Consider the following 103281-nt stretch of genomic DNA (forward strand, 5'->3'; position numbering starts at 1 on the left):
AAGTGCAAATTAATACTAAAGCGCCTGGTTTTACACCGCTTGAAGTCGAACAGCGTATCACTTACTTAGTCGAAACGGCGATGGCGGGTATTCCTAAGCTTGATTACACCCGTTCGCTTTCTCGCTATGGGCTTTCTCAAGTAACTGTTATTTTTGATGACGGCACCGATATTTATTGGGCGCGTCAGCAAATTGGTGAACGTATTCAAAGTATTCGCGCCGATTTACCTAATAATATTGAGCCAAACCTTGGACCTATTGCCAGTGGTTTAGGTGAAATATTTACCTATAGCGTGCATGCAAAACCCGATGCGTTAAAAAGTGATGGTACGGCGTATAACGCCGAAGACTTACGTACTTTGCAAGACTGGGTTATTCGTCCGCAGCTTTTAAAAGTAAAAGGCGTAACCGAAATAAACAGCCAAGGTGGCTTTGAGCGCCAGTACCAGGTTGCGCCCATGCCAGAAAAGCTCATTGCTTATAAGCTGACAATCAAGGATGTTATTAGTGCACTTGAGCTTAATAACAGCAACCGTGGCGCTGGTTATATAGAGCGCTTTGACGGCCAATATTTAGTGCGCTCGCCTGGGCAATTAAAAACCTTAGCCGATATAGCAAACACCGTTATCGCCAAGCGTGATGATGCTCCTGTGCGAATTAAAGACGTGGCAAATGTGTATTTAGGAAAAGAGCTCAGAACCGGCGCGGCTACCTATAATGGCGAAGAAACCGTACTTGGCACGGCAATGATGCTAATAGGTGAAAACAGCCGTGTGGTCGCCAAAGCCATGGCTGATAAGTTGATAGAGGTACAAAAAAGCTTACCTGCAGGGGTTATCGTTGAGCCTGTCTATGACCGTACCAACCTGGTTGATAAAACCATTGCCACAGTTCAAAAAAATCTTTTTGAAGGGGCGGTATTAGTTATCGTCATTTTACTTTTATTGCTCGGGAACATCACTGGTGCGCTTATTACCGCCATGGTTATTCCGCTGAGTATGCTATTTGCTATTACTGGTATGGTGGGCAATCGAGTCTCGGGTAACTTAATGAGCTTAGGCGCAATCGATTTTGGATTAATTGTAGATGGTGCGGTGATTGTGGTTGAAAACTGCCTTCGTCAATTAGGGATGGCTCAACATAAACATGGGCGCTTACTTACACTCAGTGAGCGTTTAAAGGTTGTCACTTCAGCCACCAAAGAAGTGTTTAGCCCCGCCGTATTTGGTATTTTAATTATTATGTTGGTGTATTTACCGCTATTTGCGCTCAGTGGTGTTGAGGGCAAAATGTTTCAGCCTATGGCGTTTACTGTTGTTGCTGCGTTAATAGGTGCACTTATTTTTGCTGTTACCTTTGTGCCGGCGGCAATTGCCGTATTTGTGCGTGGTAAAGTAGATGAAAGCGAAAATGCAGTAATGCGTGGTGTTAAAAAAATCTACAAGCCACTGCTTAACTTATCGCTTAAATTACCGTGGCTGATGGTGAGTATTGCCACTGTTTTGGTATTAGTACTTGGCTTTAAAGTTAAAAATATGGGCGCCGAATTTTTACCCCAGCTAGATGAAGGCGACATTGCAATGCATGCGCTGCGTATTACCGGCACCGGTATTGAACAATCGGTGCAAATGCAAAAGCAGTTGGAGCAGGCTTTATTAGCGCAACCCGAAATTGCGAACGTATTTTCGAAGATTGGTACTGCGGATGTAGCCAGCGATCCTATGCCGCCAAATGTTGCCGACACCTTTTTAATGTTAAAGCCGTCCGAGCAATGGCCAGATCCATCATTAAGTAAAGACGCGTTAGTGCAGCAAATTCGTCATCGCGTGAATGAGGTACCGGGTAATAACTATGAATTTACCCAGCCTATAGAAATGCGCTTTAACGAGTTAATTGCTGGTGTGCGTGCCGATGTAGCGCTGCGTATTTACGGTGACGATTTAGCCATACTTAAGCAGTTTGGCGAAAAAGCCACTGGTTTAATGCGAAATATTACCGGTGCTACTGATGTTCGTTTAGAACAAATACAGGGGCTGCCTACACTTTCTGTTACTCCAATGCGAGACCACATGGCGTTATTAGGATTAACTGTAAACGACATTCAACAAACGCTTGCCGCTGCCGTTGGTGGAGTGCAAACAGGGCTCATTTATGAGGGCGATAAGCGCTTTTCGTTACTAGTACGCTTAGATAAGCGTTGGTCTGATGATATCTCTGTGCTTGCGCGTTTACCTATTGCGTTACCTAAAAGTAGTAACCCTGAGCTTGCATTTGTACCGCTTGGAGAAGTGGCTACAATCAGTATTGAAAAAGGCCCTAATCAAATAAATCGCGAAAGCGGCAAGCGCAATGTTGTAATAACAGCTAATGTAACAGGACGCGATTTAGCCAGCTTTGTAAGCGATGCTCAAGCGACTATGAACGCACAACTTAACCTACCCAGTGGTTATTGGCTTGAATACGGCGGTACGTTTGAGCAATTACAATCGGCGAGTAAGCGTTTGTCGTTGGTTGTGCCTGTGACTTTATTGCTTATTTTTGGCTTACTTTATAGTGCTTTTGGATCGCTGCGTGATTCACTCATTATATTCAGCGGTGTACCTCTGGCACTGACCGGTGGGGTATTGGCGTTATTGCTACGAGATATGCCGCTTTCTATTTCAGCGGGTGTGGGGTTTATTGCCCTAAGTGGTGTTGCGGTATTAAACGGTGTAGTGATGTTGTCGTTTATTAAGCAGTTACGAAACGAAGGGTTAAGTTTATACCATGCAATACACAGCGGCGCATTACAGCGATTACGCCCCGTACTGATGACCGCGCTTGTGGCAAGTTTAGGCTTTATACCGATGGCGCTCAATACCGGTACCGGCTCTGAGGTGCAAAGGCCATTAGCAACCGTGGTTGTAGGCGGTATTATGTCATCTACCTTACTAACGCTATTAATTTTGCCAGCACTTTATAAGTTAGTGCATACAAAATTTAAAAAGCCGCAAACAGCTTAACTAATTACCAATTAGGTAATAACGTAAAAAGCAGCTGAAGTGTCAGCTGCTTTTTCGTTGTTATTAAGTAAAGCGTGCAGTTTAATTATATTGAAACAGGTTATCCCAGCGTTCATCTAATATGGCTTTTGCGTGCTCTAGATTTATCGCGTTATATAGGGTGTTTGTGCAGGTTACTAAATGCATACGTTCAAGTTTTTCAAGCGCATCACTAATTTCAAAATCTAGCTCGCATTGATACTTAGTTTTAAACCACGTCTCTATTTGCTCATCAAGCGCGTGTGCGCTTAAGCCATTTTTAGATTTTAGTAAAAACGTATACGCAAGCAGGGCTTCTTTAATGTCTTCTTCTTCGGCAGCGTCTATCAGAGTGTGGAATACACCGGCGTTGTTATCTAGGTTTTTAAAGTAGAGATTATCGCTCAACGCTTTCATAAATTTAATTTTGCGGTTTTTAAATTTACTCCACTCTTTAAAAACAAAACTACCAAATACCCCAATACCAATCGCTAACGTAATAAAGTGCTGCTGAGTCATGGTAACGGCTTCATCTCTAAACCCTCCCCAAAATGCAAACAAAGCAAACAATAAAAGTAATGAGGCGCCCAGTTTGGTAACTAACACCACCGCACCGCCAATAAGTGCAGATGAGCCAATAATAATTTTATCAATCGGGCGCATCCGCACTTCGCTATTCGGAAACAGCATTTCTAAGTCAGCTTTTGGCACATTTTGAAATAGTTTTACTATGGTAGAACTTGGCTCAAACCCCATAGGTAGTTTATTTTTTGATTCAAAATAGGCTTTATCTTTAAAGCGAATAAATACCGCTACGCGGTCGTAGTTGGTAAAATGCAGTGGCTTTTTACGTAAGCCCCAAAAGCTGGTTATGGTTTCGGTGAGTTGCGATTCGCCTCTGCGATAAAAGACCACTTCTTCAAAGTCGTCAAACTCTACCTCTAGGCGTACCTTAAAAAGCGATTCTTCGTTGAGTGCATCTTGGAGGTCTTCATTGGTGATCACTTCAAAATTAGCCGCATTTAATACGTTAGCAAAATCTTTAGCAAAATCGCGTTGGCACTGGGCTTTTTGCTCCTTCGAGACAGGAGCTAACGAGCGGGTGTCGCTATTAGGATCGAACGGTGCGTAATTGTTTTTTAGTGACTCAAGGGTTGAGTGGTAATTATAATGAATCAGGCTGGCGAGCACGTCGCAAAACTGTTTAAAAGAGGTTTGTTGTGCACTATCGGCAAGCTCTTGGCTGCACATGCCTATGATATCTTGCTTTCTAAAAGGAATAAAACGCGCAGTTTGCATAATTAATAATTGTCAGAAAAGTATAATGGCATTGAGCAATAATAAAGTACTCTGGGAAGTATTACTATTTTGCCAATGTTAAATCTATAAATAATAAGGCGTTATATTTTCAGGTTAGATTAACCTAACTGTGCGATGATGCCAGTACCCGCTAAAAATATTAATCTCAGTAGTTAAAAGGATGTTTAATGGCTATACAAAAAAAGCTAAAGCAAAAAACGCGTCAGTTTATTGAGTCTAAAAATATGCTCAGCGGTATTACGTTTGCCTCATTTTTAGAATCCACCATAGTTCCCATTCCACTTGAAGCAGTACTGGTGCCATTAATGCAGGCAAGGCGTGAAAAACTGTGGCAAATTGCCCTTATGGCCACAATCGGCTGTGTTATTGGGGCGTTGTTTGGTTATGCGTTGGGTTATTATTTATTTGATGTGATTGGCGATTGGGTTATCAACACATTCTCAAGCCCTGAGCAGTTTGAAAACGTTAAGCAAAAAATGCAGGCACAAGGTTTTTGGTTTGTATTAAGCTTAGGTATTGTGCCTATTCCGTTTCAAATTGCGATGTTGGCCGCTGGTGCAACTAAGTATTCGCTGGCAATGTTTTTAGTGGCATCTGCGATTGCGCGCTCTATACGCTATTTTGGATTAGCGTTAGTGGTATATTATGCAGGCAATCAAGCTGAGCGACTTATCAGTAAACATAAAACTAAAACCATGATTGGGTTAACTATTTTAGTTGCTATTGGCTGGGTTGTTAGCACACTAATATAAATCAATCCGTTTTATAATTTGTGGTATAGTTTTTAATAGTAATTATAAAAATAATGTAAATATCGCCTATGATGAACCCGGAAAAAGTGAGTTTAAAGTTAAGCCATTTTGTTAAAATTACCAGATTAAATAAGCTGTTAATTTTGATGACGCTGGCGTTTATTATCGCTTTCTCAATTTTTTCGTTGATGTACTTTCCCCGATTAGACATAACCCAAAACCTCTATGGCTTTACCACTGACTTTATTAATTTAGTGGTGATTTTTGCTATTTTTTTTGTAGTGCAATGTTCACGGTTAGCTAAAAAAGCGTATTTATATGTCAGTATCGGTTTAATGCTATGGATTGTAGGTTCTACTGCCGATGTACTTGATGAAGTGATACGTCAGCCTTTTTGGATAAGTAATTACATAGAAGACTTATGCCGCACATTAGGTATGCTAATTACCGCTTATGGTTTATTTAAAACCATGCACTTTATGCAGCGAATGCACAACCGGTTAGCGCAAGAGTTTATTATGGATGATTTAACGAAAGTGTATAACCGTCGCTGCTTTTATCAGCATGTGAAGGGGGTTGTTAATAATCCTTACACTGTTTTAATTATAGATCTCGACCACTTTAAACGTATTAATGACGATTATGGCCACGATGTGGGCGATAAGGTGCTTAAACAGTTTGCTGATAAAGTGAACCGTCTTTTTAAAGATGAAAATATTTTTGCTCGTATAGGTGGTGAGGAGTTTGCCGCTTACCTGCCTAGTTATGAGCTTGATGAAGTACTTAACTTTTCGCAGACTATTCTAGAGACGGCTCGTACTATTACAGTACAAAATCAGCGTTCTTTAACGGTCAGTATCGGTATTGCACATCGTACAAGCGACCAGACCTTTGATAATGTAATGAAACGTGCTGATCAAGCATTATACCGCGCTAAAAAAGCAGGCCGTGATCGCCTTGAGGTTGCTTAAACATCATAATTTTATGGTATAAGCTTTGTTTGTAATTTTTTTGGGTACTTGTTTTGTAAAATAAAAAAGGGACTGTATGGATGAGTTAATCGGATTAGCAATCATTATATCTATTGCGATTGTTGCAGGAGGCGTATGTGGTTTAGTTGCCTTAGTGCAATTAAACGGCTTAAAACAAGAGATTGCAGTATTAAAATTCAAGCTATCACAGTATGAGTTAAACCCAAATACAGTCCCTAGCGAATCCCCTGTAAACACACAACCAGATAACGCAAAATCTTTAAACCGCTCAGACATTCCTGCCTCTGTTTATAAACCAGCAAGCATTAAACATACGCCACTACCTAAAGTAGCAATTAAAAAGCCATCGAGTATTGAACTGCTTTTTAAACAATTACGTGCAGGCTTTGAACTAAACTGGATGACCTGGATTGGTGCTATTGCTTTGGCTTTAGGTGGCGTGTTTTTAGCCAAATACAGTTTAGAGGCGGGGCTACTTTCACCTGCAATGAGGCTCAGTGCCGGTGGATTATTTGGCATTGGCTTAATCGCAGCAGCGTATTATTTACATTATAAACGTATTGTTTTTGAAGGCTTTAATAATTACATTCCTGCAGCCCTTGCCAGTGGCGGCTTTATGACTTGCTTTGCCTTAATGTTTTTGGCCTATAACAGCTTTACCATGCTCAGTGCTGAGTGGGCATTTATTGGCTTAGCAGTGATTGCTCTTTGCGCCAGTGCAATGGCGATTAAGTTAGGTCCTTTACTTGCTGTAATTGGCATTATAGGCGCATACAGTGTTCCTATTTGGGTAAATACGGGCAGTGGTCAGTTATTTTCTTTACTTATTTATGTTGCACTTGTGAGTGTTGCCGCAGCGGTTGTGGCACATAAAGTACAGCGAGTGTGGTTGTGGTATTTACTATGGGTAGGGCATATAGGCTGGTACTTGGTTGGACTCACTCTATTTAACTACGACACAGTGTGGTTAATAGGCGCTTATGCGTTACTAAGTATTTTAGGCTTAATCGCTATTGCACGTTTAGGTTTGGGCTTTAATACCCTTGAAGTGCGCCCGCACAGCTTCAAACGATTAGTTAACTTATTTCCAGATCACGGATTATTACTGGCCTTTATGGCGCCTTTAATGATTGCCATGCTATTGAGTTTGTTTAATTTACAATGGCAAATCGTGGCGTTGTTAAGCATCGCTTTGTTACTATTTTTAGTGTTAAAAAATAGCCGTTGGGATGCATGGCAAGGGGTTTCTTTAGTGATTGCGCTGTTACTAGTGATCAGTGCTAAACAAACTTATGCCTTTGATGATGCGTTATTTATTTTTAAAAACGAATATGGGCTAGGCTTATTACTTGCTCTGGGGTTAAGTGGCTATGGACTCTATTTTGGTAATAAATACTCAAAACGATTAGCTTTTCATTTGCTTGCTTCATTAAGTGTGTTTGCATTAGTTGGCACTTTGTATGCGATGATCCCAAATACGGCTTTAGCAACCGCTTATCCACTTTGGGCGGTATTGTTATGTTTAATGAGTGCGGTGTTAATTAAATTTACGCAAAATAATACAACCTTATGGCAGCGTTTTAGTTATTGGGTGGGAGCAAACGCCAATATCACTTTAGCAATTACTATGCTACTGAGCGATAGCGGCCTTACCATTGCACTGGCTGTTCAAGTATTACTGCTGAGCTTATTAATAAAAAAATACAGTGTGGCTATGCCACACTGGCCAATAAAAGCCCTTGTGGCGGCATTACTTTTACGCCTTACCTTATCGCCGTGGACGCCTAGTTATGATTCTCTAACTATCTTTGGTTTGCATTGGAGCTTAGTTGTTTACCCGCTGTGTATTGGGTTATTTTTTGCAGCGGCTAAATGTTTTAATACTTCAAAACTAAAAATATGGTTAGAGGGGGCAGCACTGCATTGTTTAGCGTTATTTGTGACAACCGAAACCAGTTATCAACTAGTAGGGCACTACCCTCAGTTGTTTTCTTTAAGTTTTTATGAGCAAGTTTTGCTCAGCTGTAACTTGCTTGCTTTAGGCTGCGTTTATTTATATCGCGCGCAAAGTGCAGGGCAGCTGGGTAAGTTATACCGCACTGCAGGTTTGATTTTATCAGCGTTAGCTGGCTTATTATTAATCAATACAACGTTGGATGATAATCCGTTATTAATGCGTCTTTATGTTGGTGAAACGCCAATATTTAACTGGGTGCTTTTAATCTGGTTCGTCCCGAGCCTGCTGGCGTTATGGTTAGCGAGTTTAGTTAAATCGTTAAATGCTAAATTGAGTCAAATTACACTCGGTGTGTCTGGTTTATTAGCGGTATTAGCTATCAACACCTTGATCCGCCAATATTGGCAAGGCGGCTTTATTTACCTTGATAAGGCAACCAGTGACGCCGAGCTATATAGCTATTCGGTTATTTGGTTATTACTTGGCGCATTGGTGGTGATCGCCGGACATTTAAAACAGCTGCGGTTATTACAAAATGTCGGTTTGGGGATTCTTGGTGCGGTAATCGTTAAAGTATTTTTAATTGATATGGCTAATTTAACTGGGCTTTTAAAGGCATTATCGTTTATTGGCTTAGGGCTTTCGTTAGTCGGGCTTAGTTGGTTGTTCCAAAAACTAAGAAAGCGTAATTATAGCAATTAAGCATAGCTTTAAGCCCAGTATTTTACTGGGCTTAAGCGTTTATTGGTGGTTAAGTACTATGATTAAGCAGGGCCTTAAGTTTACCTGGTTTTACTGGTTTACTTAGGTAATGAATATTTTCAGCTTTGGTTGTTTGTTTTAGCTCGGTGTCACGCACCGCGGTAATTAAAATTGCCGGAATGTCGCTTTGCCAAGTCTCTCGCAGTGTTTTAATTAAAGTAATGCCATCCCAATCATTACCTAATTGATAATCCATTAAAATAACATCGGGCGCTGCATGCGCTTTAGCATACGCTAACACAGCATCAACTTTGTCGAATAAGGTGTAATTTGCCCGCCATTTTTTCAATAAGCTGGCCATCGCGGCTAAGTTTTCAGGATCGTCGTCAACGGCAATAATATTAATCGCAGCGCGGTTGTCTACGATATTTTGATTTGTTTGTTTTTGTTGCACTAATTGCGCATCACCATAAGGCACTTCTATACTAAATCGACTGCCTTTATTAGGTAAAGAAACCACATCAATCGGCAGGCTCAGTAAATCAGCCATACGTTTAACTACCCCTAGACCAAGGCCTACGCCTTTATTGTCGCCCGCTTCAATTCGGTAAAAGTCGTTAAATATTTTTGCCTGTTCAATATCGCTAATGCCTGGGCCTGTATCCCATACCTCTATGCGTAAACTGTGTTTACGATTTCTGCAGGCAATTAGCACTCGGCCATTTTCGGTGTATTTAATCGCATTAGACAGCAAGTTTTGTAGTATTCGGCGCAAGTAGGTAATGTCACTATGCACTATTTGCTTATTTGAGCGCACTGTAAATGACAGTCCTTTATCGCTTGATAAAATGGCATATTCACTTTTGAGAGGGTCTAAAATATCGTCAATACAAAAGTGACGTGGGCTTGGGGTCATTGCGCCTTGTTCTAATTTTGCAATTTCGAGTAAGGCCGACATTAAATGCACAGTTGAATCTAAACTGTCGCCAAGCTTATTAAAATTATTTTTATTCGTGGTGTCTAGTTGTGTTTCATCAATCGCGGCAAGGTATAAACGTGCAGCATTTAATGGCTGTAAAATATCGTGACTGGCCAATGCTAAAAAGCGAGTTTTACTATCATTAGCTTGTTCTGCCTCACGCTTAGCTAAAGTAAGTGCTTGCTCTGTTTGTACGCGGCTATCTATTTGTGCTTGTAGATTACTATTAATCGTTTGTACTTCTTGGGTGCGCGCTTCAATACGGTTTTCTAAGTCCATATTAATTTCTTCTAGCGCATTTTGAGTACTAATGTGAGTAGTAATATCAGAAAAACTGGTTACAAATCCGCCATCAGGAAGTGGGTTTCCGATCATTTCATACACTTGGCCGTTTCGACGATGGCGAATAAAGTGATGTGAACTACCATTTTTTAAATGCTGAACTCGCTTATCAACATGACGGTCAATTTCACCTGGGCCACATTCACCGCGCTCTGCGTTATACCGGATTATTTCCTCAATAGGTTGGCCAACTTGTAAAAAGCCCTCGGGGTAGTTAAACATTTCACTGTAGCGCTTATTCCAAGCCACGAGGTTTAGGTCTTTATCAACAACGGATAGGCCATGGCTTAAGTTCTCTAACGAGGTAAATAATAAGTTTTGATTAAACTGCAGTGCTTGTGTGGTTTCATCAAAAAAGTTTACCACCTCTTCAAACGCCATGCGTTTGCCCGATGATACGGTATGAATAAGTGCTTGCGCTGATGAGGCACCTAATACCCCAGTAAGCGCACGTTCGCAGTAAGCAATAAAGTCAGCGCGAGGGTGAGCATTGTTGTCGTTTAAGTCGTGATGAAGCGCATAGTGTGATAATACTTGCTGGCTACGTTGAATGCCTAAAAAGGTCTGTAGCAGTATTTTGAAGTCGTATACCGTGGCTTTTACATTTTTATTTAAGCGACGCGATAAAATAGCCTGATCTTTAGGATTAACAAAAGCAGCCGCTTGAATTTTGTCGATTAAGCGCTCTTCAGCCCCTAGCGAAAAACTAATGTAACAGCCAATATTAGCAAACAAAGCGATAAGTGTACCGCGCGTTATTAGGGTTTGTTGTAACTCACTGTCTAGTGGGTTGGGGGCATCTAAAATAGGCAACATTAAAAACAGCACCCAACATATCACGCCGGCGAGTAGTCCAGCATAAACCCCATAGGCATGGCCTTTTCGCCAATATAAACCACCCACAATGGCAGGCAATAGTTGCGATACCAATGAAAAAGCAACCAATCCCATACTAGCCAGTGCACTGCCATTTCCAAACCATTGCTGATAGAAGTAAGCTAAAATAAGTACTCCGGCAATGGTAAATCGACGCACTAGTAAAATACGTGATTTATAGCTGCTGGTAATTAAGTTACGTTTAAATTTACGACGTAACATTAACGGCAGTACCACATCATTTGAGATCATGGTACTTAACGTTAATGTGGCTACAACAATCATGGCTGTAGCTGCTGAAAGCCCCCCAATAAACACAAACGTAGTCAAAAAAGCATTATTGTGCAGCATAGGTAAGGCAAGTACAAAGCTGTCTGGTGATAAGCTGCGACCTATTTCTGGGTGAATCGCAGCGGTGGCAATAGGTAAAATCATTGCTGCTGTTAGCAATAAATACAGCGGGAAGGCCCAACGCGCAGTGAATAAATGGCGCTTATCTTGGTTATCGACCACGGTTACATGAAATTGGCGTGGCAAACAAATAATAGCCGCTGCTGCCATAAGTGACTGGCCGATAAAATTAAAACTAAAAAAGTCAAAGTGTGTCCAGTGCATCCAAATAGACTCGGCAACTTGACTGCTACTTTGGGTAGGTAAATTAAATAAGCTGTATATCGCAAGCCCTGCAACTGCGGCTAAGGCAAACAGTTTAACTAGAGATTCAAACGCCACAGCGAGCATTAAACCTGAACGGTATTCGGTTACATCAACTTTGCGCGTACCAAAAAATATAGCAAATAGCGCCATCATTAACGTGGCCGATAGCGCTAAAATATCCCCTGATATCTGATTGCTGTTTTGTAGGAGTAAAAAGCTAGAGCTGAGTGCTTTTAATTGCAATGCAATGTACGGAATGGTGGCCAATAAGGCGATTATTGTCACCATAATGGCGGTGGTTTGACGCTTACCATAGCGGGCTGAAATAAAGTCGGCAATAGTGGTGATATTTTGTTTTTTACTCACCAGTACCAGTTTACGTAAAAAGCCTTGACCGAAAAAAAACAATAAAGCGGGGCCTAACAATATAGGTAAAAAACTCCAGCTGCTGGTCGCTGCTGTGCCTACTGAGCCGTAGTAAGTCCATGAAGTGCAATAAATACCTAGTGCAAATGAATACACAAACGGGTGATGACTAATACGCTTGGCAAGTGGCGTGGTTTTATCGCCCCAATTAGCCAGCCAAAACAGCACGCCTATGTAGCCAAAGGCAACAATGAGTAGTACAGCCGTCATGTTTATTTAACCTTGTAGAATATTTTTATAATTTGCCATAACTATACCCAAACTATTTCAAGATGCGAGCGTCAGTTGGCGTTTGAGGTAGTTTGGTTTTTTACAATACTTGGTTGCGGGTTAAATAGGGGGGTATACATTTTATTTATATTATCTATAAATAAAATAAAGAATTGATTTTTAATGATTTATTCTAAATTGGTTATTTAGTTAGACTAATGTCTTATTCCCACGCTTTACTCAAAAATTGGCGTAAACACCTCGCAAATAAATTAATTAACTTACTGAAATTAAAGTAGTTCACTTGTTGTTTACTAATTAAGCGCCTACAGTTTACGAAAACGTTAACATGTTGTTACGACTATTGTCGCAATTCAATATTTGAGTAGCGTTGCTAAATTGATTAACGAATATAAAAAACCACCCATCGTAATCTTGCGATGTTTAAAGGGGAAAATAAAAATGGCTTTTAAAAATGAAGAACAAGCAAAAGCTTATTGGGCAGAAAACATTTCATTACTGTTTAAGTTATTAGCGGTATGGTTTGTGGTCTCTTTTGGCTTTGGCATATTACTTGTAGATGTACTAAATGAAGTACGTTTTTTTGGGTTTAAACTTGGCTTCTGGTTCGCCCAGCAAGGCGCGATTTATACCTTTGTAGCTTTGATTTTTGTGTACGTTTTCAAAATGAATACGTTAGATAAAAAATATGGCGTAGACGAATAGGAGCTAAGCAATGGATGTTCAAATACTCACTTTTATAATCGTCGGTTTAAGCTTTGCGCTTTATATCGGCATTGCAATCTGGGCTCGTGCAGGGTCAACAAATGAATTCTATGTTGCCGGTGGTGGTGTACCTCCACTAGCCAATGGTATGGCAACTGCTGCGGATTGGATGAGTGCTGCGTCATTTATTTCAATGGCTGGTATTATTTCGTTTGCTGGCTATGACGGTAGTGTTTACTTAATGGGGTGGACGGGTGGTTATGTACTACTGGCCATGTGTTTAGCGCCTTACTTACGTAAATTCGGTAAGTTTACTGTGCCAGACTTTATCGGGGATCGTTACTACTCACGTACTGCGCGTTTAGTGGCTATTTTATGTGCCATCTTTATTTGTTTTACTTACATTGCGGGTCAAATGCGTGGTGTGGGTGTGGTGTTCTCGCGTTTCTTAGAAGTTGAAATTGAAACCGGCGTTTACATCGGCATGATAATTGTTTTCTTTTATGCTGTACTTGGTGGCATGAAAGGCATTACTTACACGCAAGTTGCGCAGTACTGTGTACTGGTATTTGCTTATTTAGTACCGGCTATTTTCATCTCGATGATGGCAACCGGTCACTTTTTCCCACAAACAGGGTTTGGTGCCACGCTAAGTGATGGTTCAGGCATGTATGTATTGGATAAATTAGATGGTTTAAGTACTGAGTTGGGCTTTGGGCAATACACTGAAGGCTCGAAGAGCATGATTGATGTATTTGCAATCACAGGTGCTCTTATGGTGGGTACTGCTGGTTTACCACATGTAATTGTTCGCTTTTTCACTGTACCTCGCGTAAAGGACACACGTATTTCAGCGGCGTGGACACTGGTGTTCATTGCTATTGTTTACACAACAGCACCTGCAGTAGCTTCGTTTGCCCGTGTAAACATGATTGACACCATTAATGGTAAAGACGGTAGCGGCACAGCGTATGCAGATGCGCCTGCATGGATCAAAAACTGGGAACGTACGGGCCTAATTACCTTTAATGATAAAAATGGTGACGGCAAAATGTTTTACACATCAGGTAAAATCACTGACCCTAATAGCGCGAACGAAGTAAACGTTGACCGCGATATTATGGTACTAGCGAACCCTGAAATTGCCGACTTACCAGCATGGGTTATTGCACTCGTTGCTGCTGGTGGTATTGCCGCGGCACTATCGACTACAGCGGGCTTACTATTGGTTATTTCAACCTCAGTATCGCACGATTTGCTAAAACGGACACTCAAACCGGATATAACCGACAAGCAAGAATTACTTGCAGCGAGGTTAGCAGCGATGATTGCTATTGTAATATCCGCCTACTTTGGGATTAACCCGCCAGGATTTGTGGCCTCGGTTGTTGCCTTTGCCTTCGGCTTAGCAGCAGCGAGCTTCTTCCCTGCAATTATTATGGGTATTTTCTCTAAATCAATGAACAAATTTGGTGCGATTGCAGGCATGGTAACAGGTATTACCTTTACTGCGGCTTACATCATCTACTTTAAGTTTGTGAGCCCTGAGCTTAATAGCCCAGAAAATTGGTTCCTAGGTATTTCACCTGAAGGGATTGGTCTAATCGGTATGATGATCAACTTTGCAGTAGCAGCAGTTGTAATGAAAATGACTAAACCAACACCAATTGAAATCCAAGAAATGGTGGAAGGCATTCGTAATCCTAAAGGGTCTAGTGAAGCACATGCTCACTAATCCATATAGCTAATGATATAACGCATCAAAGCCCGACTTAAGTCGGGCTTTTTATTTGTTTAAAAAATGACTACATTTCAGGTTAAGTCGCTTTTTATTGAGGATGATTTATGAGTAGTGAGCAACAGGAAGTCGCGCAGTTTATTAACAAGCAAGCACCATTTTCAATGTTACAAGACAGTGCCTGCAGTTATTTTGTAAACCATCTCGATAGTATTTATTTGACCCGAGAAAACCAAACGCAATGGCTTAACAGTGAACAGCCTAAGTTATTTTTAATCCGCTCCGGGTTATACGATTTAGTCGATGCCAAAGGCGATACGGTAACGCGTTTAACTCAAGGTGATTACTTTGGTTACCCCTCTTTACTAACGGGAGATGCAATTCAAAACAGTTTAGAAGTACAAAAAGAGGGCATAGTGTATATGCTCGACCAAACGCATTTTGATTATTTACGCCGAGAATATAAAGCCTTTGAGCAATACTTTGTCCGTGCACATGCAAATCGATTACTGTCATCGCATTATAAGAGCAACAACGACAGTTGGTCTGAGCGTAAAATATCAGAGATCATGACTCGCAAAGCGATAACGCTGCCCCCCGATGCCAGCATCCGTCATAGTGCTAAAAAAATGCAAGAGCATGGGGTTTCTTCAATAATGATCACCGAAAACTCGCACCTTGTTGGGGTGGTTACTGACCGTGATTTACGTAATCGAGTGCTTGCTGATGAGGTGGACCCCGCGCAAGCTATCAATAGTATTATGACCAATAAGCCTAAGTTTATATTTGAAAATAATCGTGTGTTTTCAGCGCTACACTTAATGCTTAAGCATAATATTCATCATTTACCTGTGCTTGATGAAAATCATAAACCGCTAGGTATGATCACTAGTACAGACTTACTACGCCAACAAAAAAGCGACCCTGTCCAGCTCATTGGTCGTATTTACAAAGCGCATAATGTCGCTGATTTAAAGCGTTACGCTAAAGAAATTCCTGAGTTATTAAAGGGGTTTTCTAATAATATTGATGATATTTCACTGATTGGAAAACTACTCAGCGGTTTAACCGATGCGCTAACCTCGCGGCTAATATTTTTATTTCAACAACAACATGGTGTTGCACCTACGAGCTTTAGCTTTATTTGTTTTGGCTCTCAAGCGCGCGAAGAGCAAACACTGCATTCTGATCAAGATAATGGCTTGTTATTACCCGATGGTCTAAACGATGAGCAGCACGCGTACTTTAAACAAATGGGTGAATTTGTTTGTGAAAACTTAGTTGAATGCGGTATTCGTCGTTGCCCTGGTAACATTATGGCCAGCAGTGATGCGTGTCGAATGAGTGTTAGTGATTGGCGGGCGAAGTTTTTAAAGTGGATCACCAGCCCCACACCCCAGGCAATGCTCAACTGTAAAATATTTTTTGATCTGCGTTTTATTGAAGGATCCACCACGCTTTATAGCCAGTTTTGTGAAGAGTTAACTCATATTTCTCGCAACGATCTTTTTTATGCGGCAATGGCCAGCGATGTGAATACCAACAGCGCGCCGATTGGTTTATTTAATAACTTTAAAACTGAAAAAACCGAGCAGCATCACAAATACATCGATCTTAAAAAGCGCGGGGTAGTGATCATTAACGATCTGGCAAGGCTGTATGCATTAAAAGTAGGCATCCGCCGTGCTAACACCCAAGAGCGATTAGACGCCTTATTAAAGTATTCATTGTTAAGCAAAGAAGATATTTATAATTTAAAAGATTGTTGGCGATTTTTAACTCAGCTTCGGCTGCGCACACAAATAAACGAAGAGGGGTTACCCAGCAATTGTATAAACCCAGATAAGCTCAATTCGTTAGAGCGTCATCAGCTTAAAGAAGCGTTTTACCTAGTAAAACAGGCGCAGCAAGGCGCGGCGTTTAAATTTGCGCGTGGGAGTTTGTAACAACAATGGTTAAGCAGCTTATTACTCGTTATTTAAAGCGTCGCCATTTGCTCGTGCAAAGTGCTTTAAAGCAACGTTACTTAGTAATTGATTTGGAATTAACAGGGCTTGATCCTAAACAACATGAAATTGTTTCGGTTGCTTGGGTACTTATTGATAACGAATGTATCAAAAACAGTCAGTCGCAGCATTTGGTTAATAAAGAGGTGAAAAGTCTAGAGCAGAGCCCCGTTTTTCATGGCATTAGTACTGACTCGGTGGCACAAGGGCAAAGTCTACAAAGCATTATAACGTCTTTAAGCGCTCACTTTAGTGACTGTATTTTAGTATTTCATAATGCCATGCTCGATTGGGGTTTTTTAAAGTTAGCACTAAAAAATGCAGGGATCACCCAGCGCCCCAAGTTGATTATCGACACCTTACAAATAGAAAAAAAGCGTCTGCTAAAACATAGCTCAGATATAAAATTAGACGATTTAACTCTTAATGAATGTCGTAAACGCTACGACTTACCAAGCTATCATTGTCATCACGCCCTTACCGATGCACAAGCCACTGCTGAGTTGTTATTAGCCCAATGCCATCAAATAAGCGCCGGTAAGGAGCTCAAAGTAGGCGAGTTGACGTAGGTTGGGCAGAGCGAAGCGAAACCCAACCTAACTATAAAGAATACATAAATACTAGATTACTGAGGCAGTTTACTTTTGTTTTTATTTGTATAACTATGGGAACGTGTGATTTATTATGAATTCAAGGAACGAATATGAAACTTATCATCGCTATTTTTATTACCTTATTCCCTCTTATTACTTTTGCTAATTCAAGCGTGCCAGCTAATCGTCATATTGCAGTGCAGGGGTCAGCTGAGGTATTTGTTGAGCCTGATATGGCTCAAATTATATTTGAAGTAAAAAGCACTGAAGATACATTACTTGAGGCTAAACGTGAGCTTGATGGCCGGATTAGCTTGCTACTTGAACAATCAGACAAATACGGTTTTGGCCAAGACGATGTTTATATATCTGGTTTAAAAAGCAAGGTATACACTATGATTGGTACAGAATCTGGGACTGTTTCAGGCGATAAGTATTTAGCCCTGAAAACAGTTAAAGTCACATTAAAAGATATTAAAAAAGTCGATGAATTTATTAATTTTGCTCAAAGCTTAAAAATAGACAATATCGAAAAAATTAATGGTTTATCCTCTAAAGTTAATCAGTTAGAGGCAGAGGCAACACAATTAGCAATCGATAACGCAAAAGCGAAGGGAAATAAGCTCGCTCAAGCTTTTGGCGCTGAACTTGGCAACGTTTACAGTATCAGTGCAAATTCCGGCAGCTCAGATTACGATTATGACGCGGGCGTTGTTAAGCACATTATTTTATCTAGCCACAGAAATAGTATGGTTGCTAGTAATAACGAGAATCCATTTATGCAGCAGCAATATTTAGGCGCAACAATAAGCGTTAAAGCATCAATAAAGGTGGTGTTTGATTTAAAACTAAAATAGCAAACAGTGCAAATACCCACTAGCAGGGCTAAAAGTAAAAGTGCAGTGTGTGTTGATTATGACGTTAATTTAAAGTTTCTAATGCTTGGCTCTTATAATCACAGGCAAGGTCGATTACAATACCGCCATCTAAAAGGCGACGCTGCCTTTCTCTGTACGTAACTAGAGTGGATTTTATATTTCATGGCAATCAAACTTGCAATTAATGGTTTTGGTCGTATTGGTCGAAATATTGTCCGTGCACTATACGAATCAGGCTTAAGCGACGAGATCAAAATTGTTGCAATTAACGAACTAGCCGACCCTGAAGCTATTGCCCATTTATTAAAATACGACACCTCTCATGGTCGTTTTGCTTTTCCAGTTAAACTAGGTGAAGACACCATTAGCGTAGCTGATGACACCATTGCGTTATTTTGTGAACAAAATCCAGTTGAATTACCGTGGCAAACGTTAGATGTTGATGTGGTGCTTGAATGTACGGGTGTTTATCACTCGCGTGAACACGCGCAATTACATTTGACTGCGGGCGCAAAAAAGGTGCTGTTTTCACATCCTGCGGATAATGATGTTGATGCCACTATTGTTTACGGTATTAATGACGATGAGCTTAAAAGCGAGCATACTATTGTCTCTAATGGCTCGTGTACAACTAACTGCGTCGTTCCTGTTATTAAAGTACTCGATGATGCCTTTGGCATTGAATCAGGTGCTATTACGACCATTCATGCGTCAATGAACGATCAGCAAGTAATTGATGCGTATCATCATGATTTACGCCGTACGCGTGCCGCCAGCCAGTCTATTATTCCTGTAGATACAAAATTAGCACGTGGTATAGACCGTATTTTACCTAAATTTAAAGGTCGCTTTGAGGCCATTGCGGTCCGTGTACCGACCATTAATGTGACGGCGATGGATTTAAGTGTCACGGTTAATGCAGATGTAGATTTAAGTGCGGTTAATAATGCCCTTAAAGCACAAGCTAAAGACCGCCTTGAAGGTATTTTAAGTTACACCGAAGAGCCGTTGGTATCGGTTGATTTTAACCATGACCCACATTCTTGTATCATAGATGGCACACAGACACGTGTTAGTCATAAACGACTGATAAAGTTATTAGTTTGGTGTGATAACGAGTGGGGGTTTGCGAATCGCATGCTCGATACCGCGCGTGCTATGATGGCATTTAAGTAATATTTAAAACGTATTTTTCAGGTTCAGTATCGTTAACTAAGGAGATGTTCATGTCGGTCATTAAAATGGCAGATTTAGATTTAAACGGCAAACGCGTATTAATTCGTGAAGATTTAAATGTACCCGTTAAAGCAGGAAAAGTGACGTCAGATGCACGTATTCGTGCTGCGTTACCTACTATCAAACTAGCGTTAGAGAAAGGCGCGAAAGTGATGGTTATGTCACACCTTGGCCGTCCTACGGAAGGGCAATACGAAGAAGAGTTTTCATTGGCTCCGGTTGTCGATTACTTAAATGATGCACTTGAGCAAACAGTTCGCCTAGAAAAAGATTACCTAAACGGCGTTGATGTTGCAGATAACGAAGTCGTTGTTTTTGAAAACGTGCGTTTTAATAAAGGCGAGAAAAAAGACGACGAAACCTTATCAAAGCAATTAGCTGCATTATGTGACGTGTACGTAATGGATGCCTTTGGTACTGCGCATCGCGCACAAGCATCAACGCATGGTGTAGGTTTATTTGCTGATGTAGCGTGTGCCGGTCCATTATTATCGGCTGAACTTGAAGCGCTAGGCAAAGCACTTGATAACCCAGCACGCCCGCTCGTGGCGATTGTGGGTGGCTCTAAAGTGTCAACTAAGTTAACTGTACTTGATTCGTTATCTAAAATTGTTGACCAGCTTGTTACGGGTGGCGGTATTGCTAATACCTTTATTGCAGCTGCAGGTTACCCTGTAGGTAAGTCACTTTTTGAGGCTGACTTAATGGACGAAGCTAATCGCTTATGTGCAGCAGCAAAAGCTAACAATGGTGAAATTCCAGTACCGACTGATGTCGTCGTGGGTAATGAATTCTCAGAATCAGCTGTAGCAACACTTAAAGATGTAAGCGAAGTTACCAGCGACGATATGATTTTTGATATTGGTCCTGATACAGCAAACAAACTTGCAAAAATTATTGCTAATGCGGGCACCGTTGTATGGAATGGCCCAGTCGGTGTTTTTGAATTTGATCAGTTCGGTAATGGTACACGTGCTATTGCCCAAGCAATTGCTGATTCAAAAGCGTTTTCAATTGCAGGCGGTGGTGACACTTTAGCAGCAATTGACAAGTACGGCATTAGTGACAAAGTTTCGTATATTTCTACCGGTGGTGGTGCTTTCTTAGAGTTTTTAGAAGGTAAAAAACTGCCAGCAGTAGTGATGTTAGAATCACGTGCTAAGTAATACGTAAAGTATTAGCTAGCCGTTAGGCAGATGTGGAGTGTCCGCATCTGCTACACTTAACTGATAAATACCTCTCACTTTTATTTATTAGTTATTTAATTCGAATTTTAGGCATTGAGCTTTAAGGTTCGAGGTGCAGTTATTGCACCAAACTAACAAATCCGTTCAAACTAGATAGTTTAATGACTATCGATAAATTGGAGAATACCCAATGGCTTTAATCAGTATGCGACAACTTCTGGATCATGCCGCTGAGCATGGTTACGGTGTACCCGCGTTTAATGTAAATAACCAAGAGCAAATGCGCGCAATTATGGAAGCGGCTGATAAAACAAATAGCCCTGTTATTGTGCAAGGTTCTGCGGGCGCACGTGCGTATGCCGGTGCACCTTTTATTCGTCATATGATTTTAGCGGCAGTTGAAGAATGGCCACATATCCCCGTGGTTATGCATCAGGATCACGGTACATCACCGGGTGTATGTCAGCGTTCAATTCAGTTAGGTTTTTCATCAGTAATGATGGATGGCTCGTTAATGAGCGATGGTAAAACTCCGTCAAGCTACGATTACAACGTTGATGTAACACGTAAAACAGTTGAAATGGCACACGCATGTGGTGTTTCAGTTGAGGGTGAGCTAGGTGTATTAGGTTCACTTGAAACCGGTGAAGCGGGTGAAGAAGACGGCGTTGGCGCTGAGGGTAAACTTACCACTGAGCAAATGCTAACGAATCCAGAAGAAGCGGCAGATTTTGTAAATAAAACCCATGTTGATGCGCTGGCTATTGCCTGTGGTACATCACACGGTGCCTACAAATTTACGCGTCCACCAACCGACGATATTTTAGCGATTGATCGTATTAAAGAAATTCATGCGCGTATTCCAAACACGCACTTAGTAATGCATGGCTCGTCTTCTGTACCACAAGAGTGGTTAGAAGTGATTAACCAATACGGTGGCGAAATTCCTGAAACATACGGTGTGCCAGTTGAGCAAATTGTTGAAGGTATTAAATACGGTGTGCGTAAGGTAAACATTGATACTGACTTACGTTTAGCGTCTACCGGTGCAATCCGTCGTCATTTAGCAATGAACCCGTCTAACTTCGACCCACGTAAGTTTTTAGCCGCTGCAACACAAGCGATGACTGATATTTGTATCGCCCGTTACGAAGCGTTTGGTACTGCGGGTCAAGCAAGTAAAATTAAGCCAATTTCATTGGATGAAATGCACCTTAAATACTTAAGCGGTGAGTTAAACCCAAAAATAAAATAATGAGCCAATAACGGCGATACTCTCGCACTCATTATAAAAAGCCAGTTGCTTACGCACTGGCTTTTTTGATCTGTAAGAGATCAGTATTTTACTTACCGATAAATCTGGGATCACTCGATTACTAACTAACCTTATCTGGGATCATTACTTTACTAAGTGAAGGGCTTAAAGTGACGCATTTTGTACTTTTAAGTGTCGAACATCATAATTAATGGATAAAAATCACACAGTAAATCATTGGTTTAGCTTTGTTAGTGGGTAAAATAGTGATCCGAAAAGGGATCTGCTTGATAAAACTCTGATCCTTGTATTTAAGATCTTAATAAACCTGATCTAAATAGGTGCCGACTTTTATTATTAAGCCTAAAAATAGCTGCTAGTTAGTAATTTGATGATCCCAAGTTAATATCATAAATAATGCCTTTAATAACGACTCACTTTACTGCAAACCACTTTTTTATTTACTGCTCAAGATGATAAAAATATGACATATTCAATTTTTTGTTACTATTTTGTGTTTTTTTTAGTCTCATTTTAATTTAGACGTTACACTTTAATAAAAATGTCATACTTAGTCATAATAATGAAACCTACTCAATAGCCTAAGAGATAAATTGGAATGTCACGTAAAGTATTAGTCGTTGATGACGAAGCACCTATCAGGGAAATGTTGGTTTTTGTTTTAGAACAAAATGGCTTTCAAGCCATTGAGGCAGAAGATTATGATTCTGCAATAGCCGCAATGGTTGAACCTTATCCAGATATGGTGTTACTCGATTGGATGCTACCTGGTGGTAGTGGAATTCAAATTGCTAAAAAATTCAAACAAAATGAACACACACGCCAAATCCCTATCATTATGCTGACTGCTCGCGGCGAAGAAGAAGACAAAATACGCGGTTTAGAAGTGGGCGCTGATGATTACGTTACAAAGCCGTTTTCACCTAAAGAGTTAATGGCGCGTATTAAAGCGGTTATTCGCCGAGTAGCACCTACCTCTTTAGAAGAAGCAATTGAAGTGCATGGCCTGCGCTTGGACCCTATTTCGCATCGTGTTACCTCAGGGGGCAGTGAGCTTGATATGGGGCCAACCGAATTTAGACTTTTACACTTTTTTATGACCCATCCAGAGCGTGTTTACAGCCGTGAGCAACTGCTTGATCATGTATGGGGTACGAATGTGTATGTTGAAGACAGAACCGTAGATGTTCATATTCGTCGCTTGCGTAAAGCGATTGCTACGCTTGGACATGACCGCTTAGTACAAACGGTACGCGGAGCTGGTTATCGCTTTTCGAGTAAATTATAGTGTGCTTACAATTAAGCTTACTTAGTTAAGTAGCAATCTATTAACCTAGCTCAGTCAACTTGTCTGCTAGCGTTTATAAGGTAAAGAGCGTGTATGTATCGAGTTATTAACAAGCAGGCGCTAACAAAGCGGCTGTTTGTCTATTTTATACCTTTACTTTTAATTGGGGTGCTTATTGGTGCCCCATTTTTGATGTTGTTTTTGGGCGCTTTTTCGCTACTTATGTGGCATTACCATCAACTTTATCGTTTAAGTGATTGGCTGCATAATCAGCGCAGCTTTAACCCACCAGAAGGTGAAGGGTCGTGGGAGCAAGTATTTGAAGGCATCTATCAGCTGCAACATCGTAATCGTAAAAAGCGTAACGAGCTGGCAGAGCTGATACGCCGTTTTCGTGACGGTGCTGAGGCGGTGCCTGATGCTGTTGTTGTATTGCAAAACGATTTATCAATTGTGTGGTGTAATCAACTTGCACTCAAAGTGTTAGGGTTACAATGGCCGGTTGATCATGGTCAGCGTTTAGATAACCTCATTCGCGATCCTAAATTTGCTAAATATATGCGCCGTAAAGAGTTTAGTGATGCACTGGAGCTTGAAAGTGGCCACAGTGTTGAGCAAGTTCTTGAGTTTAGGGTGATGCCTTATGCTAACACTCAGTTATTGGTGGTAGTACGTGATGTCACCCGTTTAAAGCAGCTTGAGCAGATGCGTAAAGACTTTGTTGCTAATGTGTCTCATGAGCTCAGAACCCCTTTAACGGTTGTTACCGGCTACCTTGAAATGCTCGACAGTGATTCGCTTCCTCCGCCTGCAATGTGGAATAAGGCACAAACTACCATGCTAGAACAATGTAAACGCATGGATAGTTTAGTGAACCAGTTACTTTCGTTATCACGTATTGAAGGCGCAAAACGCCACAGTAATGATAAGGCAGTAAATGTACCGCAATTGCTAAAACTGATTGAAACTGAAGCACAGTCTATAAATCAAGATAAAGGCCATCAACTTATTTTTAATATTGATGCGTCACTTGATATTACCGGTGCTGAGGATGAGCTCAGAAGTGCGTTTTCAAACTTAGTATTTAATGCCATTCATTATACTAAGCCAAGTGGTAAAATTGAGGTGTGTTGGCAGCGCAACAATGAACAGGCATGTTTTAGTGTTACCGATAATGGTGATGGTATTGCACCAGAGCATATAAATCGCTTAACTGAGCGTTTTTATCGGGTCGATAAAGCCAGAAGCCGCACCACAGGTGGCTCAGGATTAGGCTTAGCAATTACTAAACATGTACTTACTCGCCATGGTAGCCAATTAAAAATTAACAGTGAACTGGGTAAAGGCTCCTGTTTTTCTTTTGCGTTTTCAAGCGATAGGCTGATCTCTATTCCGCCATTAGTGACGAGTAATACTGCTAGTCATAAAAGTGTCATTTAAGAGTCACACCATTGTCATGTACTCACTTTAGAGTGAACCGCAGTTAGGAAATGGGACGAACAAACTGGAGAACCCCAAAATGAAATTTAAAAACTTAGTTGCCGCAATGGGTGTGGCTGTTACAACATTTGTATCTGCGCAAGCAGTAGCATTAGAAGACGGTATGCCTGAGTATCAAAAAATTAGCGGTGTATCAGGTAACTTTTCATCGGTAGGGTCTGATACGTTAGCCAACATGATGACCTTTTGGGCTGAAGAATATAAGCGTATTTACCCAAATGTAAATATTCAAATTCAAGCGGCAGGTTCGTCTACTGCGCCACCAGCATTAACAGAAGGAACGGCAAATTTAGGTCCAATGAGCCGTGCTATGAAGTCGAAAGAAATTGAAGCATTTGAAAAGCGCTATGGCTATAAGCCAACACAAGTACGTGTAGCAATTGATGCATTGGCGGTATTTGTTCATAAAGATAACCCAATTGAAGGGCTGCGTATTGACCAAATCGATGCTATTTTCTCATCAACACGTAAATGTGGCGCACCAGAGCAAGTAAACCGCTGGAGTGATGTTGGTCTAGAAGGTGATTGGGCTGCAAAAGACGTGCAATTATATGGACGTAACTCAGTATCAGGGACTTACGGTTACTTTAAAAAGAAAGCCTTATGTAAAGGCGATTTTCGTAATAACGTGAACGAGCAACCGGGTTCAGCTTCTGTTGTACAGTCAATTTCAGCATCACTAAATGCCATTGGTTATTCTGGCATTGGTTATAAAACATCGGGTGTGCGTACTGTTCCGTTATCTAAAAAAGGTACTAACTTTGTTGATGCCACGCTTGAAAACGTAGCTCAAGGTAAATACCCACTTTCACGTTTCTTATATGTTTATGTAAATAAACACCCAAATAAGCCACTTGGCCCAGTTGAAGCTGAGTTTTTAAAGATGGTACTTTCGCAAGAAGGTCAAAAAATTGTAGAAAAAGATGGTTATGTGCCACTTTCTGCAAAGCTAGTTGAAGTTGAGTTGAAAAAGTTAGGCTTAAAATAAACCGCTAATAATTAAAAAACCGCTCAAATGAGCGGTTTTTTTTGGTTTACAATTTATGCCGATTGATATTAGTCAGCTTTACTTAAGTTTTCAGCTTGTACTTTGCATTGATTATACGCTTCGATGCATTTAGATGAGCAAACCTGTGACTTAAGGCTGTCGGTGGTTGTTTGTTGTTCACAGCTGGTTTCGCATTGATAACTTTGCTGAGCGCATTGGTTAAGTGCTGGATTACCTGCTTGGCTTTGGCACCCTGCCAATGCTGCAAAAGAAAAAGCCACTAGAGTGGTTTTAATAAAAGTTTTCATACTTATCCTTAAAGTGAGGCTACACCAGTATTAAACTTCAACCTGTATATTGTCGATTAATCTAACACTTCCTAAAAAGGCGGCAGCTAAAATAACAAATCGTGTATCTTCGAGTGTAGCAGCTTTTAATGTATCTCGTTGAGCTATCGAAAAATAATCTGGTTTTAGCCCTGCGCTTTCTAAAGTCGCTTTAGCATCAGCTTCAAGAGTAGCAAACGCTTTATTTCCACTTTTTAGTTGCTGCGCACAGTGATTTAAAGTGTTGAATAAAATCGTAGCGGTTTGCTTTTCATCACTTGATAAATATCCATTGCGTGAGCTCATGGCAAGGCCGCTAACTTCACGCATCGTTGGCACACCAATAATTTCTACTGGTATCGACAAATCACGGGCCATTGTTTTAACAACTTGCAGCTGCTGAAAGTCTTTTTCACCAAAGCAGGCGTAATCAGGTTGGACTAAGTTAAATAGTTTAGTGACAACTGTTGCTACACCTTTAAAATGACCAGGACGTGAGCCGCCGCAATAGCCCATCGAAATACCTGGTACATCAACAAAACTTTGCACCCCTAAGCCATTTGGGTAAATAGCCTCTACACTGGGGATAAACAAAATATCCGTTTCAAGATCGGCTAAACCTTGTTTATCGGCATCTAAGGTACGCGGATAATTGTCTAGATCTTCGTTAGCACCAAATTGCATCGGGTTAACAAAAATACTAACAACGACTTTGTCGGCCAGTGTTTTTGCTTTTTCTACCAACGAAAAGTGACCGCGGTGCAGGTTACCCATAGTAGGTACTAGTGCAACACTTAAACCCGCTTGGCGCCAAGCTCTTATTTGACTGCGTAATGATTTAATTTCAGTGATTGACTGCATTATTTAAACTCGTGTTCAGCGCTTGGAAAAACGCCGCTTTTAACATCGTTACAATACTTTTTAACAGCGGCAGGCATGTTGCCTGTTTCGAGTAAAAAGTTTTTTGAAAATTTAGGAATGTAGCCTGCAGAAATACCGACTAAATCGTGCATAACCAAAATTTGGCCATCGGTTACATTGCCCGCACCAATCCCTATAGTCGGAATGCTTAATGAGTCAGTAATACGTTTTGCTAAGGCACTTGGAATACACTCAAGCACGAGTAGTTGAGCACCCGCTGCCTCTAATGCTTTTGCATCGGCAATAATTTTTTGTGCTTGTGCTTCTTCACGGCCTTGAATTTTAAAACCACCAAATACGTGCACAGATTGCGGCGTAAGCCCTAAATGCCCACACACCGGAATACCTTGCTGAGTAAGTGATTTAATGCTGTCATGCAGCCATTCGCCACCTTCAAGCTTGATCATATTAGCACCTGCGCGCATCAACTCTGCGGCATTTTTACACGCATCATTTGGATTTGCATAGGTCATAAACGGTAGGTCGGCAATAACAAATAGGTCACGGCTTCCAGCGCGAACACAGCGAGTATGGTACGCAATTTCTTGGTTTGTCACAGCGAGTGTGTCATCGCCACCTTGTAATACCATTCCCAAAGAATCACCGACTAAAACAACTTCAACGCCATTCTCATGAAATAACTTAGCAAAACTGGCATCATAAGCTGTTAACGCAGTGATTTTATTACTTTCAGCCTTCATTTTATTCAAAGTTGAAACGGTTATTTTAGACATAATATTCTCGCAGACATAAGCCTTAGTTAATTACAGCGGTAATTGTTGTAAGTCGTTAAGCGGTAGGTTATTTGCTATCTGTTTGATAGATGCGCCGCTTGGTAAAATAAGTTCGGGTGCAATTTCTTGCAGCGGGTAAACAACAAACTCTCTCTCGTTTAATCCGTAATGAGGCACCGTTAAACGTTTTGTATTTATAACCTGCTCACCAAATAATAAAATATCAATATCCAGTGTGCGTGCGCCCCAACGCTCAGCTTTTCTGACTCGACCATGCTCCAGCTCTATGGCTTGCGTTAAATCAAGTAACTGCTCTGGCTGTAGCGAGGTATTGATACAGGCAACCGCGTTCACATAATCGGGTTGATCTTGTGGCCCCATAGGCTTGCTCGCATAATAATGTGAGCAAGCGATAAACTCGCTGTTAGGCAAGTTTTTAAGTGCAACAACAGCATCATCAAGTTGTTTTTTAGGTGTATTAAGGTTGGCACCTAAGCCTAAATAGACAAGTTGCATTATTTACTCAGCTGGTTTTTTAGTGGTGCGCCGACGAGGACGCTTACGTGGTTTTGGTCCACCTTGATGACCTAGCTCTCGCACCATTTCTTTTTGGCCATTAATATCTTGACTCAAGTACTGTGTCCACCACTGTGCAAGCTCTGTATGCTCAGTTTCACCGGCATCAACACGCAGTAGTAAAAAGTCATAAGCGGCTTTAAAACGAGGCTGCTGTGTTAAGCGATAGGCACGTTGGCCTGCACGTTTGTCTAAACGTTGTTGAATATGCCAAATATCACGGGCGCCTAACGTAAAGCGTTTTGGCACTGCAATATGCTGAGCGTTCTCACTAAGTACTTTATTAATTGCTTGGGCAAAGGCATCGTATTCAGAGAGTTGTTCTTGACGTCGAATTTTTTCAGTACGTTCAACCAATGGAAACCACAGTAACGCTGCAAATACAAACGCAGGGGTGACTTTTTTCTCTGCATTAATGCGGATGTCAGTGTTTGCAAACATTTGCTTGATGAAAGTTTCTTCAAGCCCGCCTGGGTTTTTATCCAAGATGCGGTCAAGTTCTGGGAACAACGATTTAAATAACCCGTATTTGCGCAGCATTAAAAAGTTTTGTTGTGCTTTGCCGTTTAAAAACAGCTTGAGTATTTCTTCAAACAAACGTGCCGGTGGAATGTTATCAAGCAAGCTAGCTAGAGCGGTTATTGGCTTTTCGCTTGCAGGTGCTATTTGCATATCGAGTTTAGTAGCAAAGCGCACTGCACGAAGCATACGCACGGGGTCTTCACGATAGCGTGTTTCAGGGTCGCCAATTAACTCAATTTGTTTTGCCTTTATGGCCGCTAAACCATTGGCGTAATCATAAATACAAAAATCATTGATTGAGTAATATAAGGCATTGATTGAAAAATCACGACGCTCGGCATCTTCTTCAATGCTGCCAAATACGTTGTCGCGAAGTAGTTGCCCATGTTCGCTTGATTGGCTAATTTGATTTTTGTCTTCTTGTGCTTCGTGATGGCCGCGCATGGTGGCCACTTCAATAATCTCACGACCAAAAACAATGTGCGCTAAACGAAAGCGGCGGCCAATTAAACGGCAGTTACGAAACAGTTTTTTAACTTGCTCAGGGGTTGCATTGGTTACAACATCAAAATCTTTGGGTTGTTGACCTAACAATACATCGCGAATGCAACCACCAACTAAGTAGGCATCATAGCCACCATCTTTTAGGCGATAGAGTACTTTGATTGCATTTGGGCTAAATTGTTTGCGAGAAATACCATGCTCACCTCGAGGGATCACCAACGGTTCACTGCTGATTGCGACATCTTCGGCACTGGCATTCGGGCCGATAATTTGTCGACAAAATTGAAAAAGCTTGGAAATAATAGTCTGTCTCCTAGAGAAGCGGTTGATTGACTCGCCATTGCAATCAAAATGACAACAAGTACCTTCTCATAGAGCTGTACTTACTGTTTTATGTAATTAGCATATATTTAGGCGGCTATCATATACCAGCAAGGTGGAAAAATTAAGTTGCAGTGCTGAAATTAAGCCATTTTTAACGATTTTATTTGAATTTGTTATACCCAATCCGCGAAAGAGCGTTAAATCTGTATTTCACGCGTAGTGGGAACGCGGCTTAAGTTAAAATGTGCCACGCCCCAAGCAAGTAATTGCTCTGTGGTTAAATCCATAAGTTGGTCGTGGGTTGGCAAACCTAAAAAGTTAAATACCGCTATCAAAGTCGGTTTGGGATTTTGTTTGCAAATAGCGGGGGCGTAATTTTGTTTAGAGAGTTTAAATCCGGGTTTTGCTACCGCTAAAGGTAAATGAGCAAATTCTGGAATAGGGTTATTAAGTTGCTTAAACAGACTTATTTGACGGGCGGTAGGTTCAAGTAGATCAGCGCCTCGTACAATTCGATTGATCCCTTGCTCAATGTCATCAATAACCACCACCAGTTGATAGGCAAATAAACCGTCGCTACGTTTTATAATGTAATCTTCATGGGCCAGAGCAGGGTCAACGTCAATACGCCCCTGAATAAGGTCGTTATAAGTCACGGTTGCATGGCATTGAGTTAAGCGAAGGGCATGACCCTGTTCACTGAGTTGGCTATGTTTACATTGCCCTTGATAAATTCCACCTAGCGCTTTTATTTGCTTACGAGAGCATTGGCAGGCATAAATAAGGTGTTGTTTTGACAGTGAATTTACTGCATCTTGATAAATAGTAAGACGCTGTGTTTGATACACAACGTTTTCATCCCAATTAAGGCAGTAGGCGTCTAAGGTATTTAGGATATCGGTGGCTGCGCCTTTAACAACGCGAGTGGTGTCTATATCCTCAATGCGTACTAACCATTTCCCTTGGTTAACTTTTGCATCTAGGTAGCTACCTACAGCCGCCACAAGTGAGCCAAAATGTAACGGCCCCGAAGGAGACGGTGCAAATCGGCCGCGATAGTCAGATACTTGCGCGGTAACGGCTGTAGAAGACATGGCTATAACTTAATTAGCCGCGTCCAGCTTGCTTTTCTTTAATTTCGGCAAGTGTTTTACAGTCTACGCATAAATCGGCAGTAGGACGTGCTTCTAAACGACGAATGCCAATTTCAATGCCACAAGACTCACAAAAACCAAACTCGTCTTCTTTAATTAAGTTGATTGTTTTTTCAATTTTCTTAATTAATTTGCGTTCGCGGTCACGAGTACGAAGCTCTAATGAGAACTCTTCTTCTTGTGCTGCGCGGTCAACGGGATCAGGAAAGTTAGCTGCTTCGTCTTGCATGTGTGACTTAGTACGATCAACTTCGTTCCGTAAATCATTACGCCAAGTTTCTAAAATTGTTTTAAAATGAGCACGTTGTGCTTCATTCATGTACTCTTCACCCGGTTTTTCTTGGTATGGTTCTAAACCGGCTTGAGCCAATAAACCATGTCTTTTTTGGTCTGGCATAACTCTCTCCTAAATCCTTAATTTAATGCCTCAGCATTAGCCGGCGGTATAAATAACAGAAACTCATACCCTAGGCAAATTTATTTTTAAATAATCGAATTAGCTTCAACCCTGTTTACCCATATAAAAGTAGCAAAAGCAGTGTTTATACTTTTTTATTACAGTATCGGTTTATAAACTGGCGTTGTTATGTGGGCAAAAATAATAAAAACAACTTATCTTTTACTTTTCGGTTAAGTATTTTTTAGGCGTAATACAATACCAGCGTTTAAAAGCACGCTGTTCAGAAAAGCCCAGCAAAGTGCATATTTAACAAATTGCACTCTTATTTTAGTAATATTAATTGCGCTTTAAGAGCTTATTAGTGAATTGAGCAAATTAATCAGATTTTATTCATACGCTTAATTTGGCGATTCAACAAAGTTTATTTTTTCAATTAAAGTAACTTCACTCGCTGAAATGTGTGCTTTATAAGCTAATACTTCTACGCCTTGCTCAATGGCCTCGCTAAGCAATTGTGCATAGGTTGGGTCAATATGCACCGCAGCACTGACTTGTGTGATGCCTTGGTGCAGCACTGCAAATAGTAATACCGCTCGATGCCCTTGTTTTACCATGTCGATTAATTCACGAATATGCTTTTGCCCACGAACAGTTTGGGCGTCAGGGAAGTAGCCTTGACCACTTTGTGGATGATCTTCGCTCAGCAGCGTGACTGATTTTACTTCAACATAGCAATTGGCTTTGCTGCTGTGGGTAAGTAAAAAGTCGATGCGGCTGTTTTCACTGCCATACTTCACTTCACTTTGTATGTGTTGATAGCCTGTAAGCTCATCAATAACCTCATTATTAAGTGCTTCTTCGACCACTTTATTGGCGATAGCGGTATTTACACAAATAAGCTGTGATACATTATTTTGCGTCAGCTCTAATGACTGCGGGTACTTTCGCTTGGTATTACTGCTGGTGGAATAAAAGGCAGTAAAACCGGCATCGGCACAGCCCGTCATTTTACCCGTATTAGCACAGTGAGCGGTAAAAGTAGTGCCATCACTGAGCTCTAAATCAGCTAAAAAGCGTTTGTAACGCTTTAATAAAGTGGCAGATTGTAATGGCGGGGTGTACTTCATTTATGACTTCCTTATGTAACCTGAGCGCTGGATAATAAGTTTATTTCAAGTAGTTGTTTTAGCGCTAACTGCGTTGAGTTCATTTTTTCTAGAGATAATAAACTTAAATATTTTGATAGCTCAATATGTTAGCAAACTTAATAACCTGAGTTTAGGGTAAGTGAAATTGAGGTTTACAGGCCGGTTGAGGTTATTCACCTCAAGCAGTTGGGAACTTAAGCGCTCTATAGTAAACTCAACCGCACATTTAAGTGCAAGGATATTCTAACATGAGTGAAAAATTTGTTGTTCAATTAAGCGAGCAGTTGGCACCAGGGCATTGGGGCGAAAGTGCGTCATTATCTTTTAACGAACACGGCGCAACGGTTCATTTATCTGAGCAAGAAACATTAAAAAATGTGCAAAAAGCGGGTCGTACAATTGCAAATCAAGGCATTAAAAATGTTGTTCTTGAAGGTGATGTATGGTGTACAGAGAGCCAATGGGCTTTTTACCAAGGCTTTGTATCACCAAAAGTACTAAACGGTGTTGAGTTTGTTGATAACGCACAATCTGATCTTAAAGAACTCGCTGATTTAAAAGCATCGGCAACGTGGGCGCGCGAAATGATCAATGGCACCGCCGATGACATTTACCCAGAAAGCTTAGCTGAAAAAGCCGCTGAATTTATTCAATCACTTGCACCAGAGCATGTTAGCTATCAAATCATAAAAGGCGATGCGCTATTAGAACAGCAGTGGATTGGTATTCATGCCGTTGGCCGTGGTAGTGAGCGTCCGCCAGTATTACTTGAGCTTGATTACAACCCAACTGGCGATGAGAACGCACCGGTAAGCGCAGCACTTGTTGGTAAAGGTATTACGTTTGACTCAGGTGGTTACTCAATTAAACCAAGCGAAGGTATGTTGGGTATGAAGTGCGACATGGGTGGTGCAGCAACGGTAACCGCAGGTTTGGCACTGGCAATTAGCCGTGGCGTAGAAAAGCGTATTAAGTTGTTTTTATGTTGTGCAGAGAACTTAATTTCGGGTAATGCGTACAAACTAGGTGACATTCTTACTTACAAAAATGGCACAACCGTTGAAATTGTAAATACCGATGCTGAAGGGCGTTTAGTATTGGCTGATGGCTTAATGGCCGCAGGCGAGACAGGCGCTCCACTTATTATTGATGCGGCAACCCTTACTGGTGCCGCCCTTGTTGCTGTTGGTCAAGAGTACAACGCATTGTTTGCCCTTGATAAAGAGCTAGTGCGTGAAGTGGAAGACTTTGCGTCACAAGAAATGGAAGCCGCATGGCCATTACCACTTGAAAAATGGCATCAACAAAACTGCCCATCGCCGTATGCGGATACAGCAAATAGCCGCGCCCAAAAAGGCGGTGGTTTCGGTGGTGCATCTAACGCCGCTGGTTTCTTATCTCGCTTTGTGCCAAACGATGGCAAAGGCTGGGTACACATCGATTTAGCTGCTGCATTTAATATGGGTGGTAGCACAAGTCAATGGGCTTCAGGTGCAACTACACAAGGTATGCGCACCGTAGCACGTACCCTACTTGAAAAGGCATAATCTACTGAGATTACGCATTAGTTAAAAAATAGGTACCTTAGGGTGCCTATTTTTTTATCCGCCAAACAAGCAATTTTGTTTTATTTACGGTAAAATCCTTCGCCATTACGTGTTTGGGCATCTATTTTTATTTAAACCTCGCTCAAATATTATACATACCACTGGGATCCTTACTATGTCAGAAAAGTGCTATATCACGGCTCAACAATTACTTGAAGATTCATTCCGCGTAGCGGCACAAGTGTATAAAGATGGCTTTCGTCCAGATTTTATTATTGGTATATGGCGCGGTGGTGCTCCAATTGGGATTGCGGTTCAGGAATATTATGATTACAAAGGCATAGAAACGGATCACATTGCGGTTCGTACCTCGTCTTATTACGGTATTGGTAAGCAATCAAAAGAAATCAAAGTACATGGTTTACACTACATAGTTGAAAACGCAAATGCAGGTGACTCTTTACTGATTGTTGACGATGTTTTTGACTCAGGTCGTAGTATTGTAGCGTTAAAAGAGAAGCTATCTGAGCTAATGCGTTTAAACTTACCACGTGATATTCGTATTGCTTGTCCATACTACAAGCCAAAAAATTCAAAAGTTGATACAGTGCCTGATTACTACATTCATGAATCTGAAGAATGGTTAGTATTCCCGCATGAATTATCAGGTTTAACGCCGGATGAAATTATTGAAGGTAAATCTGATTTAGCTAAAATCCACGATATTTTACTTGAAAAGTAAGTAACCTGACCTCTGGATAATAAATCTATCTCAAGCAGCTATTTTCAGCGCTAACTGCGTTGAATTTACTTGCAATAGGCCAGCTATTGACGCGAAAATTCGCCTTGTTTTCACTGTAAATCTCTGGCTAGAGAAAATAAATCTAACTATCACCCATAATCAATATGTTAGTAAATCTCTTAACCAGAGTTCAGGTTAAGCATTATTTTACCTAATAAAAAAGGCCTTAATGGCCTTTTTTATTGTCTTTAAAGCTGTGCAAAGCTATCTACATAGTCACTTAATTTGGGTATATCGACAGCTTGTAGTCCTTGCGTGCTTCTTTGCACTAAGTTTTTCTCTACTAACTCACTCACTACACGCCTGTATGCACGCTCAGTGGTTGCAAAGCGCTCAGCTTCTGCATTTACCGTAGGGTAAGCACGTAACAAGGTGGGATTGTTATTCTCTGCACGTAATAAGCAGTCTTTGGCAATATTGTAGCTCAACGGCAGTAACAGCTTATCTAAATTAATTTTTTGATTTTCTTGAAACTTAGCCGCAATCGTTTGCGCCGTATATAAGCTTAGCTCGGGTTTATCGAGCAATAATGCGCGCCAATGTTTTAATTCAATCAAGTTATACGTGACATCACTAAAGCAGGTTACCGTGTAAATGCAGGGGTTATTATTAAGTGCTTCAATTTCGCCAATTAGGGTATTGTTACAGTCGAGTTGGCCAAGAAGCAGGCGCCTGCCATTACCTACATCGTAACTAAACGATACAGTTCCACTTCGCACTAATACCAACTTAGTTAACGGCTGGTCTTGCTGTATTAATATTTCTTTTTTTGATTGCTGAAAACTACTGCCGGCAAACGTCAGCAGTTGATCAACAAGGTAACTGGAAAAATGGTATTGAAACATCAATCATGCTCTTCGGACAATTGTCCTATTTATTACACCTTAATGACGATAGCATTAAGATTAAGAATTTATGCTAACTTGCCCACGCCGTTAAGATAATTAATAGCGTTAAATGACCTTCATTCTTCCGTGTAATGATTAAAAATTGTGGTATTAACCAGTATATTTTAAGGTTTTATTGGTAAGTTAGCTTTTTTATTTTAACTACTGCGTAGCGTAGCTTAATAATGTACTAAAATTTAACGCGTAATACTAACCTAAAGCCTAGGAGAGAACAATTGAGTTGGGAATATTTAGGTTATTTAGCATCCGTCTTATTAGTCATATCATTAACCATGACTGATGTAACCAAACTACGTTGGTTTAATTTATTGGGCTGTATTGCGTTTACTTTTTACGGTGCGGCTATAGGCTCAGTGCCGGTGGCTTTTACCAACGGCTTGTTGGCTTTGGTTAATATTTATCACATTATTAAGCTATATCGTCAGTCAAAAGTTGATACAAAAAAGGGTTAACGCAAGTTAACCCTTTTTTGTTTTTAATTACTCAGCTTTTGCGACGTCTTTTTCGTAGCGTAACGTACCCGCAATCCACGTTTGCAGCACCTGAGTTTTGTATAGCTGCTCAATGGGGACTTTAAAGTAGTCTTGATCAACCAGTATAAAGTCAGCCCATTTACCTTGCTCTAAACTCCCTAGCTTAAACTCTTGATGCGCTGCATACGCGCCGCCAAGGGTAAACGCACGTAATGCATCTTCTCTGCTTAACACTTCACTGGCGCGCCAACCGTTTTCAGGCAATTGATTATGATCCATACGTGTAATGGCAGAATATAAGCCATCAAACGGGTTCGCGAGCTCGACAGGGTAATCAGAACCCGCTGCAATAGTCGACCCCTGCTCTAAGAATGTTTGCCAAGCGTATGCGCCTTTGAGTTGTTTATCGGTTAAACGCTGCTCTGCCATATGCATGTCAGATGTAGCATGCACAGGTTGCATTGATGGAATTATTTTCAGGGTTTTAAAGCGCGGAATATCCTCTGGCGAGACGATTTGTGCATGCTCCATGCGATTACGCAGTAGTATACCACCGGTTTGCTTAAATACATTTTGATAGGCATCGAGCACAATTTTATTTGCTCTATCGCCAATGGCGTGGGTATTTGCACTAAACCCGCTTTTAAAAGTGAGTGTAAATAATTGTTCTAGCTTTTGTTGGGTTTCAAGCATTAGGCCAAAGTGGTTTGCTCTGTCTGCGTATTCTTCAATAAGCGCGGCACCGCGTGACCCTAAGGCACCATCAGCGTAAATTTTTACACTGCGAATAGATAAAAAATCTTGAGCATCTTGATACCGACCCGCTTTAAGCATCATGTTTAAATCTGGGCTTGCTGCACTTAACATCGCTACAATTCTAAGCGGTAATGTACCTAACTCAGCGCGCTGTTTATAAACTTGCCACGTGGTTTTATCAATACCTGCATCGTGAGTTGAGGTAATGCCTAAGCTTAACAAATGTTTACCTGCGGCATCTAATGCATTGCTAACCGATTGCGCAGATGTTGCAGGCATATGTTGAGTAACCAAGGTTTCTGCTTTATCTATAAAAATACCGGTTGGTTTGCCAAACTCATCTTTTATAATTTCTCCACCTGCTGGGGCTGGTGTGTCAGCATTAATATTGGCAAGTTCTAGTGCTTTTGAATTAACCCAAATAGCATGGCTATCTACTCGCGATAAAATAACAGGACGGTCGCTGACGACTTTGTCTAAATCAGCAGCGGTAGGGAAACGTGTGTCGGACCATAGCTCTTGGTTCCAGCCCCGACCAATAATCCAACCTTCTTTGCCTTTGGCAAATTCGTTGAGCTTAGCGGTTATTTCATCTACCGATTTTGCGCCGCGCACATCCAGCTGTGACAAGTTTTCACCCAGGCCAATTACGTGTCCGTGGGCATCAATGAGCCCTGGTAATAAGGTTTTTCCATTGGCGTCAATTAGGGTTGCGCCCGGGAAGCTATTTTTTAAGCTGTCAGGACCTGTTTTTACAACTTTGCCATCTTTTATGACTAAGGTTGTAAATGTATTTACTTCGCCGTGGCGCATTTTTCCTTTGTATAAAGGGGTGTAGCCATTGGCATTATATATTACTTTCGTTTGTGCAATTGCCACACTAGATAAGGCGCAGAGGCTTGCTAGTAATACCGGTTTAATTAATTTATTGAGTCGCATAAGAGGTATGTTGTTATTATTTGTACTATCACAGTAGCAAACTCAAATTTAGAATACCAATAGCATAATTTATTAATAGTCGAATAAGCCCAGCTTTTAGCTAGAGTAAGCAAATTCAGGGTAGGATAGGTTGCGTGTTAACAGGAAAGAATTTGTTTAATCTTCTCAAATAAAGCCTAATTAACTAGGCTTTATTTGAGGGAGCTATTTATTTACTGGCGTACAAACTATATTCACTTAATGACAATTGTGCGTCTTTGTCACGGTCGTAGCTGCCAAAGCGTGACCATAAAGCAGGATCACTGGCAGTTTCCGAACGAGTTAAAAAGCCATCTTGATTACGGTCAAGTTTTTCAAATTCTGAGGCAATATAGCTATTTGTCGCAAAGCTCATGCAGCTAACAACAGTAAGCGTTAGTAAAATAATATGGCGGATAGGTTTCATCTAAATACTCAGTACAAATTGGTGGTTAGATAGTTTTTAAACTCAGTTAAAGAAATTCTGTTGTCTTGATTTTCATCCCAATTTGAAAATGAGTTTAATAGCTGAGGCTGAGCAGCAAGCTCACTATGGGTTAAATACCCGTCGTTGTTGGTGTCTAGATGTTCAAAGCGTTGCTTTACGTCAAGTGCACAGGCACTATGGCTAACAAATAGTAAAGCACCAATAAGGAGAAGCTGTATTTTCATGGTTGGCGTTCCAAGGCATATTTTAATTGCTGGCAATAATGAAATAAAGCACTTGCCATAATTTAAATCCCAACATTAAATCCGTTTACACACTCCCTCAGGGATTATGGCAAGTGCTTTTAACTCTATACTAATAGATTAAACTTGAATCTAAACTTAAGGTTTAAAGTTTTGGAATTCTTTTTTAGAAATCATCTCGTTATTATCTTTGTCTAAATCGGCAAACTGCTTAAGTAATTGTTTATCTTGCTTTGCCTCAATAAGCGATATTTGGTCATCCATATTTTTATCTAAATGCATAAAACGTACATTTAATGGCGATGCCAGTGCGGTGGCACTAATAGCTAAAAATAGGAGTGAAAAAGCACCAATTAGTTGTTTCATGAATGTACTCCTTTATTTTATAAACAGCTTAAATTCGTTTAGAGATATGAGTCCGTTTTCATCGGTGTCTATCTGTGCAAAGTTCTCATGTAATAAAGCATCTTCACCTGCTTCAGCTTCACTTAATGTGCCATTACTGTCTTTGTCTAAACGATTAAATTCAGCATCTACATCAAGGGCGAATAAATGAGTACTGGTTAGGCACAAACCGATAAGTACAGCGTTCTGTAAATTGTTTTTGAACATTCCTTGGCTCTTTTTAGATTAATATTAATGTTCTCGTAACAAAAATGATGCCAATATTTATTTTTATTAATAATCAGTGAGTTATGTTTTTTTGTGATGGTTGGTGCGTAATTTTTACAAGTAACTGTGTGTTTTATGCAACAATTTTGCAGTTATAAGCGTTTAAAATTTTTTAAATCAATTGCTTAACTTGTCGCTATTTAGAGACAGCAGGGGTTTTTATCCTTGATGGTTCAGCGAGTGTATAAGTTGAGCGCTTAATAATAGAACGTTTAAAAATAGTAAAGGACTTTTGTATGCCCGCAGTCATGGCTGAAAAATATAAAGCATTGATAAATTGGCGCCCCAATTTAATTGGCCAATTTGTAATGAGCATGCTGTTGTCGCTGTTGCCCTTATCTATAGTGGTTATTGTGTTTTTAAATGTATTAAATAAGCAATTAGCGGTCACTCAGCAAATTGTGAGTAATAATTACCAAGTAACTAAGTCGTTTAATCTGCTTAAGCAAGAGCTTAATAGTTTAGAAAGAGCAACTAGGCAAAACTGGGTATTAAAGAGCGACTCACTCGATAAGCTAATCGTAGATAAATGGCAATCATCATTGCAAAACATCAATGAGCTAAAACAGCTTTCAAATAACCAAGCAAATACACACCAATGGCAACGGCTAACGGATACTTTGCAAACGGCGCATACTCAACTTGTGGTTGAAGCGCGTCAACAAGCTGAATTATTTGTGCCAATCAGCGAAACACTAGCGGAGCTAACATTGTGGTTACGTGAGGAAAATGAAGCCAAAATCACTCAAAACCAAATTAAGCTCACAAATTTACAAGCTTCCTTTATAAACTGGTTGATTGCACTTACGCCTTTAACGCTGCTTGTTGGCGGCGGTTTTTTGTGGCGCATAAGCGGGCGCTTAAAAAGCTTAACCTCAGTGATTGATAAGTTAGGCCAAGGAGATTGGCAGCAAAAAATATCGGTGCAAGGATCAGCTGAACTCATAGAGTTAGGTAACAAGTTGCAGTGGGTGCAAGCGCAGCTGCATATGTTAGAACAACAAAAAGATACATTTTTACGCCACGTTACTCACGAATTAAAAACCCCTTTGGCTTCTATGGTTGAGGGCACTGAATTACTAGCCGATGAAATCGTTGGCCCCATCAATAACGAGCAAAAAGCGGTACTTGGGCTGATCAGTCAATCGATGGTGAGGCTACGTACTATGATAGACAGTTTATTGAGTTATAACGCCATTCGCACCAGTAAAGACAACGTCAGTGAAGTGGAATTTAAGCAACTAATAAAAAAAGTAAATAACCACTTTGAGCATCGCTTAAATGCGCGAGAACAATCGCTTATTTGGCACAATAGCTTACCTAATATTTCTCTTAGTTTACCACGGGAGTTAATTGAAATGATTTTAATTCAGTTAATTTCCAATGGCTTAAAGTTTTCTCAGCCAAACCAAGTCGTTACTATTAGCTTGAGTCTAGAAAATAACGGCCTAAATATGCAGGTAGCAGATGAGGGCTGTGGCATTAAAGAGCATGAAAGAGAACATGTTTTTGGGGCGTTTTATCAAGGTAAACATACCAAAGAGATTAGCTTACAAGGCAGTGGTTTAGGCCTTACTATAGTCAAAGAGTCGGTTGAACAGTTACATGGACAACTAAAAATTGAGCATAATGAGCCGCAAGGCTGTCGATTTAACATTGTCATCCCCTATAAAAATAAAGGAGTTAAATAATATGTCTGCGCGTTTAATGGCTATTGTATGGCTAACCAGCAGTCTTGTTTTTTTATCTGGGTGTGAAATAACAAACACTCAAACACAGGGTGAATCAGCATTAAATGTACCCTCTCAGCCAGATAGCAAAACGAATCAGCCAAATCCCAAACCTCGGCCAAAATCAGAGCCAATATATCCCTCTGCAGCGCAAGTTATTGCTTGGCATGCCAATCAGTGCGGTGGTTTTAAATTAGCGCCTAGCAATGAAACCTACTTAGGGGAGCAAGCACTGAAAGCGTTTTTTAGTACAGCATGTTTAAAGCTTAGTAGTGACCCAAATACTGTGATGAGTCAATTGCTTAAGCTGGATCAGGCGTACTATTGGCCCGATGATATAAAGCACTATTTATGGCTGCAAAAACAGCACGTATTAATGCAAATAGATGGAAAAAAACAACAGCAAGCATTGAACGCCAAAATGCAAAAAACCTTGTCGTCATTAGCCGCAATTGAACAGCAACTTTTATTACGTGAAGAAACCAAGGAGCAGTAACTATGTCAGTCACACTTCCATCAAGTGCTAAAGTTTTACTCGTTGATGATGATGCCAGCTTGCTGCAATTACTGGCGATTCGAATTCAATCAAAGGGTTATGAAGTAACGACCTGTGATAGTGGTATGAACGCATTACAACTACTTAAAAACCAAGTGTTTGATGCGGTGATCACCGATTTAAGAATGGATGAAATGGACGGCATGGCGCTGCATCGACAATTGCAAAACCGCTACCCTGCGTTGCCTGTTATTATGATGACGGCTCATGGATCTATCCCTGATGCGGTAGAGGCCACCAAGCAAGGTATTTTTGCCTTTATCACAAAACCCGTTGATAAAGATGAGCTGTTTGACAGCCTAGCTAAAGCCATTGAGATACATGGGGTTAATAATGATGAAGTCGCCCCGCAAAGTAATATTGTCACCCGCAGTGGCGCTATGCTGCATTTGCTGGAGCAAGTGAAACTATTAGGGCCTACACAAGTTAACGTGCTTATTTCTGGTGCCAGCGGTACCGGTAAAGAGTTGCTTGCGCAGGCGATTCATCAGCATAGCCATGTTAGTGATGGTCCATTTGTGGCAATAAACTGTGGGGCCGTGCCTGGTGAGCTATTAGAATCAGAGCTATTTGGTCACAAAAAAGGGGCATTTACAGGAGCTGTAAAAGATCATCAAGGCCTATTTCAGCAAGCGCAAGGCGGTACCTTATTTTTAGACGAAATTGGTGATATGCCGCTTAATTTACAAGTTAAGTTGTTGCGTGTGCTGCAAGAAAAAACCATTCGCCCAGTGGGCTTTCAAGAAGAAATTCCTATTAATGTGCGAATTGTGTCTGCAACCCACAAAAACCTGCCTGAAGCGATTAGTAATCAACAGTTTAGAGAAGATTTATACTACCGGTTAAACGTCGTAAACTTAAAGCTGCCCCCGCTGTGTGAACGCCGTGAAGATATTAGCTTATTAGCCAACTTTTTTAGTGCCAACATCGCAAAGCGTATGGAGCAAAAAGAAAAGCGCTTTGCAAACGATGCCATGCATGCCCTAGTAAGGTATGATTGGCCAGGTAATATACGTCAATTACAAAATGTAGTGGAGCAAGTGGTTGCGTTGACTCCTAGTGAGGTTATATCTGAACATTTAGTGCTTAGTGCCCTAAACAGTAATGAAAGCAACGTTGAGCCATTATCACTTAATGAAGCTAAAAAAGAGTTTGAACGAGACTATGTAATTAATACCCTGAAAATGGCAGGAGGCAATGTGGCAGAAGGCGCCAAACTTGCCAAGCGTAATCGTTCTGATTTTTATAAGTTGATTAAAAAGCATGAGATTGACGTAGATAGTTTAATTTAATTTGGTTTTTAAAAGGAAGTGAGCATGCAGTTATTCATGGTGTATTTAGGTGGACGCATTCAAGGTTGTCACATAGAAATGCACGACGTACGTTTTGTGGTAGGCCAAAATATTGAGCAAACCTATACCAAACTAAAAAGCCAATGGGTGGGTGATAAAAACAGTGTACACATGGATAGCTACATGGCGGTTAATCACATTGATGGTTATAAAATCGAGGTGGTTGATAGTTATGTAGAGCAAAATAAGCAACTTTATTTTGTTAACTTAGGTGCTTACAGAAGCGACTCAATGGCAGAGCAACACGACTTTGCTTTGTATGTTGCCAGTAGTAGTGAAGAAGCGAAACAACGCGCTAAAAATGACTTATTAGCAGGGCTGAGTCATCTTCATAAAGATGATTTATATGATGTTGATGACTGCTTTGCGATTGATTTACTCGATAGTCAGCTTAATATTAAGCTAACCCCAAGCGGCCAAGCACAACCAATTAAACCGGACTGGTTTGGTTATCATGTATTATAGTTGCTAAGCATTTGTTTGGATATTGTGTGAAAAAGTATGCGTTTATACTTTTGCTAGTTGGCTTAAGTGGCTGTAAATCACTGTCGGGTTTACCGCCCGTTGTTGATTTAAATAAACTGGTAAAGCAAGTAAAAAACGACCCGACCAATGTGGTTGCAATTCACAAGCAAGCTCAAAAAACACACCGCTCTATTAAAGCGCAGGTTGGTAGCGTAAAACAGCTTTTAGCCGCATTAGAAAGCGTTGTTGGGCGCAAGTGGGGTAAGCAAAATACGCAACAGCCTAGTGCAAAAAAATACGTCAAATACAGTAATGATTACCAAGCTCGTGCCATTATTGATTTTGAGCAAGGCACTGTAAAAGTAGAAACCATCGCGTTAAAAAATACAATAAGCTTGTTACAGCAGGCCATTGTTATGACCCTACTGACCTCCAGCGACCCCGATAAAACCGATATTTTTACCAGCGAAGCCCCCATATTAGAAGGCGAACCGTTTTTATATCAACAAGTACTCGACCAAGATAAGTTACCAATAAAATACTCTTGGCGGGCGAATCGGTTTGCGCGTTATTTAGTAAATAATAACTTAAAAAAGCAACGACAATATGGACATGTTATTTCGTCGGTTAGCTTTGATTTAGTGGAGCAAAACACCCATTTAAGAAAGCAAAAGTACAGTGATTATGTGCTGGCGGCTGCAAAAAAATATCAAATATCAGCAGCGCTTATTTATGCCATTATTGAAACCGAAAGTAGCTTTAATCCACATGCGGTGAGCTCATCAAACGCATATGGATTAATGCAAGTGATCCCCGCAACTGCAGGGCGGGATGTGTATCAAAAAATTAAAAAAGTACCCGGGCAGCCAACCAAAGCAGTGTTGTTTAATCCAAAACATAATATTGATATTGGCAGCGCGTATCTAAGTATTTTAAAAAATAATTACTTACATAAAATTAATACTGATAAAAGTAAGCACTTTGCCATGATCTCGTCTTATAACGGTGGGGCGGGTAATGTATTGCGTATATTTAATAAAAATAGAAGTGTGGCGTTTTCACAAATAAATCAGCTTACTTCAAGCCAGTTTTATAACATTCTCACCACTAAGCACTCTCGAGCGGAATCAAGACGCTACCTATATAAAGTCACTAAAGCAGAAAAAAACTATCAGTAACTTATTTACTCATCACTTTCTTGTTGCTCACTTTTAGCGGCCATTTTAAAGGCCACTATCACTAAACCAAACATGGCAAATGGAATCGCGGCTAATAGGTATTCGACCAAATGACTGTCTTGAAAATTAGCTTGCAGCAAAAAATGCCCCGCAACACACATAATAATAACGATCAAAAGGATGGGCAGTAACCTAAGTTCTTTTTTTGCTGAGTGTTTTTTCATTAGTTAAGATGAGTTGAGGTATAAAAAAATAATGCACTATTGTAATGAGCTTACTAAAGCTTGGCAAACAACACTGATTTTTAAATTGCGATTAGGTATGATTAACATCAAAGAAAACCTTAAAAGTAGTGGTTGGGGATAAAGTGCAACAAAGCTTAAAGCAAGTTTACCTAGTTGGCGGAGCAGTACGAGATAAACTGCTAAACATACAATCAAAAGATAACGATTACGTTGTTATTGGTGAAACGCCAGAGGTTATGGAAGCGCTTGGGTTTTTACCCATTGGCAGCGATTTTCCCGTTTACTTACACCCACACACTAAAGAAGAATATGCACTAGGGCGCACTGAGCGTAAAAGTGGTAAAGGTTATACCGGCTTTGTAGTGGATGCGAGCCCCAATGTTACGCTTGAAGAAGACTTAGCACGCCGAGATTTAACCATAAACTCTATGGCACTTGACGAAAACGGCACTATTATTGACCCTTTTAATGGTCAAGATGATTTAAAAAATAAAGTGCTGCGCCACACCACACACGCATTTGTAGAAGACCCGGTTCGGGTATTACGTATTGCCCGTTTTTTAGCCCGTTATGGTAGTGAATGGTCTATTCATCCAAGTACTACTGCATTAATGCATGAGCTTAAAAATAAAGGCGAGCTGGAACATTTAGTGCCAGAGCGCGTGTGGTTAGAAACTGAAAAAGCGCTTGGTGAAAAACACCCAGAGCTTTATTTTCAAGCATTAGATGGGTTAGGTATTTTTCCTGAAATAGAGCAAATGAAAAACACCCCGCAGCCGGCAAATCATCACCCCGAGGGCGATGTGTTTGTACATACTATGTTAGTCCTTAGGCGAGCAGCCGATTTAAACTTTAATTTAGAAACGCGTTTTGCTGCTTTAACTCATGATTTTGGTAAAGCACTAAGCTATAAAAAACGCGGTAATTTACGCGGCCATGAACGTGAAGGGGTTGCGGTGGTTGAGGCCTTTTGTGAACGTTTAAAAGTACCTAATCGCTTTCGTGATATAGGCGTGCTTACCAGTGATAACCATACACTTTGCCACACGCTTGAACAGTTAAGACCGCAAACTATTCATAAATTAATCGTCACTAATTTAAATGCGCTAGTGCATCCAGAGCGTTTTATTGCCTTTACTCAAGCATGTCAGTGTGATGCACAAGGACGAGGCGAAACGCTGGTAGATAAGCCTTATCCACAAGCCGCTAAATTACGTGCTATTCACAACGAACTACAAAAAATGGATAAAAAACAAATTGTGCAACATGCACTTAAAAGCGGTAAAAAAGGCCCCGAAATAGGCGAAACGGTCAAACAGGCAGAAATAGACTGTATTAAAGCGTTTTTACAGCTTAATGGCTAACTTGTAAGGTTTGTGTCGTTAAGCACTACGAGCTAAAGCCTCAGCTTGCATGGCTTGTTTATTACTTACCTTGTGCTTTTTAGTCGCGCCCTGTTGAGCATGGTTATTGGCTGCATTAGGACGATATAAATCGAGAATAAACTCTATTTCTTCGGGTTCTAGTAACTCTTTCATTTTGACTCCTCCTAGGTGAGTAGACTAAGACTGAGCGAATGAATTAAAAGTGAATCGTTACACTTGAGTGTGAATTAAATTGTAACTGCAAAGCTTTAAAATAAAGCGGTTTATAATTAAACCGCTTTTTGTTTAATTATTTAAAGGCAGGTTCACGGTAAACACCACACCGTTGCCTTGCTCATTATTGTGTGCTGTTACTGTACCGTTATGGTAATCACACACCAACCTGACAATATATAACCCTAAACCTAAATGCGGTTGTTGCTGCATTTGCTGGCTGCGCACCGATACCATAGAGTCAAAAATATGTTCAGTAAGTCCCTCAGGCAATAAAGTACCTGTATTACTTACCGTTAATGTTGCTTTGTTTTCGCTTTGCTTCAGGCTGACTTCAATTGCGGTGTTAGCTTCACTAAATTCCAAGGCATTATTAATTAGCTTATCGAGCAGTTGCGCTATAAATTCAGGGGCACCTTGCATTGGCAGTGTGCTTTGGCAAATGTTGAGTGTAAATAACTGGTTAGGGTAAGTAAGTTGGTAGCCCTGCATACAACCACTAATCACTTTTTGTAAATCAAACGGCTCTGGCTCATTACTTTGAATGCTTTGCTCAAGGCGGGTTGCTTCACTCATAGTGGTAATTATTTTCCCTAAACGCTCAACTCCTTCACTGGCACGCTCAAGGTATTTTTGACTCAGTTCACTTTGCTGCAAGCTTTGTAAGTTCTCAAGTGATGAACGTACAACCGCAACCGGCGTGCGCAGCTCATGAGATAAGCGCGACGACATATTTTCTAAATAATCGGTATACCCTCCAAGGCGGCTCACTATATTTGAAAAGCTACGCGATAAATCGCCAATTTCGTCATTGGCATCGCTGTAATTTATATAGCCTGTTACCCGCCCTTGTGCATCAATGGCTTGCTCTGCTGTATCGCGTAGTCGCCTAATACGACTTGATATACGTGAGGCAAAAAAGAACAAAGTGACTGTGCCAATTAACATGACCGCTAAAATCACATTAAATAGTTTTTCCAGCGATTTATTACGCAGTGTACGCACGCCATTGGTGGTTTCTTCAGCTATAACTGCCCCAATAACCTTATCCTCAATCCAAATAGGATACGCGGCCGATAATATTACCGCTTTGTTATCGGGGGTGAGTCGCCAAGACGAGGCCGGTTGGCCTTTGAGTGCTTTGGCTAAATGAGTACCTTGCATTGAGGCGACATCGTGTAGGGTGTCTATAAACTCATCTTCGGGACGGGTTAAAATTTTATAGTACAAAGGATGCAAATAGGTCTGTTCAAAGCGCTGCCATGCGGTTTTTGGCGCTTGATTTTTTAGCCCATCAGCCCATACGCCATCGGCATTTTGAATACTGCCCGATTGCGCTAAAACACGGTGATGATTATCGACTACCCAAATGCGACTGCCGCTGTGGCCCATGCCTTTTAATATACGGTTTATTTCAGGGGAGGGCACCAGTACTGAGCCTAAATCATTTGGGTTATTTAAGTTGGATGTAGACATGATATTAGGTGTTTGGCTTGGCTGTTTACTATCAACATCAGCAATGGCAAACCCCAGTTTATTGCCAAGCATACTCAAAGGAAAGCGCAGCTCAAGGTTGTAACCTGTTTCAGTTTTTTTAAAGAAACCCTGAATTTTAGTAAAAGGCATTTTACTGTAGGCATCAAATGCGTTGACCCAGCCATCTTGGCGCGGAGCAATAATATAAGTATTAAATTGTCCATCAGGATTTTTTAGGCCAATTTTTACATAGTCATTATTGGTAATGCTGAGGCTATTTTTAGCACGGTAAACTAAAGCATCATCTGTGACTTTAAATACTGCATATAAGTAATTATCAAACTTACCCACCATATGGCTAAATGATAAGTTGCTCAGTTGATGATTATCATTGGCTGTTTGTAAGTAGCGTTTATCATAAAGCCAAAACAGCGATTGATAAGCGTCCCAGTCGTTGAGTTTGCCATCGAGCTGAATCGGGCTTTTTAAATTATAAGCATAGAGATCGCGACCTTTTACAACTTGATCTAAAAAGTTGGTTTGTTCGTCAAATAAAGCGGGGCGTTCATGCAGGGCCGTGGCCAGTGCGCGTGTAGTGCCTACCAACGTTTTTTCTTGGCCTTGGCGTAAAAACTTTTCCATTTCCCATACATATTCGTAGCCTAACCATGGCAACAAAAACAAAAAGCACGAAAGTAGGATAAATTTACTGCGTAGGCCAAATCTCAGCATGTGGGTTGCTCCCACCTATAGCCCATGCCATACACGGTATCTATACAGTCAAACTGGCTATCGAGTGCTATAAACTTTTTACGAATACGTTTTACATGCGAGGTAATGGTGCTGTCGTCTACATAAATTTTAGCATCACTCATTAAATCGTTACGGCTTTTAACGTGCCCTGGTCGCTGGGCGAGTGAATGCAGCATCCAAAATTCAGTCACGGTTAAATCAACTAACTGGTGTTGCCAAAGCACCTGCATGCGTTGCGTATCGAGCGTTAGTTGGCCACGAGTTATTAATGCGTTAGCATCGGCGGGTTGCTCTAATGCTTCCATACGGCGAAATAGCGCGCCAATACGCGCAGCTAAATGGGCTAAGCTAATATCTTTAGTTAAGTAGTCGTCGGCGCCCATGCGCAGGCCACATACGGTGTCTATTTCGCTGTCGCGAGCGGTTAAAAAAATAATCGGTAAGGTTTTAGACAGTGAACGCAGTGTTTGGCACAGTAAAAAGCCGCCATCTATTTCATGGCCTAAACCAATATCAACAATGGCTAAATCGGGAAGCGCTTCTTTAAAGGCCGCTTCTGCTTGAGGGCGGTTTTCATAACCACTCACCTGATAGCCTTGAGCGCTCAGCATTTCTATGTAGTTTTCGCGGATTGCGGTTTCATCTTCAATGATGGCTATTTTCTTCATTTTTATTAATTACTCATATTGACTTAGGCGCACTATAGCGAAGTTTTTGCGCTAAGTACGGTTAAAAACACAATTGCCATTTTTTTGCCACAATTGCTCAGCAGTTTGCCATTTTTGATCCCCTTTGTTGCCACTTCATGCTGTTTTAATACAACTATTGAAATTATAGATACAACGCAAGTGCCAACCAATAGCTTGCCAACCCATTACCAATAGTAAGGAATAAATCATGAAGAAAACATTAATCGCACTCACACTCGTTAGTACTTTTTGCGCTCCTGCTTTTGCCGCGGATACTCCATCGAAAGAAGCAAAAAAGGAAACCATAGTCGGCCTAAGCACAGGTGCCATTATCGGTGGCGTTGTTGGTGGGCCTATTGGCGCGTTTGTAGGTGCATTTGCTGGTGGCTTAATTGGCGATGCCAAGGTGGCTGAGCAAACCATTGCTGAGCAGCAGCAAGCTTTAACTGTAATGGCAGAGAAAACCAACGACTACCAGCACGTACTTAATCATAACAGCCACCTAGAGGCGCAACTTGAACTACTGGCGCAGCAAAATGAGCAACTAACGCAATCACAGCTTAATAATTTATTGGCGATGACAGTGCAATTTAAAACTGGATCTAGCGATATTGCTCCTCATTTTGCCAAGCAGCTTGATCAATTGGTAGCGTTATTAAAAAGCCAGCCGCAACTCGCACTCGATTTAAGTGGCTTTGCCGATCAGCGTGGTGCAGAGCAAGCAAATTTATTACTTTCAAAAGCCAGAGTAAACGCCGTACAAAGTTACTTAATTAAACAGGGAGTAAGCCATACACGTTTGAGCACACAAGCGTTTGGCGAGCAACAAAGCATAGCAAACAGTAACACCCTTGAAGATAACTTTTTTGACAGACGCGTTACTCTCACTACTCGTGCGTTAAATCAGTCAAGTAATCAAACCGCAAGCAATTAACAACGTGCGTTCGATGGAGTGATTTATGTTGAGTAAACCCACCAAAGTGCTTACCAAGGTAAGCCTTTTTATTTTTATTATTATCGTGCTTTTAGCCAGCTTTAAAAGCCATGCACAGTCGCCAAAACTATCCTTGTTTGATAGCCAAGGAGTGGCGGTTAATCCTGGGGTGATTTTAAAAAGCGATGCAAAAATGACCCTAACAGGACTAATTAATCATGTTGTAGTAACGCAGCACTACATAAATGAAAATCCTTTTGCAGTAAATGCACGTTATGTTTTTCCTTTACCCGATGAAAGCGCCGTGCAAGCAATGACCATGCGTATTGGTGAGCGAGTGATTCACGGTAAAATAGCAAAAAAACACCAAGCAGAAAAACAGTATCAAACTGCCAAAAAAGCAGGCAAACAAGCTTCATTGCTGCGACAGCAGCGTGCAAATATGTTTATTACAAATGTGGCGAATATAGGGCCTGGTGAAGAGATTGTTATAACGCTTGAATATCAAGAGATTATTGATTACCAGCATGGAACCTTTGCGATTCATTTTCCAACCACAATAACGCCACGCTATCATGCAACAACAGGGAAACTGAACGAAGAGCAAGATAAGCGTACGGTAAAAAGTGATCATACATCTTCGTTTACTCCACAAGGATGGTTAAGCCCTATTTATACAAAGCAAACCAATGAGGCGGCTAATGCCAGCGATTTAAGCTTAACAATTAACATGGATATAGGCTTAGAATTGGTTGATATAAACGCTAAGTACCATCAGGTAAATATTGAAAACTCTGCGTTTGGGCAATACAGCATTGTGCTAAAACCACAGCAAGCAATAAATAAAGACTTTGTACTGGAGTTTAAGCCACTACAAAAAGCGCAAGCTCAAGCCGCACTTTTTACTCAGCAAGCAAAAAATGGTGAGCAGTTTGCATTAGCGATGTTGATGCCGCCAAGCGATCAGTTTACCCAGTCTGAGCGTTTGCCGCGTGAAATGGTGTTTGTGGTTGATACCTCGGGCTCTATGCATGGGCAGTCTATGGAGCAAGCTAAAAAAGCATTGTTTTACGCACTCTCGTTACTTGATAGTGATGATAGCTTTAATATTATTGGCTTTAATAATAAGGTTACTGCCATGAGTGATACCCCTTTAGTTGCTAGTGACTTTAATTTACGCCGTGCAAGGCGCTTTATTTATAACTTGCAAGCCGACGGTGGTACTGAAATACAAGGTGCGCTTGATGCCGTACTTAATGGTGCGCAATTTGAGGGTTTTGTACGCCAAGTGGTGTTTTTAACCGATGGTAGCGTGAGTAACGAAGATGAGTTATTTAAAAGTATTGCGCGCACTTTAGGTGACAGCCGCTTATTTACCGTCGGCATTGGTAGCGCACCTAATCGCTTTTTTATGCGCCGCGCTGCTGATATAGGTAAGGGGTCTTATACCTTTATTGGTAGCACCTTTGATGTGCAGCCAAAAATGCAGCAGTTGTTTGATAAACTTGCTCACCCGGCGATGACTAATTTAGCGTTAACAAATACAAATGGAGACAGCTTAGATTTTTGGCCCTCCCCATTACCGGATCTGTATTTTGCTGAGCCTATTATGGTGGCTATTAAATTAGACACTACCGATACAATTACTTTTACTGGGCAAACAACGCATGGGGAGTTTAAGGTTAAGCTTAATTCGCAAGCAAGCTCAAAAGCCACAGGAATTGATAAGCTCTGGGCACGTCAAAAAATAAAGTCATTATTGCTATACAACCAACAAAGTGAAGTAAAACAGCAAGTGCAGCAACTTGCGCTTGAGCATCAGTTACTTAGCCCATTTACTGCGTTTATTGCCATAGAAGAGAGCACCATTAAAGAAGTTGCTAAACAAACTACACAAGTGGCTAATTTAATGCCACAAGGAATGAGTATGCGTTTGCCGCAAACTGATGGGCAAAGCAAAATGCATATTGTGTTTGGAGCTTTAATGCTACTAGGTGGCCTGTTGTTAGTAAGGCGCTGTAAATGAAAAAGTGGTTGAGCATAGGTTTACTAGCCTTAGGACTGACCTTATTTGGCCATGGTGCATATATGCAGGCAAAGGCATGGCTTGCACAAGTGTTAATAGAGCAAGCATGGCAAACAGCCCTTAAATCACCCAATAAAAAAATTAAGCCGTGGTTTTATGCTGATAGTTACCCAGTGGCACAAATAATATGGCCAAAGCATAATAAACGACTAACCGTGCTCGATGGCGCAAGTGGTAGAAATTTAGCGTTTGCGCCGAGCCACTTTTTACCAGCAGGGGAATTGGGTGGGGCTGATTTTGGTAATTCGCAAGGAGCACTTATTGCCGGGCACAACGATACCCACTTTGCGTTTTTAAAAAACGCTAAAGTTGGGGAGCAATTTTCTCTGCAATTACAAAATGGCCAAGTGCAGCATTATTCAGTGACACATGTTGAGGTAATTAATCAGTACAACACCGATTTTTTGCATCAAGCAGGGCTGTATTTATTAACCTGTTACCCTTTTGATTCGCTGGCCTCGGGTACCGATTTAAGGTGGCTAGTGTCGGCTGAAATATCCTCACCCGAGGTGGCGTTAGGAATATCGACCACTAGTTCTTGATGGCGTTGGCTTATCATTACGCCTATAAACACCACAAATATGCTGATCCACTGGCCAAGTGTCAGTACTTCGTTAAGAATAATGGCTGACAAAATTAAAGTGAAAATTGGGATTAAATTAGAATAAGCTGCTGCGGTTAACACCGACACTTTACTAATCGCGTAGTTGTACATGCCGTACCCACCCAAAGTAACACAAGAGCCTAAGTACAAAATGCTCATTAGTGCGGTTAAATCGTGTTGGTTTTCGCTTGGTAGGTCAATAAATAATAAAAATGGAGCAAAAAACAAACTACCACTCACGCCTTGCAAAGCAATCAGTGTGAGCGGGGAGTAGCGGTTAGCTAAATGTTTTATACACACGGTATAAAATGCCGCGCACACCATGGCCATTAATTCTAAAAAATTCCCTAATAACGGGTTTGGTGCTTGGCTTGAACTCGGTGAGAGCAAGGTCAATAAAATACTGCCGCCAATACACAGCGTAAAACCCACCACAATAGCTTTACTAATATGTTCTTTGAGCATGAAAAATGCTAAAAATGCCACAATAATGGGTAAACAAGACACAATAACCCCCGCTTGGGACGCTGAGGTGTACTCCATTGCGTGGCCTTCAAATAAAAAGTACAAGCAAGGCTCTGCCAGCGACATGCCTAATAAATACTTCCAATCGCCTTTTAAATATTCAAAACGAATTACGTAACGCCACAAACATAACGAAATCAGTAAAGTGGTGAGCATACGCAAAAATATCACCAAGGCCGGATCATAAATCGCAATCGCGTATTTAAGTGCAATAAAGGAGCTACCCCACAAAAAGGTGGCAATAATTAAACATAAACTGGCAGGCATAAGGTGTAATTTAATCGGTTGAATATAGTGCGATCCTAGCACGGCGACGGTGTGATTGAATATTTTTTACTTGTTCAAAAATACCGAACTGGTATAAATAAATTCATCATTTATTGCGCTAAGTAAAAAACATGCAAAGGGATCAGGTCGTAGTTGTAAAGCTAGGTACAAGCGTACTCACTGGCGGTACCGATAAGTTAGACAAAGCACACATGGTGGAACTTGTTCGCCAATGCTGTGAGCTAAAAAAGCAAGGTCATCAGGTTATTTTAGTATCAAGCGGTGCGGTTGCCGCAGGTCGCGAACAGTTATTAAAACCCTGTGGGCGCACATTAATAGACAAACAAATGTTGGCCGCCATTGGACAGGGGCAGCTCATTCATATTTGGCAAAGTTTATTTGCGTTGTATGGTGTTAACGTGGGGCAAATGCTACTAACGCGCGCCGATGTTGACGACAGAGAGCGTTATTTAAATGCCCGCGATACTCTCAATGCCTTATTAAATTATGATGTTGTGCCGATCATCAATGAAAACGACGCGGTTGCTACCAGTGAAATAAAAGTAGGTGACAACGATAACTTATCGGCATTAGTGGCTATTTTGGCCAATTCCGATAAATTACTATTGCTGACCGATCAACAAGGGTTATTTACCAGCGATCCGCGCACTGACATTAACGCCACCTTGATTGATGAAGTTACCCATATTAATGATGAGTTACGCCAACTTGCGGGTGGCAGTGGTACAAACCTAGGCACAGGGGGTATGGCAACCAAACTACAGGCAGCCGATATTGCCAGAAGAGCTGGGGTTGAGGTGATTATTGCCAAAGGCGCGGATGAAAATGTGATTTTAAAATGCATGAGCGAGCAACTGCCAGGCACCCGTTTTTTAAAACTTACCGCCCCTAAAGATGGCCGAAAAAAATGGTTATTAGCAGGGCCTAAAAGTAGCGGCCAAATTTTAATTGATGCCGGTGCGGTACATGCATTGCAATCTAAGGGCGCCAGTTTACTTGCTAAAGGCATTACGCGTGCAATAGGTGAATTTGAACGTGGAGATTTAATTAACTTAATTGATGTAAATCAGCAAATTATTGCACGCGGGTTAACGCGCTTTAGCCATCTTGAAATCGATAAAATAAAAGGCGCACATTCTAATCAAATCAGCCAATTACTTGATTACGATAGCGGCGTGGAAGTACTACACAGAGATGATATGGTGGTGTTGTAATTAAGCACTTTTTTAACGACATAGCGCAACGTATAATCCGCTTATAGTGTTGCGCTTTTTTGTGTTAAAATCTTGCACCTTAAATTTGTTGTAAAGAGTATTGAAGATGAAATTAGTTCGCTGGGTTTTAGGTTGTATCATCTTATTTTTTAATTTTGTTTTTACGCCGCGTAGCAAAAAACGTGATCCGCAAGAGCAAACTAAGCTTGATCAGCAAACCGCACAATTTAAGCTCTATCAATTCAAAGCATGCCCTTTTTGTGTAAAAGTGCGCCGTTCAATTAAGCGTGAAGGCTTAAAAATTGAAACACGCGATGCAAAAAATGATGAGCAATACCGCCAAGAGCTATTAGAGCAAGGCGGAAAAGTTAAAGTACCTTGTTTACGTATTGAGCAAGATGGCCAAGTAAAATGGCTTTATGAATCAAACGATATTATTGCTTACTTAAACAAAGTAGCTGCTTAAAATATTTATTGGTATTTCATACCATCTCACTTATTAAAAGAGACATTACCATGACAATTCGTACCCGTGTTGCTCCGTCGCCAACTGGTGACCCGCATCTTGGCACCGCTTACATTGCCTTATTTAACTACTGTTTTGCTAAACAGCAAGGCGGTGAATTTGTACTTCGTATTGAAGATACTGACCAAGTTCGCAGCACACCAGAATCTGAACAAGCCATCATGGATAGCTTACGCTGGTTAGGCCTTGAGTGGGATCATGGTCCTGATGTAGGTGGAGAGTTTGGTCCATACCGTCAATCTGAGCGCAGTGATTTATATAAAAAATACGCCCATCAGTTAGTTGAAGACGGCAAAGCGTTTTACTGTTTCGCAACCAGCGAAGAACTGGACCAAATGCGTGAAGAACAAATGGCCGAAGGTCTGCGTCCTAAATACGATGGCCGTGGCTTAAACCATACAGAAGACGAAATTAAAGCAAACTTAGCAGCGGGTAAGCCTTACGTTATTCGTATGAAAATCCCAAGCGAAGGCACGTTTAAATTTAACGACTACCTACGTGGTGAAATTGAGATCCCGTGGGAAAACGTAGACATGCAAGTGCTATTAAAAGCGGATGGTTTTCCAACGTACTTTTTAGCTAACGTGGTGGATGATCATCATATGCAAATTAGCCACATTTTCCGTGGTGAAGAGTGGATAAACTCAGCGCCTAAGCTATTAAAACTTTATGAAGATTTTGGTTGGGAAGCACCCGTATTAGGTCACTTACCATTATTGCGTAATCCAGATAAATCAAAATTGTCCAAGCGTAAAAACCCAACCTCTATTAATTACTATAAAGAAATGGGTTACCTACCAGAAGCGGTACTTAACTACTTGGGCCGTATGGGTTGGTCAATGCCTGATGAGCGTGAAAAGTTCACCCTTAATGAAATGATTGAACATTTTGACATGAAGCGTGTATCGCTTGGTGGCCCAGTATTCGACGTAGACAAGTTAAGCTGGTTAAATGGTATGTGGATCCGCGAAAACCTAACTGATGCAGAGCTAATGCAGCGTTTTGTTGACTGGAAATTTAATGGCGACATGCTTGCTAAAGTATTACCGGAAGCTAAAACGCGTATAAATACGCTCTCTGACATGGTTGATTTAGCAGGGCACTTTGTAGGCGGTATCCCGACTTACGATCCTGCGCTATTAACAGCCGGTAAAGCTGACGAAGATGTTATTCGCCAAGCATTACAATTTTTTGTATGGCAGCTAGAAGGCTTACGTAGCTTTGAAAAGCCAGCTATTTTTGCAATTGCAAAAGAAGTAGCCACCTTCCACGAGCTTAAAATTAAAGATTTCTTAGAGCCTATATTTGTGGCTATTACCGGCAAAACATCATCAACTTCGGTATTAGATGCAATGGAGATTTTAGGGTCTGACCTATCGCGTGCACGTTTACGTGTTGCGTTGGCTCATTTAGGTATTTCTAAAAAGCAGGCTAAAAAGATAGAACGCGCATACCGCGATTACCCAAGTGCGTAATCGTGGTTACAGATTCAAAAGCCGCTTAATTTAAGCGGCTTTTTTGTGCCTGTAATTCTAAGATGGAGTTGCCAGCATAGGGTAAGTAAATAAGAAAAAGTGAAACACATTAACGAGCCAATGACATAAAATGGCCCATTCTAATCGGCTAGTTTTATAGTAAATATAGCCATAACCAAAACCTGCAACGGCCGCCACGAGCATATAATGAGTACCCGCTGAAAAGTGTGCCAGTGAGAATACACAAGTACTGATAGCCGGTGCGAGCAGTGCAAACCTGCTCGGGGTTATTAGTTTTGAAAGCTTAGTTTGTATCACTCCCCTAAATAATGCCTCTTCTGCAACGCAGGTAAAAAGTAGGTTGATAGCTATAAATAACAACCAAAATTCAGGTACTTTTGGCGCAAATTCAACAAGGTTTAACGTTAAAGCAGTTATGAGCGCCGCTAAAATAGTGATAATTATGATTAAAGCAGGGTAGCCGATAGTTACTGGCTTTGCCGTTTTATTTTTTTCAAAAACATAAGCGCTCAGCATTAAACCCGCTAATGCTTTATCAAAATTAGCATACAAGGTAAATGCAATTGCGTTACTGGTGATTTGTTCATTAACAACAATAGGCAGGTTATTAAAACCCGCAAACCAATGTAAGGCCAACCCGAGTGAGGCTGTTATAAATAAAGACGTTAGAACATTACGTTTTAACGCTGAGGTTGCCAATAGCGTAAAGTGAAACAATCCCACATAAACAGCTATAACAGCAACCGCGTTTAAATTTATATATTCTTGATAATAGGCGCTAATAACACTTAGCAGCAATAAGTATTGCCATAATGGTTGGCGAAATACAGAGAGTTTACACTGCGGGAAAACACATAAAATAGCGGCAGCTAAAAAGTAAAAAGTCATTGGCAAATACTGCTTGTTGTTTGATAGAGGAAATGAGAGAAAACGAATCACATAGCGTTATAGTCTCAATTAGATAATTTTGAGCTATTAATAATTATAGGCTTGTCCGGTACAAGTAACGGCTAAATCACAATTGTAGCGGGATACTGATTGGCATTGCTCCAGTGTAAATGCATTGCCACCTAAATAAAGCACATCGTTTTTAAGGGATTCTATAGCTTGTGATTTCAAACGGTTATAGCTAATTGAGGATGTTCGCGTATCATCTGATACATCGCAGCTTTCGCCTTTTATTCCACCAAGGGGGCTTGCACCTCTATCGAGAGCGTCCTGAACACTGTAAAATTGCTCTAGACCACGTTTTTTAATGTGGCTTGAAACGTGTTCTGATAAAACCTCGTCGTCGATATTGGTTGTGTAAGTAATGTTATTACAGCCAGTTAATAATGAAACCGCGCATATTAATAAAGAAAAATACTTCATTAGTTAATCCCTTAAACTCGTATTTGCCTAATTTACTTAGTTAATTAGCGAGTTGCAAATTATCATTTTTCGCCTTTATTAAACAGATTCGACCTCTCAAGATTTTTTTTCTGGTAGTATAGCTAGGTTATAAGCAGTTTAAGCAGTGAACACACTATGTTAAGTCCTTACTATCAGCAGCATGCTGATTATGTTTCAATTTCTCGTGAGCAAGGTTGTCGCTTTGCTAAATGTGTAGCCGACGACTACAACCCGCTTCATGATAAAGACGCTAAAAAGTTTTGCGCACCAGGAGACTTACTTTTTTCTCTAGTGTTAGACCGCTATGGCATTAGTGAGCGAATGGAGTTTACCTTTGCCGGTATGGTTGATGAAAATACCAAGCTAAATTTTCCAGAACAACCTGGAGAAGAGTTTGATGTAAACCATGGCGAAAAAGTAATTTTAAAGGTTAAACGCGACGGTAAAACCAGTAAATGCCCAACACTTACAAACAGTTTAATAAAAAATTATGTTGAGTTCTCAGGTGCTGCGTTCCCGCATGTAATTATTCCTTTAATGGGCAAGCAAGAGGTAATGATAAACCCTGCGCGGCCTATGATTATTTATGAATCAATGATAATTAACCTTAATAACATTGATATTAAATCACCCACCCTTGAGTTTGCAGAGCCTAGCTTTGAATACGCTGGTAAACGCGGCAAAATAACCTTGCGCTTTAATTTACTCGAAAACGGCGAAAAGGTGGGTTTTGGTGAAAAACACATGGTGGTATCGGGTATTCGTGAATACTGTCAAAGCACCGTAGATGATTTAATTGCATTTTATAATGAACGTAAAGCCACATTAAAACCAGCTTAAATACTTCATTTTATATAGGCGCTATTTAGCGCCTTTTTTATTACTAAAGCTCAGGTATAATAGCGTTCTTTGTTATTTTAAAGCCAAGCTTATGTCTGCCACATCGTTCTCATCACTAGCCCTAGACCCGTTACTATTAACGGCAATAGAGCAAAATAATTACACTACGCCTACCGCCATTCAGCACAAAACGATACCGCCAATTTTAGCGGGCAAAGACGTTATGGGCAGCGCTCAAACTGGCACCGGTAAAACTGCCGCTTTTGTTTTGCCGCTATTACATAAGCTTTTAAATTCCGCTAAAAAAGACGAACCAGGCATTGCTCGTGTGGTTATTTTAACGCCCACTAGGGAGCTTGCTCAGCAAGTATTTGCAAGCTTTGAAAAATACGCACAAGGTACAGATATAAAAGGTGCACTTGCTTATGGTGGCGCAAGTATTGGTCCACAAATCAAAGCACTTAAAACAGCGCAAGTAATAGTGGCAACGCCAGGGCGCTTACTTGATCACATAGTGAAGGGCAGTGTGGTGCTTTCAAGCGTGGACTCTTTAGTATTTGATGAAGCAGACCGTATGCTCGATATGGGCTTTATTGACGAAATTAGACGAATACTGCGTCATATCCCAGGCGATCGTCAAACCTTACTGTTTTCCGCGACCTTTGATGACAGTGTATTTGAGCTGAGTAAAAAATTACTTAAAGACCCAGAGCTTATTGAAGTTGATAAGCGCAACTCTGCTGCTGTAGAGGTTGAACAAGTTATTTACGCAGTAGATGAAGACAGAAAGCGTGAGCTGGTATCGCACATGATTGGCATGAAAAACTGGCGACAAGTGCTTATATTCACCCGCACTAAACAAATGGCCGATAAACTTGCCAAAGAAATGTGTAAAGATGGTTTAAAAACCGAATCTATTCATGGTGATAAATCACAAGGTGCTCGCGATCGCGCATTACAAAACTTTAAAGAGGGCAGTACGCGTGTTTTAGTGGCCACCGATGTAGCCGCGCGCGGTTTAGACATACCGGCACTTAAATATGTAATTAACTTTGAATTGCCATACATAGCTGAAGATTATGTACACCGTATTGGCCGTACAGGGCGTGCTGGCGAGCAAGGGCTTGCTATGTCGCTAGTGAGCCTTGATGAGCAATGGCTGCTTGAAGAAATTGAAGTGCTGCTTGATACCCGCTTAACACCACAATGGCTTGAAGGCTATGAACCTGATTTAAATAAGCCACCTAAAGATAACCGCAAAAACACTAACAAAGCGCGTAAAGATCGCGATAAAAAACGTATTACAGGGCAAAGAGCGCCAAATAGAAGACGTAAATAAAAGCTTAGGGCTTCACCTAACAGGCAGCTAAGAGCGATAAGCGGTTATTCAGAGGAGTTGTCATCAACTTAGTAAGAATAAGAGGCAACTTTCTTCTTTTTTACATACTTATATAAATATCGGAAAGCATAATATTTATAGCTGGCAATCACTTATACTTTTTGCTATTAGTTTAAGCTCACAAAATAAGGGCGCCTTCGCGCTAAAAAAGGGAAAGTGTCCTCTGATAAAGTTGTTATAGCGCAACCCAAAATTGAGGTAAGGAGATTGAAGTGTCACCCAAAATTGCATTAGTTATTGGAAATGGTTTCTCCATGAGTTTTGGATATCATTCAGGATTGCAAAGTAAATGGAATACACAATCTTTTTTAGATTGGGACATAAAGTGCCCGACATCAGAAGACCTTTTAATAGATCTACTGCCTAATCTTAATGCACTAAAAAATATTAGGGAATATGAAAACGATTTTGAAGTGTTCGAATACTTACAAAATAAAGAATACTGCAAAAGTCACAAAATTGATCAATTACAATGTTTTATTGAAGCAAGACATTATCTTACGATAGCCTTTTCTCATCTAGCGGTTGAACAAGTTCTTCAGTTTGATACGGACTGGTCATGGTTTCAATGGATGAAAAAACATCGCGATAATATTATAGGTGCTTTCTCTCTTAATTATGATTTACTGCTTGAGAAATGCTTAGATCAACTTCAATTACCTTATGACTCATGCCAAGTGAATGGTCATGGGAGTGGTATACCTCTCTGCAAACCGCATGGTAGTGTGGATTTTGAAATACTAGGAATAAAAATCCCTGTAAAATATCCGTTGAACGGACGTATTGATTTGAATGATACTCCTATTTATCGATTGAGCATTAATGAATTGCTTTACCCGAGGACTCAGCCATTATGCATCGTTCCGAATGAAAATAATAAGTACATCAACTTTCAGTGGGTTGAGGAAGTTAGTAGGAATTTTCAGGAAAATTTAAAAGATTGTACACATTGCATAATTATCGGAGTATCGTATTTTGACTGTGATCAACCCGAAATAGATCACTTAATATCCAAAATTTCACCTTCTTGTGAAGTCATTATTGCTAATCCAACTCCACCTCCTGAATTGCTTGCAAAGCTGGATGGTTTTTCATGTACGCTTTGGAAATCGCATCAAGGACCTGTTGATGAAAGTGGCAACTGCATAATGCTAAAAGATCTAAACACAGGGAAAGTGCTAACAAAATGTTTTTGTGGAAGTGGAAAAGCATATCAATATTGTTGTTCTGTTTGAGTTCAAGCGCTATAACAGTTATATATATCGCTAACGTGGTAAATTAGATTGTTTCTGGTAAATTCATCATTTTTGTCGGATGGCGTGGCTCCGCCACTTATCCGACCTACGTCAAAATGTAGGTTGGTTAAGCCGAAGGCGCCACCCAACAGGCTTTCAAATTCACTTTTCATCCGCTCATGGCACTTTGCCGAAATTCAGCTTTGATAAAGTCCTACAGTTTAAACCTGATAGATTAAGTTAGTACTTATTAAAATAAACGAAGCTAACTACTTGAACTGGCTTATTCTATGTCGCTTATTATTTTTGCCCGAACCCCGAACCCCGAACCCCGCAATTAAGCTATTAGTTTCTCCGCAAGGTTGAGTTCCATTATTGCTTTTAGTAAACGGTATAAGTTAATTGACGCGTCAATTTCTTCTTTACGGTTGGTTAAGCTTTCAATATTTAAACCCAGCGGTACACCTAAGTGAGCACAGCTTTTTAAAATTGAGTCGAGGTTTTCGCGACAAATACGCACTGATTCGCTTAGTGTATTTTCCGAATCAAGCATGCGCCATTTAGTTGCCTCTGGCACTGAGATGCCTAGCCATTGCATAAACTCTAAGGTTTTTTCACCACCACAAGGCGTAAAGGTTAATATAATCCGATTAGGTGTCAGGCCTTGTGCTTTGCATGTGCGCGCATAACTGGTTATTAAATCTATGGTTGCTTGTGCGTTGTACACTGCTTGAGAGATAAAAAACTGGCATCCTTGAGCTGTTTTTTCTATTAAGCGTTGGTGCTCGTTGCGCTTATTGGCATGGCGCTCAGCAATAGTGACACCACCTAAAAAGAAGTCTTCAGACTGCTCTGCCAGTGTTTTGTAGGCAATCGGTAAGCTCAGCTTTATATCACCTGCTGATGATGGGCTGCCCACTAACACCACGTTTTTTAAATCGTAGTCATTTTTAGTTTCATCTAACCACGCTTTAAACTCACTCACACCGCGCTGAGCTACACTTTTATAAGTAATTACATCAAGATCAGATAAGCCTCGTAAGAGTTGACTGTACTCGCGCGGATCAACTGTTTGCTTAAATGCAAATGGACGCGCTTGCTCTGTACGGCTGCTTTCATCTTGAATGTCATAAATAATCACACCGTCATATTCAATTTCGTGTAAACGGCCTAATAACTTTTCGGCAATGACTTTTAATTGCGCTTTATCAGTCCCAATTTTTGGCGGTGTTGTGCCAATTAGGTAAACACCTTGGTTGGTGTCCTGTATTTTTTCTTGAAGTGATAAAGCCATAATCCTCATTCCAGCTTAATTTGTGATGATGGATTTAATATAGCAGCCATTTAGACGTCTAGATAGATTTATTTTGTTGAAAGTTTCTCAACTAACGTGAATTATTTTCATAGTTAAATTAAATAACTGACACAGTTGTTTACATAATTAATAGGCTTAAGGCTCTTATATTTAATTACTTTACGGCATACTTAGTTTGGTAAATGTTTTAAAAATTGCTCAATTTAAAAAGGGATAACAATGAAATTTAAATTATTGGCAACTAGCCTAGCGGTATCGCTGGCCTTAACAGGTTGTGCTACGCAGCAAAGTCAAAACACGCAAATAGCAGCTCAACAAGAACAAGTTAATAAAGCAGATGAGCGTGTTTTTTCACAAGATTACCTAATAGAAGAGCTAGATAACGGCCTACGTGTGATGGTAGTTAAAACCGATTACCCAGATGTAGTATCGCTACAAATACCTGTATCTGTTGGCTCGCGTAATGAAGTGGAAGCGGGTAAAACTGGTTTTGCTCACTTTTTTGAACACATGATGTTTAAAGGCTCTGAAAAGTTTCCGCAAGATGTGTATTCAGATATTCTAAAAAATTCAGGGGTTGATAACCGCGCCTACACAACTAACGATTACACTAACTACCACTTAAATTTTTCAAAGCAACATCTTGATAAAGTACTTGAGATTGAAGCGGATATTTTTCAAAACTTAAGCTACACCGAAGAACAATTTAGAACGGAAGCGCTTACCGTTAAAGGCGAGTACTTAAAAAATAACGCCAGTCCAATTCGTAAATTATTAAGTGCGGTACGCCAAGAAGCGTTCGAAAAACATACCTATAAACACACTACAATGGGCTTTTTTGAAGACATTGAAGCTATGCCAGATCAAATGGCCTACGGTAAAGAGTTTTTTGATAAGTTTTATAAGCCTGAATATGTATCGCTTGTGATTGTTGGTGATGTTGATCCAAAAGAGACCATGGCGATGGTTAAAAAACACTGGGGTAATTGGCAAAAAGGCGACTATGTTGCTGATATTCCAAAAGAGCCAACTCAGCAAGCGCCAAAATATGTGCATGAGCAAAACGAGGGATTACCTGGCCATTGGTTACTTGTGTCGTATAAAGGGGCTGCATGGGAGCCTCAGAAAAAAGACAGAGCCGCATTAGATTTACTGTCGCAGCTTTATTTTTCGAGCAATTCAGATATTTACCAAGAGCTGGTAGTAGAAAAACAAATCGCGAGTCAAATGTTTACCTATAACCCTGAAACTAAAGATCCAGGGTTACTGCATGTATTTGTAAAAGTAGAAAATGCCGATGATTTAGCCACAGTGCGTGATGCCATTAATCGTACGTATGCCAAAGCGCGTACCGAGTTGGTTGATAGCCAAAAACTTAGCGATTTAAAGTCTAACCTTAAATACAGCTTTATAAATGGTTTAGATTCGTCGCAAGCAATTGCCTCTACACTTGCCAGCTATATGCATTTTGAGCGCGATCCTGAGGTAATTAACCAACTGTATAAATCGGCAGACAATATCACTAGCGAAGATATTAGAGCCGTTGCCAATAAGTACTTTGTTGATAATGCTCGCACCACAATTACTATGTCGGCACTTGATAAAGCCCCAGGTTTTGAACAAGAAAGCGACTTAGATGCCTTGGTAGCTAAGTATCAGCAAGTACCGAGTAAGCCTATCTTTAAAGTGCTGGATAAAACTAATAGCTCGCCGTTAATCGATATTAACTTATTATTTAATACCGGTGCCGCTGCCGATCCGCAGGGTAAAAAAGGCGTGGCGGCACTGACTGCCGCAATGCTGGCGCAAGGTGGCTCAACCTCAATGAGTTACAAAGATATTAAAAAGGCAATGTACCCGCTGGCGGGTAGCTTTGGTTATCAAATAGATAAAGAAATGCTGTCGTTCCAAGGGCGTATTCATAAAGATAATGCAGCTCAGTGGTATGCCTTAGTGAGTGAGCAGCTGCTAAACCCAGGCTTTAGAGAAGATGACTTTAAGCGTCTGAAAAAAGAAATGATCGATGGCATTAAATCGGGTTTAAAAGCTTCTAACGACGAAGAGTTAGGTAAAGAAGTGCTCTACAGTGTGCTTTATAAAGGCCACCCTTATGAAAGCTATAACTACGGTGACTTATCAGATTTAGAAGCGCTGACCCTTGATGATGTTAAAGCGTTTTATAATGCTGAGCTTACACAAGCTAAACTTACTGTGGGTTTAATTGGTGCAGTCCCTACAAAACTTAAAGCACAAATGTTAGCTGACTTAGCGACACTCCCTAAAGGCGAACAAAGCCGCTTAACAATCCCTGATGCGCCAGAGCTTAAAGGTCATCATGCAACGATTGTTGAAAAGTCAGCGCAATCAACGGCTGTGTCGTTCGGGTTCCCTATTGATACCATTCGTAGCAGCGAAGACTGGACCGCATTGTGGCTAGTGCGTTCGTACTTTGGTGAGCATCGCAGTTCTAACAGTTACTTGTACGAACGTATTCGTCAAACGCGTGGTATGAATTACGGTGATTACGCCTATATTGAATACTTCCCTAGAGGTATGTTTCAAACTAAACCGGATGCAAACTTAGGGCGCTCGGAGCAAATATTCCAGGTGTGGCTGCGTCCACTGCGCTCAAACAACGATGCGCATTTTGCTACCCGTACCGCATTATTTGAGCTAGATAAGCTAATTAAAAATGGCATGACTGAGGCTGATTTTGAAGCCACACGTAACTTTTTAATTAACTTTGTGCCACAAATGGTTGCTAGTCAAAATCGTCAGTTAGGTTATGCGCTAGATAGCGAGTTTTATAACACCGATAGTTTTGTAAACTACGTCACAAGCAAACTGAAAACATTGACTGTTGACGATGTAAATCGAGTGATTAAAGATAACCTACAAACTGAGAATATTCACTATGTGTTTGTTACCGGTGATGGTGAAGATATGCAAAAACGTTTAGCAACTATGCAAACCTCGCCTATGGTGTATAACACCGATAAGCCTGCCGAGTTAGTGGCTGAAGATAAGGTAATTGCTGATTATAAACTGGCAATTCCTGCAAAAAATATTGAAGTAGTAAAGGTGGATAAAGTATTTCAATAATTTAAGTTTTTAAGTATTAAAAAATGCCCCTGTGCAGTAAGCATTGGGGCATTTTTATATTTTAGGTTGTAAATACTAGTTACTTACTAAAAGTACTGAGGCTGCACCAAGAGCAAAACTAATAACAGAGCTAATAATCAAACCTGCAATAAAACTTTTAGATGGACTGTTATTGGCATCATTTTGGTTGTTTTCATCAAGCTTAATAAGCTCACCTTGGCGTACTTCAAATACCGCACATAAGGCCATGGTGGTTTCTTTTGAGGCTGCACCTTCTTTTTCTACTCGTTGAATGGTTCGCAAGCTTACATCGCAGGCATCGGCAAGCTGTTGTTGTGTCCAATCGAATGTGTGCCTAAGCGACTTTACCGTTGTAGGGTTTAATTGCATGTTAAAGTTTCCCTACAAATAGTTCCATTACTGCTGCAGTGGTATAGCCAAATACTGCACCACCTAATGCACAGCCTAGAATAAATAAAGCTGCTTTTTTAGGATCGCTAGGAAGACTACTTTGAACTTGCTTGGCAAGCACTTCTTGATCTTTGTAAAGAGTGCATTCAAGTCGTCCTGTCAGTATATTGAGCATGTCAAATTTCACTTGGTACTGCGAATTTTCAAAATCAAATGTGTGTGAGCTTTTTATATTAACGCTGCGTCTGCTGCTAACTAAGTCATCGTTAATATAGATTTCTTCTTTACCTGTAAAGTAGCTTCCAAAACAGGCTATTTGGTTATCGCCATCTTGAAAGTAAAATTTATAGCCTAATTTTTTTGTATTTAATATGTCGTTTTTCATCATCGTTATCCTTGTTTAGTTGATGATGCTAATTTAGCGTTTATTATTATTTTTTACGCCGTCAGCAGAACGCCAGTGGCTATTTTGGCACATGACACACGTGCTGTCATATATTGTTATTTATTGATTTTTATTAACTTATTTTATTTTTGCACAAATGGTCAAACCTGCCTAGCTGTCATATAGTATGGCTTTGAAAAAGTAGTCTAAAAATGAAATTTAACTAGTTATATATAATAACCAGAACAAATAACGAAGGGATTAACACCTAGGCGCCTAAATCCGTTAGAATTGGCGGTAGGCTCTTTGTAATAACTTAAGGCAGTATTATGCGTCATGAAATTTGGCAACAGCTTCGTAGTGAAGCAAATGAAGTAGTAACTCGTGAACCCCTTTTAGCGAGCCATGTGTATTCGTGTATTTTAAATCATGAGTGCTTAGGGTCGGCATTGAGTTTTATTGTTGCTAACAAGCTAGCTGATGCTGTGGTTTCTGCTTTTACAATCCGTGAGCTGTTTGACCAAGCTTTTGTAAAGTGTGACCGCATGCTGACACATGTTGCTCATGATATTAAAGCAGTAAAAGATCGTGACCCTGCCGCCGAAACCTACCTTACTGTGATTTTAAATTTAAAAGGGTTTCATGCGATACAAGCACACCGATTAGCTAACTGCTTATGGCAACAAAACCGTAAAGAGCTTGCGCGCTTTATTCAAAGTCGTACCTCAGAGGTGTTTGGGGTTGATATTCACCCTGCTTGTAAAGTAGGCCAAGGCATCATGTTTGACCATGCCACCGGTATTGTTATAGGTGAAACCGCCGTAATTGAAGATAATGTATCTATATTACAATCGGTTACGTTAGGTGGTACGGGTAACGAGCAAGGCGATCGCCACCCTAAAATCAGAGCGGGCGTACTTATTGGCGCGGGCGCTAAAGTACTGGGTAACATTGAAGTGGGTGAGGGCGCACGTATTGGCGCAGGTTCAGTGGTATTAAGCCCTGTGCCGCCTCACACAACTGCTGTTGGCGTACCTGCAAAAATTATTGGTCGCCCTGATTGTGAGTGCCCGGCAGAAAGTATGAACCAAAACTTTTTAGAATATCCCGAGCCAGAAAACGAATCGCACACCAGTGCAATGCTTTAATTTTTGAGTACCTAGAAATGATATATAAAAGTAACTTTGTGGCTATGCTGCTCTGTTTTTCTTCAGGCGTGGCGTTAGCAAGTGGTTACTTTTTGTTTTTTAAAGATTCCACTCGTGTTTCCTCAGCGCCCAAACAAGCTGTAATCTCTTCGGCTAACACTCAAGTCAATAATCAGCCAACTACTTTGCAAGGCCTAGTGCAGGTCAATAAAGCCCAAGCGGCTGATCAACAAACTCAGCTAGCACAACATGTGGTTGAGCTTAATCAGCGGCTTGAAAAAAAATCAATCCAGCTTAAGCAGTCTCAACAACAGCTAAAGTTAAATCAATTAGAAAGTGTAGAGCTTGATGATGAGCTCGCAATACAGTTTGAGCAAGAGGCTGATAATCTCGAATGGAGTTACGAGCTTGAAGTCGCGTTAACTGACTTTTTAATTATTAATGAGTTTGCAGATAGCGCTGAGCTTACAGCGCTAAAGTGTAAGCAAACAATTTGTAAGTTTGAGCTTACCATAAATCAACATGCCGTTAATTATGGAGCTAAATTATGGCGCGAGCTAAACGATAAACTTCACCTTGAACCTTGGTGGCAGCAATTTAAACTCAGTGCATCTCAATCTAACGATGCCCGTATTGAGTTTACCGTAAGTACGCAAGGCTAGCGCTTAGCAATATGGCTAAGCTTCTACCTTTGAAATAACCTGGCCATCTACTAACTCAGTGATCAACACATCACCCACTTTTACATCTTCCACTGATTTAACCACTTTATTTTGCGCTGTTTTAGTAATGCTATAACCACGTGCTAGGACATTAAGGGGGCTGACCGAATCAAGCCGACTTGCTTGTAAGGCAAGCGTATTATTTGCGTGTTGTAGTTGCTGCTGCATCGCTTGATTTAGCCTTGCATGGAGCTGTGCTAACTGATGGTTTGCATTTGCTAGCTTTTTATCTGGTGATTGGCGCATTAGTCTGGGTGTTAAATTAGCTAACACGCGTTCTTGTTGATATAAACGCTGACGCATTGCCTGTTGCAGTGCAATACTCAACTCATCTAAGCGTTGTGATTTTTGGTTTAGCTGATTGCGCGGGTGGCACAAATCTAAGCGATGCTGTAGCTGAGTTGCCAGTGCACGTTTATCGGCAATGTCGTGTTTAAATGCATTCGCTAAACGACTAATTAACTGATTAACCCTATTATGCAGCTCTTGTGTATTGGGGCTTACGAGCTCTGCGGCTGCAGAAGGAGTTGCTGCGCGGACATCAGCGACATAATCGCTAATTGTGGTATCTATTTCATGGCCAACAGCGCTCACAATTGGCAGCGAGCTTTGATAAATAGCACGAGCAAGTTGTTCATGGTTAAAGCACCATAAATCTTCTAATGAACCACCGCCGCGCCCGAGTATGATAACGTCGACTTCATTACGTAAATTTGCCAGCTCTATTTGCTTGATTAAATGGCCATGCGCTTCTTTGCCTTGCACCATCGCAGGGTAAATAACCACTTCTAATTGCGGCGCACGACGCTTTAAAACAGTTAAAATATCTTTAATTGCGGCGCCTGTAGGTGAGGTGATCACCCCTATGCGATTTATGTTTTGGGGCAGGGGTTTTTTATAAGCGGAGCTAAATAAGCCCTCTGCAGCCAAACGCATTTTTAGCGCGTCAAACTCTTGCTTAAGTTGCCCTTCGCCGGCAGGCTCCATATGTTCAACAATAAGCTGGTAGTCACCACGGGGTTCGTACAAAGATACACGTGCTTTAACGGTTACTTGTGCGCCGTTAATTGGTCGGTAACTTTGGTTGCGATTATTGCCTCGCCACATGGCGGCTTTAATTTGCGCTTTATCGTCTTTTAACGAAAAATACCAATGCCCAGAAGCAGGCGCAATAAAGTTAGAAATTTCACCAGTGAGTACTAAAGACGCAAAACCTTGTTCAAGTAAGGCACGTATTTCACGATTAAGGCGAGATACGGTATAAACCGTTTGCGAGGGCTTAGAAAACATAAAAACTACCAAAAAACATTTATAAATCTAGCTTATCATAAATAAATACAAAATATTATTTACTAGTGCCTACAACGCTGTTAAAATTTGGCCGCAATTCCTTATCTTAGATCCACATGTGAGAAGTTGCCAAAATGCTTAGAATCGCTAAAGAAGCTCTTACCTTTGATGACGTACTTTTAGTACCTGGTCATTCTACTGTTTTGCCACATACGGCAAATATTTCAACTCGCTTAACGCGTGGTATCAAACTTAACTTGCCGCTCATTTCAGCATCTATGGATACTGTTACAGAAGCTCGTTTAGCTATTGCCCTCGCGCAGGAAGGTGGTCTTGGTTTTATTCATAAAAACATGACCATTGCAGAACAAGCGAAAAATGTTCGTAAAGTTAAAACCTATGAAGCAGGTATTGTTTCATACCCTGTTACAGTAACGGCCGATCTGACAATTGCAGATGCCGTTGAGCTGTCTCAGGAAAAGGGATTCTCAGGTTTTCCGGTCACCGATAGCGAAAATAACCTTGTAGGTATTGTAACTAGTCGTGATATGCGCTTTGAAACTAAGCTTGAACAGCCGGTTTCAACAGTGATGACGAAAAAAGAAAACCTAGTAACGGTTAAAGAGGGAACGGCTCGCGAAGATATCTTAAGCTTAATGCACGAACACCGCATTGAGAAGATTCTTGTGGTTGATGATGCGTTTAAACTTAAAGGCATGATCACCGTAAAAGATTACCAAAAAGCACAAGACAAACCAGACGCGTGTAAAGACGAGCAAGGTCGTTTACGTGTAGGTGCTGCGGTAGGTGTTGGCGCAGGTACTGATGAACGTATTGCTGCATTAGTTGAAGCCGGTGTTGATGTACTACTAATCGATACTTCTCATGGTCACTCACAAGGTGTTATTGACCGTGTTGCAGCGACTCGTCAAGCTTACCCTGATTTACAAATTGTTGCGGGTAACGTGGCAACTGCCGAAGGTGCTATTGCCCTTGCAGATGCCGGTGTTGATGCTGTTAAAGTAGGTATCGGTCCAGGTTCTATTTGTACTACACGTATTGTTACCGGTTGTGGTGTACCACAAATAACAGCTATTTCTGATGCGGTTGAAGGCCTTAAAGGCCGCGATATTCCAGTGATTGCCGATGGTGGTATTCGTTTTTCTGGTGATATTGTAAAAGCATTGGTTGCGGGTGCATCGTGTGTAATGGTTGGCTCTATGCTCGCGGGTACTGAAGAGGCACCAGGTGAAGTGGAGCTTTATCAAGGTCGTTACTACAAGTCTTACCGTGGTATGGGTAGCTTAGGTGCGATGGATCAAAAAGAAGGGTCATCGGATCGCTACTTCCAAAAATCAAACCAAGCTGACAAGTTAGTACCAGAAGGCATTGAAGGTCGTGTTGCTTATAAAGGGCCAATTGCGACCATTATTCACCAACAAGTGGGTGGTCTTCGCAGTGCAATGGGCTTAACCGGTTGTGCCACAATCGAAGAGCTAAACACTAAACCACAGTTTGTACGTGTAACTTCTGCTGGTATGGGTGAGTCGCATGTTCATGATGTGCAAATCACTAAAGAAGCACCGAACTACCGTTTAGGCTAATCAGCCTTTAACAACTTGAAAAAAGTGGGCTAACCTTTGTTAGCCCTAATATAGTCACACAGCTTAAGCTGGTGGCGTTTAGCACCTGACTTTACGAGATACTTCATGAGCAAAGACATTCACGATTCACGAATCCTCATTTTAGATTTTGGTTCACAATACACGCAGTTAATCGCCCGTCGCGTGCGCGAAATTGGTGTTTATTGTGAGCTTTGGGCTTGGGATGTAACCGAAGAGCAAATTCGCGAGTTTAACCCACAAGGTATTATCCTTTCTGGTGGCCCAGAATCAACCACGCTTGAAAATAGCCCGCGTGCTCCTGAGTATGTATTTAATGCAGGCGTTCCAGTACTTGGTATTTGTTACGGCATGCAAACTATGGCAACGCAGCTTGGCGGCCGTGTACATAGCTCAGATAAAAAAGAATTTGGTTACGCACAAGTTGAAAAAGTGGGTAACTGTGCATTATTTGATGCCATTGAAGATCATATTATTGATGGCGGCAATGGCGTACTAGATGTGTGGATGAGCCACGGCGATAAAGTAATGGAAATTCCAGATACGTTTAAAACCACTGCTAAAACATCTACCTGCCCGCATGCTGCAATGTCTAACGAAGAAAAGCGCTTTTACGGTGTACAATTTCACCCAGAAGTAACGCACACACATCAAGGTCAACGTTTACTAGAGCGTTTTGCTATTGATATTTGTGGTTGTGAAAAATTATGGACGCCAGCAAAAATCATTGATGATGCTATTGAGCGTATCAAAGAAACCGTTGGCGACGACGAAGTTATTTTAGGCTTATCAGGCGGTGTAGATTCATCGGTTGTGGCTATGCTTATTCACCGTGCTATTGGTGAGCGCCTAACCTGTGTATTTGTTGATAACGGTTTACTTCGTTTAAACGAAGGCCAGCAAGTAATGGACATGTTTGGCAATAAGTTTGGTTTAAACATTGTTAAAGTAGATGCCGAAGATCAATTTTTAAATGACTTAGCAGGTAAATCAGATCCTGAAGATAAGCGTAAAGCTATTGGCCACACGTTTATTAATGTATTTGATGAGCAAGCTAAAAAGCTTAAAAACGCGAAATGGTTAGGCCAAGGTACAATTTACCCTGACGTAATCGAATCAGCGGCATCAGCGACTGGTAAAGCACACGTGATTAAATCGCATCATAATGTGGGCGGTTTACCAGATGACATGCAAATGGGCTTAGTAGAGCCATTACGTGAGTTATTTAAAGATGAAGTACGTAAAATTGGTTTAGAGCTAGGTTTACCGTACGATATGCTTTACCGTCACCCATTCCCAGGGCCAGGTTTAGGTGTGCGTGTACTTGGCGAAATCAAAAAAGAGTACTGTGATTTACTTCGCCGCGCAGATGCTATCTTCATTGAAGAGCTTCACAAAGCAGAGCTTTATCATAAAGTAAGCCAAGCGTTTACTGTATTCTTACCGGTTAAGTCGGTAGGGGTTATGGGCGATGCGCGTAAGTACGATTGGGTTGTTTCACTTCGTTGTGTTGAAACCATCGACTTTATGACTGCGCGTTGGTCACATTTACCGTATGAGTTTTTAGGTGTGGTTTCTAACCGTATCATTAACGAAATCGACGGTATCTCACGCGTTGTTTACGATATTTCAGGAAAACCACCTGCCACTATCGAGTGGGAATAATCCTATGCTGCAAGCCATTATTTTATTAATGGCTTGCTTTTTTATATGGAGATTAATTTTTTAACCATCGCCCAATTATAAACCCACCTAATTTAAAACCACCAAGCAGAACTTTATTAATACAATGACACAGTAGGGTGCATAAGCATATCAATCGAAACCTTAATGGCATTGAATAAGCTCGGTAAACTGTCCTTGTAGCGCTGCGCTTTGTAGACACTGTAAAAAGTACGGCTAAATTCGAAAACGTATCTATAATATAAATGAAAACAAACAACTCAGGTATGAGATCATAATTTTATCCTTATTTGCAGTGTACGATGTAAGCCCTTTCGCTGAAACTAGCTACAAATTAATAAAATGAATGTGTTAACACAGGTAAGAATAAAAGCGTTTTATTAATGCTTTGCTTTTCTACTGTAATGCTTAGAGCTCCATATTGATAACATGGACAAGCAAGCAAAAATACGCTGTTTATTGGAGGAGGAAATTGTTAAATACCATCCTACGTCTCCTATAGCTATTTATTGAAGCATAACTTGATATAAGGGTAGTGAGGTTTTTTGTGATAACTGATACATCAACGGTTAATAGGTTCGAAGAGCAAATGCAACTTTTCATCCTTTGGTTATTGTGTGTGGGTGGATTGTTAACTGCAACTAGCTTACTTATACTTGAGCTGCAGAATAATATATTATCACTAGTGATAATTGGTGTGTGGGAGTTATGCACATTAAGCGCTATTGCCTTTAAAAAAATTCGACAACGCTTATTAACGCTATTGGCTATTTTGATTACGTTGGCTTTTCCTTTTCTTATTTTGGTTAATGGCGTTATCCCGGTAAGTCTAGCGCCGCTTTTTGTGGTAGTATTAGTGCTCGTCTTAAAGAGCAAAACGCGTATTATCTGCATTTGCATCTTAAATATTGCGCCATTAATGTTACTTGCCAATGCTGAGCCCCAAACCACAGCGATAGTGGTGCGCATTGTGTTTAGCAGTATCGTTCTTTCCATCTTAGTTTATTATTTTCTTAATAGTTATCAAGCCCTAGTCGATAAAACTCAATCGCAATTAGATACCAACGAACGAATATACGGGGTCATTGGGCATGAGTTGCGAACACCCGCTGCAACCATAAAAATGCTGATAGATATTGAGCTTGAACAAAACTGTTCGAAAAATATTTTAGAGGTGCAGCGGTTATCAAGTCACTTACTGTGTGTATTAGATGATATGAAGACGTCCTCTAATAGTACTTCGTTAGGCATGTACAAAAATAATGAAACTATATCGGTTCATGATACTGTTGAACGGGCGATTGAAGGAGTAAAGCCTTTAGCCGAAAAGTATAATTTTATTATTAACTTCTCAGCAAAAAGAGCAGTTACAGAGCATCATATAGGCTCCACTAAAGCTATCTTCCAAATTATTCAGAACTTAATTAAGAATGCCATATTACATAGTGGTGGCAGCACAGTCACTGTAATTAAATCAACCGAATCTTTAAGTCATGATAAAACCCATTATTGTATTAATGTTATTGATGATGGTAAAGGTATAGATGCCAAGTTTCGAGATAAGATGTTTAATGCATTTGAGCGTGGCGAGACATTGAGTGAAGGCACTGGACTTGGGCTTAATATCTGCAAGCAAATAGCTAACACTTTGGAAGAGGGGGATTTAAACTATATTAGTAGCAAAAACGGTGGCGCTAATTTTGAGCTTACCTTTGTTTTACATAGTGTTGATGAGGATGATGCAACTTCATTATTAACAGATGATTTCGAATTACTACAAAACCTAAAAATACTATTAGTCGAAGATACACCAATTTTGCGCATGGTAGCTAGTAAGATCCTTAGCCAAAATGGCGCGATAGTGACTGAGGCAGAGGATGGTATTATTGGTTTAAATCAGGCAGGCACAGGCGATTTTGATTTAGTCATTACAGATATCATGATGCCAAATTGTGATGGCTACGAACTAACTACTAAACTTCGTGAGCAAGGCTTTGCTAATCCTATTATTGGTGTAACAGCTGCCACGGTTGGCAGTGAAGCTGAACGCTTAATTTCGTGCGGCGCGAATGCGGTTTTACCTAAGCCATTAACACTTTTAAATATTACAGAAGAGCTGAAGAAGTTAAAAGTAATTAAAGTTTAAGTGTTTACTGGTAATTACTCTATGGCTAATTTGAAGTCAGAGTATCTATTTTAGTTTTACACTGTGTTAGCTAAGACACTATAAGCTAGTGAGAGTGGTTGTTAAAAAGTGAAAAATCATAAATTAGCATGCTAATTCGCCGTTTTGTTTATTTAAAAAGCAAACAAACCAAAAAGTTGATTTTTTACTTTACCTTTGTCAAAAGGTCTTTATAATTCATCGTCATTGCAGGGGCGTAGTTCCAATTGGTAGAACAGCGGTCTCCAAAACCGACGGTTGGGAGTTCGAATCTCTCCGCCCCTGCCATTTCTTCTTTACATCGTTTTGATTACTTCCTATATTATTCATCTTACTAATCCATCGAGTTGTTATGCATTCACGTTACGCATTTGTTTTTGGTATAGAAAAGCTTGAACTTAATCAACACTTTCGCCCAGCTCAAGCTGAGTTGTCAGCGACTTCATCGTTAATACTTTGTGATACATTAAAAGATGATATTGAGCGTGCCTTTGCGCCTGTAACAATAAACTCAATTGTTAAATCATCAACCATTGAGTTTAGTGAGCAACAATTAGGCCTGCCTGATTCTAACCTAACCTGTGCGCAAAAACGTTCGTTATGGGCTTTAATGAGTGAACACCTTGATACACTTTAAGTCGGTTACCGATGAGAATATCAATGAGCTGATGGCCATTGAAAATGTCTGTCATACACACCCTTGGACGTTAAAAACAATGCAGTCGTGTTTGCAGGGGCGCTATTTTAATTTAGCTGCGTTCGATGACGAGCAAATGATAGGCTTTTACATTGGTGAAAAAGCAGGGCCCGATTTTACCTTAATGGATATTTGTGTCGCCCCGAGCTTTCAGGGACAAGGATTTGCTAAGCAGTTATTAACGCAGTTTATAGCGTACGGCGAGCAACACAGTGCCGAAAACTTATTTTTAGAAGTGAGAGAGTCTAATACGCGGGCGATTGCTTTGTATGAGCGTGCGGGCTTTATTGAAATGTCAGTACGTAAAAATTATTACCCCAGCGATGCGCCAAATAAAAACGGCTTTGAAGATGCGATTTTAATGGGCATGGCACTGGGTTTAAATTTTTAATGATTACTTATTAGCGATGGCTTGTTCTATTGCTGTAATGAGTTCTACAACGCGTTTTTCTCTTTGAGTCATATCATTGCCTTTTAAACTTTGCTCAAGCGCTGATGCGCTATGGTAAATATCATCAAAGTTAAAACAACCAGCACTGCCCTTAATACTGTGGGCAAGTGCGCGTAGTGTTTCGCAATCTTGGTTGTTATAAAGGGTTTTTATCTGCTTTAAGTAATCAGGTAAACTTGCTAAATAATTAGCATTTATTTGCTGAAATTTCTCACTTTTTAATAAGCTATCCCACTTATTTTGATTATCGCGTTCAAGGTGTAAATAGCTGACTAATACATTTTCTAGTGCGTCTTTATCAATGGGTTTACCAAGCGCTTTGTTACAGCCTGCTTCAAGGTAAGTATCTATATCATGGTTCATGACATTTGCGGTCAGGGCGATAATTGGGCCATCGTAGGCGGCATCTCTGAGCATTTTAGTTGCTTCTAAGCCGCCCATAACCGGCATTTGCATATCCATGATTATAAGCTGATAGTCGTTCACTAGTGCCATTTCTACTGCTTGTGCGCCATTATTGGCTATATCAGGCTCTAACCCCCATGTTTGAAGGAGTAATTTTATCAGCAACTGATTATCGGGGTTATCTTCTGCCACTAAAATATGCGCATCAAAGTTATTGGTTGCAAAAGAAAGTTGCGGGTCTTTTTCGGGTGATAGCTGAGAGTGTTCAGTCAAAAGCAGGTTACTACTAAGCCCATTACCTAAATGACAATCTATATCGATAGTAAAACAACTACCCACACCCACTTCACTGGTGACGCTGACATCGCCACCGAGCAGCTGAGCCAAATTTTTTGAAATACATAGCCCTAATCCTGTACCACCAAATCGGCGTGTGGTTGTGGCATCAGCTTGTTCAAATGGCGTAAATAATCGACTTATTTGGTTTGCCGACATGCCTATACCGGTGTCTTCAACTATAAATGTAAGAATTTTTGGTGCTTGAAATTTTGCCGTAATTGTTACTTGGCCTTGCTCAGTAAATTTAACTGCGTTACTGGCAATATTAATCAGTATTTGTTTTAAACGAGTAACGTCACTATTTATGGTATGTGGTAATGGTAGCGAATAATTAATTGTAAATGAAAGCTGTTTCTCTTGTGCTAAAGGTTTAATGATTGATTCAACATCATGAATAAGCTGCACAACATTTAATGGTGTTTGCTCAACAGCGAGTTTTTCGGCTTCAATTTTTGATAAATCGAGGATGTTATTAATAAGCTCTAATAAATGTTTTGAATTACGAAGAATAGTGCCTAAATGATGTTTATCGTTTGTTTTCTTATCGTTATGCAGTAGTTGCTCGGTAAAACCCATAATAGCAGTGAGCGGAGTGCGAATTTCATGACTCATATTGGCTAAAAAACGGCTCTTAAGCTGGTTTGCTTGCTCTGCTTGAGCGATGGCTGTTTCAAGCTTACTATTCATTGATTCTAGTGCCTTAGTACGGCTCTCTACTTTGTCTTCTAAGTGATGCTTATATTCTTCTAGCTGCTCTTGATAGTGCTTAATTTGGTTAATCATGTGATTAAAGTCGTTAAACAGTATGCCTACCTCATCGGTTGTATAAGCAGGCAGTGTGACTGAGAGGTCGCCATCACCAACGCGATGACTTGCTTCACCTAGTAATTCAATTGGGTTAAGCAGTAAATTGCGCACCACAATAAATATTAAGATCGGTAGGGTGATCACAGAAATAATTACAATTAGCCCAGTGATGACACTAATTGCTTTACCTGATTGATACAGTACCGCTTTAGGAATGGTCGACACATAATAGTAGCCGCCACTCATTTGGGCTGCGAAAATCAATCGTTCTATTTTATCAACGCTCGAAAGCTCAATGGTTGATAAGCTGCCAATATCAGCTAGGTCATTAATTTTATTAAGTTCATACTCACTAACATAGTGGCCACGCATTTTGTAATCAGAGCTAAATAAAATTTTACCATCATTGGCGAGCAGTAAATTTAAGGTGTTGTTATAAGGGGCTTCTAAAATACTGGTGTTTAAAATCGAAGGTTCGACCTTAAGGACAATAAAACCAAGTTGTTGTGGGCGTTTTAAATAGTAGTCAACGCTGTATATGCGTTGCACAAAATATAAGTTGGTGGTGCCATCTTCTTTTTGCACCATAAACTGCTGCTGGCTTAAATTGCTTTGTATGACTTGGTCAAAAAACGGATAAGACTTTGGCGCGACAGTTAAATTACTGGAGTAATAGGCATCACTTTCACCGGTTTTTGAGACTAAATTAATACTAATAATATCAGGGTAGGCTTCACTGTAACTGGCAAATACATCCATTAACGCGCCAAGGCGATAGGTATAGCTGGCGTCTTCAAATAAATCTTTAGCTAAAAAGTCACTTAGTACCGGTGAGGCAGAGAGTAACTTAGCCGTTGCATGAAAAGAGTCTATATAGTTAAATACTTTTTGCTGTTGTTGCTCTACAAAGCGACTCATGATCAAGTCAGCTTGTTTTTGCGTAGAGTTAGTTACATTAGTGAGCGTAAACCCACCTAAAAATAACAACGGCAGTATAACCAGTGGAGTTATATACCATAATAATCGAATACTTAGCTTACTGGTTTTCATTACCCAACATCAAATCCTCCATGTAATCGAACAATAATATGATTTACAGAACCATTACTCAAGCTTGGTGTTAAGTTAGTGGGCAATTTATAGCGTTATTGTTAATAATCGCTGAAAACACCAAACTTAAAAAAGATCCGTTAATAACCAACCATTGATTGTTTATAAAGCCAAGATCAGCGAAAATAGTCTTCAATTACGATTAACTTAACGGATAGCGTCACAAGAGCTAATTTGGGTTCTTGTTGGGGTATGTTGAGCTTTCTAGGTTAGCTTGTTTTTAGCCTTGAAAGCTCAGCATACTAAAATACAAATACATCCGTATATCAACTAAAAGAACCTTTTTAATGGCAGACCAAAATCTCCTTAGCGAAATTAATAAACGCCGTACCTTTGCGATCATCTCGCATCCGGATGCGGGTAAAACCACTATCACAGAAAAAGTATTGTTATTCGGACAAGCAATTCAAAAAGCCGGAACAGTAAAAGGCCGTGGCTCTAATCAGCATGCTAAGTCTGATTGGATGGAAATGGAAAAAGAGCGTGGTATTTCTGTGACTACCTCAGTAATGCAATTTCCATATAACAATGCGTTAGTTAATTTACTTGATACTCCAGGACACGAAGACTTCTCTGAAGATACTTACCGTACATTAACCGCGGTAGATTCGTGTTTAATGGTGATAGATGCCGCCAAAGGTGTAGAAGAACGTACCCGTAAGTTAATGGAAGTAACACGCCTGCGCACCACGCCGATTGTTACCTTTATGAATAAATGTGACCGTGATATTCGCGACCCAATGGAACTACTCGACGAAGTAGAAACAGAGCTAAATATTGCTTGTGCACCTATTACGTGGCCAATTGGCTGTGGTAAAGAATTTAAAGGTGTTTACCATATCCATAACGAAGAAACTATTTTATACAAAACAGGCCAAGGTCATACTATTCAAGAAGTGCGTAGCATTAAAGGACTTGATAACCCAGAGCTTGACCAAGCGATTGGTGATGAACTTGCAGCCCAGTTACGTGACGAGTTAGAGCTGGTTATTGGTGCATCACACGAGTTTGATTTAGATCTGTTCTTAGCGGGTGAGTTATCGCCTGTATACTTTGGTACTGCACTTGGTAACTTTGGTGTAGATCATGTTCTAGATGGACTGACTGAATGGGCGCCAACGCCTTTACCTCGTGAAACAGAAGACCGCCAAGTTGTAGCCACAGAAGAAAACTTCACTGGGTTTGTATTTAAAATTCAGGCCAACATGGATCCAAAACACCGTGACCGTATTGCCTTTATGCGTATTGTGTCGGGTAAATACAGCCAAGGCATGAAAATGAATCATGTGCGTATAGGTAAACAAGTGAGTATTTCTGATGCGGTAACCTTTATGGCGGGCGATCGTGAGCGTGCAGCTGATGCTTACGCTGGTGATATTATTGGTTTACATAACCACGGTACGATTCAAATTGGTGATACCTTTACCCAAGGCGAAAAAATTAAGTTCAGCGGTATTCCAAACTTCGCCCCTGAATTATTCCGACGTATTCGTCTGCGCGATCCATTAAAACAAAAACAGCTATTAAAAGGACTGGTACAGCTTTCAGAAGAGGGCGCAGTACAAGTATTCAGACCATTAATTAATAATGACTTAATTGTAGGTGCGGTAGGTGTGTTGCAGTTTGACGTGGTGGTAGCGCGTTTAAAAGCTGAATATAACGTTGATGCAATTTACGAAAGCGTGAATGTAAATACAGCCCGTTGGGTTAGCTGTGATGATGTTAAAAAGTTTGAAGAATTTAAACGTAAGTGCGAAAGCAACTTAGCACTTGATGGTGGCGATAATTTAACTTACATCGCGCCGAGTCGTGTAAATCTTAACTTGTCGACAGAGCGTTACCCTGAAGTGACATTTAATCACACGCGTGAAAACTAGCACTTAGCCTCTAGAATTAACACAAAGCCTGCTTTGGCGGGCTTATAAAGGTAAATAATATTATGAATATTCGTACTATTTTAGTAGAAAAAGCCATTGCCGCTATGACCGCCGCAGGCCTACCAGAAGATACTAACCCAGCGGTTACCCAAAGCACTCGCCCACAGTTTGGTGATTACCAAATTAATGGCGCGATGGGCGCAGCTAAAAAAATGAAAAGTAACCCGCGTGAATTGGCGCAAAAAATTATTGATCAGTTAGATGTAAGCGACATTGCCGAAAAAACGGAAATTGCTGGCCCTGGTTTTATTAATATTCACTTAAAGCCGGAGTTTTTAGCTCAAAGCGTACAAGCTGCTAATAACCACGCAAAACTTGCCGTAAATGAGCACGCCAAACCACAAAAAGTAGTGGTTGATTACTCATCGCCTAACCTTGCAAAAGAAATGCACGTAGGTCACTTACGCTCAACTATTATTGGTGATGCCGTAGTACGTGCGCTTGAATTTAGAGGCGATACCGTTGTTCGTCAAAATCACATGGGTGATTGGGGCACACAGTTTGGTATGCTAATTGCGCATTTAGAAGATCAAATTAACCAAGGTGTTGATTTAGATACTGTTGCGCTTGCTGATTTAGAAACCTTTTACCGCGATGCGAAAAAGCGTTTTGACGACGAAGAAGGCTTTGCCGATAAAGCGCGTAACTACGTAGTTAAACTGCAAGGTGGCGACGCACACTGTGAAAAACTGTGGAAACTATTTATTGCCACTTCAGTTAAGCATTCTGAAGAAGTATACAAGCGTTTAAATGTAACACTGACACCTGCCGACATTATGGCTGAAAGTGCTTATAACAGTGAACTTAACGATATTATTAGCTTATTAAAAGATAAAAATATCGCAGTAGAGTCGCAAGGCGCACAAGTGGTATTTTTAGATGAGCTGGCAAATAAAGACGGTGAACCTTCAGCGTTTATCGTACAAAAATCAGGTGGCGGCTTCTTATATGCAACCACAGATTTAGCAGCGTGTGATTATCGCTCAAACAAGCTAGGCGCTGAGCGTATTTTAATTTTTGTTGATGCACGCCAGAGCCTTCACTTTAATCAAGTAGAGCTAACTGCACGTAAAGCCGGTTTGTTACGCGATGAAACTAGTTACGAGTTTTGCCCATTTGGCACCATGATGGGCGCTGATGGTAAACCATTTAAAACCCGTACAGGCGGCACGGTTAAATTAGCTGATTTGCTTGAAGAGTCAATTACTCGCGCAGCAGCTAAATTGGCTGAGCGTGAATCAGATTTATCTGACGAAGACCGTAGTGAAATTGCACGTAAAGTGGGTATTGGCGCAGTTAAATATGCTGACCTTTCTAAGCATCGTACCAGCGATTACATCTTCAACTGGGACAGCATGCTAAGCTTTGAAGGTGCAACAGCCCCTTACTTGCAATATGCTTATACGCGTGTTCGCAGTATTTTCCGTAAGTCTGGCGTTGATGCTGCAAGCTTAAAAGCCAATGTAAGTATTATTGAGCCGCAAGAGAAAACGCTCGCGCTTAAATTATTGCAGTTAGAAGAAGTCCTTGATCTGATGATCAATGAAGCAACACCGCACGTATTATGTGGTTACTTATACGAACTAGCTAGTTTATACATGACATTCTATGAAGCTTGCCCTGTACTTAAAGAGGGCGTAGAGCCAAGTGTTCGTGATAGTCGTTTAGTGTTGTGTAATTTAGTGGCAGATACGTTAAAAACGGGTTTAGATCTGTTAGGTATCGAAGTCATGGAGCAAATGTAATCTGCTGCGTGTAGTTCGCTTTGACTGCGTTGTCGTGCTTTTTTACCCTAAGTCACATACAAAAACGTATGCTCCTTGGCATAAAAAAGCACTTCGCCTTGTCAGCACTTCTACACTTGCAGATGCGAAGCTTGGCACTAAATAGTTGACCCTAATCACATACAACTACGTATGCTCGCAGGGATAAGTCGAGTGTCCGCCTTATCTTAGACTAAACTACTTAGGTGAACGTCTGCTGCGTGTAGTTCGCTTTAGCTGCGTTGGTAAAACTATTTAGCCTAAGTCACATACAAACCGTATGCTCCTATGCATAAATAGTTTTACCGCCTTGCTAGCACTCCTAGACTTACAGATAATTTTAGGTTTAGGTGTTAGATTTATATTGACACTGTTCGGTATGTCCACCAATTTTGTAGCTGATAGCTGATAGCTGATAGCTGATAGCTGATAGCTGATAGCTGATAGCTGATAGCTGATAGCTGATAGCTCTTTAGAAGGATTTGATATGAAACTCGAAGATATTCGTCGTGAATACCTGCAAGATGCGCTCAGTGAAGACAACTTGCTTGATGATCCGTTTAAGCAGTTTGAAACCTGGCTTGAGCATGCTGTTGCCAGTAATTTGCCCGACCCTACAGCAATGGTGGTCGCTACGGTTGATGACACTGGTCAGCCTTCACAGCGTATTGTGCTGCTAAAGCATTTAGATGATAACGGTTTTGTGTTTTTTACTAATACCGGTTCACGAAAAGCACAAGAGCTTAAAGGCAATAATAAAATTTCCTTGCACTTTCCATGGCACCACATGGAGCGCCAAGTAATTGTATATGGTGAGGCGCAGCCGCTTCCAACGTCTGCCGTGGCTAAGTACTTTTTATCACGTCCAAAAGAAAGTCAATTAGCCGCTTGGGCGTCGCAACAAAGCCGCCCGGTGTCGTCGCGCAAAGTGTTAATGGAAACCTTTGCCAATATGAAAAACAAGTTTGCCAAAGGTGAAATACCACTCCCTGATTTTTGGGGTGGATATTGTGTTGTGCCGCAAAAAATCGAGTTTTGGCAAGGCGGAGCTCACCGTCTACATGATCGCTTTATGTATCAGCGTCAGGCCGATAGTAGCTGGCAAATAACGCGCTTAAATCCGTAGTGGGCTAGTTTTTTGAAGTTTATAGACTCGCATTGCCATCTTGATTTTAGTGAGTTTGATGCAAACCGCGAATCACTTATTAATGCCTGTGTAGCAAAGGGCGTTAGCCAATTTATTGTGCCAGGTATTAGCTTGGCGCAATCTCAAAACCTACTAGAGTTTAAAGCAACCTACCCACAAATTAGAATAGCGGCAGGGCTACATCCTTATTTTTTAGAGCAACACCAACAATCACATTTAGAGTCATTATTTAATTTTGCTAAAGCAAATAAAACACAGCTGGTGGCTATTGGTGAGTGCGGGCTCGATCGCAGTATTTCCAATCTTGAAAAACAAACCTTTTTGTTTGAGCAGCAAATAGCGCTTGCTAATGAGCTTGATTTACCGCTAATTGTTCATCACAGGCAAAGCCATGATTTAATTGCGCAGTCGTTTAAGCGTTGTAGGCCAAAAAACGGCGGTGTGATCCATGCTTTTTCAGGCTCAATTCAACAAGCGCACTATTATATAAAGCAGGGTTTTAAACTTGGAGTCGGTGGGGTTATAACTTACGAGCGTGCAGCTAAAACACGTGCTGTTGTAGCAAAGCTTGAGCCGCAGCATTTAGTGCTTGAGACAGACTCACCTTCAATGCCGCTAAGTGGCTATCAAGGGGAGGTAAATACCCCATTGCATATTCCTAACGTATTTGATGCGCTTTATGGTTTAAAACCAAATAGCGATAAATTTCAATTAGCTGAGCAGCTTTATGATTCATGCTCAGAGGTTTTTTGTATATAACGATTTACTTGCCAGCGCTTTAATCCTCGGCCTAATTGCCAAGTAAAAATACAGGCAATCACTAACATAAGTAGCACTTGGCGACCTAAATCATGAAAATGATTATGGCTAGCCGATACCGCAGCACGGGTTAAATAGGTAATAGATACAAAGCCAATCGGGCGGTTGTCGTCTGAAATAACTTGCTCAACAAAAGGCGTTTTTAACTTACTAATACCCGGTGATGAGTCAGGTAATAAGCCATACACATGATGCGATTGCCAATTATCGCTGCTCGCAAGTACCACACCTTGTTTGTCATAAATAGTGGCCGAGAGTACAAATTCATCTTTACTGATATTGTTGCATAAGGTGGTCAGTTGCTGCTTGTTTTTTTCTATCAGCGGATTTTTAGCATTCAGTGCCATAAACTGAGTGAGAGATTTAGCTGCGCTATTGGCATTATCGTAAAGCAGTTGATGACTTTGAAAGCTACTATTTATACCCACCCAGCTTAATAATACAAAGCAGCCAGCGGCCAATAGCAAACGGACTAAACGCTTTTTTTGCGAGGCTGTAAGTGGATTTTTAAGATGGTTATTTTTCATAGTCACCGTATATGCTGCTGACAGCATTTTGATTTGATGTTACAACTACACTATAACCTTAAATCCACCCTGATGGCGAATTTTGTATCTTATATCCTTATCATCAATGCGCTAAATGTCAGGAAATATAAACGGAGAACCCATGTCGAACGCGAACATGGCACAGCACAGCGCTGAGCAACCATTATCACAACTTACCCTAAATAAATGGTTCAGCTATCAAAAGGGCGTATTTGCACCTTTAAATACAATTCCAAGCAGAGAACGAGGGCTTTTTAGTATCGCATTTGCAGGCGATTTTAGTATGGCGCATATCAATAGCATGATTGAATTTTTTGCCACTCATCAGCAAAATGTGACAGCAATGTGCCAATACCAGCCAGATTTAGGGTTATCTCCGGCATTATGTTTTTATATAGAAAATACAGAGCAGGCAATAAACCCACTTGAACTTCAAACTTTTGCAAATACCTTGACGTGTCAGTTAGTGCAAGTAACCAATCCCCCTGATTTAAAAAAACCAGGATTATTGGTAATGGATATGGATTCAACAGCCATTACTATTGAGTGCATTGATGAAATTGCGCGTTTAGCCAATGTATATGACGAGGTTGCCAGCGTGACCGCGCAGGCAATGGCAGGCAAGCTTGATTTTAGTGAGAGTTTAAACCAACGCGTTGCCAAGCTAAAAGGGATTGAAAAAAGCTTAATTGATGATCTAAAAAGTGCACTGCCTTTAATGCCGGGTATTAAGGCATTGTGCCAAATTTTAAAGCACCACCAATGGTATTTAGCCATTGCATCAGGCGGGTTTGTGCCCTTTGCAGAGCGTGTACAAGAGTTAATTAATTTAGATGAAGTGCATGCCAATGTATTGGAATTTAAAGACGATAAACTAACAGGTAAGGTGTTAGGAGGCATTGTTGATGCTGAGCAAAAAGCGGTTATTTTAGAATCGCTCCAACAAAAACTAGGCCTTGAAAAAACGCAAACTGTTGCCATTGGTGATGGCGCAAATGATTTAAAAATGATGGCTCAAGCAGGATTAGGCGTTGCTGTGCATGGCAAACCTAAAGTAGTTGAACAAGCCCAAGCAGCTATTTGCCAAGGCTCGTTATTACAATTGCTGTATATGTTGGCGGTTCCGCTAAATCCATCACAGGGTTAACGTAAACGGTTTAACCAAATTAGTTTTCGCCTAGACATTTGCTCAACCTGTTGTTGGTTGAGCGATAAATGTACAAGGGCTTCGTCACTTACATCAATAATATCGCCAACTCCCGATACTGACCACAAGGCATCCTCTAAGTCTTTAGCCTTGTGAATTGCGTATTGGCTAACGTATTTTAGCTCATTTGCTAAGTAGTCAGTATCGAGTCGACCAGTACGTGAAATATATAAACGCATTATAAAAACCAGCTCAGACTTCAGCCCTTTACTTACTTGCTGTTTAAACTCGCTGCAGTCGGTGCCTAAAATACACTGACTGGTAATTGCATCGGCTATATTTTCTTTTTTAGGATCGAAGTTAATCACCAAACTAAATTCTAATGGCGAGTCTTGGCGAGAGCGCTCTTTAATATTCGGGGTGATCACATCAGCAATGTGCGCTTTAGTAATAATATTTGATAAGTCTGTTTTAGTATTTAGCAGTGCAAAATTTTGTAAAATAACATGCAGAGGGCTTGGATATAAACCAAATCCCATGGCGCCAATTTCAAAGTGAGCCATTGATTTATGTAAGTATATTGGGAACTGGCAAAGTGTTTTGGTTACCATATTTCTAAGTGCTGTAGAAAGCCCAGGTACTTTAGGTGACTCCTCTGCTATTTTTAATTTTTGTTTATTGCTGTCAATTAAAAGAGTAAAAAAATCGACCCCAGTATGAGGCAATTTTTTCTCTACATGTGCTTTTAAATTAATCGTGGTTAACGATTTACTTACCGCCATCACTTCATATTGAATAAGACTTAATGAATAACTTTTGGTGATTTTTTGTAAATCAGGGAATGACAGCGACACGATATCGCCTTTTTTAAAGTTTACTTCTTGATTACACTCTAGCTGTAAACCAAAGACTGAAAAGTCCCGAGTATGGCCATGCAGTACTGAGTCACGGGTGTTAATAACGACGCTGGTTTTATAAAGGTAACGCTTATTAGAACGAAGGTTCACGTACTCTAACGGCACGGTATTTAGCTCCGGCGGTGATGCATGCTTACTGTGGCCAAACAATTTCAATTTATTGGCCAAGGCTTTATCAAATTCATACTGTTGATAATGCTGTTGTTCATGCTTATTACCTACTTGAGTAAGTAGCATTAAATATTTTACGTCTTTTATGGCGCCTTCAACACGTGGTGAAGGCGGTTTATTAAGTTTCTCAATATCCTTACCCAAAGAGTTAGGTAAAGATAAAGGAATATAAGCATCTTCAGTATGGCTTGGCATCAATTGTAATTTAAAGCAGCGCCAACTGTCTCTTCGGCTACCAAAACCAAAAAATAACGCTTTTAATTGTGCATGTTGCTCAAGCTCTGAACGAGTGGCTGAATAGTAGTAAATTTTTCCTGCAGAGACATGGGTAAAGGTATATAAATATTCCTCTTTTACAGCAACAGGTTTTAGTGCCAAGTTACGAATACGCTTATGGTTTAACACACTGTATAGGCAAGATACTTTGCGCTCATCGGTAAAGTAACGCTGAATAAACAGGCTGTTTTCTGTAGTTAAACTTAAGCTTGGATAATAAACACCGTTTTTTTGACTTATAAAAACGTATAGCGAATTGACCCTAGGAATGTAATATTGCTCGTATCCTTTAGAAATAACTGCATCGAGGGTGTTATCTAAGTTCACTTTGTAGCGGCGTTTATTGCCGTGAATAAAGCTTTCTAAAAAATGGTCAAACGCGGTGTTGTTTTCTTTAAATGTGCGTTTTAAGCGAATATGATTAAATTCATCCGAGGTGTTTTCTATCGCAACCACTTCGTATTCAATCCCATTTTTTAACCCAAGCTCAAAATCTTGTTCAAGGCCAACTAAGTGCATAACAATAAGCTGACCTTTTTTTAAGTTATAGCGGGATGCCAACTTAATTTTACAGCCACTGAGTGAAATATCAGAAGTACTTGCTTCAATTTTTGTTTGCTCATCGTACTCAATAGTAATTTTAATTGAGTAATTCATTCGCTCTTCGCTACGACTTTCATAAGCCGCAAACTTAATTACATCGGTGGGTAGTTCGGGTAATGGTTCAATTATTTTAGCTGGGGTGGTCGTTGATTTTTGCTGTAATACACGATAATTATTTTCGGTGTTCATCACCGCTTCGTACACGGCAAGGGTGTAGCCTTTATGTTGTTTTATTGCCGCTTCGAATACTTCAATGGCGGTGTCATCCATAAAGTGTTGTTTACCGTTATGCTCATATGGTTTTACTTGGCCGGTTACTGAGCCACGCAGATCAATAAAGCGGTCTATCGGCTGAGATAAACGCGACATTTCCATTTTTATTAAAAACTGCTCGGGTTTGCTTAACTCGGCGGTTTTTGACTTGAAAATGAGATCAAACTTAGCATTTCCCAAATACTGTTTTAATTCATTTACAAGCGCTTCATGCTTGAGCAATACGTCTTCAGCCATTTATAAATCATCACCGTCTAATTTAAAAGTAGGTATACTGTTGCAATCATTTATTAGAGAATTAAATAAATCTAATATCGAAAAGTAGTTAAATGCGACCACGATATTATGCGTAACTATACTTTGTGTTTATTGTTATTCGTTATGAGCCAATTAATTGGCATGTTTTTATTAGCTTTTTAAAGCAAGAAGCATGCCCTAAAGCAGGTTCAGTAAAACGGCACCAGTATAGTGTGAGTGTGATACTAAATGCGCTATTCCACAAGGCGTTGTTGCTAAGGTAAAGCCAGCAATGGCAAAATAAGCGCTTAACAGTCAATATTTCAAAATAAAGAATAGTAGGTAAGGTTTTAAATGGCTAAAGCGGCAAAAGTAGAGTTTGTTTGTACAGAATGTGGCATGAACTATCAACGCTGGCAAGGTCAGTGTCGCTGCGGTGCGTGGAACACATTAGCAGAGTTTAAACCTTCTGCAGGGCAAAGCAAAAAAGTAGCAGCTCGTGCAAGTGTCGGTGGCTACGCCGGTGGTATTGGCGGTGGCTCTAAAAAAATTAATGAAGTAGCAACCTCAGAGGCAGAAAAACAGCTTACTGAAATTGGCGAACTTGACCGTGTACTAAGCGGCGGTGTAACCACCGGCTCGGTTAATATTATTTCTGGCGATCCGGGGGCGGGTAAAACCACGCTACTATCGGATTTAGTGGCAAGAATGTCTCAGCGCATGCCATCGCTTTATTGTACTGCTGAGGAGTCTTTGTCGCAGTTTAAAAACCGAGTAAACCGTTTAAAACTTAACTATAACGAAGATGAGCTCTATTTACTTTCTGAAACCAGTGTTGAAACCATTATTGAAGAGCTGGATAAAAACAAAATTAAGTTTGCCGTTATCGACTCTATTCAAGCCGTGGTCACCGACACCGCTAATGGTAGCCCTGGCTCACCCTCGCAAGTAAAAAGTGCCGCTCAAGCGCTAACCCAATATTGTAAGCAAAACGATGTCACTATGTTCATTATTGCTCACGTAAATAAAAATAATGAAATAGCTGGCCCGCAAACATTAGTGCATATTGTTGATGCACTGTTACATATTGATACCAATGATGGTCAAGTGCGTACGCTGCGTGCTAATAAAAACCGCTTTGGTGATATAGATACTGTGGGCATTTTTAAAATGTGTGAACGCGGTATGCTCAGTGTGGATAACCCCAGCGAAATTTTCTTATCCGGTTCAACCACTGAATCACCGGGGTCGACGATTACTTGTATTCGTAAAGGTAATCGTAATCTACTACTCGAAATTCAATGTTTAACCACTGAAACAGAAGCAGAATTTCCACAGCGAGTATGTGTTGGTTTAAATATGAACCGGATTAAAATGCTCACTGGTATTTTACGTAAACACACTAAAACTAAAATATTCCACGATACTTTTTTTAATATTGTGGGCGGCCTAAAAATTGATGAATCAGAAACCTGTATTGATTTAGCGCTTGTTACTGCACTTTTAAGTAGCTTGAACGAGTTTGTTGTACCTCGAACCACCTGTATTATGGGGGAGCTAAGTTTAAACGGAGATGTCCGTCCAATCGACAGTGGTGTACCCCGTGTTAAAGAAGCGGCGCAACATGGGTTTACTGAAATATTTATCCCATTTCGTAACTACCATAAATCGATGGAAGGGCTGGGCGCTAAAATAACGCCAGTTAAAACAGTGCACGAGCTACTGAGTTTAATTAACTAGCAAACAAAAAGTGCTTAACGATGCATGTTCTCAATGTTAGTCTTGCTTAAAGCCACTTATATAAAGAGTTTAATAAGGAAATGACATGAAAAAATTAGTGATTGCAGCCGCGATTATTGCTGCAGGTGTGGGTGGCGTGAGCTATGCAAACTATGTTGCAACACAAGAGGTACGTGCTGAGGTTGATAAACAGCTGGCCTTGGTCAGCGAACAAACCGGTGCTAGTTTTAACTACGCAGAGCTATCGGCGAGTGTTATTTCAAACAGTGTTGCCATTAGTAATATTGAAGTGACTAGCCCTGAGGGCGATAAAATTGCCACGGTTGAGCATGTTGAAGTGACAGGCTACGAAACCGATAAAATATCGCCACATACTGCTTTTACGTTAAAAAACTTTCAATTTGATAAAAGCTTTGTCGATACACTTCCTGCAGATACAAATACACAACTTGCCTCAGCCAGTTATGATTTACACTCTTCATTAGATTACGATGAGCAATCAGGTAACAGTGATATTGTTGTTAAGCTGCAAGCTAATGATATTGCCAGTATTGATATGGACATGGGGCTTGCTAATTCTAAAGCGCTTATGGACGCTTCACTTGAAATCAGTAAGGCTCAAAAAGCTGCAGGCAGTACGCCACTTACTTATGAGCAAGAGTTACAGCAGCAAACAATGATTATGCAAGCAATGAGTAAGCTAGAGCCACGTAATGTTAGCTTAGTTGTTAATAACCAAGGTGATCTTAAAGGCTTATTAGAAAGCGAGTTGGCAAAGCAAGATATGACGTTAGAGCAAATGCAAACAATGCTTGATCAACAGCTTCAACAAGCACCAGTGACCGAAGAAATAGCCAAGGCGTTAACTGATTTTGCTAAAGGACTAAATTCGTTTAGTGTGTCTGCAAAACTGCCTGAAGGTAAAACTATGATGGAAGTGAATCAGCAACTAATGATGTTAGCAGGACAACCCGAAGAGCTGGTTAAGTTTATAAATTTAGAAGTTAAAGGCAAATAACAGCGGTAAGTTATAAGCCGTCAGGATTCAATTTAAAACAAAAAAGCCGTACTTGATTATTCAAGTACGGCTTTTATTATTTTAGCTGATAGTTAGTGAAGAATACGCGCTCTAATTGTACCTTCAACCGCACTGAGCTCTTTAAGTGCGACTTCTGAGTGATCGGTGTCTACGTCAATAACCACGTAACCAATTGCTTCATCGGTTTGTAAGTACTGTGCGGCAATGTTAATACCGTGCTGAGCAAACGCTTGGTTAATTTGCGTTAGCACGCCAGGGCGGTTGTGATGCACGTGTAACAAGCGGCTGCGATTAGCAAGCTCTGGCAATGATACTTCAGGGAAGTTAACTGCGGTAATAGTTGAGCCGTTATCTGAGTACTTAGCGAGTTTACCCGCTACTTCAATACCAATGTTTTCTTGTGCTTCTTGAGTAGAACCACCTATATGCGGCGTTAAAATAACGTTGTCGAATTCACGCAGTGGCGAGATAAATTCTTCATCGTTAGATTTAGGTTCAACTGGGAATACGTCAATTGCTGCGCCGCTGAGTTTTTTCTCTGTTAGCGCTTCTGCTAGGGCGTCAATATCAACGACAGTACCACGTGAAGCGTTAATTAAAATAGAGCCTTGCTTCATTACCGCCAATTCAGCCGTGCCAATCAGGTTTTTAGTTTGCGGTGTTTCAGGTACGTGCAAGCTAATAATATCAGCGCGTTGCAATAGCTGCGTTAAGTTATGTACTTGTGTCGCATTACCTAAAGACAGTTTGTCTTCAATGTCGTAATACTCCACGTTCATACCAATATTTTCAGCCATAATGCCCAACTGAGTACCAATGTGACCGTAGCCAATAATACCTAAGGTTTTACCGCGCGCTTCAAACGAGCCATTGGCTGTTTTTAACCAGCCACCACGGTGCGCAGCGGCATTTCGCTGTGGAATACCACGTAATAAAAGCAGTATTTCACCTAGTACAAGCTCAGCTACAGAGCGAGTATTTGAAAACGGGGCATTAAATACTGCAATACCGCGTTCACGTGCTGCATTTAAATCTACTTGGTTGGTACCAATACAAAAACAACCGATAGCAACTAGTTTTTCAGCTGCATTTAATACCGATTCATTAATATGAGTACGAGAACGCAGCCCCACAAAGTGCACATCTTTAATGCGCTCAATAAGCTCGTCCTCAGGTAGCGATGTTTTAACGTAGTCGATATTGCTATAACCGTTACGTTTTAGCGTTTCAACAGCGCTTTGATGAACACCTTCAAGCAAGAGAATTTTAATTTTGTCTTTTGCTAACGATACCTTACTCATAACCATATCCTATTTAATTTGTGGCCCATTTTTTGTGCCGATAATCACTTTATCAGCACCGCGCTCTGCAAATAGGCCGTTGGTGACTACGCCAACAATTTGATTTATTTGTGTTTCAAGCTGTTTAGCATGGGTAATTTTTAAATTATGTACATCTAAAATAACGTTGCCGTTATCGGTTACAACACCTTGGCGATACACAGGATCACCGCCAAGTTTTAATAATTCGCGGGCAACATAGCTGCGCGCCATCGGAATAACTTCAACTGGCAGTGGGAAATCCCCTAAGGTATCGACTAGTTTGGTGTCATCAACAATACACACAAACTGTTTAGCCACTGCCGCGACTATTTTTTCACGGGTGAGCGCTGCACCACCGCCTTTAATCATTTCGTTTAGAGCGTTAATTTCATCTGCGCCATCAACGTATACATCCAGAGCATCAACATCATTTAGCTCAAATACTTCTATACCAAGTTCTTTTAAACGTGCTGTAGACGCTTCTGAACTAGATACTGCACCAACGATGGTGTCTTTTACTGTGCCTAAAGCATCAATAAAATGATTAACGGTTGAGCCTGTACCAACACCCACTATGGTGTTTTCTTTTACAAACTCCAGTGCAGCCCATGCAGCTGCTTTTTTTAATTCATCTTGTGTCATTGCTATGTGCTCATTTATGTCAAAAATAGACTGTTAGTTTACAAGATTAATTGTTACCAACAGTAGGTTTTATTGGGTGTAATAATAGTTTTAAGAGGCACATCCCACGATTCAATTGGGAGCATATCCACTTGTTGGCATTCGTGTGCTAGGCCAATAAGTTGTGGTTGCTGCAAGTTTTCTTCGTGTAAACGTGCCAAGGTTCTATCGTAAAACCCACCCCCCATTCCAAGGCGATTACCAAATTTATCAAATGCAACAAGTGGCATAAGTAGATAATCAAGCGCTGGCAATGGGCATATTTGAGAGCAGTTCAGCTTAGGCTCCAAGATACCATAGCGGTTTGCTCTCATGGGTGAGTTTTTTTCATATCGTTGAAATAGTAAATTAGCCCCGTTGAAAGGGTGAATTACAGGTAAGTAAACATGCTGTTCAATGCTCCATAATTCATTAATTAACAATGAGGTATCTAATTCGCCATCATTGCTTAAATAAAGCGCGATATGGCTTTTTTTGGCCGAGTTCATGCTTTTTAAATATTGAATAAAATTCACTTTAAGCGAGTGGGCCGCTATTTCTTGCTGGTTTTTTGATAGGTTATTACGTGCTTTACGAATATCGAGTCTTATTTGTGCGCGATTATTACTCATTAAATAACTAAACCATGATTAAAAAGAGAATAAATTAGGAAATAATAAGTACACAGCAAGCACAATAAGTAATATTACGGCTGTAGAAATCAGCGAATATAAAACAAGGTTACTGCGTTTTTTGGGCGTAGTAGAGAGTGGCTCATCAAGCATTAAATCGTCATCTTCCCATACTTCATTTTTTTCATCAGGTAATGATAATTCAACCTCGGGGAGACGTTGCTCAAGATCCTCAAGTTTCTCTTCAAGACGAATTAAGCTACTAGTAATGTAATCTAGGGCATCAAATAAGCGCTGATCTCGCTGGCTGTCGTGCGCTTTTTGAGAAGTAGCTTGTGTAGGGGCTGTTTGCTGAAGTTTGCTTTTGATCCCCAGCGTTGAAAGTAACTTAGCTTGCTTAAGGGCTTTCTCTTTGTTGCTAGGAGCAAACAGCGGCTTGCCATTAAAAAATGCCGCCACCTTTTCAGGTGAGGTTTTTAGTTTTTCTGTCAGTGCATTGGTCACTGCTTGGCTGTCTGCGCCTTCTGCAAGTCCTACAAATATAACACGAAAATTGTCGGCCATTTTTTATCCCTAACACGCTTTATTGTATAAGCAGAGTATATACCTAAAATGTTAAACAGTTCGAGACTGTTTTATGACTAACTTAATACACATAGCAAAACGGCCCTAAAAAGGGCCGTTTTAATATTAGCTAGGTGGCTTACAGGCCAGCTGCTGCGCGAAGTGCGTCTGCTTTATCTGTGCGTTCCCATGGGAATTCATCACGGCCAAAGTGGCCGTAAGCCGCTGTTGGAAGATAAATAGGGCGCTCAAGATCAAGCATTTGAATTAGGCCGTAAGGGCGTAAGTCAAAGTGTTCACGAATAAGTTCGATTAAACGCGCTTCTTCTAATTTACCTGTGCCAAATGTTTCAACACTGATAGATGTTGGCTCTGCAACACCAATAGCATAAGACACCTGAAGTTCACACTTGTCAGCAAGGCCAGCAGCAACAATGTTTTTAGCAACATAACGTGCAGCATAAGCCGCTGAGCGGTCAACTTTTGATGGATCTTTACCAGAGAAAGCACCACCACCGTGACGAGCCATGCCACCGTAAGTATCTACAATGATTTTACGACCAGTTAAACCACAGTCACCCATTGGTCCACCAATTACAAAACGACCAGTTGGGTTAATAAAGAATTTAGTGGCACTAGTAATCAGCTCAGCAGGAAGTACTGGCTTAATAATCGTTTCCATTACCGCTTCGACTAAATCACTTTGCGATACATCTTCGCTGTGCTGAGTAGAAAGTACAACGGCATCAATGCCTACTGGCTTGCCATTTTCGTATGCAAACGTAACCTGTGATTTTGCATCTGGACGCAACCAGTTAAGCTCGCCGCTTTTACGCACTTGTGCTTGGCGTTGTACTAAACGGTGAGAATAAGTAATTGGAGCAGGCATTAATACTTCAGTTTCGTTACATGCGTAACCAAACATTAGGCCTTGGTCGCCAGCGCCTTGCTCTTCTGGGCTTGTACGGTCAACACCTTGGTTAATGTCAGGAGACTGTTTACCAATCGTGTTTAAAATTGCACACGAATCGGCATCAAAGCCCATGTCTGAATGTGTGTAACCAATTTCACGTACTGTTTTACGTGTAATTTCTTCGATATCAACCCATGCGCTAGTCGTGATTTCACCACCAACCATAACCATACCGGTTTTAACGTAAGTTTCACACGCTACACGGGCATGAGAGTCTTGCTCTAGGATAGCATCAAGTACCGCATCAGAAATTTGATCGGCGATTTTATCCGGATGACCTTCAGAAACAGATTCAGAAGTAAATAAATGTTTTGCCATTGTAATTATGCTCACAAATATTGCGCTTCACAAACGTCGGTATTAGCGCTAAAAAATTAAGGCGCGTATTTTATCTAAAACAAATGAACTTGCATAGTTTTTTTACGCCTAGACGTCTAAATAAAATATCTAATAGTAAATGGTTCTTAAAAAATATTCATAATGCCCTATTTTTATGGGTTTTTAATTGCACACAGCCCCCACAATAAGTAAGAATGGGGATAAATAAATACCCGCGCAAATACATATAAAGGTAGGAGAATTCATGCCATCTCGCAAAGAACTTGCAAATGCTATTCGCGTCTTGTCAATGGACGCAGTACAAAAGGCCAAATCTGGTCACCCTGGAGCCCCTATGGGCATGGCTGATATCGCAGAAGTATTATGGCGCGATTATCTAAAACATAACCCAACAAATCCAGAGTGGGCTGACCGAGATCGATTTATACTCTCAAATGGTCACGGTTCAATGCTAATTTATTCTCTACTGCATTTAAGTGGTTATGACTTGCCACTGGACGAAATTAAAAACTTCCGCCAAATGCATTCTAAAACACCAGGCCATCCAGAATATGGATACGCGCCAGGAATTGAGACCACTACGGGCCCATTAGGTCAAGGGATCACAAATGCGGTAGGTATGGCGATTGCTGAAAAAGCATTAGCAGCGCAGTTTAACCGTGAAGGCCATGACATTGTTGATCACCACACGTATGCGTTTATGGGTGATGGTTGTTTAATGGAAGGTATTTCTCATGAAGCATGCTCACTAGCCGGTACATTAGGCCTAGGCAAGTTAGTGGCATTTTGGGATGACAACGGCATTTCAATCGACGGTGAAGTTGAAGGTTGGTTTAGTGATGATACCCCAGCACGTTTTAAAGCATACGGCTGGCATGTAATTAGTGACGTTGATGGCCATGATAGCGATGCAGTAAGTGCAGCAATTGCAGAAGCTAAAAGCGTGACTGATAAGCCAACACTAATTTGTTGTAAAACTATTATTGGTTACGGCTCACCTAATAAATCAGGTAGCCACGATTGTCACGGTGCACCGCTAGGTGATGACGAAATTAAAGCGTCTCGCGAGTTTTTAGGTTGGACGGGCGATGCATTTGAAATCCCTGAAGATATTTATGCACAGTGGGATAACAAAGAAAAAGGCCAACAGCTTGAAGCAAGCTGGGACGAAAAATTTGCCGCATACGAAAAAGCATACCCAGAGCTAGCAGCAGAATACAAACGCCGTACACATTCAGAATTACCAGCTGACTGGGCTGAAAAATCACAAGCGTACATTGAAGAGCTGCAAGCAAACCCAGCAAACCCAGCATCACGTAAAGCGTCGCAAAATGCATTAAATGCGTTTGGCCCGTTACTACCTGAATTTATGGGTGGCTCTGCCGATTTAGCGGGTTCAAACTTAACAATTTGGGATGGCTCTAAAGGCTTAACTGCTGATGATGCAAGTGGTAACTACATTTACTACGGTGTACGTGAGTTTGGTATGTCGGCCATTATGAACGGTATTGCACTGCATAAAGGCTTTATTCCTTACGGTGCAACGTTCTTAATGTTTATGGAATACGCACGCAACGCGGTACGTATGGCTGCATTAATGAAGCAACCAAGCATTTTTGTATACACGCACGATTCAATCGGTTTAGGTGAAGATGGTCCAACTCACCAACCAGTTGAGCAAATTGCCAGCATGCGTTTAACGCCTAACCTATACAACTGGCGCCCATGTGACCAAGTTGAGTCAGCAATTGCATGGCAACAAGCTATTGAACGTAAAGACGGTCCTACATCTTTAATCTTTACTCGCCAAGGCTTAGAGCAACAAGCTCGTGATGCCCAGCAATTAAGCGATGTTAAAAAGGGTGGTTATATCCTAAGTTGTGACGGCAACCCAGAGCTTATTTTGATTGCAACGGGTTCTGAAGTACAGCTAGCGCAAGACTCTGCGAAAGAGCTACGTGCACAGGGTAAAAAGGTACGTGTTGTATCTATGCCGTGTACCGATGCGTTTGAAGATCAATCGCCTGAGTACAAAGAAAGCGTATTACCAGCAAGCGTTTCGCGTCGCGTAGCGATTGAAGCCGGTATTGCTGATTACTGGTACAAGTATGTAGGCCTAAATGGCGCAGTAGTTGGTATGACCACCTTTGGTGAGTCGGCACCGGCAAACGAGCTATTTGAGTTCTTCGGCTTTACGGTAGAAAATGTAGTTAACAAAGCAAACGCATTGTTTTAATTAATTACTTTAGTGTTTTAAAAGCCCGCGCTGTGTAAACAGGGCGGGCTTTTTTATGAGTTGTACTTTTATCACTTCTCTAAAGCGTAGTGTCTCATCGCCCTCTTTGTGCACAAATCATTAAAAATTAATTTGGACAAAGAGAAGCGAATGAGAAGAAAATGAGGTAATACAAAACCCAAATTATAAAAAATAGTTGTTTGATCACTTCTCTAAAGCGCAGCGTCTTTTAGTTCTCTTTGTCCATAAATCACTAAAAGTACTGTTCGAAACTCGTAGCCCGTTGCTCGAAGCATATCTCTCTATAAAGTCGTTCTTTTTTAACCTTTTGGATTTTAGATGAGTAATTTTCACAGCACTTAACTTGCAAGGTTTTTATGTATCAGGCACTGTGGGGGTAACAAAATTATAAATTAACAACAGGAGTTAACATGCCAAAGTTCGATAACGTTAGTGTGGTTAAAAAAGCCAATGTGTACTTTGATGGCAAAGTATCAAGCCGTACTGTGCTTTTAGGTAACGGTGAAGCAAAAACCTTGGGTTTTATGCAACCCGGTGAATTTGAGTTTAATACTAACCAAAAAGAGTGCATGGAGTTGTTAGCAGGGCAGTGGGATGTATTACTACCTGGTGAAAGCGAGTGGAAAACATTTAATGCGGGCGAGTCATTTAATGTTGATGCTAATGTGAGCTTTCATGTAAAAGTAAGTGATTTTGCAGATTATTGTTGTTCATACACCGATTAATTTGTTGGTTGATTAAATTATCAACACCTTTAAAGGCCGCTTCAAAGCGGCTTTTTGCATACTTAATGCTAAATGAATGATCTAAATCAGGTGGGGTAATAAATAATTGCGTAATTTTCATTTTTTCTCTTGTGTTAATTCGTTTAGCCCCCAATACTAACTATGAGGTAACAAATAAAAGGATACCCTATGAAAATTAATCTTTCTGGTCACCATGTTGACGTTACTGATTCTATTAAAGAACACATTAACGAAAAGTTCTCAAAAGTCGCGAGCCATTTTCCATCATTGATATCTCTAGATATTATTCTTTCAAAAGAGCATCATAAGTTCCAAGCAGAAATTAGCACAAATTATGAAGGTGCGCGTATATCGGTAAAAGGGGAAAACGAAGTTATGTATCCTGCTATTTCCAGCGCAGCTAAAAAACTCGATGCCGCACTAAAGCATCGTAAAGGGCAAATAAAAGCGAACTTACATGAAAAGCCTGTAAGTACCACACCAGAAATAGCACATGAAATCATCCAAGAGATGGATTTAAATTAATAACTAACAGCGTGTTATTTTAAAAAGAGCCTAAGGGCTCTTTTTTATTGCCTGTAAATTAGGTAAGTTATGCATTCACACAGTTTATTAATGATAAAAATTAATAATAAAAGCACATAACACACCAAATTTGAGAAGTTAATGCAGTACACACAAAACACATGGAAGTCTCGGTTAGGGGCGCTCGGCCCAGGTATTTTAATGGCAACCGCTGCCATTGGTGGCTCACACTTGGTGGCCTCTACTCAAGCAGGCGCATTATTTGGCTGGCAGCTATTTTGGCTTATTGTGGTGGTTAACGTTTTAAAGTACCCGTTTTTTCGTTTTGGTATGGAATACACACTCGCCACCAAAAATAGTTTAGTAGAAGGGTATAAAAACCAAGGCCCTGGCTATTTTTACAGTTTTATTGCCCTGAATATTATCGCCGCTGTGGTAAATACTGCGGGCGTATTGCTGCTTACGGCGAGCTTATTACACTACGCATTACCTATTAGCATTCCTGTTACCTTATTGTGTTGGGTAATATTGGCCGTGTGTTTAATTATATTATTACTGGGGCATTTTAAAGCGCTCGATAACGTAGCAAAAGCTATTATGGGGCTACTTACTATAGCAACCATCACTGCATTGGTTATTGCTATAAATAACGGCCCAGTAGCGCCTGTAAACTACGTTGGCCCCTCACCATATGAACTTGCCATGTTAGGCTTTATGGTTGCCTTAATGGGCTGGATGCCAGCGCCTATTGAAATATCGGCACTGAGCTCGTTGTGGCTTAAAGAAAAACAAACTCAGCAAAGTGTGACTAAAAGCCAAGGCTTATTCGATTTTAATCTAGGTTATTGGTTAACTGCCGGGCTTGCGCTGGTATTTTTTAGTTTAGGTGCGTTAGTGCAATACGGGCAAAGCAGTAATATAGAACTTGGCGGGGTTGCCTTTGCTAAACAGCTGATTGATATGTACGCATCAACAATAGGCGAGTGGGCAAGGCCTTTGGTATCAGCCATCGCGTTTTTGTGTATGTTTGGCACCACACTCACCGTGCTTGACGGTTACGCCCGTACACTTAACGAATCGCATAAACTTCTTGGTTTTAAGCAATCTAAACACAGCTTAAATACGTGGCTTATACTGCAAGCATTGGCCGGTATGGCGGTTATTTTATTTTTTAAATCAGCCCTTGGCCCTATGCTTACCTTTGCAATGACACTTGCTTTTGTAACCACACCGGTTTTTGCATGGCTTAACTTCAGCCTAGTGCGCTCAGAGCCCGCGATTAAACACAGTCTACTTTTGCGTAGCTTAACGTGGTTAGGTTTAGTGTACTTGGTTGGTTTTGCTGTAGCGTTTGTGGTTTGGAAGTTGATGTGATTTTATTTTCGAGGTTCGAGGTTCGAGGTTCGAGGTTCTAGGTGAAAGGTGCCAATCAAACGACCTCTACATAAATACCGACTAGTGTGGACCACGATAGCCTGCGGTGGGCGAGAATTGGCCTGTCAAAAGTAATAGCTAGGTGAAAAAGATGATCATACTTGAAAGCCAAGTATTTAAGACAATCCCTAAGTCTCCAGAACAGAGCTGTATCTTTTTAAATAATACGCAAACAGGTAAAGTTGTTGATGGTACTTATTTGGAACTTTGTATTAAAGCAGGTTGTAAATACCTTGTCTTTATGACGGATGACACTCCTTACGAGGATATGCTTCATATCCATCTCTTGAATGAGCACCTTGATATTGTTGATTCAGCTACGATTGGTAGCCTGTATTCAACGGGATCTTTTCGAAATTATAATATTCAAAACTCGAACACGTTAACTTTTCATTTTATTGGCGATGTTAAATGGAAAATAGAAATACTAGATAGCAAGGAATTCTTATTTCCTCTTGTTTCTTCACTTAAAGGAGTTTCGAGAAAGAATATTTTTTATCAATATTTTAAAATTTATAGTACCCCTTCGTTATAAACCTTGTAACTTTAAATTGTCCTAGGTAATCATTATTTTATGTTTAATCTACAAGGAAGAAACTATGATATTTAATATGCTCATTACAGACAACTTCGCATCATTTTATGGTGAGGATAAAGAAGTACATATTTTTATTGATAGTTTTGATAATCAAAAGTTTGAAATGCGAATAGGGGACTTAGAACACTCGAAACCACTCGGTAGTGTTATCGCTTTTACTGATGATGAGTTAAATATAAAGTTATTAGCGCTTTATATTAGATATTAATACACAAAAAAAATGAGCTGTAAATGGAAATTAGAACAGGCGAGCTTTCAAACCCACACGTCATAAAACTATTACAAACGCATCATAACGATATGCTAAAGCACTCACCTGTTGAGAGCGTACATGCACTTGATGTGAGTAAACTCACTCAGCCCAACATAACCTTTTATAGCTTATGGATTGATTGTAATTTAGCTGGTGTTGGCGCATTAAAAGCGCTCAATACAACTCATGGCGAAATTAAATCAATGCGTACCTCAAGTAACTATTTACGCCAAGGCATAGCGGCTAAGCTACTTACGCATATTATTGAGCAGGCAACACTGCGAGGTTACAAAAAGCTAAGTTTAGAAACTGGAACAGCAGAGGCATTTTTACCCGCACAAAAGCTCTACGTCCAATTTGGTTTTAAAGAGTGTGAACCGTTTGGGAATTATGAACTAGATCCGTATAGCCTGTTTATGAGTAAATCGGTTTAAACTAAAATGACCGAGAAGTAACGTTTTGTAGTTATATGATTTAAATATTATCCGCATGGCTGTTCAGAGCGATAACCGGACATTGAGATTTGCTTAATATCGTCGCTAATTGATTTGTTAAACGGCTCTTTGCGCATATATTCATGAAAATGAGCGCTGATCGCATATTGATCTATTTAACTTAACTCAAATATTTTAGAAAACTTAGTAATAGTAATACCTTAGGTTATTTGTTAAAACTATATAAAATAGACAAATGAGCGTTTAGTCGGCAGAAATATGCGCGACGAGAGCACCATTAAATTGTTGAACTAAGCCGCTACGCGGAGATCCTATTCTGACCATTTGAGCCACACTTACCTTGGGGTTATCCCATAACTTGGAGGTAAGTCATGAATACACTCATTGAACAAGTCAAAACTGAAATAGCCTATCGTGGTTATTCGCAAAGTACATGTAAAAGCTACTGTGAACATTTACTAAAACTCAGTCATTATTTTAATAAACCGCTCGATTCGATTACTGATGAGGAACTTAACGCCTTTTTTAACGATCCTGCGATTCGTAAACTTTCTAGAGCAAGCCAAAAAATACAGATAAACAGTATTTGGTTCTTGTTTAAGAATATTTTA

General features: G+C 40.6%; 91 protein-coding genes and 1 tRNA gene (1 of these 92 only partly in view). 57 read left to right on the top strand and 35 right to left on the bottom strand.

Translation table 11 applies throughout. From position 1 onward, the window contains the following. Window positions 1–3002, top strand: partial view of an efflux RND transporter permease subunit gene (locus tag BM380_RS07795; RefSeq protein ID WP_090493856.1) — the 3' portion only. Its footprint begins 136 nt before the window's first position; 3002 of the gene's 3138 nt are visible here — the last part of the coding sequence; the start codon falls outside the window, past its left edge; the stop codon is at window positions 3000–3002. 81 nt (window positions 3003–3083) lie between these two features. Here the strand turns inward: BM380_RS07795 and BM380_RS07800 are convergent, their stop codons facing one another. Next, complete coding sequence (locus BM380_RS07800) at window positions 3084–4319, bottom strand: TMEM143 family protein (protein ID WP_013465759.1); 1236 nt, start codon at window positions 4317–4319, stop codon at window positions 3084–3086. A gap of 188 nt (window positions 4320–4507) precedes the next feature. On the opposite strand from BM380_RS07800, the gene BM380_RS07805 reads away from it, so the two are divergent. The 3 genes from BM380_RS07805 (at window position 4508) to BM380_RS07815 (ending at window position 8743) form a co-directional block, all read left to right on the top strand. Beyond that, window positions 4508–5092, top strand: a complete 585-nt coding sequence (locus BM380_RS07805; protein ID WP_090493858.1) for a YqaA family protein — start codon at window positions 4508–4510, stop codon at window positions 5090–5092. Window positions 5093–5163: 71 nt separating this feature from the next. Continuing rightward, window positions 5164–6063, top strand: coding sequence for a GGDEF domain-containing protein (locus BM380_RS07810; protein ID WP_090493859.1), 900 nt, complete (start codon window positions 5164–5166; stop codon window positions 6061–6063). A gap of 76 nt (window positions 6064–6139) precedes the next feature. Next, on the top strand, window positions 6140–8743 hold the full coding sequence (locus BM380_RS07815) for a DUF2339 domain-containing protein (RefSeq protein ID WP_090493861.1): 2604 nt from the start codon (window positions 6140–6142) through the stop codon (window positions 8741–8743). Window positions 8744–8792: 49 nt separating this feature from the next. Here the strand turns inward: BM380_RS07815 and BM380_RS07820 are convergent, their stop codons facing one another. Continuing rightward, window positions 8793–12233: a hybrid sensor histidine kinase/response regulator gene (locus tag BM380_RS07820; protein ID WP_013465755.1), complete on the bottom strand. Its 3441-nt coding sequence runs from the start codon at window positions 12231–12233 to the stop codon at window positions 8793–8795. A gap of 462 nt (window positions 12234–12695) precedes the next feature. Between BM380_RS07820 and BM380_RS07825 the strand changes: the two genes are divergently transcribed. The 11 genes from BM380_RS07825 (at window position 12696) to BM380_RS07875 (ending at window position 25649) form a co-directional block, all read left to right on the top strand. Then, window positions 12696–12959 (top strand): DUF4212 domain-containing protein, encoded by a 264-nt coding sequence (locus BM380_RS07825; RefSeq protein ID WP_008464847.1) that lies wholly within the window; start codon window positions 12696–12698, stop codon window positions 12957–12959. A 10-nt stretch (window positions 12960–12969) separates the two neighbouring features. After that, window positions 12970–14694, top strand: coding sequence for a sodium:solute symporter family protein (locus tag BM380_RS07830; protein ID WP_016900488.1), 1725 nt, complete (start codon window positions 12970–12972; stop codon window positions 14692–14694). 110 nt (window positions 14695–14804) lie between these two features. After that, window positions 14805–16643 carry a DUF294 nucleotidyltransferase-like domain-containing protein gene (locus tag BM380_RS07835; RefSeq protein ID WP_013465753.1) on the top strand — a complete coding sequence of 613 codons (1839 nt, stop codon included), beginning with the start codon at window positions 14805–14807 and terminating at the stop codon, window positions 16641–16643. A gap of 5 nt (window positions 16644–16648) precedes the next feature. Then, window positions 16649–17272: a 3'-5' exonuclease gene (locus BM380_RS07840; protein WP_064663488.1), complete on the top strand. Its 624-nt coding sequence runs from the start codon at window positions 16649–16651 to the stop codon at window positions 17270–17272. A gap of 134 nt (window positions 17273–17406) precedes the next feature. Next, entirely contained in the window at window positions 17407–18153 is a 747-nt protein-coding gene (locus tag BM380_RS07845) for an SIMPL domain-containing protein (protein WP_090493863.1), read from the top strand. A 183-nt stretch (window positions 18154–18336) separates the two neighbouring features. Further along, entirely contained in the window at window positions 18337–19350 is a 1014-nt protein-coding gene (gene epd / locus BM380_RS07850; RefSeq protein WP_016900482.1) for an erythrose-4-phosphate dehydrogenase, read from the top strand. A gap of 50 nt (window positions 19351–19400) precedes the next feature. After that, window positions 19401–20576, top strand: a complete 1176-nt coding sequence (locus tag BM380_RS07855; RefSeq protein WP_016900480.1) for a phosphoglycerate kinase — start codon at window positions 19401–19403, stop codon at window positions 20574–20576. Between the two features lie 211 nt (window positions 20577–20787). Further along, window positions 20788–21852: a class II fructose-bisphosphate aldolase gene (gene fba / locus BM380_RS07860; protein ID WP_008111197.1), complete on the top strand. Its 1065-nt coding sequence runs from the start codon at window positions 20788–20790 to the stop codon at window positions 21850–21852. Window positions 21853–22471: 619 nt separating this feature from the next. Next, complete coding sequence (gene phoB / locus BM380_RS07865) at window positions 22472–23161, top strand: phosphate regulon transcriptional regulator PhoB (RefSeq protein ID WP_013465747.1); 690 nt, start codon at window positions 22472–22474, stop codon at window positions 23159–23161. A 93-nt stretch (window positions 23162–23254) separates the two neighbouring features. Further along, on the top strand, window positions 23255–24601 hold the full coding sequence (phoR, locus tag BM380_RS07870) for a phosphate regulon sensor histidine kinase PhoR (RefSeq protein ID WP_090493865.1): 1347 nt from the start codon (window positions 23255–23257) through the stop codon (window positions 24599–24601). Between the two features lie 79 nt (window positions 24602–24680). After that, the gene (locus BM380_RS07875; RefSeq protein ID WP_013465745.1) at window positions 24681–25649 is read left to right on the top strand and encodes a PstS family phosphate ABC transporter substrate-binding protein; all 969 of its coding nucleotides are present in this window, start codon (window positions 24681–24683) and stop codon (window positions 25647–25649) included. Between the two features lie 68 nt (window positions 25650–25717). Here the strand turns inward: BM380_RS07875 and BM380_RS07880 are convergent, their stop codons facing one another. The 8 genes from BM380_RS07880 to sfsA all read right to left on the bottom strand — a co-directional run bounded on the left by BM380_RS07880 (window position 25718) and on the right by sfsA (window position 32237). After that, window positions 25718–25957 carry a hypothetical protein gene (locus BM380_RS07880; RefSeq protein ID WP_013465744.1) on the bottom strand — a complete coding sequence of 80 codons (240 nt, stop codon included), beginning with the start codon at window positions 25955–25957 and terminating at the stop codon, window positions 25718–25720. A gap of 30 nt (window positions 25958–25987) precedes the next feature. After that, complete coding sequence (gene panC, locus BM380_RS07885; protein ID WP_016900475.1) at window positions 25988–26836, bottom strand: pantoate--beta-alanine ligase; 849 nt, start codon at window positions 26834–26836, stop codon at window positions 25988–25990. Further along, window positions 26836–27630, bottom strand: coding sequence for a 3-methyl-2-oxobutanoate hydroxymethyltransferase (panB, locus tag BM380_RS07890; protein ID WP_016900473.1), 795 nt, complete (start codon window positions 27628–27630; stop codon window positions 26836–26838). The genes panC and panB overlap by 1 nt, the downstream gene beginning before the upstream one ends. Window positions 27631–27660: 30 nt before the next feature. Continuing rightward, window positions 27661–28146: a 2-amino-4-hydroxy-6-hydroxymethyldihydropteridine diphosphokinase gene (gene folK / locus BM380_RS07895; RefSeq protein ID WP_090493867.1), complete on the bottom strand. Its 486-nt coding sequence runs from the start codon at window positions 28144–28146 to the stop codon at window positions 27661–27663. Window positions 28147–28149: 3 nt separating this feature from the next. Further along, window positions 28150–29448: a polynucleotide adenylyltransferase PcnB gene (gene pcnB / locus BM380_RS07900; RefSeq protein ID WP_024602358.1), complete on the bottom strand. Its 1299-nt coding sequence runs from the start codon at window positions 29446–29448 to the stop codon at window positions 28150–28152. A gap of 305 nt (window positions 29449–29753) precedes the next feature. After that, window positions 29754–30650 carry a tRNA glutamyl-Q(34) synthetase GluQRS gene (gene gluQRS, locus BM380_RS07905; protein WP_013465739.1) on the bottom strand — a complete coding sequence of 299 codons (897 nt, stop codon included), beginning with the start codon at window positions 30648–30650 and terminating at the stop codon, window positions 29754–29756. A 13-nt stretch (window positions 30651–30663) separates the two neighbouring features. Then, a complete protein-coding gene (dksA, locus tag BM380_RS07910) occupies window positions 30664–31107 on the bottom strand; it encodes an RNA polymerase-binding protein DksA (protein WP_013465738.1) in 444 nt (147 codons plus the stop codon). Window positions 31108–31508: 401 nt separating this feature from the next. Then, entirely contained in the window at window positions 31509–32237 is a 729-nt protein-coding gene (gene sfsA, locus BM380_RS07915; RefSeq protein ID WP_090493869.1) for a DNA/RNA nuclease SfsA, read from the bottom strand. Between the two features lie 269 nt (window positions 32238–32506). Here sfsA and pepB point away from each other — a divergent pair, with 269 nt between their 5' ends. Both pepB and BM380_RS07925 read left to right on the top strand, forming a co-directional pair. Next, window positions 32507–33805 (top strand): aminopeptidase PepB, encoded by a 1299-nt coding sequence (gene pepB / locus BM380_RS07920; protein ID WP_028835718.1) that lies wholly within the window; start codon window positions 32507–32509, stop codon window positions 33803–33805. Between the two features lie 175 nt (window positions 33806–33980). Then, window positions 33981–34547, top strand: a complete 567-nt coding sequence (locus tag BM380_RS07925; RefSeq protein WP_008111161.1) for a phosphoribosyltransferase — start codon at window positions 33981–33983, stop codon at window positions 34545–34547. 248 nt (window positions 34548–34795) lie between these two features. Here BM380_RS07925 and BM380_RS07930 read toward each other — a convergent pair whose 3' ends face one another. Further along, window positions 34796–35452, bottom strand: a complete 657-nt coding sequence (locus BM380_RS07930; RefSeq protein WP_013465733.1) for a Crp/Fnr family transcriptional regulator — start codon at window positions 35450–35452, stop codon at window positions 34796–34798. A 278-nt stretch (window positions 35453–35730) separates the two neighbouring features. On the opposite strand from BM380_RS07930, the gene BM380_RS07935 reads away from it, so the two are divergent. Continuing rightward, entirely contained in the window at window positions 35731–35967 is a 237-nt protein-coding gene (locus tag BM380_RS07935; protein WP_024602364.1) for a YgjV family protein, read from the top strand. Between the two features lie 27 nt (window positions 35968–35994). Here BM380_RS07935 and BM380_RS07940 read toward each other — a convergent pair whose 3' ends face one another. The 5 genes from BM380_RS07940 to BM380_RS07960 all read right to left on the bottom strand — a co-directional run bounded on the left by BM380_RS07940 (window position 35995) and on the right by BM380_RS07960 (window position 39003). Beyond that, window positions 35995–37683, bottom strand: a complete 1689-nt coding sequence (locus BM380_RS07940; protein ID WP_090493871.1) for an amidohydrolase — start codon at window positions 37681–37683, stop codon at window positions 35995–35997. 208 nt (window positions 37684–37891) lie between these two features. After that, window positions 37892–38128, bottom strand: coding sequence for an EF-hand domain-containing protein (locus BM380_RS07945; RefSeq protein ID WP_016900453.1), 237 nt, complete (start codon window positions 38126–38128; stop codon window positions 37892–37894). A gap of 8 nt (window positions 38129–38136) precedes the next feature. Beyond that, window positions 38137–38373, bottom strand: coding sequence for an EF-hand domain-containing protein (locus BM380_RS07950; RefSeq protein ID WP_016900452.1), 237 nt, complete (start codon window positions 38371–38373; stop codon window positions 38137–38139). A 156-nt stretch (window positions 38374–38529) separates the two neighbouring features. Beyond that, complete coding sequence (locus BM380_RS07955) at window positions 38530–38757, bottom strand: hypothetical protein (protein WP_013465729.1); 228 nt, start codon at window positions 38755–38757, stop codon at window positions 38530–38532. A gap of 12 nt (window positions 38758–38769) precedes the next feature. Continuing rightward, window positions 38770–39003 carry an EF-hand domain-containing protein gene (locus tag BM380_RS07960; protein ID WP_064663477.1) on the bottom strand — a complete coding sequence of 78 codons (234 nt, stop codon included), beginning with the start codon at window positions 39001–39003 and terminating at the stop codon, window positions 38770–38772. 296 nt (window positions 39004–39299) lie between these two features. On the opposite strand from BM380_RS07960, the gene BM380_RS07965 reads away from it, so the two are divergent. Genes BM380_RS07965 through BM380_RS07985 form a run of 5 tightly spaced genes read left to right on the top strand, consistent with a single transcriptional unit; the run spans window position 39300 to window position 44344 of the window. Beyond that, entirely contained in the window at window positions 39300–40754 is a 1455-nt protein-coding gene (locus BM380_RS07965) for a HAMP domain-containing sensor histidine kinase (RefSeq protein WP_090493872.1), read from the top strand. A gap of 1 nt (window position 40755) precedes the next feature. After that, window positions 40756–41289, top strand: coding sequence for a hypothetical protein (locus BM380_RS07970; protein WP_090493874.1), 534 nt, complete (start codon window positions 40756–40758; stop codon window positions 41287–41289). A gap of 2 nt (window positions 41290–41291) precedes the next feature. Further along, window positions 41292–42641: a sigma 54-interacting transcriptional regulator gene (locus BM380_RS07975; RefSeq protein ID WP_013465725.1), complete on the top strand. Its 1350-nt coding sequence runs from the start codon at window positions 41292–41294 to the stop codon at window positions 42639–42641. Window positions 42642–42665: 24 nt separating this feature from the next. Beyond that, window positions 42666–43166: a DUF1543 domain-containing protein gene (locus BM380_RS07980; RefSeq protein WP_024602371.1), complete on the top strand. Its 501-nt coding sequence runs from the start codon at window positions 42666–42668 to the stop codon at window positions 43164–43166. Between the two features lie 26 nt (window positions 43167–43192). Continuing rightward, a complete protein-coding gene (locus BM380_RS07985; protein WP_090493876.1) occupies window positions 43193–44344 on the top strand; it encodes a murein transglycosylase domain-containing protein in 1152 nt (383 codons plus the stop codon). 5 nt (window positions 44345–44349) lie between these two features. Here the strand turns inward: BM380_RS07985 and BM380_RS07990 are convergent, their stop codons facing one another. Further along, window positions 44350–44568 (bottom strand): hypothetical protein, encoded by a 219-nt coding sequence (locus BM380_RS07990; RefSeq protein ID WP_024602373.1) that lies wholly within the window; start codon window positions 44566–44568, stop codon window positions 44350–44352. Between the two features lie 143 nt (window positions 44569–44711). Here BM380_RS07990 and BM380_RS07995 point away from each other — a divergent pair, with 143 nt between their 5' ends. Beyond that, window positions 44712–45953: a multifunctional CCA addition/repair protein gene (locus tag BM380_RS07995; protein WP_090493932.1), complete on the top strand. Its 1242-nt coding sequence runs from the start codon at window positions 44712–44714 to the stop codon at window positions 45951–45953. Between the two features lie 18 nt (window positions 45954–45971). On the opposite strand, the gene BM380_RS18315 is transcribed toward BM380_RS07995, so the two are convergent. The 3 genes from BM380_RS18315 to pdsR form a co-directional block, all read right to left on the bottom strand. Further along, complete coding sequence (locus tag BM380_RS18315; protein WP_010387666.1) at window positions 45972–46127, bottom strand: hypothetical protein; 156 nt, start codon at window positions 46125–46127, stop codon at window positions 45972–45974. A gap of 132 nt (window positions 46128–46259) precedes the next feature. Beyond that, complete coding sequence (pdsS, locus tag BM380_RS08000; RefSeq protein ID WP_090493878.1) at window positions 46260–48395, bottom strand: proteobacterial dedicated sortase system histidine kinase; 2136 nt, start codon at window positions 48393–48395, stop codon at window positions 46260–46262. Then, on the bottom strand, window positions 48389–49084 hold the full coding sequence (pdsR, locus tag BM380_RS08005; protein WP_028835728.1) for a proteobacterial dedicated sortase system response regulator: 696 nt from the start codon (window positions 49082–49084) through the stop codon (window positions 48389–48391). The genes pdsS and pdsR overlap by 7 nt, the downstream gene beginning before the upstream one ends. A 229-nt stretch (window positions 49085–49313) precedes the next feature. Here pdsR and pdsO point away from each other — a divergent pair, with 229 nt between their 5' ends. Genes pdsO through BM380_RS08020 form a run of 3 tightly spaced genes read left to right on the top strand, consistent with a single transcriptional unit; the run spans window position 49314 to window position 52667 of the window. Beyond that, window positions 49314–50039 (top strand): sortase-associated OmpA-like protein PdsO, encoded by a 726-nt coding sequence (pdsO, locus tag BM380_RS08010; protein ID WP_090493879.1) that lies wholly within the window; start codon window positions 49314–49316, stop codon window positions 50037–50039. 25 nt (window positions 50040–50064) lie between these two features. After that, window positions 50065–52065: a marine proteobacterial sortase target protein gene (locus BM380_RS08015; RefSeq protein WP_090493881.1), complete on the top strand. Its 2001-nt coding sequence runs from the start codon at window positions 50065–50067 to the stop codon at window positions 52063–52065. Beyond that, window positions 52062–52667 (top strand): class GN sortase, encoded by a 606-nt coding sequence (locus BM380_RS08020; RefSeq protein ID WP_090493882.1) that lies wholly within the window; start codon window positions 52062–52064, stop codon window positions 52665–52667. Before BM380_RS08015 ends, BM380_RS08020 begins: the two co-directional genes overlap by 4 nt. Here BM380_RS08020 and BM380_RS08025 read toward each other — a convergent pair. Then, entirely contained in the window at window positions 52562–53521 is a 960-nt protein-coding gene (locus BM380_RS08025) for a DMT family transporter (RefSeq protein ID WP_041695769.1), read from the bottom strand. The two genes, BM380_RS08020 and BM380_RS08025, sit on opposite strands and share 106 nt — an antisense overlap. Window positions 53522–53652: 131 nt before the next feature. Between BM380_RS08025 and proB the strand changes: the two genes are divergently transcribed. From proB to gltX, 3 genes are all read left to right on the top strand, one after another. Continuing rightward, window positions 53653–54756, top strand: coding sequence for a glutamate 5-kinase (gene proB / locus BM380_RS08030; protein WP_090493884.1), 1104 nt, complete (start codon window positions 53653–53655; stop codon window positions 54754–54756). Window positions 54757–54862: 106 nt separating this feature from the next. Further along, window positions 54863–55222 carry a glutaredoxin family protein gene (locus BM380_RS08035; RefSeq protein WP_008111110.1) on the top strand — a complete coding sequence of 120 codons (360 nt, stop codon included), beginning with the start codon at window positions 54863–54865 and terminating at the stop codon, window positions 55220–55222. Between the two features lie 50 nt (window positions 55223–55272). Then, window positions 55273–56757, top strand: coding sequence for a glutamate--tRNA ligase (gene gltX, locus BM380_RS08040; protein WP_036956570.1), 1485 nt, complete (start codon window positions 55273–55275; stop codon window positions 56755–56757). A 57-nt stretch (window positions 56758–56814) separates the two neighbouring features. Here gltX and BM380_RS08045 read toward each other — a convergent pair whose 3' ends face one another. Both BM380_RS08045 and BM380_RS08050 read right to left on the bottom strand, forming a co-directional pair. After that, a complete protein-coding gene (locus tag BM380_RS08045) occupies window positions 56815–57666 on the bottom strand; it encodes a CPBP family intramembrane glutamic endopeptidase (protein WP_090493886.1) in 852 nt (283 codons plus the stop codon). An 87-nt stretch (window positions 57667–57753) separates the two neighbouring features. After that, complete coding sequence (locus BM380_RS08050; protein ID WP_036956565.1) at window positions 57754–58149, bottom strand: hypothetical protein; 396 nt, start codon at window positions 58147–58149, stop codon at window positions 57754–57756. Between the two features lie 156 nt (window positions 58150–58305). Between BM380_RS08050 and BM380_RS08055 the strand changes: the two genes are divergently transcribed. The 3 genes from BM380_RS08055 (at window position 58306) to BM380_RS08065 (ending at window position 61644) form a co-directional block, all read left to right on the top strand. Next, window positions 58306–59010: a DUF3581 domain-containing protein gene (locus BM380_RS08055; protein WP_016900441.1), complete on the top strand. Its 705-nt coding sequence runs from the start codon at window positions 58306–58308 to the stop codon at window positions 59008–59010. A 91-nt stretch (window positions 59011–59101) separates the two neighbouring features. Next, on the top strand, window positions 59102–60349 hold the full coding sequence (locus tag BM380_RS08060; protein WP_069440166.1) for a DEAD/DEAH box helicase: 1248 nt from the start codon (window positions 59102–59104) through the stop codon (window positions 60347–60349). Between the two features lie 272 nt (window positions 60350–60621). Further along, window positions 60622–61644, top strand: a complete 1023-nt coding sequence (locus tag BM380_RS08065; RefSeq protein WP_090493888.1) for a hypothetical protein — start codon at window positions 60622–60624, stop codon at window positions 61642–61644. Window positions 61645–61981: 337 nt separating this feature from the next. Here BM380_RS08065 and BM380_RS08070 read toward each other — a convergent pair whose 3' ends face one another. Beyond that, window positions 61982–62938: a methylenetetrahydrofolate reductase gene (locus BM380_RS08070; RefSeq protein ID WP_090493890.1), complete on the bottom strand. Its 957-nt coding sequence runs from the start codon at window positions 62936–62938 to the stop codon at window positions 61982–61984. Between the two features lie 240 nt (window positions 62939–63178). On the opposite strand from BM380_RS08070, the gene BM380_RS08075 reads away from it, so the two are divergent. Continuing rightward, window positions 63179–66061 carry a M16 family metallopeptidase gene (locus BM380_RS08075; protein ID WP_090493892.1) on the top strand — a complete coding sequence of 961 codons (2883 nt, stop codon included), beginning with the start codon at window positions 63179–63181 and terminating at the stop codon, window positions 66059–66061. 75 nt (window positions 66062–66136) lie between these two features. Here the strand turns inward: BM380_RS08075 and BM380_RS08080 are convergent, their stop codons facing one another. Then, window positions 66137–66451 carry a helix-turn-helix transcriptional regulator gene (locus BM380_RS08080; RefSeq protein ID WP_013465706.1) on the bottom strand — a complete coding sequence of 105 codons (315 nt, stop codon included), beginning with the start codon at window positions 66449–66451 and terminating at the stop codon, window positions 66137–66139. A 1-nt stretch (window position 66452) separates the two neighbouring features. Next, on the bottom strand, window positions 66453–66860 hold the full coding sequence (locus BM380_RS08085; RefSeq protein ID WP_090493894.1) for a hypothetical protein: 408 nt from the start codon (window positions 66858–66860) through the stop codon (window positions 66453–66455). Between the two features lie 326 nt (window positions 66861–67186). Between BM380_RS08085 and cysE the strand changes: the two genes are divergently transcribed. Both cysE and BM380_RS08095 read left to right on the top strand, forming a co-directional pair. Further along, window positions 67187–68005, top strand: a complete 819-nt coding sequence (cysE, locus tag BM380_RS08090) for a serine O-acetyltransferase (RefSeq protein WP_010387694.1) — start codon at window positions 67187–67189, stop codon at window positions 68003–68005. 17 nt (window positions 68006–68022) lie between these two features. Beyond that, window positions 68023–68667 (top strand): hypothetical protein, encoded by a 645-nt coding sequence (locus tag BM380_RS08095; protein ID WP_090493896.1) that lies wholly within the window; start codon window positions 68023–68025, stop codon window positions 68665–68667. Window positions 68668–68682: 15 nt separating this feature from the next. Here the strand turns inward: BM380_RS08095 and xseA are convergent, their stop codons facing one another. Then, window positions 68683–70017 (bottom strand): exodeoxyribonuclease VII large subunit, encoded by a 1335-nt coding sequence (xseA, locus tag BM380_RS08100; protein ID WP_090493898.1) that lies wholly within the window; start codon window positions 70015–70017, stop codon window positions 68683–68685. A gap of 134 nt (window positions 70018–70151) precedes the next feature. Between xseA and guaB the strand changes: the two genes are divergently transcribed. From guaB to rimI, 6 genes are all read left to right on the top strand, one after another. Next, on the top strand, window positions 70152–71621 hold the full coding sequence (guaB, locus tag BM380_RS08105) for an IMP dehydrogenase (RefSeq protein WP_008110278.1): 1470 nt from the start codon (window positions 70152–70154) through the stop codon (window positions 71619–71621). 105 nt (window positions 71622–71726) lie between these two features. Continuing rightward, window positions 71727–73304, top strand: coding sequence for a glutamine-hydrolyzing GMP synthase (gene guaA / locus BM380_RS08110; RefSeq protein WP_090493900.1), 1578 nt, complete (start codon window positions 71727–71729; stop codon window positions 73302–73304). Between the two features lie 637 nt (window positions 73305–73941). Next, window positions 73942–75468 (top strand): response regulator, encoded by a 1527-nt coding sequence (locus tag BM380_RS08115; protein WP_254772061.1) that lies wholly within the window; start codon window positions 73942–73944, stop codon window positions 75466–75468. Between the two features lie 229 nt (window positions 75469–75697). Beyond that, window positions 75698–75774, top strand: a tRNA-Trp gene (locus BM380_RS08120). Window positions 75775–75838: 64 nt separating this feature from the next. After that, window positions 75839–76123 carry a hypothetical protein gene (locus BM380_RS08125; RefSeq protein ID WP_090493902.1) on the top strand — a complete coding sequence of 95 codons (285 nt, stop codon included), beginning with the start codon at window positions 75839–75841 and terminating at the stop codon, window positions 76121–76123. Further along, complete coding sequence (gene rimI / locus BM380_RS08130) at window positions 76110–76574, top strand: ribosomal protein S18-alanine N-acetyltransferase (RefSeq protein WP_175527457.1); 465 nt, start codon at window positions 76110–76112, stop codon at window positions 76572–76574. The genes BM380_RS08125 and rimI overlap by 14 nt, the downstream gene beginning before the upstream one ends. 3 nt (window positions 76575–76577) lie before the next feature. Here the strand turns inward: rimI and BM380_RS08135 are convergent, their stop codons facing one another. Continuing rightward, entirely contained in the window at window positions 76578–79235 is a 2658-nt protein-coding gene (locus BM380_RS08135; protein ID WP_090493904.1) for an ATP-binding protein, read from the bottom strand. 347 nt (window positions 79236–79582) lie between these two features. On the opposite strand from BM380_RS08135, the gene prfC reads away from it, so the two are divergent. From prfC to BM380_RS08155, 4 genes are all read left to right on the top strand, one after another. Then, window positions 79583–81172 carry a peptide chain release factor 3 gene (gene prfC / locus BM380_RS08140; protein WP_028833913.1) on the top strand — a complete coding sequence of 530 codons (1590 nt, stop codon included), beginning with the start codon at window positions 79583–79585 and terminating at the stop codon, window positions 81170–81172. Between the two features lie 62 nt (window positions 81173–81234). Continuing rightward, window positions 81235–82977, top strand: coding sequence for an arginine--tRNA ligase (argS, locus tag BM380_RS08145; RefSeq protein WP_064663613.1), 1743 nt, complete (start codon window positions 81235–81237; stop codon window positions 82975–82977). Between the two features lie 505 nt (window positions 82978–83482). Continuing rightward, window positions 83483–84121: a pyridoxamine 5'-phosphate oxidase gene (pdxH, locus tag BM380_RS08150; protein WP_090493906.1), complete on the top strand. Its 639-nt coding sequence runs from the start codon at window positions 83483–83485 to the stop codon at window positions 84119–84121. Window positions 84122–84133: 12 nt separating this feature from the next. Next, the gene (locus tag BM380_RS08155; protein ID WP_090493908.1) at window positions 84134–84901 is read left to right on the top strand and encodes a TatD family hydrolase; all 768 of its coding nucleotides are present in this window, start codon (window positions 84134–84136) and stop codon (window positions 84899–84901) included. Here the strand turns inward: BM380_RS08155 and BM380_RS08160 are convergent. Then, entirely contained in the window at window positions 84868–85488 is a 621-nt protein-coding gene (locus tag BM380_RS08160; RefSeq protein ID WP_013465696.1) for an AhpA/YtjB family protein, read from the bottom strand. The genes BM380_RS08155 and BM380_RS08160 overlap by 34 nt on opposite strands. A 142-nt stretch (window positions 85489–85630) precedes the next feature. Between BM380_RS08160 and serB the strand changes: the two genes are divergently transcribed. Continuing rightward, window positions 85631–86656: a phosphoserine phosphatase SerB gene (gene serB, locus BM380_RS08165; protein WP_036953510.1), complete on the top strand. Its 1026-nt coding sequence runs from the start codon at window positions 85631–85633 to the stop codon at window positions 86654–86656. Here the strand turns inward: serB and BM380_RS08170 are convergent. Further along, a complete protein-coding gene (locus BM380_RS08170) occupies window positions 86653–89133 on the bottom strand; it encodes a PilZ domain-containing protein (protein ID WP_090493909.1) in 2481 nt (826 codons plus the stop codon). The two genes, serB and BM380_RS08170, sit on opposite strands and share 4 nt — an antisense overlap. Window positions 89134–89487: 354 nt before the next feature. Between BM380_RS08170 and radA the strand changes: the two genes are divergently transcribed. Further along, on the top strand, window positions 89488–90873 hold the full coding sequence (gene radA / locus BM380_RS08175) for a DNA repair protein RadA (RefSeq protein ID WP_013465693.1): 1386 nt from the start codon (window positions 89488–89490) through the stop codon (window positions 90871–90873). 85 nt (window positions 90874–90958) lie between these two features. Next, a complete protein-coding gene (locus tag BM380_RS08180) occupies window positions 90959–91891 on the top strand; it encodes a hypothetical protein (protein ID WP_090493911.1) in 933 nt (310 codons plus the stop codon). A gap of 92 nt (window positions 91892–91983) precedes the next feature. Here BM380_RS08180 and serA read toward each other — a convergent pair whose 3' ends face one another. The 5 genes from serA to metK form a co-directional block, all read right to left on the bottom strand. Continuing rightward, the gene (gene serA / locus BM380_RS08185; RefSeq protein WP_028833921.1) at window positions 91984–93213 is read right to left on the bottom strand and encodes a phosphoglycerate dehydrogenase; all 1230 of its coding nucleotides are present in this window, start codon (window positions 93211–93213) and stop codon (window positions 91984–91986) included. Between the two features lie 9 nt (window positions 93214–93222). Then, window positions 93223–93876 carry a ribose-5-phosphate isomerase RpiA gene (gene rpiA / locus BM380_RS08190; RefSeq protein ID WP_013465690.1) on the bottom strand — a complete coding sequence of 218 codons (654 nt, stop codon included), beginning with the start codon at window positions 93874–93876 and terminating at the stop codon, window positions 93223–93225. 53 nt (window positions 93877–93929) lie between these two features. Continuing rightward, window positions 93930–94526 (bottom strand): 5-formyltetrahydrofolate cyclo-ligase, encoded by a 597-nt coding sequence (locus BM380_RS08195; RefSeq protein WP_090493913.1) that lies wholly within the window; start codon window positions 94524–94526, stop codon window positions 93930–93932. Window positions 94527–94544: 18 nt separating this feature from the next. After that, the gene (locus tag BM380_RS08200) at window positions 94545–95090 is read right to left on the bottom strand and encodes a hypothetical protein (protein ID WP_028833924.1); all 546 of its coding nucleotides are present in this window, start codon (window positions 95088–95090) and stop codon (window positions 94545–94547) included. Between the two features lie 139 nt (window positions 95091–95229). After that, on the bottom strand, window positions 95230–96381 hold the full coding sequence (metK, locus tag BM380_RS08205; protein ID WP_010387726.1) for a methionine adenosyltransferase: 1152 nt from the start codon (window positions 96379–96381) through the stop codon (window positions 95230–95232). A gap of 265 nt (window positions 96382–96646) precedes the next feature. Here metK and tkt point away from each other — a divergent pair, with 265 nt between their 5' ends. From tkt to BM380_RS08245, 8 genes are all read left to right on the top strand, one after another. Further along, window positions 96647–98638 carry a transketolase gene (tkt, locus tag BM380_RS08210; RefSeq protein WP_028833925.1) on the top strand — a complete coding sequence of 664 codons (1992 nt, stop codon included), beginning with the start codon at window positions 96647–96649 and terminating at the stop codon, window positions 98636–98638. A 431-nt stretch (window positions 98639–99069) separates the two neighbouring features. Next, window positions 99070–99384, top strand: coding sequence for a pyrimidine/purine nucleoside phosphorylase (locus BM380_RS08215; RefSeq protein WP_010387728.1), 315 nt, complete (start codon window positions 99070–99072; stop codon window positions 99382–99384). Between the two features lie 189 nt (window positions 99385–99573). Continuing rightward, on the top strand, window positions 99574–99930 hold the full coding sequence (gene raiA, locus BM380_RS08220) for a ribosome hibernation-promoting factor, HPF/YfiA family (RefSeq protein ID WP_013465684.1): 357 nt from the start codon (window positions 99574–99576) through the stop codon (window positions 99928–99930). A gap of 141 nt (window positions 99931–100071) precedes the next feature. After that, the gene (locus tag BM380_RS08225) at window positions 100072–101304 is read left to right on the top strand and encodes an NRAMP family divalent metal transporter (RefSeq protein WP_090493915.1); all 1233 of its coding nucleotides are present in this window, start codon (window positions 100072–100074) and stop codon (window positions 101302–101304) included. Window positions 101305–101455: 151 nt separating this feature from the next. Then, window positions 101456–101899, top strand: coding sequence for a hypothetical protein (locus tag BM380_RS08230; protein ID WP_090493917.1), 444 nt, complete (start codon window positions 101456–101458; stop codon window positions 101897–101899). A 64-nt stretch (window positions 101900–101963) separates the two neighbouring features. Next, window positions 101964–102170, top strand: a complete 207-nt coding sequence (locus tag BM380_RS08235; protein ID WP_028833928.1) for a hypothetical protein — start codon at window positions 101964–101966, stop codon at window positions 102168–102170. A 23-nt stretch (window positions 102171–102193) separates the two neighbouring features. Then, window positions 102194–102649 (top strand): GNAT family N-acetyltransferase, encoded by a 456-nt coding sequence (locus BM380_RS08240; protein WP_090493919.1) that lies wholly within the window; start codon window positions 102194–102196, stop codon window positions 102647–102649. 392 nt (window positions 102650–103041) lie between these two features. Continuing rightward, window positions 103042–103281, top strand: a 240-nt coding sequence (locus BM380_RS08245) for a phage integrase N-terminal SAM-like domain-containing protein (RefSeq protein WP_175527455.1), incomplete at its 3' end; no start/stop codon positions are given.

The sequence above is a fragment of the Pseudoalteromonas sp. DSM 26666 genome, from assembly GCF_900116475.1.
Classification (GTDB): domain Bacteria; phylum Pseudomonadota; class Gammaproteobacteria; order Enterobacterales; family Alteromonadaceae; genus Pseudoalteromonas; species Pseudoalteromonas tetraodonis.

What these genes read in the sequence shown, in the direction of transcription:
- BM380_RS07800 (WP_013465759.1), bottom strand. Translation starts at nt 4,319, where the DNA reads ATGCAAACTGCGCGTTTTATTCCTTTTAGAAAGCAAGATATCATAGGC.
- BM380_RS07805 (WP_090493858.1), top strand. Translation starts at nt 4,508, where the DNA reads ATGGCTATACAAAAAAAGCTAAAGCAAAAAACGCGTCAGTTTATTGAG.
- BM380_RS07810 (WP_090493859.1), top strand. Translation starts at nt 5,164, where the DNA reads ATGAACCCGGAAAAAGTGAGTTTAAAGTTAAGCCATTTTGTTAAAATT.
- BM380_RS07815 (WP_090493861.1), top strand. Translation starts at nt 6,140, where the DNA reads ATGGATGAGTTAATCGGATTAGCAATCATTATATCTATTGCGATTGTT.
- BM380_RS07820 (WP_013465755.1), bottom strand. Translation starts at nt 12,233, where the DNA reads ATGACGGCTGTACTACTCATTGTTGCCTTTGGCTACATAGGCGTGCTG.
- BM380_RS07825 (WP_008464847.1), top strand. Translation starts at nt 12,696, where the DNA reads ATGGCTTTTAAAAATGAAGAACAAGCAAAAGCTTATTGGGCAGAAAAC.
- BM380_RS07830 (WP_016900488.1), top strand. Translation starts at nt 12,970, where the DNA reads ATGGATGTTCAAATACTCACTTTTATAATCGTCGGTTTAAGCTTTGCG.
- BM380_RS07835 (WP_013465753.1), top strand. Translation starts at nt 14,805, where the DNA reads ATGAGTAGTGAGCAACAGGAAGTCGCGCAGTTTATTAACAAGCAAGCA.
- BM380_RS07840 (WP_064663488.1), top strand. Translation starts at nt 16,649, where the DNA reads ATGGTTAAGCAGCTTATTACTCGTTATTTAAAGCGTCGCCATTTGCTC.
- BM380_RS07845 (WP_090493863.1), top strand. Translation starts at nt 17,407, where the DNA reads ATGAAACTTATCATCGCTATTTTTATTACCTTATTCCCTCTTATTACT.
- epd (WP_016900482.1), top strand. Translation starts at nt 18,337, where the DNA reads ATGGCAATCAAACTTGCAATTAATGGTTTTGGTCGTATTGGTCGAAAT.
- BM380_RS07855 (WP_016900480.1), top strand. Translation starts at nt 19,401, where the DNA reads ATGTCGGTCATTAAAATGGCAGATTTAGATTTAAACGGCAAACGCGTA.
- fba (WP_008111197.1), top strand. Translation starts at nt 20,788, where the DNA reads ATGGCTTTAATCAGTATGCGACAACTTCTGGATCATGCCGCTGAGCAT.
- phoB (WP_013465747.1), top strand. Translation starts at nt 22,472, where the DNA reads ATGTCACGTAAAGTATTAGTCGTTGATGACGAAGCACCTATCAGGGAA.
- phoR (WP_090493865.1), top strand. Translation starts at nt 23,255, where the DNA reads ATGTATCGAGTTATTAACAAGCAGGCGCTAACAAAGCGGCTGTTTGTC.
- BM380_RS07875 (WP_013465745.1), top strand. Translation starts at nt 24,681, where the DNA reads ATGAAATTTAAAAACTTAGTTGCCGCAATGGGTGTGGCTGTTACAACA.
- BM380_RS07880 (WP_013465744.1), bottom strand. Translation starts at nt 25,957, where the DNA reads ATGAAAACTTTTATTAAAACCACTCTAGTGGCTTTTTCTTTTGCAGCA.
- panC (WP_016900475.1), bottom strand. Translation starts at nt 26,836, where the DNA reads ATGCAGTCAATCACTGAAATTAAATCATTACGCAGTCAAATAAGAGCT.
- panB (WP_016900473.1), bottom strand. Translation starts at nt 27,630, where the DNA reads ATGTCTAAAATAACCGTTTCAACTTTGAATAAAATGAAGGCTGAAAGT.
- folK (WP_090493867.1), bottom strand. Translation starts at nt 28,146, where the DNA reads ATGCAACTTGTCTATTTAGGCTTAGGTGCCAACCTTAATACACCTAAA.
- gluQRS (WP_013465739.1), bottom strand. Translation starts at nt 30,650, where the DNA reads ATGTCTTCTACAGCCGTTACCGCGCAAGTATCTGACTATCGCGGCCGA.
- dksA (WP_013465738.1), bottom strand. Translation starts at nt 31,107, where the DNA reads ATGCCAGACCAAAAAAGACATGGTTTATTGGCTCAAGCCGGTTTAGAA.
- sfsA (WP_090493869.1), bottom strand. Translation starts at nt 32,237, where the DNA reads ATGAAGTACACCCCGCCATTACAATCTGCCACTTTATTAAAGCGTTAC.
- pepB (WP_028835718.1), top strand. Translation starts at nt 32,507, where the DNA reads ATGAGTGAAAAATTTGTTGTTCAATTAAGCGAGCAGTTGGCACCAGGG.
- BM380_RS07925 (WP_008111161.1), top strand. Translation starts at nt 33,981, where the DNA reads ATGTCAGAAAAGTGCTATATCACGGCTCAACAATTACTTGAAGATTCA.
- BM380_RS07930 (WP_013465733.1), bottom strand. Translation starts at nt 35,452, where the DNA reads ATGTTTCAATACCATTTTTCCAGTTACCTTGTTGATCAACTGCTGACG.
- BM380_RS07940 (WP_090493871.1), bottom strand. Translation starts at nt 37,683, where the DNA reads ATGCGACTCAATAAATTAATTAAACCGGTATTACTAGCAAGCCTCTGC.
- BM380_RS07945 (WP_016900453.1), bottom strand. Translation starts at nt 38,128, where the DNA reads ATGAAACCTATCCGCCATATTATTTTACTAACGCTTACTGTTGTTAGC.
- BM380_RS07950 (WP_016900452.1), bottom strand. Translation starts at nt 38,373, where the DNA reads ATGAAAATACAGCTTCTCCTTATTGGTGCTTTACTATTTGTTAGCCAT.
- BM380_RS07955 (WP_013465729.1), bottom strand. Translation starts at nt 38,757, where the DNA reads ATGAAACAACTAATTGGTGCTTTTTCACTCCTATTTTTAGCTATTAGT.
- BM380_RS07960 (WP_064663477.1), bottom strand. Translation starts at nt 39,003, where the DNA reads ATGTTCAAAAACAATTTACAGAACGCTGTACTTATCGGTTTGTGCCTA.
- BM380_RS07965 (WP_090493872.1), top strand. Translation starts at nt 39,300, where the DNA reads ATGCCCGCAGTCATGGCTGAAAAATATAAAGCATTGATAAATTGGCGC.
- BM380_RS07970 (WP_090493874.1), top strand. Translation starts at nt 40,756, where the DNA reads ATGTCTGCGCGTTTAATGGCTATTGTATGGCTAACCAGCAGTCTTGTT.
- BM380_RS07975 (WP_013465725.1), top strand. Translation starts at nt 41,292, where the DNA reads ATGTCAGTCACACTTCCATCAAGTGCTAAAGTTTTACTCGTTGATGAT.
- BM380_RS07980 (WP_024602371.1), top strand. Translation starts at nt 42,666, where the DNA reads ATGCAGTTATTCATGGTGTATTTAGGTGGACGCATTCAAGGTTGTCAC.
- BM380_RS07990 (WP_024602373.1), bottom strand. Translation starts at nt 44,568, where the DNA reads ATGAAAAAACACTCAGCAAAAAAAGAACTTAGGTTACTGCCCATCCTT.
- BM380_RS18315 (WP_010387666.1), bottom strand. Translation starts at nt 46,127, where the DNA reads ATGAAAGAGTTACTAGAACCCGAAGAAATAGAGTTTATTCTCGATTTA.
- pdsS (WP_090493878.1), bottom strand. Translation starts at nt 48,395, where the DNA reads ATGCTGAGATTTGGCCTACGCAGTAAATTTATCCTACTTTCGTGCTTT.
- pdsR (WP_028835728.1), bottom strand. Translation starts at nt 49,084, where the DNA reads ATGAAGAAAATAGCCATCATTGAAGATGAAACCGCAATCCGCGAAAAC.
- pdsO (WP_090493879.1), top strand. Translation starts at nt 49,314, where the DNA reads ATGAAGAAAACATTAATCGCACTCACACTCGTTAGTACTTTTTGCGCT.
- BM380_RS08015 (WP_090493881.1), top strand. Translation starts at nt 50,065, where the DNA reads ATGTTGAGTAAACCCACCAAAGTGCTTACCAAGGTAAGCCTTTTTATT.
- BM380_RS08020 (WP_090493882.1), top strand. Translation starts at nt 52,062, where the DNA reads ATGAAAAAGTGGTTGAGCATAGGTTTACTAGCCTTAGGACTGACCTTA.
- BM380_RS08025 (WP_041695769.1), bottom strand. Translation starts at nt 53,521, where the DNA reads ATGCCTGCCAGTTTATGTTTAATTATTGCCACCTTTTTGTGGGGTAGC.
- proB (WP_090493884.1), top strand. Translation starts at nt 53,653, where the DNA reads ATGCAAAGGGATCAGGTCGTAGTTGTAAAGCTAGGTACAAGCGTACTC.
- BM380_RS08035 (WP_008111110.1), top strand. Translation starts at nt 54,863, where the DNA reads ATGAAATTAGTTCGCTGGGTTTTAGGTTGTATCATCTTATTTTTTAAT.
- gltX (WP_036956570.1), top strand. Translation starts at nt 55,273, where the DNA reads ATGACAATTCGTACCCGTGTTGCTCCGTCGCCAACTGGTGACCCGCAT.
- BM380_RS08045 (WP_090493886.1), bottom strand. Translation starts at nt 57,666, where the DNA reads ATGACTTTTTACTTTTTAGCTGCCGCTATTTTATGTGTTTTCCCGCAG.
- BM380_RS08050 (WP_036956565.1), bottom strand. Translation starts at nt 58,149, where the DNA reads ATGAAGTATTTTTCTTTATTAATATGCGCGGTTTCATTATTAACTGGC.
- BM380_RS08055 (WP_016900441.1), top strand. Translation starts at nt 58,306, where the DNA reads ATGTTAAGTCCTTACTATCAGCAGCATGCTGATTATGTTTCAATTTCT.
- BM380_RS08060 (WP_069440166.1), top strand. Translation starts at nt 59,102, where the DNA reads ATGTCTGCCACATCGTTCTCATCACTAGCCCTAGACCCGTTACTATTA.
- BM380_RS08070 (WP_090493890.1), bottom strand. Translation starts at nt 62,938, where the DNA reads ATGGCTTTATCACTTCAAGAAAAAATACAGGACACCAACCAAGGTGTT.
- BM380_RS08075 (WP_090493892.1), top strand. Translation starts at nt 63,179, where the DNA reads ATGAAATTTAAATTATTGGCAACTAGCCTAGCGGTATCGCTGGCCTTA.
- BM380_RS08080 (WP_013465706.1), bottom strand. Translation starts at nt 66,451, where the DNA reads ATGCAATTAAACCCTACAACGGTAAAGTCGCTTAGGCACACATTCGAT.
- BM380_RS08085 (WP_090493894.1), bottom strand. Translation starts at nt 66,860, where the DNA reads ATGATGAAAAACGACATATTAAATACAAAAAAATTAGGCTATAAATTT.
- cysE (WP_010387694.1), top strand. Translation starts at nt 67,187, where the DNA reads ATGCGTCATGAAATTTGGCAACAGCTTCGTAGTGAAGCAAATGAAGTA.
- BM380_RS08095 (WP_090493896.1), top strand. Translation starts at nt 68,023, where the DNA reads ATGATATATAAAAGTAACTTTGTGGCTATGCTGCTCTGTTTTTCTTCA.
- xseA (WP_090493898.1), bottom strand. Translation starts at nt 70,017, where the DNA reads ATGTTTTCTAAGCCCTCGCAAACGGTTTATACCGTATCTCGCCTTAAT.
- guaB (WP_008110278.1), top strand. Translation starts at nt 70,152, where the DNA reads ATGCTTAGAATCGCTAAAGAAGCTCTTACCTTTGATGACGTACTTTTA.
- guaA (WP_090493900.1), top strand. Translation starts at nt 71,727, where the DNA reads ATGAGCAAAGACATTCACGATTCACGAATCCTCATTTTAGATTTTGGT.
- BM380_RS08125 (WP_090493902.1), top strand. Translation starts at nt 75,839, where the DNA reads ATGCATTCACGTTACGCATTTGTTTTTGGTATAGAAAAGCTTGAACTT.
- BM380_RS08135 (WP_090493904.1), bottom strand. Translation starts at nt 79,235, where the DNA reads ATGAAAACCAGTAAGCTAAGTATTCGATTATTATGGTATATAACTCCA.
- prfC (WP_028833913.1), top strand. Translation starts at nt 79,583, where the DNA reads ATGGCAGACCAAAATCTCCTTAGCGAAATTAATAAACGCCGTACCTTT.
- argS (WP_064663613.1), top strand. Translation starts at nt 81,235, where the DNA reads ATGAATATTCGTACTATTTTAGTAGAAAAAGCCATTGCCGCTATGACC.
- pdxH (WP_090493906.1), top strand. Translation starts at nt 83,483, where the DNA reads ATGAAACTCGAAGATATTCGTCGTGAATACCTGCAAGATGCGCTCAGT.
- BM380_RS08160 (WP_013465696.1), bottom strand. Translation starts at nt 85,488, where the DNA reads ATGAAAAATAACCATCTTAAAAATCCACTTACAGCCTCGCAAAAAAAG.
- serB (WP_036953510.1), top strand. Translation starts at nt 85,631, where the DNA reads ATGTCGAACGCGAACATGGCACAGCACAGCGCTGAGCAACCATTATCA.
- BM380_RS08170 (WP_090493909.1), bottom strand. Translation starts at nt 89,133, where the DNA reads ATGGCTGAAGACGTATTGCTCAAGCATGAAGCGCTTGTAAATGAATTA.
- radA (WP_013465693.1), top strand. Translation starts at nt 89,488, where the DNA reads ATGGCTAAAGCGGCAAAAGTAGAGTTTGTTTGTACAGAATGTGGCATG.
- BM380_RS08180 (WP_090493911.1), top strand. Translation starts at nt 90,959, where the DNA reads ATGAAAAAATTAGTGATTGCAGCCGCGATTATTGCTGCAGGTGTGGGT.
- serA (WP_028833921.1), bottom strand. Translation starts at nt 93,213, where the DNA reads ATGAGTAAGGTATCGTTAGCAAAAGACAAAATTAAAATTCTCTTGCTT.
- rpiA (WP_013465690.1), bottom strand. Translation starts at nt 93,876, where the DNA reads ATGACACAAGATGAATTAAAAAAAGCAGCTGCATGGGCTGCACTGGAG.
- BM380_RS08195 (WP_090493913.1), bottom strand. Translation starts at nt 94,526, where the DNA reads ATGAGTAATAATCGCGCACAAATAAGACTCGATATTCGTAAAGCACGT.
- BM380_RS08200 (WP_028833924.1), bottom strand. Translation starts at nt 95,090, where the DNA reads ATGGCCGACAATTTTCGTGTTATATTTGTAGGACTTGCAGAAGGCGCA.
- metK (WP_010387726.1), bottom strand. Translation starts at nt 96,381, where the DNA reads ATGGCAAAACATTTATTTACTTCTGAATCTGTTTCTGAAGGTCATCCG.
- tkt (WP_028833925.1), top strand. Translation starts at nt 96,647, where the DNA reads ATGCCATCTCGCAAAGAACTTGCAAATGCTATTCGCGTCTTGTCAATG.
- BM380_RS08215 (WP_010387728.1), top strand. Translation starts at nt 99,070, where the DNA reads ATGCCAAAGTTCGATAACGTTAGTGTGGTTAAAAAAGCCAATGTGTAC.
- raiA (WP_013465684.1), top strand. Translation starts at nt 99,574, where the DNA reads ATGAAAATTAATCTTTCTGGTCACCATGTTGACGTTACTGATTCTATT.
- BM380_RS08225 (WP_090493915.1), top strand. Translation starts at nt 100,072, where the DNA reads ATGCAGTACACACAAAACACATGGAAGTCTCGGTTAGGGGCGCTCGGC.
- BM380_RS08230 (WP_090493917.1), top strand. Translation starts at nt 101,456, where the DNA reads ATGATCATACTTGAAAGCCAAGTATTTAAGACAATCCCTAAGTCTCCA.
- BM380_RS08235 (WP_028833928.1), top strand. Translation starts at nt 101,964, where the DNA reads ATGATATTTAATATGCTCATTACAGACAACTTCGCATCATTTTATGGT.
- BM380_RS08240 (WP_090493919.1), top strand. Translation starts at nt 102,194, where the DNA reads ATGGAAATTAGAACAGGCGAGCTTTCAAACCCACACGTCATAAAACTA.